The following is a 115,343-nucleotide window of genomic DNA, read 5'->3' as shown; positions in this document are numbered from 1 at the left end:
CTCGCCGAGCGGCACGACGGCCCGCGTCGGCATGCCCACCTACGGCGGCTCCCAGCCTGTCGTCAGGGCAGGCGGCACCACGGTCTTCACCGGCGGCTCCGCCACGGGCAACGTCAACGGCCTGACGTACGCGGGCAAGGACTCGTCGTACGTCTACTTCACCCTCCAGCCGGGGACCTGGGCGTTCACGGTCACCGGCGCCGGCCGGCTCGACGACCTCGCTCTGGGCCGGACGGTCACCAGCAACAACAGCCTGGAGAACGCCGACTGGGGCAGGAACCGGCTCACCGACGGGAGGCTCACCGGCGTGAGCGGCGCCCGGGGCTACACCAGCAACGAGTTCACCTCCGCCGATGTCAGCGCGAATCCCGTGTGGGTGGAGATCGACCTCGGTGCCGACACCGACCTCGACGCCGTACGCCTCTTCCCCCGCACCGACACCCCCGCCGCCGGTGGCGGAACGGCGGGCTTCCCGGTGGACTTCACCCTCCAGACCCGCGCGGACGGGGCCGCCACGTACACGACCGTCCGTACCGTCACCGCCCAGCCCGATCCGGGCGGCCTCGTGCAGACCTACGGGTTCAGAACCACCGTCGCTCGATATGTGCGTCTGCAGGCCACCAGGCTCGGCGCCCCGGCCGCGGACGAGTCGGCCAAGTACCGGCTGCAGCTGGCCGAACTCACCGTCCCCACCGCCGCGACCGCGGTGACCAGCAACTGCACGCTGGAGAACGGCGACTGGGGCAAGACCCGGGTGCTCGACGGCACCACGGTCGGCGTGGCCGGTGCCAAGGGGTTCACCAGCATCGACTTCACCTCGGCCGACGTCAGCGCCACACCCGTCTGGATCGAGGTCGACCTGGGCGCCGACCGGGCCATCGGCGCCGTCACCCTCCACCCCCGCACCGACACCGGTGCGGTCGGCGGCGGCACGGCGGGCTTCCCCGTCGACTTCACCCTGCGGATCCGGGCCGAGGGCGCCACCTCCTACACCACCGCACGCACGGTCACCGGCCAGGCCAACCCCAACGGCACCGCCCAGACCTACACCCTCACCGCTGCCACCGGCCGCTACGTCCGACTGCAGGCCACCCGACTCGGCGCACCGGCTTCCGACGAGAGCACCCTTCGCCGTCTCCAGGTGGCGGAGATCAGCGTCAAGTAGAGGTACGGGGCGAGAGACACGGGGCGGCGGACGTCAGGCCTGGAACGGTGCCCGGATCACGACAGTTGCTCGATCCGGGCACCGGCGACGTCGAGGCGGGGGAGGTCGGACGCCCCGAGGTTCGCGGCCGTCGCCCGGATCGTCGGGTGGCGGTACAGCTCCCGCAGGCGCGGGGCCGGCAGACCCCGGGCGCGCAGGGCGGCGCCGATGCGGACCGCGAACAGGGAGTTGCCGCCCAGTTCGAAGAAGTCGTCGTCCGGGCCGACAGGTACGCCCAGGACCTCGCTCCAGATGTCCGTCAGGCTCGCGGTGAGGTTGTCGGGGGAGGAGACGACGGGGCCTGTGGTCAGCTCTCCCCGTGTCCGGTGGGCCGTCGGCGCGGGGAGCCGTGCCGCGTCCAGCTTGCCGTTGGGGGTCAGGGGGAGGGTGTCCAGCGCGCTGACCGTGGCCGGGAGCATGTACTCGGGCAGGATCCCGGCGGCCCGCTCCCGGACCGCGCCCGGATCGCCCTCCGGCGACAGCACCACGTACGCGTCGATCCTGGCAGTGGCGGCGTCGGCCGGGTCCGTACGGCGTACCAGGACGGCCGCGGTGCGCACGGCGGGATCCTCCAGCAGAACGGAGCGGATCTCGTCGAGTTCGATGCGGAAGCCGCGGATCTTCACCTGGCTGTCGATCCGCCCGAGGTGTTCGAGCCGCCCGTCGGGGCGAAGCCGCCCGAGGTCACCGCTGCGGTACATCAACCCGTCGGTGAAGGGGTCCGGGACGAATCGCCGGCGCGTCAACTCCTCCTGGCCCAGGTAGCCGAGCGCCACCCCCGCACCGCCGACGCAGATCTCGCCGGCCACGCCCGGCGGCAGCAGCCGTCCGGCCGGGTCGAGCACGTACAGGTGCCAGCCGGGCAGGGCCGGCCCGACGGAACGGGTGCCGGCCAGGGACAGTTGCCGGGTGAGGGTCTGCTCGGTGACGTGGACGGTGGTCTCCGTGATGCCGAACATGTTCACCACCCGGCAGAGCCGCTCGGGGTGCCGGTCGAACCAGGGCAGCAGCATGCGCGCGTCCAGCGGTTCACCGCCGAAGACGACGAGCCGCACCGCCACGTCGCCGTGATCGACGTCCAGGAGCTGGGCGAAGGCCGACGGGGTCTGGCTGAGGACGGTTACCCGCTCGGCGACGAGGAGATCGCGGAAGCGGTCCGGCTCACGGGACACCGAGTACGGCACCACGACCAGCCGTCCGCCGGTCAGCAGACAGCCCCATATCTCCCACACCGAGAAGTCGAAGGCAGCGGAGTGGAACCACGTCCACACATCCGCCTCGCCGAACCCGTACTCGTCGCGGGTCGCGTCGATCAGGGCGACCACATTGCGGTGCGGTACGACGACGCCCTTGGGGCGGCCGGTCGAGCCGGACGTGTAGATGACGTAGGCGGCGTCGTCGGGCGAGGGGGACGGAAGGTCCGCGTGCCGCTCCGGGGTCCGGGCGTCCGCCAGTTCGTCCGGGGTCACCCGTACGTGGTCAGCCACCGCCGGGAACTCCGGGAGCCGGGTGACCACCACGCCCAACTCCGCATCCCGTGCCGTGTGGGCGAGCCGGTCCGCCGGGTAGGCGGGGTCCAGGGGGACGTAGGTCGCGCCGGCCTTCAGCACGGCGAGGAGAACGACGACGAGTTCGGCGGAACGCTCCAGGCAGACGCCAACCCGGTCGCCGCCGACCACCCCGTGGGCCCGCAGCCCCGACGCCAACCGGTCGGCCCGCGCGTCGAGTTCGCGGTAGGTCAGGACGGTCGGGCCGTCGGTCAGCGCGACATGGTCCGGTGTCGCGGCCACGATCCGGTCGAGCGCGGCGGGCACAGTCGCGGAGGTGGGCGCGGTGGCCGGTGCGCGGGACGGGCGGCCTAGTGCCGCAGTGCGGAGGCGCTCCGACTCGTCGAGCAGCTCGACCTCGTCCGGCGGTGTGTGCGGAAGGTTCAGGACCTGCCCGTGTACGTGCACGAGGTGCCGTACGAACTGTGCGGCGATCTCCGCCGAGAAGTGGCTGCCCAGATAGTCGCAGCGCAGACGCAGGCCGCCCGAGTCCCGGAAGACGGAGACCGTGAGCGCGAAGGGCGGCGCGAGGCATGGCACGTACAGGGTCTCGCCCTCGCCCGTGTCCCGCGTGGCGAAGAGCAGGCCCGTGAGGGCGGGGCCCGTCGCGGGGGTCGGCTTCGACTCGCCGAGCGTGGCGGCCTGTTCGACGGTGAGGCAGCCGTGGTCCGTGCCGATGACCGGCGGGACGTCGGGGTCGTAGCGGCGCAGGGTGACGGCCAGCGCGGTGAGCCAACTCGCCTCGTCACCTTCCTGTCCTTCCTGCCTGCCCTGCCTTTCCTGAGTCAGGGCGACGGAGAAGCCGGCGGCTGGACCGTCGTCGCCCAGGCCCCAGGCGGGAGGGGGCGCGGTCGGCGGCCGGTCCATGGGCGTACGGTCGTGGCCGTCGCGTCGGCTCACGACGATCAGGTCGGACAGGCCGTCGGCGTACCGGAGCAGGACCCTGCGTATGTCCTGGGCCGGACGGGCGAGTTCGATGGCCCGGCGGCGCTCGGCGAGGGGGTCGGTGGCCGGAACGGGCACGTCCTCGATCCACAGTTCCTGATCGCCGACGGACTCCGGGAGGCGGGCGGACCGGACGCGGATCGCGTGGCAGCGGGTGGGATCGGGCAGTGAGGCGTTCACGGGCCGTACTACTCCTTGGTGCTCGGGGGAGTCGGAGGCGGAGTCTGATTCGGAGTCAGCGGATGCTGTAGCCGCCGTCCACGGTCAGGACCGTGCCGGTGATCTGGCGTGACTCGTCCGAGGCGAGGAAGACGATCGCGGCGGCGACGTCCTCGGGTTCGATCAGCGCGTTCATGGGCTGTGCCTCGACGAAGGTCTTCTCGTGGTCGTGGACGGGCACGTCGAGTGCCCTGGCGATCTCGGCGAGCATCCGGCCCTCGGCCTGTGCGTCGTCGCGTACCGATCCGGGGCAGACCGCGTTCACGCGGACCTTCGTGGGCGCGTAGTCGAGGGCGGCGGCTTTGGTGAGGCCGACGACGGCGTGTTTGGCGGCGACGTAGCCGGCGAAGTGGCGGTAGCCGACGAGTCCGGCGGTGGAGGCGACGTTCACGATGCTGCCGGCGCGCCGGGCGCTCATCGCTTTACCCACCTCGCGGATCACCCGCCAGGCTCCGGAGAGGTCCACGTCGATCATGAGGGACCACTCGTCCTCGTCGATCTCGTGCACGGGTCTGCCGGAGGGGGCGGCGATGCCGGCGTTGTTGACGGCGACGTCGATCCGGCCGAAGCGGTCCTCGGCCAGGGTCACGGCCTCCCGTACGGCCCGCAGGTCGCGGATGTCGGCCTCGGTGGTGAGGACGGCGGCGCCCGCCTCCCGGCACAGCTCGGCCGTGTGTGCCAGCTGTCCTGGGGTGCCCAGCGGGTAGGGCACGCCGGGCAGGTCGGCGCAGATGTCGAGGAGGGTGAGATCGGCGCCCTCGGCGGCACAGGCGAGCGCGGTGGCCCTGCCGAGCCCACGGGCGGCACCGGTGACCAGGACCGACTTACCGTGCAGACGCATGAGGAACTCCTTCAGGAAGCGAGCTTCGAGGCGATGACGTGGACGAGGGCGGGCGCGGCCTCCGTCAGGTACATGTGGCCGCCGGGGAGCTCGACGTAGGTGAAGTCGAGGGAGGTCGCCTTGCTCCAGGAAACGGCGTCGTCGTGGCCGACCAGCTCGTCGTCCTGGCCCCGGACGACCGTGAGGGGCAGATCCAGGGGGAGTTCGGTCGACGGGGTGTGGTTCTCGTGCATCTCGACGTCCGCGCGCAGGGCGGGCAGGAGCAGCTCGCGCATCTCCGGGTCGTCGAAGGCGGGGTGGCGGTAGCCCGCGAACTCACCGACTCGGGCGAGGAATTCGTCGTCGGACAGCCCGGTGGCCCGACCCGAACGGCCCTGGCCGGGGGCGGGCGACCCGCTGACGAACAGGTGCACCGGCTCGATGCCGGGCTCGGCGGCCAGCCGGTGGGCGAGTTCGAACGCGAGCACCGCGCCGAGGCTGTGCCCGAAGAGGGCCACGCGGCCGCCCTCGTCGCCGAGGCGCTCCCGCAGTTGGGTGAGGAGCCCGTCGACCGCCCAGTGGACGTCCCGGTACGGCTCCTCGTCGATCAGCCTTTCCCGGCCCGGGAGTTGCAGCGCCACGATTTCCAACTCGGCGCCTGCCAGGGCGGTCCAGGGCCGGTAGAACGAAGCGCCGGCGCCCGCGTACGGAAGGCACACCAGCTTGGTCGTGTCACTCATGGTCGTCGATGTCTCCATGTTCTGCGTTCTTCGCGTCGTTATTCGCGCTGTTCCGCGTGGCGTCCGTGCTCACTGACCCATGGCCTCGACGAGGCTCTTGGGGCGCATGTCGGTCCAGTGCTCGCCGACGTAGTCCAGGCAGGACTTGCGGCTCGCCCGGCCGTGGACGACGGTCCAGCCGGCCGGGACGTCGGCGAACGCGGGCCACAGGGAGTGCTGGCCCTCGTCGTTCACCAGCACGAGGTGCTCGATGCTGTCGTCGTCGAAGGGGTTGGTGGTCATGCCTGGTTCCTCCTGAGGTGGCTGTCCAGCACCGGCCCAATGCGGTCAAGTGCCGCAGGCCGGGTCAACTGCCCGTGGGTGCACGGGAGATCGTGGTTGTCGATGCGGCCCGAGATGTACGGCCGCCAGGCGGCGTACCGGTCGGGGACCGCGTCCGGATCCTGTGCGGCGGTGAAGAACAGCAGGTCACCGTCGTACGACGTAGGGGCGAACTCGCCCAGCAGGCGCCGGTTGTTGGCTGTCACGTCGACCAGGGCGGCCAGTTCGGCGTCGTCGAGACTGCCTGGCATGTCGGCCACTCGACGGACCAGCGCTGAGAACCGGGCGTCAGTGAGCGGCTCGGCGTCGTCCTCGTCCGTGGGCGCCTCGCGGCCGAGAATGCTGAGGAGACTGCGCAGCAGTGCCGGGCGGTCGGACGGGGCGGGGCCCTGCGAGGTCCAGGCCCCGGGAAAGGCGTCGAGCAGCGCGAGCAGTGCGACCTGTTCTCCGGCGGCCCGGAGACGGACGGCCACCTCGTACGCGACGAGGCCGCCCATGGAGTAGCCGAGCAGGTGGTACGGGCCGTGCCGCTGGACTTCGCGGATGCGGGCGGTGTGCTCGGCGACCACCTCGGCGAGGGTGCCGGCCGGTTCCTGACCCGGGACCAGGCCACGCGACTGCAGTCCGTACAGCGGGCGGTCCGGGGCGATATGGCGGGCGAGTCCGGCGAACCCCCAGGACAGACCGGAAGCCGGCGGGAGACAGAAGAGGGGTTCGCGGTGACCGCGGGTACGGAGCGGGAGCAGCGGGCCCAGCGGAGCCGCGCCGGTGTCCACGCTCCGGTCGCCGTCGCCGTTGCCCACCCGGCGGGCCAGTGCTGCCACGGTCGGGGTGTCGAAGAGGACGCGCAGGGGCAGGTCGGTGCCGAGTTCGACGCGGATGCGTGAGGTGAGACGGGGCGCCAGCAGGGAGTGGCCGCCGAGGTCGAAGAAGCTGTCGTGGACGCCGACCTGGGCCGGGTCGAGACCGAGGACCTCGGCGAAGATCTCGCGCAGTGTCTCCTCCGCGCCGGTACGCGGAGCCGCCTTGGTGCCCTGCGGCGTCGCGTCGGGGGCGGGCAGCGCCTTGCGGTCCAGCTTGCCGCTGGCGGTACGGGGGAGGGCCGCGACCGCGACGAAGGCCGAGGGGACCATGTGGGCGGGGAGCGTGCGGGCGAGGTGGACGCGGAGGTCGTCAGAGGATTCGGCGCCGCCTTCCGGTTCTTTGCCCGGAGTCGGTGCTTCGGTGGGGACGACGTACGCGACGAGTTGCTTTCCGCCGCGGCTGTCCTCCCGTACCGCCGCTGCCGCACCGGCGACGGCCGGATGAGCGGCGAGTACGGCCTCGATCTCCCCCAGTTCGATACGGAAGCCCCGGACCTTCACCTGATGGTCGGCCCGGCCGAGGAAGCGCAGTTGCCCGTCCGGGGCGCGGACAGCGAGGTCGCCCGTCCGGTACAGGCGTTCCCCCGGTTCACCGAACGGGTCGGCGACGAACCGTTCTGCTGTGAGGGCGGGCCTGCCGAGGTAGCCGCGGGCGGGTCCGCCGCCCGCGACGTAGATCTCGCCGACGGCTCCGTCGGGGACGGGGTGCAGGGCGTGATCGAGCAGCTGGACGTGATTACGGGCCAGGGGATGCCCGATGGGCGGTGCGGAGCCGTCGTCGCCCGGGTGCAGGTCCGACTGCCAGGCGGTGGCGTAGATCGTCGCCTCGGTGGGGCCGTAGAAGTTGACGAGCCGCACCCCCGGAAATGCGGCCTCGATGTCGGCGCGGAGCCGCCCGGGGATCGGTTCACCGCCGAGGGCCACCGTGTGCGGTGAGACGGCGGGTCGTTCCGCGAGCACCCCGGCCATGACCGTGGGTACGCCGCTGATCAGGCCGGCGTCGCGAGGGGTGCCGTCGGTGAGCGCGAGGAGGTTCTCGACGATCTCGACGCGGCCGCCGCACAGCAGCGGCGAGAAGATCTCGAACACCGACACGTCGAAGTTGAGTGAGGTCGAGAACAGCACCTTGGCCAGCCGGTCGTACCCGAACTCGCGATGCGTCCACTCGACGAACTCGACCGCGTTGCGGTGGGTGGCCAGAACACCCTTGGGACGGCCGGTGGAACCGGAGGTGTAGGTGATGTATGCGAGGTTCTCGGGCCTCAACTCGGCGTTGGAGCCTGTTTTCTGAGTGATAGTCAGCTCGTCGGTGATGTCGAACTTCGGGGTGTCCTTCGGCAGCGCCTCGGTCGTCTCGGCGGTCGTGAGGACGACGACCGGACGGGCGTCGTCGACGATGTAGGCGAGGCGGTCGGCCGGATAGGCGGGATCGAGGGGCAGATAGGCGGCGCCCGACTTGAGCACCGCGAGGACGGCGACGACCAGCTCCGCGGTGCGGGGCAGCGCGATGCCCACGACGTGTTCGGGTCCCGCACCGAAGGCGGTGAGGCGGTCGGCCAACTGCTCGGCCCGGGCGTCCAGTTCGCGGTACGTGAGCCGGGTGCCCCGGTCGAGTACGGCGTCGGCGTCCGGGGTCGCCGCGACCTGGGCCGACCACAGACCGGGCAGCGTGTGGGCCGGGGCCGGCGGGAGCTGGACCGGCCGGGGGAGTTCACCCGGCGTCAGAATGCCCAGGCGCCCCTGCGGGAGGTCGGGGTCGGCGGCCATGGCCTCCAGGACGCGTACCAGACGGGCGAGCGTGGCGTCGGCCCATCCGGCGTCGAACAGCCCCGGGCGGTAGGCCAGTCGGAAGCGGGGCCGGGCTCCGGGGACGGCGACGAGGGTCACCGGGTAGTGGGTCGCGTCGCGCCCGCTCGATCCGGTGACCCGGAGCCGACTGCTGCTGCCCGCGTCACCGTCGCCGGTCGCCTCGGGATCCATCGGGTAGTTCTCGAAGACGAGGAGGGTGTCGAACAGCTCCGGAACGCCGACCGCCCGCTGGATGTCGGCCAGCCCGAGATGGTGGTGGTCGAGAAGGCCGACGTAGGTGTCCCGGACGTCGTGGAGCAGACGGCCGAGGGAGTCCGCCGGGCGCAGCCGGACCCGGGTCGGGACGGTGTTGATGAACAGGCCGACCATGGACTCGACGCCGGGCAGCTCGGGCGGCCGGCCGGAGACGGTGGTGCCGTAGACGACGTCGTCGCGGCCGGTCAGCCGGCCCAGGAGGAGCGCCCAGGCGGACTGGACCAGGGTGTTGACGGTGACGCCGAGGCTCCGGGCGCGTGCCGTGAGGGCGGCCCCGGTCTCCGCCGACAGTTCGGTGCGGGCCTGCACCAGGTCCATGCCGTCCGAGGAGGCGCTGGACGGGGTGGCCGGGGCGAGCCGGGTCGACTCCGTGACGTCGGCCAGCGCCTCCCGCCAGGCGGTCTCGGCGGCGGCACGGTCGCGGCTCTCCAACCACTGGAGGAAGGCGCGGTACGGCGGGGCGGGGGCGAGCGCCGCCGGGTCGTTGTCGGCGGCGTACAGGTCGAGCAGTTCCCGCAGGAGCACGGAGACCGACCAGCCGTCGAGCAGGATGTGGTGGTGGGTGACGAGCAGCCGGTGGCGGTCGGCTCCGGTGCGGACCAGGGTGCAGCGGAGCAGGGGAGGGGTGGCCGGGTCGAAGCCCTGCTGCCGGTCCTCGTCGAGAAGCGCCGCCCACGCCTTCTCGGTGTCGGTGTCCGCCCCGGACACATCGGCTTCCGCCCACGGCAGCGTCGCCCGGTGCGGGACGACCTGCACCGGCTGACCGCCCCGGCGGCGCCGGAAGGCGGCCCGCAGGTTCGGATGCCGGTCCAGCAGCGCCTGGCCGGCGGCGCGGAGGCGTACGGGGTCCACCGGGCCCTCGAGTTCGAAGACCAGCTGGACGACGTACACGTCGGGGGCGTCCCGTTCGTGCTCGTACAGGGCGTGGAAGAGCAGGCCCTCCTGGAGTGGGGTCAGGGGGAGTACGTCGGCCAGCGCGGGCTGCGTCATGTCGTCTTCTCGTCTCGCTGTTTCTTCTGACTCGTGCGGCTGTCCGGCTCGTACGGCTTGTTCGGCTTGGCCGGTACTTCTCGCGAACTTCGCGCGGACTTCTCGGGCCCTTTGGGGTCAGCCGTCGAGGCCCGCCGCCAACTCGTCGAGCTCGTCGAGGGACAGACCCGCGACCGACATTCCGGACCCGGACCCGGACCCGGACCCGGACCCGGACCCGGACACCGACCCGGCGTCGGCGCTGTCGCCGGTCCGTGACGCGATTGCCGTGAGGGCGGCGAACCAGGACTCGGCCAGTGCCCGCACCTCGGGTTCGGTCAGTACGCCGTCGGGCCACGACCAGTCGGCCAGCAGGTGCGGTCCGGAGCCCGTGTCGTGGACGACCGCGTTGACGTCGAGGACATGGGCGGCGGCGAGGCCGGGGTCGGTACCGGAGCCGAGTGCCGACGACTCGGGGGCGAACGCCCATGGCTCGGCACCGGTGTTGGTGGCGGGAGCCGTGAACCGGCCCAGGTAGTTGAAGCCGATCGACGGAGCGGGAGCCTTCGCCAACTCGGCGGCCGTGTCCGGGTTGAGGTGGCGCAGGAGGCCGTACCCCGTGCCGTGGTCGCGCAGTTCGCGCAGTTGTCCGGTGACCCGGCCGGTGGCGAGGTCGGCGGCGGGTCCGCCGGCCAGCGCGTCGGCCACGTCCACACCTGCCAGGTCCAGGTGGACCGGGTAGAGCGAGGTGAACCAGCCTACGGTGCGCGACAGTTCGAGCCCGGGGACCAGCTCCTCGCGGCCGTGGCCCTCGACGTCGAGGACGACGTGCGGGGTGCCCTGGTGGTCGGCGACGGCCAGCGCGAGGCCGGACAGCAGGACGTCCTGGACACCGGCGCGGAAGGCGGCCGGGACGGTGGTGAGGAGGGCGCCGGTGGTCTCGGGCGGCAGGGTCAGCCGCAGCGAGCGGGTCGTCGCGGCGGTGTCCCGGTCGGGGTCGAGCGGACGGGTGCCCAGCGGGGTGCGCGGCGCGTCCGCGACACCGTGCCACAACTCGGCCTCGGCGACCCTCGACGGAGTATGCGCCTGCTCGCCCAGCACCATGGCCCAGCGGCGGAACGACGTGCCGACTGCGGGCAGTTCGGGCCGTCGGCCCGCCGAGACAGCCGTCCAGGACGCCTCCAGGTCGGGGACGAGGATGCGCCAGGAGACACCGTCCACGGCCAGATGGTGGACGACCAGCAGCAGTCGCCCCGGCCGGTCCGGGCCGGCGTCGAACCACACGGCCCGCACCATCGCCCCCGCTGCCGGATCGAGCAGCCCCACGACCCGGTCGAACTCCTCGGCCACGGCCGCGTGCAGCTCGTCCACGGCGGAGACGTCCCGGCGGTCGAGCAGTTCAGCGGCCCGGACGGTGCCGACGGCACGTACGTCGAGCACCGGGTCGGCACTCGCTCCGGGGGCGGTGGCCAGGCGGGCTCGCAGCATGTCGTGGTGGTCGAGGAGGGCCTGTAGGGCGTCGGCCAGCTTCGGTAGGTCGGCCGCCGGGGGGACCGTCAGCAGGACGGACTGGCTGAAGCGGCCGATCGGGCCGCCGCGTTCGAGCAGCCACCGCATCACGGGGGTGAGCGGGACCGAACCTGTTCCGTCGCCGGGTATGTGGCCGAGGGCCGGGTGGTTGTCAGCGGTGGTAGTCGCGCCGCCGACCGGACCGCGCGCCACCGCTGCCAGCTCCTTCACCGTCTGGTGCTTGAAGACGTCTCGCGCGCTGATCACGACCCCGGCCTCGGCCGCCCGGCTCACCAACCGGATCGAGGAGATGCTGTCGCCGCCGAGGGCGAAGAAGTCCTCGTCGAGCGGGACTTCGGGGAGGTTGAGCAGTTCCCGGAAGAGCCCGGCGAGGACGCGCTCGGCCGGGGACGCGGGCTCCTGCCCACCGGCGACCGCGGTCGCCGTCGTGGCCCCGGCCTCCGACAGTGCTGTGCGGACGGGCGCCCGGAAGAGTGCGTCGTCCCCGAGGAGGTCCACGTCCTCGACACGCAGGCCGGGGTCGGCGGCGACGGCGGTCAGCAGACGCACCAGGACCCGGGTGAGCCGCTCGACCGTGGCCGGGTCGAACAGATCGGTGCTGTACTCGGCGATGCCGTCGATGCCCGCCGGGCTGCCGTCGGTGTCGCGTCGCTCGCTCAGATAGAGGGAGAGGTCGAAGCGGGCGGCGCCGGTCTCCACGGGTTCCCGGGTCACGCCCAGTCCGGGCAGCGAGAGACCGGGGTGCGCGGAGTGACCGGTGAAGGCGATCACGACCTGGAAGAGAGGATGCCGGGCCAGGGTGCGTTCCGGGCTGAGGGCGTCCACGAGGAGGTCGAACGGCACGTCCTGGTGGGCGTAGGCAGCGAGGTCGAACTCCCGCACCCGGTCGAGCAGTTCGCGGAAGGTGGGGTTGCCCGAGGTGTCGGTGCGCAGGGTGAGACTGTTGACGAAGAAGCCGACCAGGTCGTCCAGTCTGCCGTCGGGGCGTCCCGCGACCGGGGTGCCGAGGGTGATGTCGGTGCCCGAACCGAGCCGGGTCAGCAGCGCCGCGAACCCCGCCTGAAGCACCATGAAGAGGGTGACCCTGGACGTGGCGGCCAGTTCGGCGAGTCCCGCGTGCAGCTCCGCGTCGATGGCGAGTGAGGCCCGGTCACCGTCGCCGCTGGGTTCGGCGGGCCTCGGACGGTCCACCGGGAGCGGCAACTCGCCGGGAGCGCCCGCCAAGGCCTCGCGCCAGAACGCGACATGACGGCTCATCAGGCTGTCGGGCACGGCTGCCGCGCCCAGCAGATCGCGCTGCCACTGTGCGAAGTCAGTGTACTGAACCGGCAGTTGGTGAAACTCCGGTGGAACCTCGGCGCTTCGCGCCGCGTACGCCGTCTCCAGGTCGCGCATCAACGGTGCCATGGACCAGCCGTCGACAGCGATGTGATGGGCGAGCAGCAGCAGGACGTGGGTGTCGGCATCGAGCGTGAACAGGGTTGCACGCAAGGGGAGTTCGGATGACAGCTCGAAGCGATGCCGGGCGGCGGCAGTGAGAAGTGCCGGGAGTTCGGCCTCGCTGGTCGCCACCACGGCGAGATCCGGTCGGCCCGCCTCAGGGTCGAGTACGTGCTGGTACGGCGTGCCCTGGAAGTCGGGATAGACCGTACGGAGCGGTTCATGGCGCGCCACGAGATCGGCGAGGGCCGCCCGCAGCGCCGGCCGGTCGAGCGCACCCGTGAGACGCAGGGCCCAGGGCACGGTGTACGTGCTGTTGCCCGCGTCGAGGCGGCTCATGAACCACAGACGCTGCTGGGCGTACGACAGCGGAATCGGGGCGTGGCCCCGTTCGTGCGGGGCGAGTTCGGGGCGTCGTACGGTGTCCTCGGCGTTCAGGCGCTCGGCCAGTCCGGCCGGAGTGGGTGCCTCGAAGACCGCGCGGACGGGCAGCGCGGTGCCGAGCGCGCCCCTGATCCGGTCGGTCAGCCGCATGGCGAGCAGGGAGTCGCCGCCGAGGTCGAAGAACCCGTCGTCCGCGCCCACCCGGTGCGCCGCCACGCCGAGGACGTCACCGAACAGGCCGCACAGGATCTCCTCCTGCGGGGTACGCGGGGCACGGCCCGCACCGGACGACGCCACCGGCTCGGGCAGGGCGGCCCGGTCCAGCTTGCCGTTCGCGGTCAACGGCAGCCGGTCCAGGACCACCACAGCGCTGGGCACCATGTGCTCGGGGAGCGTGCGACCCGCGTGGCGGCGCAGGGTGTCCGTGTCCAGGGCGGCGCCGCTCACGACGTAACCGACCAGCCGCCCGTCCCGCTCGACGGCGACTGCCTCGGTGACCTCGGGATGGCCGGCCAACGCCGCCTCCACCTCACCGAGTTCGATACGGAACCCGCGGATCTTCACCTGGTCGTCGGCCCGGCCCGCGTACTCCAGTTCGCCGTCCGCCGACCGGCGTGCCAGGTCACCCGTGCGGTACATGCGCTCCCCGGGATTCCCGAACGGATCGGCCACGAACCGCCCCGCCGTCAGCCCCGGGCGGCCCAGATACCCGCGGGCCAGGCCGGCCCCGGCGACGTACAACTCGCCGGTGACACCCGGCGGTACGAGCCGCAGACCGGCGTCCAGCACGTACGCGCGCAGGTCGGGAATGGGGTGTCCGATCGAGCCCTGGGCGGCCCGTTCCGCGCCCTCGGTCAGCGGCAGGCCGGTCACATGGACCGTCGTCTCGGTGATGCCGTACATGTTGACCAGGACGGGCGCGCCCTCAGGGTGCCGGGTGTACCACTCGGTGACCCGGGCGAAGTCGAGCGCCTCACCGCCGAACACGACGTAACGCAGGGCGAGGTCACGCCCGAGGTCCGGCAGGGCGGCGTCTGCGCGCAGCAGTTGGCCGAACGCCGACGGCGTCTGGTTCAGCACGGTGACGTGCTCCCGGACGAGCAGCCGCAGGAATTCCTCCGGATCGCGACTCACCGTGAACGGCACGACCACCAGCGTGCCGCCGTGCAGCAGCGCGCCCCACAGTTCCCACACGGAGAAGTCGAAGGCGTACGAGTGGAACAGCGTCCACACGTCGTCCGGCCCGAAGTCGAACCAGTGCCGGGTGGACTCGAAGAGCCGAACGACGTTGGAGTGCGGCACCGAGACACCCTTGGGGCGGCCGGTGGAGCCCGACGTGTAGATGACGTAGGCCGTGCCGGAGGGGTCGGGGTGCGGCAACCTCGGTGCGGACGCAGGGTGGTTGACCGATTCGGCCACCGTGACCACGGGTATGTCACCGGTTCGCGGCTCCGTCGCCGTGCCGTCCGCCGTCAGCAGCAGTACCGGGTCCGCGTCGGCCAGCATGAACGCCAGCCGCTCCGCCGGATATTCGGGGTCCATCGGCACATACGCGGCACCCGTCTTCAGCACCGCCAGTACGGCCACCACGAGGTCGGCGGTGCGGGGGAGGGCCAGGGCGACCAACCGCTCGGGGCCGGCGCCCCGTTCGGCGAGCAGGTGGGCCAGGCGGTTGGACCGCTCGTCCAGTTCGGCGTAGGTGAGACGGGTGCCCTCGTGCACCACGGCCGTGGCGTCGGGAGTGCGGGCGGCCTGTTCGACGAACAGCCCGGGAAGGGTGGCGGCCGCCGGTACCTCCTCGGTGGCCTGACGGGCCAGGAGGCGTTCCCGCTCGTCCGGCAGCAGCGCCTCCACCTCGCGGACAGGACGTGCCGGGTCGGCCGCCAGAGCGCCCAGCACCATCGCGAAACGGTCCAACAGGGTCCGGGCGCCCGTCTCGTCGTACACGTCGGGCCGGTACGACAGGCGCAGGGCGAGGCGGCGGCCGGGGAGGACGGACAGGGTGAGCGGGTAGTGGGTGGCGTCACGGGCCGTGAGCCGGGTGACCTCGGACGCGCCCTTCGCGGCGGACGCGGGGTAGTTCTCGAACGCCAGCAGGGTGTCGAAGAGGTCACCCGTGCCGGAGGCGCGCCGGATGTCCGCGAGGCCGAGATACTGGTGGGGCAGCAGTTCCGCCTGACGGCTCCGGATACCGGTGAGGAGGTCGGCGACGGTGTCCTCCTCGTCCCAACAGACCCTGGTGGGAATGGTGTTGATACAGAAGCCGACCATCGAGGCCACGTTCGGCAGTTCGGGCGGGCGGACCGTGACGGTCTGGCCGAAGACCGCGTCGCACCGCCCGGTCAACCGGCCCAGCAACAGGCCCCAGGCGCCCTGGACAAGGGTGTTGAGGGTGACACCCAGCGAGCGTGCCGTCGTGTCGGCACGGCCGGTGAGCTCCTCGGGCAGCTCCACGACGAGTTCGTCGGGCAGTACGGGCGTGGTGGGGGCGGCGGGGCTCAGGAGGGTGGGCCCGGTCACCCCGGACAGAACGCCCTGCCAGGCCCGTTCGGCGGCGGCGCGGTCCTGCCGGGCCAGCCAGGCGAGGTAGTCGCGGTACGGCGGCACGGTCGGGAGCGCGGTCGGGTGCTCGCCCGCGTACAGGGCGCTGAACTCACGCACGAGCAACTGCTTGGACCAGCCGTCGAGCAGGATGTGGTGGTTGGTCATCACCAGCCGGTAGCGGTCGGGGGCCCATCGGACGAGCAGCTGGCGCAGAAGCGGCGGCCGGGACAGGTCGAAGCGCCGGGAGCGCTCCTCGTCGAGCAGCCGCTGCCACGCGATGTCCCGGCCGTCCTCGTCGTACGCCGACAAGTCGGTCTCGGACCACGGGAGTTCGACGTCCGTGGGCACGATCTGGAACGGCTGTCCGGCCTCCCGGTGGCGGAAGCAGGCGCGCAGGTTCGGGTGCCGGTCGAGCAGGGCCTGCCCGGCGGCCCGTACGGCGGCGGGGTCGACGTCGCCCGTCAGCTCCAGGACCTGCTGGGCGGCGTAGACGTCGGGGCTGCGGTCGTCGTCGTACAGGGCGTGGAAGAGCAACCCCTCCTGCAACGGGGACAGGGGCAGGATGTCGGAGATTCCGGACCGGGTCACCGTGGGTTACCTCCACTCGCTTCCGAACTCGGCTTCGAGTTCGGCGATCTCTGCTTGGGACAGCGACACCAGCGGCAGGTCGGACGGGGTCCGTCCGCCCTCCGCGGTGGCGTGGGTCAGGGTGGTCAGGGCGTCGCACCACAACTCGGCCAGGGCGTGTACGTCGTCCGCCGACCAGATGCCGGGGGCCCAGGACCAGGTGGCCCGCAGCCCTTCGGCGGTGGCCACGGCGGTGATCTCCAGGCCGTGGGTGACGGGCAGGTCGGGGTCGTGGGCGGCGCCGAGGGCGAGCGAGCCGGGAAGCGCCTCGGGAGCCGGCGACCAGTCGGCCGGCGAAGCGCTGACGGCGGGTGTGCGCCCCAGGTAGTTGAAGCCGACCTGTGGGACCGGGAGCGCGGCGAGAAGCGGTCCGGCAGCCGGGTTGAGGTGGCGCAGCAGACCGTGGCCGATGCCGTGATCGGGTACGGCGCGCAGCTGCTCCTTGACGCTCCTGATGACCTCGGCGGAGTCGTCCAGGGCGAGGCCGGTGAGGTCGAGCCGCACCGGCACCACGCTGGTGAACCAGCCCACCGTCCGCGACAGATCGATCCCCTCGGCCAGTTCCTCACGCCCGTGCCGTTCGACGTCCAGCAGCAGCGCCGGACGGTGCTGTCGGCGCGCGAAGGCGACGGCGAGGGCGGCGAGCAGGACGTCCTCAGGTCCGGCGTGGAAGGCGGCGGGCACCGTGGTGAGCAGATCGGCGGCCAGTTCGGCCGGGAGGGTCCGGGTGTGGTGGCGCATCGCGCCGACGACGTCCCGCGCCGGGTCGGGGTGCCGGGCGCCCAGCAGTGGGTCGGGGGCTCCCAACAGGCTCTGCCAGACGTCCAGTTCACCGGCCCGGGCGTCGGCCTCGCGCTCCAGCAGCCGGGCCCAGTGCCTGAACGGAGTTCCGGGCGCCGGAAGTTCCTCCTCCCGCCAGGCGGCTGCCAGATCGGCACGGAGGATGCCCCAGGACACCCCGTCCACGGCCAGATGATGCACCGTCAGCAGCAGCCGACCGGGTCGGTCCGGTCCGGCGTCGTACCAGACAGCGCGCACCAACTCGCCTTCCGCTGGGCTGAGGTGAGATGTCGACGGCTCGATCACCGCCTCGAAGTCACCGTCCGGTACCGCGACCCGCTCCAGCAGCCCGGCCGCGTCCACGCTCCCGGCGGGCGGGATGTACGCGGTCCAGTCGCCGTCGGTCGTCACCCGCATCCGCAGCACGTCATGGCGGTCGAGTACTGCCTGGAGGGCGCCCGTCAGACGCTTCTCGTCGGCGTCGGCGGGCGTGACGAGCAGCGCCGACTGGCTGAACGAGCCGATGGGGCCGCCGCGTTCACGAAGCCGGTGCATGGCCGGGGGCAGCGGCAGTTCGCCGACCGCCGGTTCCAGTGCGGGCCCCCGTGCCGGGGCCGGACGTGCCGCGGCCACCGCGGCGAGTCCGGCGATCGTCCGCTGCTCGAAGACATCGCGCGGGGCGAGCCGCAGCCCGGCTGTCAGGGCGCGGCTGACGAGATGGATGGAGGTGATGCTGTCGCCGCCGAGGTCGAAGAAGCCGTCGTCCACGCCCACGCCCTGCGCATCCCGGTCGAGAATCTCGGCGAACAGCCCGCGCAGGATCTCCTCCTGCGGCGTGCGCGGCGCAACCGTCCCCTGGGCGGCCTCGACATCGGGCGGCGAGGGGAGCGCGGCCCGGTCCAGCTTGCCGTTGGGCGTCATCGGTAGGGCGTCGAGCACCACGAACGCCTCGGGGACCATATGACCGGGCAGCCGCTCTGCCGCGTACGCCCGCATGTCGATCCCGGCTCCGGTGTCCGGTCCCACGAGATAGGCGACCAGCCGCCGTACCCCGGTCCGGTCCTCGTCGACCACCACCGCGGCCTGGTCGACGGCGTCGTGCGCGGTGAGCACACCCTCGACCTCGCCGGGCTCGATTCGCAGGCCCCGTATCTTCAGCTGACCGTCGGCCCGCCCCCGCAGCTCCAGGACGCCGTCGGCCCGGCGCACGGCCAGGTCGCCGGTGCGGTACATCCGGGCACCCGGCGGCCCGTACAGGTCGGCGACGAACCGTTCGGCGGTCAGACCGGGCCGGTTCCAGTAGCCCCGGGCCACCTGGTCGCCGGCCACGTACAGCTCACCTTCGACGCCGGCGGGGACGGGGTTCAGCCAGGGGTCCAGGACATAGGCGCGGGTGTTCCACATGGGGCGCCCGACGGGAACCGGGCCGGACGGCAGGTCGTCGCCGGGTTCGATGCGGTGGTCGGTGCAGCCGACGGTCAGCTCGGTCGGGCCGTAGTGGTTGATCAGCCGTACGTCGGGATGGTCCCGGCGCCAGGATCGCAGGGCCTCCCCGACCAGGGCCTCGCCGCCGAGCATGAACTCCTCGGTGGGTGAGATGTCGTACGGCAGGGCGGGCAGCAGCGCGAGATGGCTCGGCGTGGCCTTGAGGAATGTGTAGCCGCCGGGCAACGGGTCCGCGCCCGCCTCGTGGACGGCGGCGATGTGCACCCGACCGCCCGCGGCGAGCGCCCCGTGCAGGCTTGTCACGGTGGCGTCGAAGGACATCGTGGCGTGCAGCAGCGAGGCGCCGCGCAGACTCGGGTACGCCGAAACGCAACGGGCCACGTAGGTCGTGAGGTTGCGGTGTTCGACGACCACCCCCTTGGGTCGCCCGGTGGTGCCCGAGGTGTAGATGAGGTAGGCGGGGTCGGCGGGGCGGGCGTCGCTCAGGAGGATGCCGGGGGCGTCCGCGTCGGGACTTACGACCGGACAGTCGACGCCGACCGGGTCCCTGGTGATGACGCACACCGGGCCGGCGTCGGACAGCAGGTAGGCGGTCCGTTCGGCCGGGTGCTCCGGGTCGAGCGGCAGATAGGCCGCGCCCGCCTTGAGGACGGCCAGCACCGCCACCGCGAGGTCGACGGACCGGGGCAGCGAGAAGGCGACGACACGGCCGGGGCCCGCGCCGACCGAGGTCAGTGCCCGCGCCAACCGGTCGGCACGCACGTCGAGTTGGTGGTAGGTCAGGCTGGTGAGCGGGTCCGTCACGGCCACCGCGTCCGGCGTCTCGGCCGCCCGCGCCTCGAACATCCGGTGGAAGGCCGTCTCGGGAACCTCCCGCGCGGTGTCGTTGCACTCGACGAGCAGGCGCTGCCGTTCGCCCGGGCCGAGGATGTCGAGCATGCCGACGGGCCGGTCGGGATCCTCCAGAGCGGCCCGGAGTAGCCGTTCCAGTCGGGCGGCCAGTTCCTCGGCCGTAGCCCGGTCGTAGAGGTCGGCGCTGTACTGGAGGATGCCCTCGATGCCGTCCGGGGAGCCGTCGCCAGTGCGCCGTTCGCCGAGGTTGAAAGTGAGGTCGATCTTGGTGGCGCCGGTCTCCACGGGGAGGGTCCGGGCAGTGAGGCCCGGCAGATCGAGGTGCGGTTCGGCGCCGGGCCGGAAGGCGAGCATGACCTGGAACAGCGGATGCCGGGCAGGTGAGCGGGGCGGGTTGAGAGCCTCGACCAAGTGCTCGAACGACAGCTCCTGGTGGGCGTAGGCCCCGAGGTCCGTGTCCCTGACCCGGTCCAGCAGCTCCCGGAAGGTCGGCGCGCCGGAGGTGTCGGTGCGCAGCACAAGGGTGTTGAGGAAGCAGCCGACCAGTTCGTCCAGCATCTCGTCGGCGCGGCCCGCGACCGGGGTGCCCAGGGGGATGTCGGTGCCCGCGCCGAGCCGGGTCAACAGGGCGGCCAGAGCCGCCTGGACGACCATGAACGGCGTGGTGCCGGTCTCCCCGGCGAGCGCGCGCAACTGCCGGTGGAGGCTCGCGTCCAGCCGTACGGGGATGTCGCCACCCCGGTGCGTGGCACGGGCCGGGCGGGGGCGGTCGGTAGGCAGCGGGAGTTCGTCGGGGAGTCTGGCCAACGCCCGGGTCCAGTACTCGAGGTGATGGTTTGTCAGGTCGCGCGCGTCGCCGAGTTGCCCGCTCTGCCAGACGGCGAAATCGGCGTACTGCAGCGGTAGTTGAGCAGTGTCGGGAACCCGGTTCTGCCGGCGGGCCCGGTATGCGGCGGCCAGATCGCGGGTGAGGGGATCCAGGGACCAGCCGTCCGCGGCGATGTGGTGCAGCACCAGCAGCAGGACGTGGTCGTCGGGGCCGAGGACGAGCAGCTGGGCGCGGAGCGGGATCTCCTCGGCGAGCCGGAAGGTGCCCCTCGCCGACTCGGCCAGCCTGGTCGGCAGTTCGGCCTCCGTGACGCGGTCGACGTGCAGTCGGGGCCGGGCCGCCTCGGGGTCCAGCAGCCGCTGGCGCGGAGTGCCGTCGATGTCCGGGTAGACGGTGCGCAGGATCTCGTGCCGGGCGACCAGATCGGCCAGCGCCAGGCGCAGGGCGTCCTGGTCGAGGGCGGCGCCCGTCAGCCGTACGGCGAGCGGGATGTGGTAGGCGGCGCCCGACTCCTCCAGCCGGTCCAGGAACCACAGGCGCCGCTGGGCGGAGGACAGCGGAGCCTCGTCGGGGACGGCTCCCGGTACAGGCCGGGAGACGGGCCCTGTGACGGCTCCCGTGCCGCCGAGCCGACCGGCGAGGGCCGCCGGAGTGGGCGCCCCGAACAGGTCGCGCAGGGTCAGGTCGGCGCCCAGCGTGTCGCGGATCCGGCCGATCAGCCGCAGGGCGAGCAGTGAGTGGCCGCCGAGCGCGAAGAAACTGTCGTACGCACCGGCCTCGGGCAGACCCAGGACGTCCGCGAAGAGACTGCGGAGAGCCTCCTCCTGAGGCGTCTGTGAGGTGCGCGGGGCCCGAGTGCCGTGGCTGCCGCCGGCCACCCGCGGAACGGGCAGCGCGGCTCGGTCCACCTTGCCGTTGGCGGTGAGGGGCAGCCGGTCCAGCGGTACGACCACGGAGGGGACCAGCTGTTCGGGCAGCTGTTCGGCGAGGTGGGCGCGCAGGGAATCCGGGTCGGGTACCGGCCCCTCGGCGGGCACCGCGTAGGCGACCAGCCGTCGGTCGCCGGGACGGTCCTCGCGGACGAGTACAACGGCCTGGGCGACCTGCGGATGGGCGGCGAGGGCGGTCTCGATCTCGCCGGGTTCGACGCGGAAGCCGCGCAGCTTGACCTGGCCGTCGGCCCGCCCGTGGAACTCCAGCTCGCCGTTCCCGTCCAGGCGGACCCGGTCCCCGGTGCGGTACATACGGGCACCCGGCGGGCCGTACGGATCAGCGGTGAAGCGCTCGGCGGTGGCGTCGGGCCGGCCCAGGTAGCCGCGCGCCACGCCGGGCCCGGCTATGTACAACTCGCCGACCACGCCTCGCGGAACGGGCCGCAGAGCGCCGTCGAGCACGTGGGCGCGCATCCCGTCGAGCGGGCGGCCGATGGGCGGCGCGTCGGGCACGGCGGAGCCGTCCGGGCACGGGCGGCAGGTGGCGAACGTGGTCGTCTCGGTCGGGCCGTAGCCGTTGGTGACCGTCAGACCGGGACAGGCCGCGAGGACGCGGCGGACGGCGGACGCGGGGACGGCCTCGCCGCCGGCCCACACCTGGCGCAGGCCTGCGAAGCAGCCCGGGTCCTGCTCGGCGGCGAGCCGGAAGAGACCGGCGGCCAGCCACAGCGCCGTAAGCCCGTGCCGGGCCGTCAGCCGGGCCACCCCGGCCGCGTCCATGTCCTCGTCCGCCCCGGCCACCACCGCCGCGCCCCCGCCCAGCAAGGGCACCCACATCTCGTAGGTGGACGCGTCGAACGCGGTCGGCGAATGGACGAGAACCCGTGCGTGCGCGCCGCCCCCGAACGCCGAGTCGGCGGCCAGCGCGGCGATGTCCCTGTGGGTGACGGCGACGCCCTTGGGCCTGCCGGTGGAGCCCGAGGTGTAGCTGACGTAGGCCAACTGGTCCGAGTGCAGGGGCACTTCGGGGTCGGTGTCCGGTTCGGTGGCGAGCGAGGGGTCGGTGCGGTCGACGGTGCGCAGGCCGTCGTACGAAGTCTCGGCGTTGTCCGTCAGCAGGACCGACGCGCCGGTCTCCGCGAGGATCCGCCGGGTGCGGGCGGCCGGGGCGCGGGGATCGAGCCCGACGTAGGCGCCGCCCGCCTTGAGGACGGCCAGCAACGCCACGATCAGCTCGTCCGAGCGACGCATCAGGACCGCGACCCGGTCCTCCGGCCGGACACCGAGCGCGAGCAGACGGTGGGCCAGCTGGTTCGCGCGGGCGTCGAGCTGGCGGGCGGTGGTCGCCTGTTCGCCGTGGACGACGGCGATGCCGTCGGGGTCGGCGGCGACGCGGGCCGCGAAGAGCCCGGGAATCGTGCTGCCGTCGACGGCGGGCGCGGCAACCGGACCGTCGAGCCGCGACTCCTCGCCGGGGAGCGTCACCTCGACCCGTCCCACCACCGTGCCGGGCACCGTTGCCGCCGCCGCGAAGCGCTCCAGGAAGTGGAGGAAACGCCGGTGGTGGGCGCTGAGTTCGGCATCCGTGTAGTGCTCGGGACTCGCGTCGAGGTCGACCCGGATCCCCTGGCCGTCGGCGCGGTCGTAGATGTTGACCGCGAGATCCTCGACCGGGCCCGTGGACAGGTTGTGGCGAGTGGTCGGATGCCCGGCGAAGCGCAACTCCGGCCCGAAGGCCATGACGTTGACGACCGGACCGAAGTAACGGGGCCCGTCCTCGGGCCAGTTCACCTCGCGGCGCAGTTCCTCGCCCCGGTGGCGTTGGTGGCCGAGCAGGTCGCGGGTGGCCCGGGCCGCCTGCCGCACCAGGTCGACGGCGGGCGTGTCCGGGCGTACGGACAGCCGCAGTGGGAGCACGTTGGACGCCATACCCGGGGTCGCGAGCTCCGTCTCGCTCTCGCGGGCGGTGACCGCGAGGCCCAGGACGATGTCATGGGCGCCGGTGAGCCGGTGCAGATAGGCGGCCGTCGCCGCGAGAACCACGCGGGACCAGCGGGTACCGGCTCCGCCGGCGGCCGAGTGGACCAAGTCCCCCGCAGGAGCGGGGAGATGGCCGGTGCGGCGCAGGAAGCGGTCGCCGACCCGGGGCGGACGGGCGGACAGGCTCACCGGCTCGGGCCGGTCGGCGAGGACGCTCGCCCAGTGGGCCCGATCGCGTTCGTGCCGCTCCTCGACGCGGTAGGTCCTGTCGGCGGCGATCAGCGGGGCGAGGGGGGCGGCCGGCGGGGTGTGCGGGGTGCCCGCGGCGAGCGCGGTGTACGCGTCGGCCACCCGCCGGGCGATCAGGGAACAGCTGAGGCCGTCGACGGCGATGTGATGGTACGCCTGGTACCAGATCCAGTGGTCGTCCGCGAGGCCCAGCAGCGCGTACCGGAACAGCGGGCCCCGGTCGAGGTCGAACGGCGTGCCGAAGTCGTCCGCCATCCAGTCCCGCGCGGCCTCGGCCCCCGCCGCGTCGACGACGGGCAACGTCCACTCGTGACCGGCGTCCAGCAGCAGCCGTACGCCGTCGTCGTCCGCCGCGAAACGCGACCGCAGTGTCTCGGTCGCCTCCACCACCAGTCGTACGGCCGCCCGGAACAGCTCGGGCTCGACGCGCCCGTGGATCTCGGTGTACTCGCCCACGTTGTAGGCGGCGCCGGCGCCGTCGAGTCGCTGGCCGAACCACATGGAGCGCTGGGCGGCGGACGGCTCCAGGCCACGGCTGACGGTCATCGGCGGGCTCCGCTGGGGGTGTGGGGGAGTGGGGGAGGAGGTGTCGGGGTGCTGTCGTCGGCAACGTGGCGGGTCGTCCGACGCCGCCCCAGAGGGGCCTTGGGGCGCGGACAGTGAGGCGTCAACTGGCCGATCCCGCAGGTGTGGAGGCGTACGACAGACGCCGGCCGACCTGCTCGGCGACCACGCGCGGCCCGTCGCCGCCGGTGGGCCAGGGGACGCGCAGCCAGGGCTCGGCGGGGATCAGCCGCAGGTCACGGGCCTGCCGGGCCCGGCCGCCGCCCGTGATGTTGAGGAGGACCACCTCGTCGCGGTCGACGCGCCCGGCGCTCACGGCCTCGGCGAGTGCGGCCAGCGCGACCCCCGCACCCGGCTCGATGTCGATGCCCTCGGTCTCCGCGAACAGGTCCATCGCCGCGATGGCGGCAACGTTGTCGACGCGCAGGACGTCACCACAGCTCTCGGTGAGCACGTCGCGTACTCCGCCGTGGACGGCGAACGGCGGTCGCCTGTTGGTCAGTTCACGGGCCAGCGGCTCGTGTTCCCGGTCGGCGGGAGCCGCGCCGCCGAACCGCCACGCCTCGAACAGCGGGGTGAACGGCGCGTTCTGACACATCAGCAGACGCGGCAGCCGCTCGCCACCGGACCGGATCCGGCGCGCCGCCTCATGGGCGCCGATGGCTCCCGTACCGCTGCCGACCGCCTGTACGTACGTCTGCGGAAGGCGCCCGATCGCCTCGGCCGCCGCCAGCATCACGGTGCCCAGGCCGTCACGGCGCCCGACGTTGCGGCAGCCGCCCTCCGCCTGATGGCCGGGAAGCCGGGCCAGCAGGTCGGCGGCGGCGATGGCATCGCTGTAGGTGGCGCCCCCGTCGAGGACGACGATGCGTACGCAGGGGTCGAGCGGCCCGGGAAAGCGCATGCCCGCCATGGCGGGTTCGGGCACCACGAGCAGGCAGGGCACCTGATGGCGGGTCGCGGCCCACGCGAAGGCGGCGGCGGTGTTGCCCGCCGAGGGGATCACCAGAACCGGCGGGTCGGCGGGCAGCCGGCCGAGCACCGTGTACGCCTCAAGGTCCTTGAACGTGCAGGTGGGCAGCTGAGCGCCGCGCTCCGGCCAGTACCCGCTGAAGGCGACCCACAGCTGATCGAGTCCGATGCGCCGGCCGAGCCGGTCCGCGTGGTGGACGACCGGGCCGGGCACATCGGGAAAGGTCCGCGCCACCGGCAGCAGCGGGGCGTGACGGAACAAGCCGGTGCCGACGCGTCCGGCGGAGCCCTCGGGGCCGCCGTGCGCTGTGTACTCGGTGTACTCGGTGCGCAGGAACGCCGGATCATGTGGTCGGGGGCAGTCGAGAATCAGGCCGTCGTCCTCGTAGCGGGTACCGCAGGAGGTACAGACGAGTGTGTAGTGACGATTTCCCGGGCGTACTTGGGGGCGTACGGGGGACATTCCATTGCCTTCCGCAGGGCCGTGCTTCGCGGATCAATTGCAACCGGAGATGTGCAAAGGACGGGCGACCCGGGAATTACCGTTGCCCCAACGGTAGGTTGACGTTCCGTTCACCCAAGTCGCCCGGCACACACCTGCGGACTGTTCAGTTCCGCTTCATCTTCCCTTCTCGAAAGGCGAGCTGAGGCTGTGTTAGCCCTGGTAAGGCAGCCGGGCGCATGGGCGTCCTGATGGAGAGGACGGCGGGGAATTGAGCAACAAACCAACGCATGGAACGGTGGTGGAACGGGCAGGTTCTTCGTCCGTTCCCTCGCTTTCGCCTTCGCAATGGCTCCCTTCTCAAGTTCCGGTGCGCTTTTTCCCATGGAAGGGAAAAACGCTGGAAGGCGATCAGGTCGAACCGGCCGACTCGACCGGCGGATTCCGGACGTATGACCTGCCGGATTCCGGGCTGTTGCTCGACGCGTACCGGAAAATGGTGGTGGGGCGCCGCTTCGACGAACAGGCGACCGCGCTCGCCCGCCAGGGCCGGCTCGCGGTCCACCCGTCCAGCCTCGGCCAGGAGGCGTGCCAGGTGGGCGCGGCGCTCGCCCTGCGCCCGACCGACTGGCTGTTTCCCACCTACCGCGACTGCGTGGCGCTGGTCAGCCGGGGCATCGACCCCGTCGAGACGCTGACCCTCCTGCGCGGCGACGGCCACTGCGGCTACGACCCTGTACGACACCGCACCGCACCCCAGTGCACCCCGCTGGCCACCCATGCGGCACACGCCACCGGGCTGGCCCACGGCGAACGCCTCAAGGGCACGGACACGGTCGCCCTCGCGCTCGTCGGCGACGGCGCCACCAGCGAGGGGGACTTCCACGAGGCGCTGGGTATCGCGGGTGTCCTGCGGGCCCCCGTGGTCTTCCTGGTGCAGAACAACCGTTACGCCATTTCCGTCCCGCTCTCCGCGCAGAGCGCCGCACCGAGCCTGGCGTACAAGGGAGTCGGCTACGGCGTCCGCTCCGAGCAGGTGGACGGCAACGACGTGGCGGCCGTACTCGCCGTACTGGGCAAGGCGGTTGAGGAAGCACGCTCGGGTGGCGGACCGTGGCTGGTCGAGGCGCACACCTACCGGATGGCCCCGCACACCAGCGCCGACGACCCCTCCCGCTACCGTCCGGCCGAGGAGACGGAGCACTGGCGCGGACGCGATCCGATCGACCGGCTCGAGACCTGGCTGCGCGAGCACGGCCTGCTCACCGAGGACGACATCGCGGCAACCGCGGCTCAGGCCGAGGCGTACGCGGCCGACGTGCGCAGCCGGCTCGCCGAGGACCCCGCACTCGACCCCCTCTCGTTGTTCGATCACGTGTTCAGCGCCCCGACCCCGCAACTGATCGAGCAACGCGCCGCCCTGCGGGCAGAGTTGGAGGACAACTGAGATGACGGCCACCGCGATGGCACAGGCGCTCAACACCGCCCTGCGGGACGCGCTCGACGCCGACGAACGCGTCGTCGTCTTCGGCGAGGACGTCGGCCGGCTCGGCGGCGTCTTCCGGGTCACCGACGGACTCACGGACACCTTCGGCGACCGCCGCTGCTTCGACACGCCGGTCGCGGAGGCGGGCATCGCCGGCCTCGCCGTCGGAATGGCGATGGCCGGTTTCCGGCCGGTGGTGGAGATGCAGTTCGACGCCTTCGCCTACCCGGCGTTCGAACAGATCGCTTCCCACATGGCCAAGTTCCGCAACCGCACCCGCGGCGCTCTGGCCCTGCCTCTGGTCGTCCGCATCCCGTACGGCGGCGGAATCGGCGGAGTCGAGCACCACAGCGACTCCAGCGAGGCGTACTACACGCACACGGCCGGCCTGAAGGTCGTCACACCCGCCACGGTCGCCGACGCCTACTCCCTCCTGCGGGAGGCGATCGAGGACCCGGACCCGGTGGTGTTCCTCGAACCCAAGCGCCACTACTGGACCAAGGAGGACATACAACTCCCCCTGCGCAACGAGCCGTTCGGTACGGCGGCCGTACGCCGCTCCGGCACCGACGCCACACTCGTCGCCTACGGTCCGTCGGTCGCCGTGGCCCTGGCGGCGGCGTCGCAGGCCGCGGCCGAGGGACTCGACGTCGAGGTGCTCGACCTGCGCACCCTGGTCCCGCTCGACGACCACGCGCTCACCGCGTCCGTACGGCGCACCGGCCGCTGCCTGGTGGTGCACGAGGCGCAGGGGTTCGCCGGCGTCGGCGCCGAGATCGTGGCCCGGGTCCAGGAGCGCTGTTTCGACGCGCTGCGCGCACCGGTGCTGCGCGTCACGGGCCTCGACATCCCGTATCCGCCGCCGCTGCTCGAAAGCGCCCATCTGCCGGGTGTCGGGCGGGTGTTGGCCGGACTGCGCCGGCTGCTGCCGGACGGCGGCCGGGGCGTACGACAGCCGGTGCCGCAGGCGGCCGTCGAGCCGGCGGCGGGCAGCCGTACGTTCCTGCTGCCGGACCTGGGGGAGGGGCTGGTGGAGGCGGAGGTGCTGGAGTGGACGGTCGCCGTGGGTGACAGCGTCACACACGATCAGACCGTCGTCGAGGTCGAGACGGCCAAGTCCGTCATCACCCTCCCGAGCCCCTTCGCCGGCACCGTGACCGCCCTGCACTGCCCGGCCGGCGAGACGGTCCAGGTCGGCGCACCCCTGCTGTCGGTGGCGGAAGCCGCGCCCGAGGACGACTCGGGCGCCGTCCTCACCGGATACGGCACGGGCGGGGCACGGCGGGCCATGAGCAATGGTGCGGCGGCCGCAACCGTGGAGCAGGGGAGCCGGGGGAGCCAGGGGGGTAGCGATACAGCTGCGGCCGCCCGGCAGCCCGGACTGCGGATCCCGTTGGACGCCGCTGCCGAGAAGTTCGTGCGCGGCCACCGCGACACGCCCGCGGTCACGATCTGGGCGGACGCCGACGCCACCGCCCTGCTCGCCGCACATGACGCTCTCGGCACGGGTCTGCTGTCGCTGTTCGCCAGGGCCTGCCTCACCGGGCTCGCCGCCTTTCCGCAGCTCAACTCCCGTGTGGACGACGTCCGTTCGGAGATCGTCCGGTTGTCGCAGGTGCACCTCGGCTTCGCCGCGCAGACCGACGAAGGGCTGGTCGTCCCCGTCGTGAGGGACGCCGACCGGTTGGCGCCGGCCGACCTCGCCGCCGAACTGCGCCGCCTCACCGGCCTCGCCCGAAGCGGCGCACTCCCCGCCGCACACCGCACCGGCGGCACGTTCACCCTCAACAACTACGGCGTGCTCGGTGTCGACGGCGCCACCCCGATCCTCAACCACCCCCAGGCGGCCATGCTCGGCGTCGGACGGATCGTCGAACGCCCCTGGGCGGTGGACGGCCGGGTCGAGGTGCGCGAGGTCGTCCACCTGTCGCTGACCTTCGACCACCGCGTCTGTGACGGCGCCACCGCGGCCGGTTTCCTCCGCCATGTCATCGACGACATCACCGCACTCCGAGCCGGCTCAGTCTGAACCGGGCCAGTCTGTACGGGCTCAGTCTGACCCGGCTCACCCCAGGCGCGGGTCGACATGGAACTTCGGCCCGGGACCCGCGCCCACCGGCCGCTCACCCGCGAGGACGGCTCCGACCTGGTCCAGGCCCACCGTCGCCGCCACGAGAGGCCTCGGATCGACCGAACCCTCGGCGTACGCCCGGATGGTGGCGTCGAGACCGGGGGACGCCGACAGGACACCGACCGCGGTGACGTCCCCCAGGACGAGCGCGCGGGTGTCGACGCGGCTCGGTTCGCCGGCCAGACCTATGTAGACGACATGGCCCGCCGGTTCGACCAACTGAAGGGCGAGGTCAGGAAGATGGACGGCGTTGGAGGCGTCCACGACGGCATCGTACGGCAGATCCGGGACGGTGTCCTGCCTCCAGGTGTGCTCGAAGCCCAGCTCGCGCGCGAAGGCGAGCGAGTTGTCGGTGACGCCCATCAGATGGACCTCCGCACCGGCGGCACGGGCGAACATCGCGACCAGGAGGCCGATCGTCCCCGGGCCCAGGACCAACGCGCGGTCACCGGGACGCAGTTCGGCCGCCCGGGAGGCACGCAGGGCGTTGCCCCCGGGCTCCACCAGCGCGCCCAGTACCGCGTCGACCGAGTCCGGCAGTACGTGCAACGAGGAGACCGGCACCGCGAGTTGCTCGGCCAGAGCGCCGGCCCGCTCGCCGCGGATACCGACCTCCTGCCGCTTCTCGCACACATGCTGGTTACCCCGTCGGCAGCGGCGGCAGGCGCCGCAGCCGAGCATGGTGTCACCCATGACCCGGCGGTCGATCCACCCGGGATCGACTCCGTGGCCGACCGCCGCCACCCGCCCCGCCCACTCGTGGCCGAGGCGCATCGGATAGGCGGAGTGGCCCTGGTGTAGATAGGCCATCGCGCCGGTGAAGAACTCCATGTCGGTACCGCACACGCCGACCCGCTCGACGTCGACGACGACCTCGCCGGGCGCCGGCACCGGAGCGGGGACCTCCTGGACCCTGTACTTCCCGGGGGCCGTCAGGACGAACGCGCGCATGAGGCGCCGGGCGGTCACCGAGGGCCGAGCACGTGCTGACGCTGGCTGCCGAGGCGGGTGATGCCCAGCTCCATGACATCACCGGGCCGGAGATACACGGGCGGGTTCAGACCCATGCCGACGCCGGGCGGGGTGCCGGTGTTGATCAGGTCGCCGGGTTCCAGGACGAGGAACTGGCTCAGGTAGTGCACGACGAAGTACGGGTCGAAGATCATGGTCTTGGTGTTGCCGGTCTGGCGGCGGACACCGTTGACGTCGAGCCACATGTCGAGCGCGAGGACGTCGTCGATCTCGTCAGTAGTGGCCAGCCAGGGGCCCGCCGGGTTGAACGTCTCGGCGGACTTGCCCTTCGCCCACTGCCCGCCCCGCTCCAACTGGAAGGCGCGCTCGCTCACGTCGTTGACGACGACGTACCCGGCGATGGCGTCGCGCGCCTCCTCGACCGAGTCGAGGTAGCTGGTGCGGCGGCCGATCACGATTCCGAGCTCCACCTCCCAGTCCGTCTTGGTCGACCCGCGCGGAATGCGTACGTCGTCGTTCGGCCCGACGAGGGTGTTGGGCGACTTGGTGAACAGGATCGGCTCGTCCGGCACCGCCATGCCGCTCTCGGCCGCGTGGTCACGGTAGTTGAGCCCGATGCACAGCAGCTGGTGCGGGCGGGCGATCGGGGCGCCGATGCGTTCCCCGGCGAAACGGGACACCAGGCCGGCGGCCGTCCGCTCGGCCACGACGGGGCGGACACGGTCGAGGCCGCCCGACCCGAAGAACGCCTCGTCGAAGTCCGGGACGAGGTCGGAGAGGTCGACGTACGTCTCGTCGTCGACACGGGCGACAGGCTTTTCGGCGCCTGCGGCACCGATACGCATGAGGTACACGGGGTCAGTCTCCAGTTCGACCGGGAGCGGGGCAGGGCGGTGGGGTGGCTGGGTGGTTGAGGGTCGGCATGCTGTTCGTCACCGGCGCGGCTCTGCCAAGGGGCCGAGCAGGGCCCGGATCTCATCGACCGCGTCGACCAGGGTGCGCAGCGGCGTCCGGTAGGTGAGCGCGCTGACGCTCACGGCGCCGGAGGGAGCCGTCGGCGAGGTCGCGTACACGGGCAGGGCGAGGCAGTTGACGCCCGCCTCGTTCTCCTGGTCGTCCACGGCGTACCCCCGGTCGCGGGTGACCCGCAGGTCGTCGTAGAGGCCGTCGGCCGTGCACAGGGTCCGGGCGGTGCGGTGTTCCAGGGGCGAGTCGCCGATCCATGCCTCGACCGCCGCCACGGTGTCCAACCGGTGGGCGAGCAGCGTCTTTCCGACGCCGGTGGCGTGGGCGGGATTCCGGCCGCCCACCGTCGACGTCAGCCGTACCGCACCGGTGGGCGGGTCGACCTTCGCGCGGTAGACGACCTCCCGGCCGTCGAGGACCGCGTAGTGCGCCGTCTCGCCGAACCGGTGGGCCAGCGCCTCCAGTACGGGACGTACCCGGACGTGCTCGGGTCGGTCCTCGTGGTGGGCGAAGGCCATCCGCAGGAACTCGTCGCCCAGAACATAGCGACCGCGGGCCCCCTGGTCGGCCAGTCCGGCCCGGCGCAGGGACACCAGGGCCCGGTGCACGGTCGGCTTGGGGCTGCCGATCACCCGGGTCAGCTCCTCAAGGCCCACACCGTCGGGATACCGCGCCAGCTCCTTGAGGACGGCGAGCACGCGGTCGGAGCCCACGAGTCGCGAGACGTCACCGTCGCCCCCGGCGACTTCGTCATTCACAGGGGCTGACGTGCCCTCGTCCAGCTGCCTATGCTCCATGAGGTTCCGAAGATTAGACCAAGGTACCAATTATTGGAAAGGGTCGATGGTGAAGCTTCGCAGCGCACAGTGGTACGAGGGACAGGGGCGCAACGCCTACATCCACCGGGCCTGGATGCGCAGGGGCGCACCGGACGACGCCTTCACGGGCCGGCCGCAGATCGCCATCGCCAACACCGCCTCGGACCTGACCCCCTGCAACGCGCATCTGAACGAGGTGGCTGCCTCGGTCCGTAACGGGGTGTACGAGGCCGGCGGCATCCCCCTGGACCTGCCGGTGGTGTCCCTGGGCGAGACACAGGTGAGGCCCACCGCCATGCTCTGGCGGAACATGGCGGCGATGGCCACGGAGGAGATGCTGCGGGCCAACCCCATCGACGGAGTCGTCCTGCTGGGCGGCTGCGACAAGACGATCCCCTCACTGCTGATGGCCGCCGCCTCGGTGGACCTGCCCGCGGTCGTCGTACCCGGCGGGCCGATGCTGACCGGGACCTTCCGGGGGACACCGCTGGGCTGCGGCACCGACGTGTGGCGGCTGTCGGAGGAGGTACGGGCCGGCACGCTCTCCCAGGAACAGTTCACCCGCTCCGAGTCGGCGATGATCCGCAGCCGCGGGCACTGCAACACCATGGGCACCGCCTCGACGATGGCCCTGGTGGCCGAGGCGCTGGGCACGATCGTGCCGGGGGTCGCCGGTATCCCGGCGCCCGACAGCCGCCTGCTGGAAGCCGCCCACGGCACCGGCAGGCTGGCGGTGGACATGGTCGCCGCCGACCGCCGCCCCGCGACCTTCCTGACCAAGGCGTCCTTCCACAACGCGATCGTCGCCCTGGCCGCCATCGGCGGATCGACCAACGCCGTCGTCCACCTGCTGGCCATCGCCGGACGCCTGGACATCGACCTCTCACTCGACGACTTCGACCGCATCGGCTCCCGCGTCCCCGTCCTGGTGGATCTCCAGCCGGCGGGCCGCTTCCTCATGGAGGACTTCCACCGCGCCGGAGGCCTGTCCGCCGTCCTGCGCGAGGTGCGCGACCTGCTCGATCCGGACGCCCTCACCGTCACCGGCGTGCCGCTGGTGAACCATCTCGACGACGCGCCCATCTGGGACCCGGAGGTCATCCGCACCCGCGCGAAACCGCTGGTCGCCGAGGGCGGTATCGCGGTCCTGCGCGGCAACCTCGCCCCCGACGGAGCGCTCGTCAAACCGGCGGCGGCCTCCCCGCACCTGCTGCGCCACCGGGGCCGCGCGATCGTCTTCGACTCGATCGAGGACTTCCACGCCCGTATCGACGACCCGGATCTCGACGTGGACGCCGACTCCGTGCTCGTCCTGCGCGGCTGCGGCCCCAGGGGCTACCCGGGCATGCCCGAGGTGTCCAACATGCCGCTGCCGAAGAAGCTGCTGGAACAGGGCGTCCGTGACATGGTCCGGGTCTGCGACGGCCGGATGAGCGGCACCGCCTACGGCACCGTCGTCCTGCACGTGGCCCCGGAGGCGGCGGCCGGCGGCCCGCTCGCCGTCGTCCGCACCGGTGACGTCATCGTCCTGGACGTCGAGGCCCGGCGCCTCGACGTCGACGTACCCGCCGACGAACTCGCCCGCAGGACCCCCAACGAGGCCACGGTCACCAGCTTCGCCAACCCCCGGCGCGGCTGGGAACGCCTGTACGTCGACCATGTCCAGCAGGCCGACACGGGCGCCGACCTGGACTTCCTCATCGGTTCCAGCGGCTCCGAGGTGAGCCGCGAATCGCACTGACGCGTCCCACGTGAAAGGCCGCGTCAGGCGGCGCCGGCCGGGCGGACGTCGCGTTCGCAGACGGCGAGAACGTTGCCGGAGGGGTCGTGGAACCAGGCGAACCACGGGCCCTTGGCGCGGTAGATCCCGTCCGAGTCGATCTTGATGGATGTCCCCTCGTAGTGCTCGAACTCCACGCCGCGCCGGGTGAGGTCCGCGACAGCGACGGGGAGGTCGGGGACGACGATGTTGAGGATGGTGAATCGTGCGGGCTCGTGCTTGGGGTGGGCGTACGCGACGGTGTACGCGCCGCCGGGGAGGTGAATGAAGAGCATTCCGTCCCGGTCTTCGATACGCAGGCCAAGTACGTCCTGGTAGAAGGTGCGGGTCGATTCCAGGTCGTTCACGGTGAAGGAGCTGTAGGCGTCCGTCGCGGTGTCGGTCATCAGGGGTCCTTACGTTCGGTCGGGTCGACGGTGGTTAGGGTGCGTGGGTCTCGGTAGCCCGCTCGTAACCGTCGCGGTCAGGAAGCAACCCTTTCGGTCACCGTCTGGGAGAAGGCCCAGTGGGAGTGCGCGATGCGCCACTGGTCGCCGATGAGGCGGTATCCGTGGCAGGCGTTCCAGGCGCGCAGCTGCTTCTCGTCGCCGTTGCCGTCGAGTACGAAAGTGTGCAGGTTGTACGCGAGGACGGCGAAGGTTCCTTCGTCGCTGACGTGCACCTGAGGGTTGAGGTAGTCGCTGCGCACGATGTGCGGGTTCTTGTAGATGGAGTTGATCCAGGCGATGACGTTGTCCCGGCCGACCACGAGCCTTTCCAGGATCGGGTCGAAGTAGCTGACCTCGTCGGCGAACGCGTCGAGGTAGCCGGTGTTGTCGCCGACGCTCCACCGCTCGTTGAAGGACTTCTCCAGCTCGATGATGGTCTTGCTGATTTCTTCCTTGTTGACGCCCATGGCGTTCCTCTCGTGTGAGCCGCGGTCGGCCGATTCCGGCCTGACCGGGCGAGTTGGGGGGGCTTTGTCGGCCGGACATGTGAGCCGGCCGTCGAGCAGAGCGACGTGCTTGCCCGGCGTCGTGCCGGCCTCAGCGGCAGGGTGTGCTGCTCTGCAGCGCACCGTGGGGCGCTACCTCCCGATGCTGCGCCCGAGGTTGTAGCGGGCCCATGCGTCGCGCAGGGACAAGTGCCCGTGCTTCAGCAGCCACTGGCCGTCGGCCTTCCGGAAAATGAGCGACATGTTCCACGTCAGGAACTCCTTCTCCTCGCCGATGCCGTCCCGCCGGTACGTGGTGAAGTTGAAGACCAGCAGGACCTCGTCATCGCTGAGAGGGCGGGCGGTCTCGTTCTGGTACTCCTGCCTGGTGAGGCCCGCGCCCTCGCCCGATTGAAGGCGCTTGAAGTGCGCACGCACGGTTTCACGGCCGACGAGGAGGTACTCGGTGAACGGGTCGAAGTAGGTGACGTCCTCGGCCAGCGCGTCCATGTAGCCGGTCGGGTCGCCACTGCTCCAGCGCCACTGGATCGCTGCTCGAAGTCGACGAGCGTCTGGATTTCCTCGCGTGTGAGGGCCACGACATGTTCCTTGCTGAGGGATCTCTGGGGTGATCTGGGCCGGGGTCTCAGTCGTCCAGGACGACGACGTGCTTGCCCGGCGTGGCGCCGGATTCGAGGTCGGCCTGGGCGTCACGGACCTGCTCCAGGCCGTGGTAGACCTTCGCGACCGGGACGTTGAGGCGCCCCTCCGCGATGGCCTGGAGCTGGTGGGCGAAGGCGTCGGCCGGGAGGTCGGCGGCCTGGCCGCCGTAGGAGGTCAGCCGCACCCCGAACGGGATCATGAACGGGCTGAAGTCGGGGATCGTCCACTGGCCCGCGAGGGCTCCGGTGAAGCAGACCGTGCCGTGGAGGCGGACGGTGCGCAGGGTGTCGGGGAGGGCCGAGCAGCCGACCAGTTCCAGGGCGGCGTCGACGCCGTCCGGGAACAGCTCGCGCACCTGCTCGGCGAGGGTGCCGTTGTCGACGAGGGGGTGGTCGACGCCCGCCGCCCGCAGTTCCCCGGCCCTCGCCTCGCTGCGGGTGGTGGAGATGACGGTGGCTCCGAGGTCCTTCGCGATCGCCGCCGCGCTCAGCCCGACCGTGGAGGTGCCGCCGCGGATCAGCAACGTCTGCCCGGCCTTGAGGTCCAGGCCGCGGGTCAGCGATCCGTACGCGGTCTGGAACATCTCCGGCAGCGCTCCGACCACGTCCCACGGCAGGCTGGTCTCGAACGGGATGACCTGCCCGGCGGGGACGCTCACGTACCGGGCGTACGCGCCGTCGTACGAGCGGCCCATGCCGCCCATCATCGTCGCCACCTGCTGCCCCGGCCGCAGCCCACTGTCCTCGTCGGCGGCATCGACCACCCCGACGCCCTCGATGCCGGGCACCCGCGGATACGTGACCACCGCGTCCGACTCTCCCTTGCGAGTGAGGACCTCGGACTCATTGACGCCGAACGCCTTCACCTTGATCCGCACCCAGCCGGGCTTGCGGACCGGCACCGGCACATCCTTGATCTCCAGTGCCTCCAGGCCGCCGGGCCGGGTGACGACGACGGCCCGCATGGTCGCCGGGGCGGCGGTGTCGGCTGCTGTGGAGTGGCTCATGTCGTACTCCTTGTTCCAGCGGGGTTCAGGTGTCCGCGCGGCGCTTCGGCTGCTCGGTCGCGGTGACGTCCCCATCGTTTCCCGGGGTCAGACAAAACGCCCGGCGGGGAGCGGTCACCTGGTGGTCAGCAGGTGACATTTCCGTGCTTGGTCTTGGAGGGCTCGCCCTCGGGTACATAGCCGCCTTGCGGGGCCGGGTCGGCTTCGCCACCGGCGTGGGGTGCGACATCAGCGGCGGGCGCGCCACCCACGGACGGTCTTGACAACCTTGTGCGGGCGGGGAAAAGTCGTCACACTGGTACCGAACGAATGGTCGGTTGGGGAGCGGGTATCGATGACGACGACACACTCCGCCGCCTCGGACACGGGCGGCGCGGAGCAGACCGGCGAAGGGCTGCTCGGCGAGCACTTCGAGGCGACGATCGCGCGCGACCGCCGGATCGAGCCGCGCGACTGGATGCCTGAGGGCTACCGGAAGACGCTGATCCGGCAGATCGCCCAGCACGCGCACTCGGAGATCATCGGCATGCAGCCGGAGGGCGAGTGGATCACGCGTGCGCCCTCGCTGCGCCGCAAGGCGATCCTCCTCGCGAAGGTCCAGGACGAGGCGGGACACGGGCTGTATCTGTACTCTGCCGCCGAGACACTCGGCGCCGACCGCGCGGACCTCACCGAGCGGCTCATCGAGGGCCGCCAGAAGTACTCGTCGATCTTCAACTACCCGACGCCGAGCTTCGCCGACGTCGGCGTGATCGGCTGGTTCGTGGACGGCGCGGCGATCTGCAACCAGGTGCCCCTGTGCCGGAGTTCGTACGGGCCGTACGCGCGCGCGATGGTGCGGATCTGCAAGGAGGAGTCCTTCCACCAACGGCAGGGATACGAGCTGCTGATGACGATGATGCGCGGTACGGAGGAACAGCGCACCATGGTCCAGGACGCCGTCGACCGCTGGTGGTGGCCCTCCCTGATGATGTTCGGGCCGCCCGACGACGCGTCGCCCAACTCCGCGCAGTCCATGGCCTGGAAGATCAAGCGGCACACCAACGACGAACTACGCCAACGCTTCGTCGACATGACCGTCCCGCAGGCCGACAAGATCGGCGTGACCCTGCCCGACCCGGAACTGCGCTGGAACGAGGAGCGCGGGCGCCACGACTTCGGCACCCCGGACTGGGCGGAGCTGACGCGCGTCATCAAGGGCGGCGGCCCCTGCAACACCGAACGGGTGGCGCGCCGCCGGACCGCACACGAAGAGGGCGCCTGGGTGCGCGAGGCGGCCACCGCGCACGCCGCCAAGCAGCGCGCGCGGGCCGCGAAGGAGGCAGCGGCATGAGCGACGACCTGACCGGGAACGAGGGCTCGTCCTCGAACGAGTGGCCGCTGTACGAGGTGTTCGTACGCGGCAAGCGCGGCCTGAACCACGTGCACGTGGGCTCGTTGCACGCGGCCGACGACCGGATGGCACTCACCCACGCACGCGACCTGTACACGCGGCGCAACGAAGGCGTGAGCATCTGGGTGGTGCGCTCCGAGCACATCGCCGCCTCCTCGCGCGACGAGAAGGACCCGTTCTTCGCACCGAGCGCCGACAAGGTCTACCGCCACCCGACCTTCTACGACATCCCCGACGACGTCCCCCACATCTAGCCGGGAGGAGGAGCAGCAGACATGAGCGACAACGACAACAACAGTGACAACGGCATCCACAGCGACAGCGACAACCACCTCGCCCACAGCCAGGACGACGAGCACGTCTACCTCTCCCTCGCCGAGGGGCACGACGACGGCAGCGACGCCCGCTGGGCCTTCGGCACCGGGTTCGAGGACCCCCTGTACGGCGTCGACACCACCGTGCCCGAAGGCGTCGACGCCGGCGAACTGGCCGCGACCTGCGTCGAACTCGCCGACGACGCCCTGGTGTCGGCCCAGCGACTGGCCGAGTGGTGCACCCGCGCCCCCGAGCTGGAGGAGGAGGTCGCGCTCGCCAACATCGGCCTCGACCTGCTCGGCCAGGCCCGTCTGCTGTACGCGCGCGCCGGCCAGGTCGACGGCACCGGGCGCGACGAGGACGCGTACGCCTATCTCAGGGACGCCGACGACTTCCGCAACGTGCGGCTGGCCGAACTGCCGAACGGGGACTTCGCGTTCTCGATCGTGCGGCTGCTGGTGCTGTCCAGCTGGCGGCTCGCGCACTTCGAACGGCTCGCCGCCCACCGCGATCCGGTGCTCGCCGCGATCGCCGCGAAGGGGGTCAAGGAGCTGACGTACCACCGTCAGTACGCGGCCGAGTGGGCCGTCAGGCTCGGCGACGGCACCGACGAGTCCCACCGGCGGACGCGCACCGCCCTGGACGAAGTCGCGCCCCGTCTCGGCGAGTTGTTCACGGCGTACGACGTCCGGGGCGAAGTCGTGGAGGTGCTGCGGCAGGTCACGGCGGCCACCGGGCTGCCCATGCCGCACGTCGCACCGACGCAGGGCACCGGCCGCGACGGACAGCACACCGAGCATCTCGCACCGCTGCTCGCCGAGTTGCAGAGCGTGGCCCGCGCCCACCCGGAGGCGACATGGTGACCGGGGCCGGTACCGTGACCGGGATCGAGGACGTCCGGCGCGCCCGCCGCATCGCCGCGCGGGTGCCGGACCCCGAACTGCCCATGCTGACCCTGGCCGACCTCGGCGTCCTGCGAGACGTGGAGCTGACCGGGGACGGGACGGTGGTGGCGAGCCTGACCCCGACCTACTCGGGCTGCCCGGCGATGGCCGAGATGCGCGCCGCCGTCGCCGTCCGGCTGCGGGCGGCGGGGTACGCGCGCGTGGAGATCCGTACGGTTCTCGATCCGCCCTGGACCAGCGACTGGATCACCGAATCCGGCCGCCGCAAGCTCACCGAACACGGCATCGCCCCGCCCGGCGCGGCCCCGCGCGGCCCGGTCGCCCTCTCGCTGCTGCCGACCCGGCACACGGTCCCCTGCCCCCGCTGCGGCTCGGCGGACACCGAGGAGACCTCCCGCTTCGCCGCCACCTCCTGCAAGGCCCTGTGGCGCTGCCACACCTGCCGCGAGCCGTTCGAGTACGTCAAGGAGATCTGATGGCCGCGCCCACCGCCCCGACCACGGTTCCGGTACGCCGTCGCCCGGTCTTCCACACCCTGAAGGTCGCCGACGTGCGGCGACTGTGCGCGGACGCCGTCGCCGTCGCCTTCGAGGTGCCGCCGGACCTGGCCGCCGAGTACGCCTTCGCACCGGGACAGTCCCTCACCCTGCGCCGGGAGTTCGAGGGGCGTGAGGAGCGCCGGTCGTACTCGATCTGCGCCCCGGCCGGCGAACGACCCCGTATCGGCGTACGGGTGGTGCCCGGCGGCCTGTTCTCGTCCTGGCTGGTCGACGGCGTACGCCCCGGTGACGTGCTCGACGTGATGACGCCGACCGGCGCCTTCACCCCCGACCTCACCGCGTCCGGCAGCCACGTCCTGATCGCCGCCGGCTCCGGCATCACCCCGATGATGTCGATCGCCGAGTCGGTCCTGGCCGCCGACGACCGCTCACAGGTCACCCTCCTGTACGGCAACCGGCGTACGGACACCGTGATGTTCGCCGACGAACTGGCGGACCTGAAGGACCTGTACCGTACGCGCTTCCAGCTGGGGCACGTACTGTCGCGCGAGCCGCGCGAGGCCGAGCTGCTGTCGGGACGGCTGGACGCCGAACGCCTCGCCGCGCTCCTCGCGGGCCTCGTCGACGTCCCGGGCACCGACCACTGGTGGCTGTGCGGACCGCACGGCATGGTCCGCGACGCCCAGCAACTGCTGGCGAAGCTGGGCGTGCCCCCGGCCCGGGTCCACCAGGAACTCTTCTACGCCGACGACCAGCCGGTCCGCCAGGTCCAGCACCCGGACATGGTCACTGAGGGCCCGGTGAGCCGGGTCACGGTCACCCTCGACGGCCGCTCCACCACCACCGCGCTGTCCCGGGAGGCGACCGTCCTGGACGGCGCCGCGCGCACCCGCCCGGACCTGCCGTTCGCCTGCAAGGGCGGCGTCTGCGGCACCTGCCGGGCGCTGGTCACTTCGGGAGAGGTGGACATGCGCCGCAACTACGCCCTCGAACCCGCCGAGGTCGACGCGGGCTACGTCCTGACCTGCCAGTCGTTCCCGGTGTCGGAGACACTGACGGTCGACTACGACAGCTGAACCAAGGGGTTTGACGGCCCTCGCAACGGCAACTCGACCGGCGTGACCCCTACAACTACAACAACCACTACAACTACGCAGCAGGAACTCTTCCGGTTCCTGGAGGACCGCTTCGTCTGTGCGCAGGCGTGCACCGAGTGCGCGCGCTCATGTGCGCTGCGCGCCAGTGTCGCGGACCCGGACGGGTCTCCCGAGGATGCCCTCGCGCGCCGCAAGGGCATCCTGTGCGCGGAGGTGTGCGACGCGACGTGCCGCCTGCTCTCCGAACAGGCGGACCAGGACGAGGCCGCCCTCCGGGTCCAACTGGAGTGGTGCGGCACGGTCTGCCTCGAAACCGCCCAGGTCTTCGACGACCACTCCGGCGGCCAGGACACGGCGAAGGCATGCCGCGAGTGCGCACAGGCATGCAAGGACTTCGCCTGGACGCTGGACACCCCGCGCCGCGGGACCGACAGCGCGTGAGCCGCACCGCGCCATGAACCGCCGGTCCACGTCCGGACACCCTCGCCTGTGGGCCGACGGCGCGTGAGCCGCACCGTGCCGTGACCGACCGGTTCCCATCCGGGCGCCTCGCCCGGAGGCCGACGGCGCGTGAGCCGCACCGCGCCGTGAACGCGCCGGTTCACCTCCGAATACCCTCGCCCGCGAGATGACGGCAGGTGAGCCACGCTGCCCCGCGAACCCGCCGGTTCACGTCCCGGACGCCCCCGCCCGTGGGACGACAGCATGTGAGCCGCGCGCGCCGATCCGCGTCGTGAACCCCGGGTTCACGACCGAACGCCCCCTACGTGTCGTGCGGCGCACCAAGCGGCCGGCCAAGGCGCACATTCCAGTGCCCCGCCCGGCCGCTCAACTCCGTTGCCGTCAACGGCGGAACGTCGATCCGCCAGAACGCCGACTCCGGCGCACCGAGCGCTCGTACCGTCGCCGCCCGTACGACCTCAGGCTCGACAACCGCCACCGTCCGGCCCGTGACCCGCGCCGCCGTCCCGTCCAGCCAGTGGGCGATCCGGTCGCAGAGCCCGCGGACCGACTCCCCGCCGTGCGGGGCCGACTGAGGGTCGGTCAGCCACTGGGCCAGCGCTTCCGGCTCCTTCTCCGTCACCTCGGTCAGGGTCGCGCCGCGCCAGCGGCCCGCGTCCAGACCGGCCGGCCCCGGTACCGAACCGGCGTCGAGGACCAGTGCCCGGGCCGTCTCGCGGCAGCGCGCGGTGGGGGAGACCCAGACCGTGGACACTGCCGGCAGGCTCCCTGCCGCCGCCAGGGCGAGCCGCAGCCCCGACTCGTCCAGGGAACAGTCGTCGTCGAAACGGGCCTCCCGCAGGGCCGCGCTGATCGCCGGTGAGATCAACATCACTCGGCTCGTCATCCGGTCTCTCCCGCGCTCATTCCGCCCCAATATTCGTTGTCATGCACGGAACTTGAGGCACCGTACGGCGCACCGCCGCGCCGTACGCCGTCCCACGCGCCCTTGGCCGAACCCCCGCTTCGCGGTACCTTCACGACGATATTGACGACGGTTCGACGGAAGCCGGTGGGAATCCGGCACGGTCGCGCCACTGTAAGCCCCGTACGCACCCGCCTGGTGCGGCCCGGGGGCAAGTCAGACCCGTGACTGTCGTCCTCCGCACCACCGATACGGGACGCGAGTTCCCCCAGGAGGTCTGTCATGGCACAGTCCGCGATTCAGCCGACCGCCGCACCCACCGCCGTACCCGAGAAACTGCCGATCGGCGCGATCACCCCCTGGGCGGTCTTCTTCGGCGTGCTGATGCTGGTGCTGCTCTACTTCGTCGGCGCCGAACAGGGCGCCACCTCCCTGGTCTCCGGCGAGGGTGTGCACGAATGGGTGCACGACGCCCGCCACCTGCTCGGCTTCCCCTGCCACTGACGAGGACAGGGAACGCACACGAGCTCATGAACTCCACAACGGTCAGAAACCTCCTGGTCCGCGGCATGCTCGCGGGCCTGGTCGCGGGTGTGCTCGTCTGGGTCGTCGCGTACGTCTTCGCCGAGCCGCTCGTCGACGACGCGATCGCGTTCGAGAAGATGCACGAGGCCCACGGGCACGCCGAACAGGCCCTGGTCTCCCGTGCGTTGCAGTCCACCGTGGGCCTGGGCACCGGTGTCCTCGTGTACGGCGTCGCGTTCGGCGGTATCGCCGCCCTCGCGTACTGCTTCGCGCTCGGCCGGATCGGCCGCTTCGGGCCGCGCGCGACCGCGCTGCTCCTCTCGGGGGCCGGCCTGCTCGCGGTGTACGTCGTGCCGTTCCTCAAGTACCCGGCCAACCCGCCCGCCGTCGGCGACCCCGACACCCTCAACCAGCGCACCGCGCTGTTCTTCCTGATGGTCGCGCTCAGCGTGCTGCTGGCCGTCGGCGCGGTCATCCTGGGCAAGCGCCTCGCGCCGCGCCTGGGCAACTGGAACGCGACGCTCGCGGCGAGCGCCTTCCTCGTCCTCGTGGTGGGACTCGCGTACGCGTTCCTGCCGTCGTTCACCAACGAGGTCCCGGAGGGCTTCTCCGCGAGCCTTCTGTGGCGGTACCGGGTGGCCACGCTCGGCATCCAGGTGACGATGTGGACCGCGTTCGGCCTGGTCTTCGGACTGATGGCGGAACGGCTGCTCGTTCCGAGGAAGGCAGCGGCCGTCGGCGCGAGCGGCACCGAACCGCAGGCAACTCCTGTGGCGCACTGAGCGGTTCGCCGCACTGGTCTGAGGGGGTCCCGGACATCCGGGACCCCCTCAGGCGCGCGTGGACCCGTACACGCACCGCCATTCCCAATTTCTGGAACACGTTCTACCGTGTGCGCCGACAGGTCCGGCCTTGGGGAGCCAGCAGGAGGCGCCGTGCATCTCGAATACACGCCCGAGCAGCAGCAGCTGCGCACCGAACTGCGCACCTATTTCGCCGAGTTGGTGCCGGACCGCGCCTACTCACGCTTCAGTGACCACGTCGCCCAGAAGCGCTTCTACCGCGAGACCATCCGTCGGCTCGGCGCCGACCGCTGGCTCGGCGTCGGCTGGCCGCAGGAGTACGGGGGGCGCGGCCTGAGCCCGATGGAACAGTTCATCTTCTTCGACGAGGCCGCCCAGGCGGGCGTACCGCTGCCGCTCATGGCGCTCAACACCGTCGGCCCGACGATCATGCGGTACGGCAGCGACGAGCAGAAGGCGTACTTCCTCCCGAAGATCCTCGCCGGCGAGATCGACTTCGCGATCGGCTACAGCGAGCCGGAGGCGGGCACCGACCTGGCCGCACTCAAGACGCGGGCGGTACGGGACGGCGACGAAGCCACCGGCCACTACACGGTCAACGGCCACAAGATCTGGACGACGAACGGCGACACGGCGGACTGGGTGTGGCTCGCCGTGCGCACGGACCCGGACGCCCCGCCGCACAAGGGCATCACCATGCTCCTCGTGCCGACCACCGACCCCGGCTACTCCTGCACCCTCATCCGCACCCTCGCCTCGCACGACACCACCGCCAGCTACTACGAGAACGTCCGCGTACCCGTCGCCCACCGGGTCGGCGAGGAGAACCAGGGCTGGCGGCTGATCACCAACCAGCTCAACCACGAGCGCGTCACCCTCGCCGCTCACGGCACGATGGCCATCCGCTCCCTGCACGAGGTCCAGCGCTGGGCGATGGAGACCAAGCTCGCCGACGGCCGCCGTGTCGTCGACCTGCCGTGGGTGCGCCGCCGCCTGGCGCAGATCCACACCAAGCTCGACGCGATGAAGCTCCTCAACTGGCAGATGGTGAACGCCGTCCAGGAAGGCACCCTCACCCCCCAGGACGCCTCGGCGGTCAAGGTCTACGGCTCCGAGGCCCGACGCGAGGCCTACGCCTGGCTCCTGGAGATCGTCGCCGCCCCGGGCGCGCTGAAGGAGGGCTCGGCCGGCGAGATACTCCACGGCGAACTGGAACGCGGCTACCGATCGGCGGTGATCTTCACCTTCGGAGGCGGCAACAACGAGATCCAGCGGGAGATCATCTCGTGGATCGGGCTGGGGATGCCGAGGGTGCGGCGCTGAGGTCTTTGTGACGAGGACTTTTAGTTGGCACAAAAGAGGGATAGTTGGCACCAAGATCACGCGCGTTCTCACAGGTGGCGACGCATCACTTTGATGCAGTGGCCTTGGCCGCGTTCGATCGGTCCCGGGGATACGGGATCCCGAGGTTCATGCCGCTGTCGCTGGTGATCGGTGGCTGCTGCCAGGCGAGGCTCATCTGTGCACCGGCTTCCGCGCGCCGTGGCCACGAGGCTTGGGTAGGGGCCCGCGACGGTCGTGGCCTCGATCTGGAGCCACGCCTGGTGGAAGGCCATCCGTGCCAGCAGGCTGCTGACCTCGTCGGTTAGCTGTTGCCCTACGGCGGACGAGGACTCCGGTCGGCGCCGTATGCGGTACGGCATTTGGTGTGACCATGCCCTTCCGAACGGCCGCGCTCAGAGTGTTGCCGCCGCAAACACACAGAGCTGTGGGCACCCGGCGGTCCGGGTGGCCACAGCTCTGTGTACAGGCGGTCAGGCGAGGGTGACCTCGACCGGCAGTTTCTTGATGCCGTTGACGAAGTTGGAGCGGACCCGGGGGACGTCGCCGGCGAGGCGGATGCCGGCGAGGCGCGGGATCAGTTCCTCGAACATGATGCGGATCTCGGTGCGGGCGAGCAGGTTGCCCAGGCACAGGTGGGGGCCGCCCTTGCCGAAGGTGAGGTGGTCGTTGTTCTGGCGGGTGACGTCGAAGTCGTACGGGTTGCCGAAGACCTCTTCGTCGCGGTTGCCGGAGGCGTACCACATGACGACCTTGTCGCCCTCCTTCACCCGCTTGCCGCCGAGTTCGACATCGCGTGTCGCGGTACGGCGGAAGTGGTAGACGGGCGTGGCCCAGCGCAGGAACTCCTCGACGGCGACCGGGATGAGAGAGGGGTCTTCCTGGAGCCTGGTCAGCTGCTCGGGGTGCTGGATGAGAGCCAGCATGGAGTGCGAGATGGTGTGCCGGGTGGTCTCGTTGCCGGCCACGACCAGCAGCAGGAAGTAGTTGTCGAAGTCCTGCGCGGAGAGCGGGACGCCGTCGCGCGGGGTTTGGTTGATGAGTCTGGAGATCAGGTCGGTGCCGGTGCCGCCCCGCCGCTGGCGAGCCAGCTCCCGTCCGTACTCGAAGACCTCCAGCGAGGCCGGGCTACGGAAGGGCAGATCCTTGTACTGCTCGCTCTCCTTGCTGTGGAGGAGGACATCGGCGTAGTCGGGGTCCGTGTTGCCCATGATCCGGTTGCCCCAGTCGATGAGCTGCTGGTTGTCCTCCGGGGGGACGTCGAGGAGCCGGGCGAGGACGTTGATGGGGAAGTCGGCGGCGACGTCGGCGACGAAGTCGAACGTGCCCTTGGCGAGGGCCGTGTCCAACGTCCTGGCGGTCAGGCCGCGCAGGAAGTCGGCGTACTCGTTGATGACGCCCTGGCCGAACTGACGCTGCAGCAGGCTGCGCATCGCTCGGTGGCGTACGCCATCCAGTTCCAGGATGGAGGCGCGCTTCTTGATCTGGTCGTCGTCGAGTTCTTCGAGGTTGGCGAACTTGGTGGAGGTGAAGGTCTGCGGGTCGCGTCCCACGCGGGCGATGTCCTCGTGCCGGGTGACGGCCCAGAAGCCGTGGTTGGGCTCGGGCTCCGGCTGCCAGTGGACCGGGTCCTGGTGGCGCAGGGTGTGGAACATGCGCCAGGGGGTGACGCCGTCGAGGAACTTGTCGTTGTCGGCGAGGTCGACCTCGTCCAGCGGCATCGGGTCGTCGGGCGCGTGGTGGGTGTTGGTGGTGTTCAGGGTGCTCGTCATGGTGTGCTCCTGGCGGGGTGCTCAGAGGTGGTAGGAGTACTCGGCGAACTCCCAGTCGGTGACGTGTCGTTGGAAGCGTTCGGCCTCGTCGCGCTTGTAGGCGAGGAAGGACGCGGTGAAGTCCTTGCCCAGCAGTTCGATGAGCGCTTCGTCGGCTTCGAGGGCGTCGAGCGCGGCGGTCAGGTTCATTGGCAGGACCTGGGACTTCTCCAGGTCGTAGCCGTAGCCCTCCAGCGGCGCGGGCGGCTCCTTGCCCTCCTGGACGCCGAGCAGGGCGGCGGCGGTGAGCGCGGCGATCGCGAGATACGGGTTGGCGCCGGCGTCTCCGAGCCGTAGCTCCAGGCGGGCGCCGGAGCCGCGCTCGGGCGGGATACGGACCATGGCGCTTCGGTTGTCCAGGCCCCAGTTGATCAGCCAGGGCGCGAGGGTGTCGGGCCCGAAGCGCTTGTACGAGTTGACGGTCGGGTTGAGCAGCGCGGCGAGCGCCGGGGCGTGGGTGAGAAGGCCGGCGATGGCGTGCCGGGCGTTGCCGGAGAGACCGAAGGCGCCGGCCGGGTCATCGAAGACGTTGCGGCCGTCGGCGTCGACGCAGGAGAAGTGCAGGTGGAAGCCGGAGCCGCCCGAATCGTTGAAGGGCTTGGCCATGAAGGTGGCCAACTTGCCTTCCTTGCGAGCCAGTTCCTTGACAGCGGCCTTGAAGCGGAACGCCCGGTCGGCGGCGTCCAGGGCGTCGGAGTGGGTCAGGTTGATCTCGTACTGGCCGCCGTCGAACTCGTGGTTGCCGGTGATGACGCCGATACCGAGGTCGCGCAGCTGTCGCAGGGTACGCAGCAGGTGGTTGTCGGGGTCGGCGCGCAGGCCGGCAGTGTAGACGGACCCGGTGACGGCGGGGCTGCGCCGCCAGCGGTTCGGCGCGGTGGCGTCCTCTTCGAGGAGGAAGTACTCCAGCTCCGGGCCGACGACCGGGCTCAGACCTGCGTCCGTACATCGGGCCAGCACCGAGCGCAGCAGATCACGCGGCGACTCCGCGGCCGGGTCGCCGGTCGCCGGGTCGGTCGTGTCACCGAGACACCACGCAACGCCGGGCTCCCAGGGCACGCGCGCGAGGGTGCTCAGGTCCGGTCGCACGGAGATGTCGGGCAGGCCGGCCTCGATGCCGCCCTGGATCGCGACGACGTCGCCGCGCGGGGTGGTGTGGTAGACGGCGCGGCAGAAGGCCAGGCCGTGCTCGCAGGCCGACGGCAGGTGGTCGAGCAGCACGTCGCGGGCGCGGTCGGTGCCGATGAGGTCGGGGTAGGTCACCCGGACGACGTCGATGCCCTCGGCGGCGAGCTGGTCCTGGTGCCGGCGGACGGATGGGGTGTCGTGAGCGCTCACCGATGTCTCCTCGGCGGATTCGGGGCACCTCTCGGGCCTCGGGCCCGGGGGAGGGTGGCGGAGCGAAGACTGGACCGGAGCGCCGGGCGATGGCGCGGGCGTGAAGCCCCGGGTCAATCATTTGAAGCCAAACGGTATGGAGATGGCCACCTTCCCGCAAGGGGGTGCACCAAAGAATTTATCCATCCGGATAGGTATTGACCAGAGCGCGGCGGCTTCCTATGTTGTTTGAAGCCAAACGAGTCAGGGGTTCGGTTCTCCCGTACCCCTTTGGCCAAGGGCCCGGCCACTGGCCGGGCCCTTCCATCCCGCCCCTGCCCCGCTCTCCCGCCCGCTCCGGCGCACCCACCTTCCAGGAGGACCGGCCATGAAGGTCGTCGTCGACATGAACAAGTGCAAGGACCACGGACAGTGCGTCTTCGCGGCCCCCGACGTCTTCCAGCTGGAGGACAACGGACGGCTGGCCTACGTCAGCGACCCGGACGACACCCTGCGCGACGAGGTCGAGGAAGCCGCCGACGTCTGTCCGCTGCAGGCCATCCGGATCGAGGACTGAGCGGCATGACGACGCAGCGCATCCTCGTCGCCGGGGCCTCAATGGGCGGCCTGCGCGCGGCCGAACAACTCCGCGGCGCCGGGTGGACCGGCGCGATCACCGTGATCGGTGACGAGCCCCACATGCCGTACAACCGGCCGCCTCTCTCCAAGGAAGCGCTGGCCGGAAAGGCGTCGTTCGAGTCCCTGGCCTTCACTCCCAAGGCGAGCGCGGCCGACGTGGAGTGGCGGCTCGGTACGAGCGTCACGAGCGCCCGTCTCGCCGAGCGGGTCGTCGTGCTCGGCAGCGGCGAGGAGCTGCCCTTCGACGGACTGGTCGTCGCCACGGGGATGCGTCCCCGGCGCCTGCGCTGCGCGGGCCCCGCGGTCGGCCGTCACACCGTACGGACTTTCGGTGACGCTCAGGCCCTGCGGGCGGAGCTGGTCCGGCCGGGCGTCCGGGTCGTCGTCATCGGTGCCGGGTTCATCGGCTGCGAGGTGGCCGCCACCGCCGTCGGTCTCGGCGTCACGGACGTCACCGTGGTCGACCCGTTGCCGCTGCCCATGGTCGGACCGCTCGGCGAGCTGCCGGCCCGCGCGCTGCTGGGGCGGCACGAGGAACGCGGCGTGCGCTTCGCTCTCGGTGCGGGCGTCGCCGGTTTCGAGGGCGAGGAGCATGTCACCGGTGTCGTACTGAGCGACGGGACGGTGCTTCCGGCCGATGTGGTCGTGGAGTCGGTCGGCTCCGTCGCCAACACCGAGTGGCTCGACGGCAACGGTCTCGACCTGACCGACGGCGTGCTCACGGACGAGCAGCTGCGGGTCGGCGGACTGCCGTACGTCGTCGCGGTCGGCGACGTCGCCCGCTTCCCCAACGCCCGCTACGACGGCATACCGCGCCGGGTCGAGCACTGGTCGATCCCCAGCGACACGGCGAAGCATGCGGCCAAGGCGCTGGTGGCTCATCTCGCGGGTGCGGAAGCCGGCTTGGCGCCGTTCGCGCCGCTGCCCACCTTCTGGAGCGACCAGCACGACTTCCGGCTGCAGTCCTTCGGTTCCCCCGTGCTCGGCCTCGCCGACATCCGCGTCCTGGACGGCGATCCGGGCGGCGACATGCTCGTCGGCTACCACACCGAGGGCGGGCAGCTCGTCGGCGTCGTCGCCCTCGGCGGCCACGCCGCCGCCACCGGCGCCGCCCGCTACCGCGCCCGACTGCTCAAGCAGCCCGCCCTCACCGCGTAAGGAACCAATGTCATGGCCAGCGTCCGTGGTTACTTCCACCCCAAGACGGCGACCGGATCGTCGTCCCTGATCCCCTCACCCCCCTGGCACTACTCCGGCGACCTGCTCACGATCGAGTACCGCACCGATCCCGCACGCGTACGGGAGTTGCTGCCCGCACCGCTGGAACTCGCCGAGGAGGACCCGGGCGCGGTCGCGCTGATCTGGGCCGACTGGCAGTCCTGCTCCGCTACGAAGGAGGAGCTGCTGGACCCGGTGCGCGCCCAGTACAAGGAGGCCTTCGCCGTCGTCCGCTGCTCGTACAAGGGGGAGACGTACTCGCGCTGCGTGTACATCTGGGTCGACAAGGACTTCGCGATCGCCCGCGGGCTGCACCAGGGCTACCCGAAGAAGCTCGGTTCGATCCACCAGACGCGCCCGCACCCCTACGGTCCGGCCCCGCGCATAGAGGCCGGAGCCCGCTTCGGCGCGACCCTCGCCGCCGCCGACCGACGCCTGGCCCAGACGGTGGTGACCCTGCGCGAGCCGTCCGAGACCAACGGCTTCGTCAACGGCCACCCGATGGCCCACCACCGCTGGCTTCCCTCCATCGAGAACGGCAAGGGCCTCGCGCTCGACGAGTTGATCGAGACCGGCGCCGCGTCCTTCGAGGCCGGACAGCCGTGGGTCGGCGACGCGGAACTGGAGCTGTTCGAGGCGCCGACCGAGGAGCTGGCCCGGCTGGAGATCCGGGAGCCGATCGCCGCGTACTACCGGCAGGTGGGCGTCGTCTGGGACGGCGGCCGACTGCTGGAATCCGGCACCTCCGAGGCCGAGTAACCCCCCTTACGCATCAGAAGACCTGGAGACCGGACATGACCGAGCACATCACCACGGTGGCCGGGGTCGCCGTCGACACCCGGCACTGGATCGGCGGCGAACGCGTGGCGTCCGTCGAGACGTTCACCGACGTGTCGCCGATCGACGGAAGCACCCTCGGGGAGATCTCCCGGGGCACGGCGACGGAGGCCGCGGCCTCCGTCGCCGCCGCTCGCGCCGCCTTTCCCGCCTGGGCCGCCACATCGCGCGCCGAGCGCGCCCGCATCCTGCACGCCATCGCCGACGGAGTCGAGAAGCGCATCGAGGACCTCGCCAATGTCGAGACGCTCGACAACGGCGCCCTCCTGCGTTCCCACCGCCGCGGTGTGATGCCGCGCGTGGCGCACAACTTCCGCTTCTTCGCCGACTGGCTGCTGAAGCTGGAGCACGAGGACTTCGACACCCGCGGCCACACCAACCACGTGAGCTGGGACCCGGCGGGCCCGTGCGTGCTGATCACGCCGTGGAACGCCCCGCTGATGCTGGCCACCTGGAAGGTCGCCCCCGCGCTGGCCGCCGGGAACACCGTGATCCTCAAGCCCGCCGAGTGGTCCCCGCTCACAGCTTCGCTGCTCGCCGACATCGCGGCAGAGGCAGGGCTGCCGGCCGGTGTCCTCAACGTCGTGCAGGGATACGGCACCGAGGTCGGCAACCCCCTTGTCTCGCACCCGGACGTCCGCCGGATCAGCTTCACCGGCTCGGTGCCCACCGCCCAGCACATCGCCCGGGCGGCTGCCGCCAACCTCACCCCTCTCAGCCTCGAACTCGGCGGCAAGTCACCGCTGTTGGTCTTCGCCGACGCGGATCTCGACCTCGCTGTGGACCTGGCGGTGGAGCAGTACGACAACGCCGGACAGGTATGCCTGGCCGCGACCCGCATCCTTGTCGAGGAGACGGTCTCGGACGAGTTCACCCGCCGGTTCGTGGAAAAGGCGAGCCGGCTCAGGCAGGGTGACCCGCGTGACGAGGGCACCGACCTCGGCCCCACCATCCACCCGCGCCAGCTGGAGAAGATCGACGGCTTCGTGCGCCGCGCGCTCGACGACGGGGCTCACGCGGTCATCGGCGGCAAGCGCAAGGACGCTCTGTACTACGAGCCGACCCTCCTCACCGACGTCGCCCAGGACTCGGAGATCGTCCAGGAGGAGATCTTCGGTCCGGTCCTGACGCTCCAGACCTTCGGCGACGAGGAAGAGGCCGTGCGCCTCGCCAACGACACCCGCTTCGGTCTGGCCGCCACCCTCGTCACCGGCGACCACGAGCGCGCCGAGCGGGTCACCGCGCGGCTCGTCGCGGGCACGGTCTGGGTCAACTGCTTCTTCGTACGCGACCTTCAGGCGCCCTTCGGCGGCTCCCGCCACTCGGGCGTCGGCCGCGAGGGCGGCACATGGAGCTTCGACTTCTACTGCGACGTCAAGAACACCGTCACCGCGCCGAACGGATGGCAAGACCATGGGTGAAATCGTCGGGGCGGGTCTGCTCGCCCACGTCCCCACCATCGTGCTGCCGGAGGGGGACCGGCTCGAGCTGAACCAGGGCAAGGAGATCACCCTCGTCACCGGCTTGCGCCAGCTCCGCGAGGACGTCTTCGACAGTGACGACTACGACACCGTCGTGGTGCTGGACTCGCACTGGGCCACCACCGTCGAGTTCGTCGTCACCGCCCAGCAGCGCAGAGCCGGACTGTTCACCTCCGAGGAACTGCCGCGCGGCATGTGCCGGATGCCGTACGACTTCCCGGGTGATCCCGAACTGGCCCACAACATCGCCCGGTTCGCCGACAAGCACGGCACCTGGGTCACCGCGATCGACGACGAGTACCTGCCGATCTACTACGCCACCGTCAACCTGTGGAAGTTCCTCGGCGAAGGGCTGCCCGACAAGCGATGGGTGACCATCGGCGTCTGCCAGACCGGTGACATGGAGGACCACCTGCGGCTCGGCCGCGCCCTGGCGGACGGTATCGCCGCCACCCCTGGCCGCCGCGTGCTGCTGATCGCCTCCGGAGCGCTGTCGCACACCTTCTGGCCGCTGCGCGAGCTTCGCGACCACGAGTCGAGCGACCCCGGCCACATCTTCACGCCCGAGGCCCGCGAGGCCGACTACGAACGCATCGCCTGGTTCAAGGAGGGCCGCCACGACAAGGTCCTCGACACCATGGACGAGTTCTGGAAGTACAAGCCCGAGGCCCGCTTCTACCACTACCTGATGATGGCCGGCGCCCTCGGCGAGCAGGCATGCGTCGCCAAAGCCCGTCAGTACGGCGAGTACGAGAACTCCATCGGCACCGGCCAGGTCCACCTCTGGTTCGACCGGCCGGCCGAGGGTTGGACCGGCACCGGCGCGCCCGCGTCCGCCTCCCCGCGCACCCCGCACAGCAGCTCCTAGAAAGGCCCCGCCATGCCCGAATACCGCCGTGTCCTCCTCGACGGAGCCGCCGTCGAGACCGTCCGTGACGGTGACGAACTCGTCGCCGGGGACGGCCGCCGGGTCAAGATCGAGGACGCCCAGCACCTGCCGCCGGTCGTGCCGTCCAAGGTCGTCGCCGTTCACCTCAACCACCGCAGCCGGGTGGACGAGTTCCAGATCCAGCTGACCCCGACGCCGACGTACTTCCACAAGCCGACCTCGGCCCTCAACTCCCACAAGGGCGCCATCGTCCGCCCAGAGGGCTGCAAGTGGCTCAACTACGAGGGCGAGGTGGCGATCGTCATCGGCCGGACCGCGCGCAACATCTCACCTGCCGAGGCGGGTGAGTACATCGCCGGCTACACCGTCGCCAACGACTACGGCCTGCACGACTTCCGCGACACCGACGCCGGATCGATGCTGCGGGTGAAGGGCTCCGACACCCTGTGTCCGCTCGGACCGGGCCTGGTCACCGACTGGGACTTCCACGGCAAGTACCTGCGCACGTACGTCAACGGCGAGGTCGTACAGGACGGTTCGACGGATGAGATGGAGTGGGACATGCACTACCTCGTCGCCGACATCGCCCGCACCATCACCCTCTACCCCGGGGATGTACTGCTCTCCGGCACCCCGGCCAACTCCCGCCCTGTCCAGCCCGGTGACGTCGTCGAGGTAGAGGTCGAGGGCCTGGGGCGGCTCACCAACCACATTGTCACCGGCCCCACCTCGATCCGTACGGACGTCGGGGCCCAGCCCACCGAATCGGAAGAGGTCCTGTCCACCGCGCTCGGCGGCGACTGGGAGTTCCGCGGTATCCGGGCCCCCAAGCGCTGATGCCCCCCCGCGGACGGAACCGCACCGGGGCTGCCGCGCCGCGCCCGGTGCCGTGCTTCGCCTGCCGGTGCCGGGCGGCCGGGCGCGGACGACGCCGCCGTACGCGTACGGGCCGGTAGGGTCGCACCCATGACCGAAGCCGCCGGGACCCCTGATGGCCGCAGGCCGCGCAAGCGGGTGAACTACGGTGAGGGCCGGGAGGCCCTGCTCAACGCGGCCGTGCGGGTGGTGGCCCGGGGCGGTCTGCGCAAGCTCACCTATCGCGCGGTGGCGGAGGAGGCGGGGGTCACCCACGGTCTGGTCGTCCACCACTTCGGCTCCCGCGACGCGCTGATCGAGGAGGCGCTCGCCCATACCGTACGCACCAGCCTGAGCGTCAGCGCGGTCGAGCCGGGGACCGGCAAGGTGTCGGACTTCTCCGCCGGAGTGTCCGAGATGGTCACGGCCGACCCCGACACCCAGGTCTTCCAGTACGAGCTGCTGCTCGAATCCCGGCGCAGGCCGGAGCTGCTGCCGCTGATTCGCGGGCTGTACGACGAGTACTTCGACGCCACCGAGCGCGAGCTGTCCCGGATACTCCCCGAGGGCGCGAACCGTGCGATGACGCGGCTGGTGTTCGCCGCCCTGGATGGTCTCGTCCTGCACCAGCTCGTGCTGGGTGGCGGACCCGAGGTCACCGACGCGGCCATCGAGGAGCTCCGCTCCCTGCTGCGGTTGCTGGATGCCGACGCAGACGGCGAGAGTGCGGGCGACAGCGGCGCCTGACTCGCCGACCTGCCTGTTGTGAGGCCCCGGACGCTTGGCGCCCGGGGCCTCGTTCGGCGCGGATGTCACCTCGGTTACGGCCTCGCATCAAGCGATGCGGTGGCCTAAAAATCACCACACACCCCCTTGTCATCTGGATAGTTCCAGCCCACTATGAGGCAACTCGTTTGGCTCGAAACGAAACCTCTCCCCCTTCCAGGCAGGTGATCCGCGTGGACAGTCAGACGGTCGAACCAACACAGACCGTGCAGAGCCCCTCCGCTGCAGGCCGGCTCAAACCCAACTCCCTCGGTGTTCTGGGAATCCTCTTCTTCGTCCTCTCCGCGCAGGCGCCGCTGACCGGCATAGCCGGAGCCGTGCCCATCGCCGTCGCCATCGGCAACGGCGCGGGTGCGCCCGCCGCGTATGCCGCGGTCGGCGCCGTCATCCTGCTGTTCTCCGTCGGCTTCGTCGCCATGGGGCGCCATGTCGTGGACGCCGGCGCCTTCTACACCTACATCGGCAAGGGGCTCGGCCGCCCCATCGGCTCCGGGAGCGCAGGAGTCGCGCTGTTCGCCTACTGTGCGGTCCAGGCCGCCATGTACGGCCTGTACGGCTTCATCGTCAGCGGCCTGGTCGCGCAGTACACGGGGCTGAGCGCGCCGTGGTGGGTCTGGGTCCTGGTCACCATGGTGATCGTCCAGATCCTCGGTGCCGCCGGGATCGAGATGGGCGCCAAGATCCTCGCCGTCTTCGTGCTGGCCGAGTTCAGCATCCTGTTCGTCTTCGCCCTGGTGACCTTCTTCAAGGGCGGCGGTCCCGAGGGGCTGGGCTTCGCCCACAGCTTCTCGCCCCGTGCGGCCCTGCAGGGGGCACCGGGTGTGGCGCTGATGTTCGCCGTGGCGTCGATGTTCGGCTTCGAGGCCACCGCGATCTATGGCGAGGAGGCGCGGGAGCCCCGCAGGACCGTCCCCCGGGCCACGTACCTGTCCGTCGTGGTCGTCACCGTCTTCTTCGCGTTCACCTCGTGGATGCTGGTCTCCGCCCATGGTGCCTCGAACGCCACCGCGGACGCCGGGAAGGCGCTGGAGAGCGGCGACGCCACGTCCTGGGTCTTCGCACCGATCACCGCGCAGTTCGGCGGCTGGGTGGGCGACGCGCTGCCCATCCTGCTGGCCACCTCCCTCTTCGCCGGCATCCTCGCCTTCCACAACTCCGCGAACCGCTACCTGTTCTCGCTCGGCCGCGAAGGCCTGCTGCCGCACGGGCTGACCGCGATCAACCGACGCCACTCGCCCTGGGCGGCGGGCGGTGTGCAGACCGTGATCTCGCTCGCGCTGGTCATCCCCTTCGCACTGCTGGGCAAGGACCCGGTGCTGAGCCTCTTCTCCTGGTTCAGCGGGGTCGCGGTGCTGGCGGTCATGCTCCTGTACTTCCTGACCTCCGTCTCGGTGGTCGTGTTCTTCCGCCGGGAACGGCTGGACACGCGCCCCTGGAACGCCCTGATCGCCCCCGTCCTGGGTGCGCTCGGCATCGCCGGTGCCATCTGGCTGATCCTGGCCAACTTCACCACCCTCATCGGCGGGGACCAGGGCACGGCGACGTGGCTGGAGCTCACCGTCCCGGCGGTCCTGCTCCTGGGCGTCATCGCCGCGCGACTGACTCGTGGCAGGGCGATGTCCGACGTCTGAGCCCGCCCCGCGGTGTGGCCGGCCCGGTCCTTGCCCTCCCCTCGGACCCGGACCGGCCGCACTGACCTCTCCAGGTCGGGGGAGGGCTTGCCCTGAGTCCGGGGTGCGTGAAGAAGCCGTCAGCCGGCCGCTACGCCAGGTGGCCGACGTGCCGGCCGTACGCACCGCTCCGCGCCGCCGAGGTCGAGGCAGTCCCGCGTCATAGCCCCGGTGATCTCCGGATCCGCATCCCCAGAAAGCGCCCCACCTGGAACGCCGGCCGATCTCTGGGCGCGATGACGCATTGACCGATCCACCGAGCGCGGTGGTCGGCCCCCGGCCGCCGAAGCAGACACCAAGCACCGGTACGCCGAGGTGGTGATCCATGCGCAGGGGCGCGAGTTCGCCCATGCGTGTCAATAACCCGCTGACCGTACGACCGAACGACAAGCCGGTCGAGACCCTGGTCTCCCCTGCGGGGACCGCCCATGGCTTATCGTTTGGATTCAAACGTAACGCCATGACCTGGAGGCTACGCATGCTGGACATCACCCACGACGACTGGCTGCGCCGGGCAAAGGCACTGGACCTCTCCGGTGCGCACCACATCGACGGCGCGGACGAACCCGGCGGCGGGCAGTCCTACCCGGCCGTCTCGCCCCGCGACGGGCAGGTGCTGGCACACGTGGCCGATGCCGGGACTGCCGAGGTGGACGCTGCCGTGGCTGCCGCGCGCCGGGCCTTCGACTCGGGGCCGTGGCCACGCCTCGCACCTGCCGACCGGGGCCGGGTCCTGTTGCGGATCGCTGATCTGCTGGAGGAGCGGCGTCACCTGCTGGCACTGACGGTCAGCCTGGAGATGGGCAAGCCGATCACGGACGCGTACGACATCGAGCTGCGCGCCGCGATCAACACCTTCCGGTGGTACGGGCAGCTGGCCGACAAGCTCACCGACGAGTCGCCGCACACCGCGCCCGACGCGCTCGCCCTGGTCACCCGCGAACCGGCGGGTGTCGTCGGCGCGGTCGTCCCCTGGAACTTCCCGCTGACACTGGCGAGCTGGAAGGTCGCTCCGGCGCTCGCGGCCGGCTGCACCGTGGTGCTCAAGCCGTCGGAGAACTCGCCGCTGTCCGCGTTGCTGCTCGGTCGGCTGGCGACCGAGGCCGGGCTGCCGCCGGGCGTACTCAACGTCGTCACCGGCGACGGGCCCACCGCAGGACGGGCGATCGGCCTCCACCCGGACGTCGACGTGCTGGCCTTCACCGGATCCACCGCCGTCGGGCGCCACTTCCTGCGGTACGCGGCCGACTCCAACCTCAAGCGCGTCTGGCTGGAGCTGGGCGGCAAGTCACCCAACATCATCCTCCCGGACGCACCCGACCTGGAGAAGGCCGCCGAAACCGCCGCCTGGGGCATCTTCTTCAACCAGGGCGAGATGTGCACGGCCCCTTCGCGGCTGCTCGTCCACTCCTCTGTTGCCGAGCGCGTGACGGACACCATCGTGGCGCGGGCCCGGGAACTACGGATCGGTGACCCGCTCGACCCGGCTACCGAGATGGGGGCGCTGGTCGGTGAGCGCCACCTGCAGCGCGTACTGGAGCACATCGGAACCGGCCTCGACGAGGGCGCTCGGCTGCGGGCCGGGGGCAGCCGCACACTCCCCGACACCGGCGGCAGTTACCTGCAGCCCACCGTCTTCGACCACGTGGATCCGGGCATGCGGCTGGCCCGTGAGGAGATCTTCGGCCCCGTCCTGTCTGTGCTCACCTTCGACGACCTCGACGAGGCCGTCGCGCTCGCCAACGACACCGAGTACGGCCTGGCCGCCGGGCTGTGGACCTCTGACCTGTCCACCGCCCACCAGGTCTCGCGCGCGTTGAGGGCCGGCACGGTCTGGGTCAACTGCTACGAGGAGGGCGACCTCACCGTGCCCTTCGGCGGCGTGAAGCAGTCCGGCAACGGACGCGACAAGTCCGCCCACGCCATCGAGAAGTACACCGAACTCAAGACCACCTGGATCCAGCTGTGACGACGCCCGCGCGACCGCTGATCGCGATCCCCGCCCGCTTCGCCGCCTCCACCTCCGCCCTGCGTCACGCCGCCGAGGTCAACGCCCGCGCGCTGGTCGAGGCGGTCTGGCGGGCCGGCGGCGAACCGGCCACCATCCACCCCGCCGAGCCCACCGCCGCCGGCGTGGCCGCCCGCCTCGCTCGCTTCGACGGCGTCCTCCTCCCCGGCGGCGGCGATCTCGCCCCGTACCGCTACGGCGCGACCGACACCCACAACAGCGTGTACGACGTCGACGACCTCCAGGACGCCTTCGACCTGGAAGTCGCCCGCAAGTCCATTGACCTGGGCCTGCCCCTGCTCGCGATCTGCCGCGGCCTCCAGGTCGTCAACACAGCCCTCGGCGGCACCCTCCACCAGGACATGGGCGGTCCGGACCGCGAGCACCGGCATGTCGTGCAACCGGTGGCGATCCGGCGCGGTTCGCTGCTGGAACGGGCCACCGGCGCCGAGAAGGTGGAGGCATCCTGCTACCACCACCAGCGGGTCGACCGTACGGGCGCCGGCCTCACGATCACCGCCCGGGCCGCCGACGACACGGTCGAAGGGCTCGAACTGCCCGGAGTTCCCGGCTGGTTCGCCGCGGTCCAGTGGCACCCCGAGGACACCGCCCACGAAGACCCCGCCCAGCAGGGACTGTTCGACGCCCTTGTAGGCGCCGCACGCGACCGCCATTGACAGCACGAGAACTCACCGCCGTCTTCCTCGTCGGACGCCGCACAAGTCCTGCCCCCGCGGCTACCTCGCTCCCGGCACAGCTCTGCGGCGATCACCGCCGCCCGAGGGCTGGGACCGCAGGACATCGCCATCGCCCGATGCGGTCAGCTGCCGCGGTCCACCGGCGGGGAGTGGGATCGCTGCCACCGCGTCACCGGTAACGCGGGGGCTCCGAGCGCCGCCGGCCGTCATCGCGGCGGAGGCGTTGTCCCTCTGAGTCCTGCCCCGCTGCGCGGGCTCCCCTTCACGCCTTCGGCTTCGGACGACGACCACTGCGACGCAGGGCGGGCTCGGCACCGTTCAGCAGGGCGCGCCGACGCTCCTCGCCGTGCTCCTCGACCTGGAGCACAACTCGCCGCAGTCCGTCCGCGACGCTGCGGCACTCGTCGTCGTTCAGCTGCTCGGCCACGAATGCCTCCTCCTCGTTGAACTGCGGAAACACCCGCCGCATCAGTTCCTCACCCTCGTCCGTGAGGCTGAGCAGAACCAGCCTCCCGTCGGTGGGATGACCGCCCCGCCGCATTAGCCCCCGAGCCTCCAGCGTGCGCGCGACCCCAGTCAGTGTGCCCTTGGAGATCCCCGCTTCCTCAGCCACGTGCCGGGTCTCCGACTCGCCCCAGATCCAGACCACCCAGAGCACGACGAACGCCGTCCAGGTGAGATCGGATCCGCGGAGTACGGAGTTCTCCAGATGCTGCCGTACCGCCGAGGCCGCCCGGTGGATATTGGCCACCACGGCCATCTGCTCATGGCGGATCGGGATGCCGCCGAGCTTCGCAGCGGCCAGCTTCTCGGCTTCGGTGATGGATCGATGGCCGGGCACGGGCACACCCCTTCGACGTCTCTGCGACGCACTGGATCGACATTACCGTTCGGACCCAAATTGTACGAAGCTCGAGTGAGGGAGCGCTCGGCCATCGGCCGCCGATGTACACGGCACCTGCCTACGCCGCCGCTGCCGAGAAGCCCGGCGCGTCGATTCTCGCCCCTTCGTATGTCTGCAGGACGGAAGACGGCGCGAAGCCGGGCTGGCGGTGGTCCACGCCACCCGGACCACGGCACGAACGAGTTGCTGAGGCGCCCCGGCTGCACGGAGTACTTCTGCGCCTGCGTGCTCACATCATGAGGTGCCGGTCTGCAACCCCGCGACGAGTCCGTCGAGTATCCGCAACTGGCGGGAGGGTGTGGTCAGGCGAGCCGCGAAGATCGCGTTGATCTGGAGTCCCATCAGCGTGGCCATCGCAAGGTCCAAGAACGCATCGAGATCGCAGGACGGGTTGATCTCTCCCGCTTCAGCCGCAGTGTGCAGATACGAGAGCATCTGATCGCGCCAGCGCGATATCGCCTGCTCGTAGACGCCGATCAGTTCCTGATCGGCTACCGCGTAATTCCAGAAGCCGATGACCACGCGGGCCTCATTGAGACGCTCGTCGTCCAGGGGCATGATCTCGACGCAGAACTTGCGGAACGCGTTCAGGCCGTTGGCGCCGGCGATGGTGCGGGCGGCCCGCTGCTCGGTGGCCGCATTGGCGCGCTCCAGCGCGGCCCGCAGAATCGCTGCTTTGGTGGGAAAGTATCGTGCGAGCGCACCGTTGGTGAATCCAGCTTCGGCGGCGAGATCCCGCATGTTCAGCGCCGCGAATCCTCGCCGCGCGGCAAGGCGCCATACGGCTTCGATGATCTCTTCACGCCGCGCGTCGTGGTCCACGATCTTGGGCATGGTGACACCTTACCAACGGGTAGACGCCTGAATGCTGAGGACTGTGGTCGCACTCGCGGGCCTCACGGCGGATGAGTCCGAGGGGTCGTGTGACCCGCAGACCCAACGTGTGACCTGGTGAACCTGTTACGCCACGTCGCGGCAGGGGCGCACGGAGCGAGGGCGAAGAGCTGCCATTCCCGGTGGCCGTGAGAGGGGTCCCCCTGACGCCCCCTTCCCAGCGACCCCATAAGGGATTACATTGGAGCTATTAATCTACAACTGTAGACGACAGGCTCTGGTGCGGCACCAGTCGGTACGCGGCATCGAGGCCCTCTGAATCCGGTAGCGGCCGGATCGCCCCGGGCACCTGATCATCCCCAGTGCTCAGGTAGGCGCTCAGCCCTCGTCATGACCAACACCACCTCTTAGGACAGAGCATGCCTGATCTTGAGCCAGATGAATTCCGCCGCCAGGGCCACCAGTTGGTCGACTGGGTCGCCCAATACCGCACCTCGCTCCCTTCCCTGCACGTGCGGCCGAAGGTCTCACCGGGCTCCGTGAAGGCGCAGCTTCCTCGTGAACTGCCTGAGCAGCCGTCCCAGGCGCTGGGCGATGATCTCATCGCCTTGCTCAACGACGTGGTCGTCCCCTCGTCGCTCCACTGGCAGCACCCGGGCTTCTTCGGCTACTTCCCAGCGAACGCGTCCCTGCTGTCGCTCCTCGGTGACATCGCATCGGGCGGGATCGGAGCGCAGGGAATGCTCTGGTCGACATCGCCGGCCGGGACGGAGATCGAGCAGGTCCTGCTCGACGGCCTGGCGGATGCCCTGGGCCTCGGTCGCGAGTTCACTTTCGCCGGAGGCGGAGGCGGTTCGCTCCAGGATTCGGCTTCGTCGGCATCGTTGGCTGCCCTGCTGGCTGCGCTGCAGCGCAGCAACCCGGACTGGCGCGAACACGGCGTGGACGGCACCGAGACGGTGTACGTCACTGCCGAGACCCACTCGTCACTGGCCAAGGCCGTGCGTGTGGCCGGGCTCGGCGCGCGAGCATTGCGGATCGTCCCCTTCACCCAGGGCACGCTGTCCATGTCGGCGGAAGCCCTGGCAGACATGCTGGCCAAGGACACAGCCGCCGGAAAGAGGCCGGTCATGGTCTGTCCGACCGTGGGAACAACCGGCACGGGTGCCATCGACCCCGTGAGAGACGTCGCCCTGGCAGCGCGTGAGTACGAGGCGTGGGTGCACGTCGACGCCGCGTGGGCAGGAGTCGCGGCGTTGTGTCCCGAGTTCCGCTGGCTCCTGGACGGCGTGGACCTTGTCGACTCGTTCTGCACCGACGCACACAAGTGGTTCTACACCGCTTTCGACGCCTCGTTCATGTGGGTGAGGGATGCCCGAGCGCTGCCCACAGCGCTTTCCATCACGCCGGAGTACCTGCGTAACGCTGCGACCGAATCGGGCGAAGTCATCGATTACCGCGACTGGCAGGTCCCGTTGGGCCGTCGTATGCGTGCGTTGAAGATCTGGTCGGTGGTGCACGGCGCCGGACTGGAAGGCCTGCGCGAAAGCATCCGCGGCCACGTCGCTATGGCCAACTCCTTGGCCGACCGGATCGAGAGCGAGCCGGGCTTCGCCCTGGCCACCCCGCCATCACTGGCACTCGTATGTCTGTACCTCGTCGACCGGGAAGGGAGCCCCGACGACGCCGCTACCAAGGCAGCAATGGAGGCGGTCAACGCCGAAGGGCATTCCTTCCTCACGCACACATCGGTCAACGGTCACTTCGCGATTCGCGTCGCCATCGGCGCGACGACGACGCTGCCCGACCACATCGACACCCTGTGGGACTCGCTTCGCAAAGCCGCTCGCCAGAGCGGTGGGTAACGTAACGCATCGGCATCGTGGAGTTGACCGGCAGCAAGTGGCAGCAAGTGGCAGCAAGTGGCAGCTGAGTCAGCTGTTTCGGGACGCCGACGAAGTCGCCGCCGCAGCCCCACCCCAGCAGACGCCGAAGGCGCGCATGAGGTGGACCGGGCCGGTGGCCTCCCGGGCCGTCGACGAGGTGGCCTGACGGTGTTCGTCCTTGGTGAACAGCACTGCATCGGTGCCCGCGCCTGTTGCGGGCACCAACTCATCCCTGGGCGTCCGTCGCGTGCAGCCGCTCGGGGAAGGTAACCCCGGCCATTCCTCGGAGACGGTCCACAGGCGGTGAACGGGTCGTACTCGCCAGTCAGGTTCAGGTTCTCGAAGTGGATGTGCGTGCTGGCGGGCATCTTGTGCGCGATGGATGACACGGTCGCCAAGCGGTCGGTGATGTGTGGCAGCAGCAGGTTGGTCAGCGCGAAGTGGCAGAGGTGGTTGGTCCCGAACTCAGCGAGCGATCAGCAACGGGTCGAGTCGGAGCGGCGGGCTCGGTGCAAGGCCGAGCCCGCCCGTGCACGTGTAGAACCCGGATGCTGGCGGCCTCGTTCTGGTCGACGACGAGACGCCGAACGTGCCAAGCCTGGTGAGTCGGTCGGTTTCAGGCTTCGTCGAGTGAGCCGGAGTCGTCGGCGTCCGAGGTGATCACTGGATTGCGTGGTCGCCCGGCTGGTTGATCCACACGTTGGTGAGGACGATCGGCGAGGTGGGGGGCCTGTGATGAACCGTTCAGGGGTGCGCTGGTAGACCCACCCGGCCAACGGTGGCTGCAACAGCAGACCCAGTGCGACTTGGATCACACCGGGTGCCCCCATGGGAACAATATCTGATGCGTCAGATACCGTCTTGTCAGATGAATGGCTCGCGTCAGCGGGCCCCATCCTCGACCGAACAGCGAAGAGTCCTGATGAGCACATTCGAATTCACCGGCCTCGATCTGGACTTTCCGGTCGGCAGCAAGAACAGGACCGCCGTCCTCGTCAACAGCGAGCAGGAGGCGCTGCCGACCGACGCCGGCCTCACCCCCGCCGACGGCCACCGGCTCGCCTCCGACATCCTCGACTCCGGCAAGCTCGCCGCCGGGCTGAGGCGCAGACCGTACGAGACCACCGGCTTCGCTGCTTCCGCTCCCACCCTCCCGGCCGAGGCGGTCCGCCGCCCGTACACCGGGAACATCCCTGCCCCCACGCAGAAAGGGTTACCCCTGTGACCAGCCTCCCCAGCCGACGGCGCCTCCTCGCCACCGGAGCCGGCGCCGCGCTCGGCCTCGGCACACGCGCCGCCACCGCGTCCCCCGCCGCGGCCGCCCCCGCCCCGGCCGCATCCGCGCACGGCGCCGGCTCCGAGGAGACCAGGACCCTCGACGAGCTGTACCAGGCTGCCGTCGCCGAAGGCGGCAAGCTCGTGATCTACGCGGGCGGCGACCTCGCCAACTCGGGCAGCGGCGCGGGCGCCCGGACCGCCTTCCGCCAGCGGTTCCCGCTGATCGACCTCAACCTCATCGTGGACTACAGCAAGTACCACGACGTCCGCGTGGACAACCAGTTCGCGACCGACACCCTGGTCCCCGACGTGGTGCAGTTGCAGACGCTGCACGACTTCACCCGCTGGAAGCGCCAGGGGCGGCTGCTGCAGTACAAGCCCGCCGGCTTCAGCAAGCTCCACAAGAAGTTCAGGGACCCGGACGGCGCCTGGGTGGCCGGCATGGTCATCGCCTTCAGCTACCTGTACGACGTGGCCGCGGCCGGCGCCGACGCGCCCCAGACGCCGCTGGACCTGGTCGACCCGCGCTGGAAGGGCGCCATCGCCTCCTCCTACCCGCACGACGACGACGCGGTGCTCTACCTCTACGCCCTCTACGCCGAGACCTACGGCTGGGACTGGATAGCCGGCCTCGCCGCCCAGCAGCCGCAGTTCGCCCGCGGCTCCTTTTCCCCCGGCGCCGCCGTCGCCAACAAGGAGAAGATCATCGGCGTCGGCGCGGGCGGCAACCCGCTCGCCACCACCCCGACCCGCTGGATGATGACCGACGGGCACCCGTTCATGGCGTGGGGACAGCGGATCGCGGTCCTGAAACAGGCCGCCAACCCCACGGCGGCCAAGCTCTACCTCAACTGGCAGCTGTCCACCGAGCGGCAGAACTCCAACAGCTGGTCGGTGCGCACGGACATCGCACCGCCCGCCGGCCTGAAGCCGATCTGGGAGTATCCGAACGCCAACCTGGACGGGTTCCCCCGCTTCATGGAGGACCGGGCCCAGGTCGAGCGGCTGAAGCAGACCTTCGCCCTGTACTTCGGCGAGGTCAAGGGCGACCCGACACCCGGCTGGCCCGGTCTGCACCCGGGCGCCTGACCCTCCATCAGGCCCCGTACGTGGCGGGTTCGACGGCCTCGGATCGTCACACGGCCTGGTCGGATCACAGCCGGCAGCGACGCGGGCGCGCCGTACGCCGGCCATAGCTCGCGCTCACCACGTGCGGGGTCCTGGTTCCAGCGACCCCCGCCGGCCATCGACGAGTTAATCGCCGACGCCCCGCTCAGCTCAAGGGCACCAGGGCAGATGCTACGGATCTCTCAGCGCACTGTGGAGCGGTACGTCAAAGAGGAGATCAGAAAGCCGAGTCCGGACCTCGCCGCGTGCCTGGAGTGCGAGGTCAAGAAGCGGTGTCAGCCGCAGGTCCGCGCCAGGCGCGGCAGAAGGCGGCTACCGCGGGCGGCATCGTCAAGGACGCAACCGCCGCCACGGTCACCATGCCTCCCAGCAGCTGCACAGGTCGCTGACCTGGGAATCGCCCCATCCCACGGACGGCATACTCAGCGAACTCGCCCAGGACGAGGAGCTCTCCTTGGAGGAGGCGACCGTCCTCGGCGTGGGCCTGCTCGTGGCCGGTCACGAGACCACCGCCAACATGATCGCCCTGTCCACCTTCGCCCTGCTCCAGCACCCCGACCAACTGGCCCTGCTGCGCGAAGACCCGGCCGGCCGGATCGACAACGCGGTCGAGGAACTGCTACCTGACCATCCCGCAGCACGGCCTGGAGCGCGCCGCTCCGGAGGACGTCGAGGTCCGCGGCCGGCAGATCAAGAAGGGCGATGTGGTGGTCCCCGCCCTGTTCGCGGCCAACCGTGACCCGGAGCGCTTCGAGAACCCCGACACCTTCGACATCGGCCGCTCCGCCACCGCTCACCTGGCCTTCGGCTTCGGCGTCCATCAGTGTGTCGGCCGGCAACTGGCCCGCGTCGAGATGCGCATCGCGATTCCCGCGCTCCTCGAACGGTTCCCGACGCTGCGCCTGGGCGCTCCCGCAGAGGACATCGAGATGCGGACGAACAGCTTGGCGTACCGCACCGGTGCTCTTCCGGTGGCCTGGTGACCGAATCCGATCACAGGCGACAGCAGGTGCCACATGCTGCTGACGAGAGCCGCGCCTCTCGTCAGCAGCCCTTCCCTTGACCGGACTTGAGGAGTTCGGAAGGTGGGCGGCGAGTATCTCCGGACCGCTTGGACGGCTGGTTGTGAAACGGCTGTGGAGACCCACCAGTATGTGACAGTTCAAGATTCATTACTGGTGAGTTCCCTGTGACACTGAGGGCCGTGGGGGATCAAGGTCTCATCCAATTCGATTGACATGGACCATAGTTGACACACCATCACATACGCCCGAGAGCTGCCGTCACCTTGCTGGCGCCGCTCCTCGCCGGAGCCCTGACGCTGATCATCGTCACCGCTCCCGCCGTCTACGCCGCCGACACCGACGCCGCCCCGGCCTTGGCGGAGAGCGACGGGAGTTTCGGCCCCGGAATGTACGTCGTGACGCTCACCGACCCACCCGTCGCCGCCTACGAGGGCGGACTGCCCCGCCTGAAGCGGACGGCACCGAAGCCGGGCAACCGGCTCGCCCCCGACTCCGACGCGATCGACGCCTATCGGCACCACCTGGACGACCGCCGCGACGAGGTCCTCGACGCCGTACCCGGCGTCAAGGCGCTCTTCGACTACGACTTCACGCTCAGCGGCTTCGCCGCGAAACTGACTGGCCGGCAGGCGTCGAAGCTGGCGGCGACGCCGGGGGTCGCCACGGTGACCCGCGACACGGCAAGCCGCCCGACGGCGGATTCCCCGGGCTCCGCCGGCTCTCCGACGCCGGACCACGGCCCCGCGGCGGAGGCTGCGGGTCGAGCCGGAACCACCACGGACCGGGCCCCGGAAGCACCCGCGTCCGTCGCATCCGGCACACGGAAAACCACCCCTTCCAGCTCGCTCCCCGACCTCCCCGCCATGCTGGGTCTCTCGGGCGGCAAAGGGCTCTGGTCGAAGTTCGGCGGGCCCGAGCACGCCGGTGAGGGAATGATCGTCGGCATCGTGGACACCGGCTTCGACCCGTCGAACCCGATGCTCGCCCCACTTCCGGAGCCGCGCCCCGACGCCGAGGTCATCGCCAAGAAGTGGCACGGCACGTGCGACGAGGGCACCGATCCCGACCCCGCCAACCGCGTCACCTGCAACAACAAGGTGATCGGCGCCCAGTGGTTCCGCAAGGGCGTGGCCGCGCCCACCCCCGACGACGTGGCCTCGCCACTGGACCGGGACAGTCACGGCACACACACCGGTACGACGGCCGCCGGGAACTACGGCGTCGAGGCGTCGATCCCGGGCACCGGCACCAGCGGAAAGCTCAGCGGCATCGCGCCGGCCGCGCGGCTGGCGTACTACAAGGCCTGCTGGAGCACTGACTGCTCGGGCGTGGACACCGTGGCCGCGATCGACCGAGCCGTCGCGGACGGCGTGGACGTCATCAACTACTCCATAGCCGGGGAGATCACCCAGCCGACCGTCAAGGAGGCCATGTTCAACGCCGCCAAGGCGGGCGTTTTCGTCGCCGTCTCGGCCGGCAACAGTGGCCCGGACACCGTGCAGATCACCGCCCCCTGGGTGACGACGGTCGCCGCGTCGACGGACGACACCGAGTACACCGCCTCACTCATCCTGGGTAACGGCCGCCGCATCACCAACCGCAGCCTGAACGCGGGCGTCCCCTCGACCCCACTGGTCAACGCCGCCGACGTGCGCAAGTCGGACGCCGACGCCGAGCAGGCCGCGCTGTGCGCGCCGGGCACGCTCGACCCGGCGCGGACCAAGGACAAGATCGTGGTCTGCGACCGGGGCGGCAACCTCTTCGTGGGGGCGAAGGCCACCGAGGTCAAGTCGGCGGGCGGCAGAGCGATCGTCCTCACCCACACGCCGACCAGCGGTATGGACTTCTTCGCCAACACCTTCGCCATCCCCCTGTTCCAGGTGAGCAGGCAGGACTCACCGACGGTGAAGGAGTACGCGGCCACCGAGGGCGCGACCGCCGGATTCCTCCCCAGCCAAGGCCACAAGACCACCGCCCTCGACGTCACCTCCTTCTCCTCCGGCGGCCCCGACCCTCACAGCCACGGCGACCTGCTCAAGCCGGACATCACCGCCCCCGGCGAAGCCGTCCCGGCGGGCACGGTGCCGGGAGGCCTGAGCGGTTACGCGGGCTCGTTCGGTTTCATGTCCGGTACGTCGATGGCCTCGCCGCACATCGCGGGCCTCGCGACCCTGCTGAGGCAACTCCACCCCGGCTGGTCGCCGATGGAGGTCAAGTCGGCACTGATGACCACGGCGACGACGAAGGACGAGAAGGGCGGCCCCGTCGGCCGTCAGTCCGCCGACTCCGCCACGCCGCTCGACTACGGCTCCGGCATACCCCGCGTCACCCGAGCCGCCGACCCCGGTCTGGTCTACGACTCCACGTCCGCCGACTGGACCGCGTACCTCTGCGCCATCGGCATCCCCCCGGCGGCGGAGAACGGCGAGGACCCCTGTGCGACGGCCACGCCGCTCGACCCCAGTGACCTCAACTACCCGTCGATCGCGGTGGGCGACCTCTACGGCCACCAGACGGTAACCCGCAAGGTCACCAACGTGTCCTCCAAGACGGCCACGTACAAGGCAGAGCTCCGGACCCCGCCCGGCTTCCGCGCCAGGGTCACCCCGGAGCGGCTGACCCTGGCGCCGGGCGAGTCGGCCTCGTACACAGTCGAGTTCGAACGTATGGACGCCGCTTACGACACCTGGTCCTACGGCTCCCTCACCCTGAGCGACCCCCACGCCCGCCACCGCGTCACCAGCCCGATCGCCCTGCGCCCCACGCGGTTCGCGGCGCCGGACGAGGTCACGGCCACCGGGCAGGACTCGGTGAAGCTGACCGTCGGAGTCGGCTGGACCGGCGAACTGACGGCGAAAGCGGCCCTGTACACCGCCAGGAAGACGACAGGCACCCTGACCGGCACGGACACGTCCGACTTCTCGGAGAGCCCGCACACCAACGACGCGGTCGTGAAGCAGCGCGTCCACGTCCCCGAAGGCGCCGACTTCACCCGCGTGGCCGTCACCGCCGCCGACCACCTTCCCGGCAGCGACATCGACCTCTACGTCTTCGACACCGCCGGCAACCAGATCGGTCGCCCCGACTCCGGCTCCGACGAACACGCCGACCTGCCGCCCGGCGACTACGACGTCTACGTCCTCCAGTACAAACTCCCGGCCGGCGCGACCAGCCAGCAGTACACCCTGTGGAGCTCGGATGTGGGCCAGGGCGCCCCGGTGGTACGCCCCTCGGTCACCCCGTCCACCCAGCAGGTCACCGCGGGCGACCGCCCCGAACTGACGGTGACCTGGCCGGACGCCGTACGTGGCGAACGGTACGTCGGCGTCGTGGAGTTCGGCGACGGCTCGACGACGGTGGGCCGCACAACGCTGACCGTGACGCCGTAACTCCACAGGTCCACAGCTCCGTAGCTCCAAATGATCCGGACAGACCGCCCACGAACTCCCTTGAGGTCGTGGGCGGTTCACATGCTCCTGAAGTGTCCGTGAGCGGTTTTTGTGATCAATGGCTGTTGGGCCGGCCTGGGCTGATCAGTTTCGTGTGTTGGCGTGGTCAAGTGCGGCCTTTGGGCGGCCTCAGGCCCTGGCCGGCTTCGTCGCTGAGTAGGCCCGGGGCGCGGTGCCGGGATTGCTCCCGGTCCGTTTCCCCGGACCTCTCGCCGAACCCGCCGTGCCTATTACTAGGCAACGGGCTCTCCACGGTCTGTGCCGTCAGGTGGTTGCAGGGGCCCAGGGAGTGGGGATCTTGTTGCCGCGCTAGCGATATCGGGTGACCGAGATCGCGCTGATCGGCAGCCACCGCTCGGTGGGGGGGAGCCGTCTGCGGACGTCCCTCCAGCTCCAGTGATGCCGTGTCCTCAGCAGGCGGATGACCCGCCACCAGACGAGGTCGTCCAGCCTGCTGAAGATGGGCTTGGCGACGGCATGCCTGAAGTAGTTGGCCCAGCCGTAGGTGAGCTGGTTGAGATTGATCAGCACCACGGCGAGGTCCTGCTGCGACGTCCTGTGGGTGAGGTGACGGATCTTCGCCTTCACCGACCGAAGAAGCCGGTCGGCGACGAAGGTGTAGACGTACCACGCGGGTCTTGGCTGGTGACAGCCGCAACCCCATCGGCGCGAGCACCTGGGCGATCTCCTCACGCAGCGCCTCGGTGTCGTGCCTGGTCCCTACGGCGCATCGGTACGCGCCCACTGGAACGCGCCAGCCGAACCGCCCGCCCGGCACCAGCGGGCGGACAGACGCGTTTCATGCGTGACTGCATTCCTGGGGACGTCGAAGGGGCCAGCAAGGCCCTTTCGCGTGGCAATTCCGAGTAGTGGTCGAGGCGGGCAGGTGCGCAGGGCTTCCATGGCGCGGCTCCTTTCCTGGCTGAGCTGGTGGGCGACCGGTTGGTCAGCAGCTGCTCTCGCTCTTGTTCTTGAGGTTGTTCACCCAGTTCTGCAGCGAGGCGTCGAGGGCTGTCTGCAGGAAGGCCGTATCGGCCTCCACCGGGGCGCCGGTCCAGGACTCCTCGGTGCGCACGAGTACGCCGCCCTTGACGGGGGTGAAGGTCCAGACGTGGATGGCGTTGATGCCCTGGGCGGGACCGCCCCAGGCCAGGCACTTGCCGTGCTCGACCTTCTCGACGGTGGAGGTGATGTCCAGGCCCTCGGTGGCCCAGCGGAACACCGAGCCGGACCGAAGCGCGCCGGGGGTGTCCTTGACCACGGAGGTGACGTTGGGCTGCCAGGTGGGCCAGTTCTCGACGTCCGTCTGCACCTTCCAGACGGTGCTCAGCGGCGCGTGGACGACGATGCTCTTGCGGGTGATCACCGGTGCGGTCTCGTCGGGGTGGACGCCGCCGCAGGTCAGCGACTGGCTGGACGAGACGCGCTCCTGGTGGCGGTCGTGCGACTGCTCGTTCGAGTGGGCGAAGGCCACACTGGGGGCGGCGGCGACCAGAACCGCGGAAAGGGCGGCAAGCGGGAGGGCGGTGATTGCGCGCATGACGTGTTCCTTCGATCGGAGAGTCGAGGTGGGTACCGGGAAGACCGGGTGGAAGCAAGTGGCCGTTACGACCACTCGCTTGTGGACCAGGCGCCGCTGTGCACAACCGGTGTCAGGACCAGGCGATCTCGCCATGGCGGTCGATGAATCGTCCGGTGCCGGTGCCGGGCTCCTCGGTGGCGAGGGCGACGATCGCGTCCGTCCCCTCGGTGAGTGTCTGGGGGCCGCTGTGACCATTGAGGTCGGTCGCGGTGTAGCCGGGGTCGGCGGCGTTGACGCGAATGCCCTTGAGCCCCTTGGCGTATTGCGTGGTCAACATCGTCAGCGCCGCCTTCGAGGAGGCGTACAGCGGCACGACGACGAGCGACTCGGACCGGCCGGGGTCGTGGGTGAAGGCGAGGGAGCCCATGCCGCTGGTGACGTTGATGATCACGGGGTCGTCCGAGCGGCGCAGCAGCGGCAGGAACGCGGTGATGGTGCGGACGACGCCGATGACGTTGACGTCGAGGACGGCCCGGGCGTCCGCGGCGGTGAGGTCGCCGGGATCACCGAAGGGTCCCTGTACCCCCGCGTTGTTGATCAGGACGTCGATCCTGCCCTCGTGCTCGGCGACGTCCGCAGCGGCGGCGGCCACGGACGCGTCGTCGGTCACGTCGATAAGGACGAAGCGTGCGCCCAGCGCGGCGGCTGCCTCCTCACCCCGTTCACGGTCGCGGGCTCCCAAGAGAACGGTGTGACCGCACGCGATGAGGCGGCGGGCGGTCTCGCGGCCGATGCCCTTGTTGGCTCCGGTGATGAAGGTGGTCGTCATGCCTTCGATGGTTGCCTGGACGAGGGAGCTGAACCAGGGACGCTTCGACGGTGGGAAGACCAGTACCACCCTTGCGCCTCCGCATGTGATCGGGGATGCAGGAGGATGAAGAGCATGACGACGACACCCCCCGGGGCCGGACTGGGCGCGGCGATCCGCACGTGGCGGCACCGGCTTCCCCCGTCGGCCGCCGGGCTGCCGGTCGTCCGCATACGCCGGGCTGTCGGGCTGCGGCGCGAGGAACTGGCTGACCTGGCCGGAGTGTCGGTCGACTACGTCGTGCGTCTGGAGCAGGGGCGGGCCACGACACCCTCGGCGTCCGTGGTGGCGTCCCTGGCGCGCGCCCTTCAGCTGTCCACCGCCGAGCGGGATCACCTCTACCGCCTGGCCCAGATCGTGCCGCCGGCGGACGGCACGATCTGCGACCATCTCCCGGCCGGTATGCAACGAGTGCTCGGCCGCCTCGGAGACGTACCGGTTGCCGTTTTCGCGGCGGACTGGCAACTGGTGTGGTGGAACCACGGGTGGGCCGCCCTGCTGGGCGACCCCTTGGCCGCGCCGCCGCGGATGCGCAACTTCACCCGCGACAGGTTCCCGGTGGGCGCCGATCACACCCCCCTCGCGCTGTGGCCGGTCACCGATACGGACCCCGACACCACCGACGCCGCCCTCGTCTCCGACCTGCGCCGCGCCACCGGCCGCTTCCCCCGGGACACTCGCCTGGCCGCGCTGGTCCACGACCTGAACACAGGCAACGAGATGTTCGCCGAGTTGTGGGCGAAGGGAGAGGTGACCGCGAACCGCGAGGTTCGCAAGACGGTCGGCCACCCGTCGGTGGGCCCGGTCACGGTGGACTGCGATGTCCTGACCGACGGCGACACCGAGCTCAAGATCGTCATCATGACCGCCGCGCCGGGCAGCGAGGACGAGACCAAACTCCACCTCACCACCGTCGTCGGCCCACCGGCCGGCACGCGCAACTGATCCGCCCCGCGCGTCGACCGACCGGCGGCTCACGGTCCCCTGTCCATCGCTTCGCGTCGTGGGGAACCCTTCAAGCGGCTCACTCCACGGAGGGGGGCGGCTGCCGGAGCCCCTCCCTACCCCAGCTGCATCCCCTCGCGCCCGGCGGATCGGATCTCCGTGGCCGTTGGCCTCGATCTTTCGCGACCAGGCAAGGTGCCACGGGCGTACCGTGTCCGGCTCAGCGTGGCGTTGCCGACCGGACGGTGACAGCGCTCGACAGATGATGACCCCGGGAAGCACACATTCTCGGGGTCATCTCCTTTTTCACGAGCGGCGATTGCTCGAACAGCGTTTGTCGGCGGCGGCTGAATCCTGGCTCAGTCAAGATTTCCGTGAAACGGCGGGGCCCAGGTCCTCGGCGAGATCGCGCAACCGATCGGGCTCCAGCCCGATCACGGTCACCTGAGCCCCTCGAGCGGCGGCCAGTCGGGCCACCTTCTCGCCGATGCCGCGTGCCGCCCCGGTGACGACCAGCCTTCTGCCCACCAAGTCACGTTTCATGGCGGCAACATAACTTCGTTATAGGTGAAACAAAAGGTTCCGCGCACCGGCCAATGCTCCGATTCACCTGCTGGGTCTCATCACCGGACGAACGTATGCTGGCCGTCATGAGGCGGACATCCTTTGCACAGTGGCCCTGCTCGATCGCGCGGACCATGGACTTGCTCGGGGACTGGTGGACGCCACTGGTGCTGCGTGAGGCGTTCTACGGAATCCGGCGCTTCGACGCGTTCCAGCAGTCACTCGGGATCGCCCGAAACACCCTCACGGACCGGTTGCGGCGGCTGGTGGACGAGGGGCTGCTGGAGAAGCGGCCCTACCAGACGGAGCCGGTTCGCCACGACTATGTGCTCACCGAGAAGGGTCTCGACTTCTACGGCGTACTGCTGGTGATGAACCGGTGGGGGGACCGCTGGCTGGCCGGTGAGGCGGGACCGCCGGTGGTCGTGCACCACGACGTGTGCGGGCAGGAGAGTCATGCCGAGGTGGTGTGCGCGGCCTGCGGAGAGTCGATGACCGCGGACAACACCAGTTCCCGGATGGGCCCCGGCTATCCCCCGCATCTGGCCGAACGACCTGACGTACGAGAACGGTTCGCGGGCTGACCCAGTGGTGCGGGGCGGTCCCGCCTCTCCTTGACAAGTGAGTCTATCTACGCAACTTTACTGGTCAGGTCCCTGCTGCTGGAGGGATCTCGGTACGGGCAGGGAGGCGTCAGGGTATGGAGTGGACGGGTGCGCGCTATGCGGACAAGCCGACGGCCGAGGTCAGCACCTGGATCGCGGCCCCGCCGGCCCGGGTGTGGACGCTGGTGGCCGACATCGAGCTGATGCCACGGCTGAGCGCCGAGCTGCAGTCGGTGGAATGGCTGGACGGCGGCAGCGGCCCCGCTCTTGGCGCCCGGTTCGTCGGCCGCAGCAAACACGACGCGCTGGGGGAGTGGGCCACCACCTCCCACATCGTCGAGTACGACCCGCCGACGGTGCTGGCCTGGGCGGTCGAGGATCCTCAACACCCCACGGCCATCTGGCGGTTCACCCTGGAGCCGAAGGACGGCGGCACATTGCTGGGCGAGTGGATGCAGATGGGGCCGGCCCGCTCGGGCCTCTCCTTCGCCATTGATCGCATGCCGGAGAAGGAACAGAAGATCGTCTTCGTACGGATGCGGGAGTTCGAGACCGGCATGGCCGCCACCCTCGAAGCGATCAAGAAACTGGCCGAGAGTACCCAGACGTCGGGAAAGGCGAGTCTCTGATGCGTACGTCCACCACGATCGAAGCTTCCGGGGGCGACTGGCGGGAGATCGTCGACTACGTCACGGAGGCGGAGAGACTCGGCCTGGACATCTGCTGGGTCGCGGAGGCCTGGGGCTCCGAGGCACCGTCACCGCTGGGCTACCTCGCCGCGAAGACCGAGCGCATGCTGCTCGGCTCGGGAATCATCCAGCTGGGCACCCGCACGCCGATGGCCATCGCCCGCGCGGCGATCACGCTGTCGCAGATCTCCCAGGGGCGTTTCCTCCTCGGGCTCGGCCCCTCCGGGCCGCAGGTGATCGAAGGACTGCACGGCGTGCCGTTCGCCCGGCCGCTGTCCCGGATGCGCGAGACCGTCGAGATCGTGCGACAGGCCGCCTCGTGGGAGAAGGTCTCCCACCTGGGCCGGGAGTTCCAGATCCCGCTGCCCGGCGAGGCGAAGCCGATGCGGCTGTCGATGCGTGCCGAGCACGACATCCCCGTCTATCTGGCGACCCTCTCGCCCAAGATGCTCGAGTTGACCGGGGAGATCGCCGACGGCTGGCTGGGCACCAGTTTCGTGCCCGAGGGCGCCAAGGAGGCGTACTTCGATCACCTGGACGCGGGGCTTGCCGCGGCCGGTCGTAAGCGGGCGGACCTCGACATCTGCCAGGGCGCCGAGGTCGCCTTCGCCGACGACGAGGACGAGCTGCGCACGATGGTGGCCGGACGCAAGAAGGAGCTGGCCTTCAGTCTGGGCGGCATGGGCTCCGCGACCACGAACTACTACAACAACGCCTACAGCCGCCAGGGTTGGGCCGAGGTGGCGGCCGAGGTCCGGGCGTGCTGGCAGGCCGGGGACCGGGACGGCGCAGTCGACCTGGTCACCGACGAGATGGTGCTGGCGACCACACTGATCGGAACCGAGGACATGGTGCGCGAGCGGTTGCGTGTGTGGCGCGATGCCGGAGTCGACACCGTTCGTTTCTATCCGGCCGGAGACACCCTCGACGCCCGAGTCGCCACGCTGGGCCGGGCCATCCAACTGGTCCGCGACATCGAGGGCGAGACGGCGGCGCGTTAGCGGCTCGGCCGTCCCGCCGAGGCGGGCCGTGACGCGGGCGGAGCCGCCCACGAACGCGGCCCCGGTCCAGGTCGGCCGGGGGCCGCGGAGGCCGCCGGTCGCAAGGCCCGACACCGGATCGCATCGCGCGCCGGAAACGACGACGGCCGATCCCTGGCGATCGCAGTCGCCCGCGACGCCTCCGGCCGACCGCCGGCCACGACAGCTCATACGGAGCCCGATCCGTACGGGATGACAGGAGCCCTCCCGGCATGGGGCGCGGTCCACGTGGCGGCACCGGATGCCGAACCCCTGCCCGGCGCACACGGCCCGGTCGCGGCCTTCGGACTCGGCACCCTCATACTCGGTGCGGCCGGGGCCGGAGTACACGAAGTCGCCGAGGCGCCGACCCGCCCTCGATGATGGTCACCCGGGCATAGATCACGGCATCGGAACGCTGAAGCGGACGTCCAGGTGACTGCTCCCGAGGCGGTCGACCAAGTGGTCGCCCTCCTCGTCCCGCAGCGGTGTACTGAGGCGGGCGGCGGCGGAAGCCGCCGCTGTTGAATTGATGAACAGAACAGCTTGTTCGATCGGGAGTCGTCGGCCCCTCACCGGAGGCCAGGCCGCCCCGCAGAGAGGAACAGTCCATGGACGAGCAGGATGAGCGCTTCGACGTCGTCGTACTCGGCGCCGGTCCCGGCGGATACGTGGCCGCGATCCGGGCCGCCCAGCTGGGCAAGCGTGTCGCGGTCGTCGAGGAGAAGTACTGGGGCGGCGTCTGTCTGAACGTGGGCTGCATCCCCACCAAGGCCCTGCTGCGCAACGCCGAACTCGCCCACGTCTTCACGCGCGAGGCGAAGACCTTCGGCATCAAGGTCGACGGGGAGGTCTCCTTCGACTACGGGGAGGCCTACCGCCGCAGCCGCAAGGTCGCGGACGGCCGGGTCAAGGGCGTCCACTACCTCATGAAGAAGAACAAGATCACTGAGATCAGCGGCCGAGGTAGGTTCCTCGACGCCCACACCCTCGAGGTGGCCGACTACGACGGCAACACCCGCACCATCGGCTTCGAGAACTGCGTCATCGCCGCCGGGGCGACCCCCAAGCTGCTGCCCGGCACCAAGCGCAGCGCGCGCGTGGTGACGTACGAGGAGCAGATCCTGGCCGAGGACCTTCCGCAGTCGATCGTGATCGCGGGTGCCGGGGCGATCGGTGTCGAGTTCGCGTACATCCTGAACAACTACGGTGTGAAGGTCACGATCGTCGAGTTCCTGGACCGGGTCGCGCCCTTGGAGGACGTCGAGGTGTCCACCGAACTCGCCAAGCAGTACCGCAAGTTGGGCATCGACGTCCTCACCTCGACCCGCGTCGAGTCGATCGACGAGTCGGGCCCGCAGGTGCGGGTCACGGTCACCGGCAAGGACGGCACCCAGCAGGTGCTGGAGGCCGACAAGGTTCTGCAGGCGATCGGCTTCGCCCCCAACGTCACCGGCTACGGCCTGGAGAACACCGGCGTCACCGTCACCGAGCGCGGCGCGATCGACGTCGACGGCCGCTGCCGTACCTCCGTCCCGCACATCTACGCCATCGGGGACGTCACCGCGAAGCTGATGCTGGCCCACGCGGCCGAGGCGATGGGTGTGATCGCCGCGGAGACACTCGCGGGCGCGGAGACCATGGAGCTGGACTACGTGATGATCCCGCGCTCCACGTTCTGCCAGCCGCAGATCGCCAGCTTCGGTTACACCGAGGCGCAGGCGAGGGAGAAGGGCTTCGACGTCCAGGTCGCCAAGTTCCCGTTCACCGCGAACGCCAAGGCCCACGGGCTGGGCGATGCGACCGGCTTCGTGAAGCTGATCAGCGACGCCAAGTACGGCGAGCTCCTCGGCGGTCACCTCATCGGCCCCGACGTCACCGAGCTGCTCCCCGAACTGACCCTGGCCCAGCAGTGGGACCTCACGGTCCACGAGGTCGCGCGCAACGTCCATGCCCACCCCACCCTGGGCGAGGCAGTCAAGGAAGCGGTGCACGGCCTCGCCGGCCACATGATCAATATGTGACCTGAACGACGCGCACCCGGGCCGCAGCATGTCTGCGGCCCGGGTGCTGCCTATTTCCCCCAACACTTTGCGCGAGGCGGCGGAGTTGGGGGGTGCCATCCCTTCCCATCCCTGCGTCGGAGGGCGGGATTGTCACCCTGCGCGGGGGCAAGGGGCGGGCTTGGTGGTGGCGCCGTCCACCGGGGACTTCGCCGTGCACAGCCCTCGGGACGCGGTCCTGCCCGCACCGTCGGCGCAGGGGACAGATCTCACTGGGCCTGCTTCATGCGGAACCCGGGGCCGGGGATGCTTTCGACGTCATCGGCCTGGACGGGGTGGCCTTCTGTGCAGTGGATCTGGGCGTGGACCTGGGCGCCGCATCCGCGGTGTCGGGTCAGCATGGCCGGTCCTTCCGGGTCCGCGCGATAGCGGTCGCCCCACTGCAGGAGCCCCAGCACGGCGGGTACCAGGTCCGTGCCCTTGGGTGTGATCACGTATTTGGGCCGGCTGCGGGCGCCGGGTTCCTTGTAGGTCTCGGTGGCCAGGATCCCCTCCTCCACGAGCATGCGAAGCCGCGTGGCGAGGAGGTTGCGAGGACAGCCCAGGACGCGTTCGAAGTCGCTGAAGCGGGACGAGCCGTACCAGACCTCGCGCAGGATCAGGATCGTCCACTTCTCGCCCACGATCTCCAGGGTCCGGGCGATCGAGCAGTTCGACGTGTCCCGGTCGAGTCGGAGATTCAGGCCGGTGTCTGCCAGTGCTTCGCTCAATGCGTCCATGCGGTGATACTAACCGCACCTGAGTTTATTTTTCTATACTCAGCGCGTAGCGTCATCACCAGCACACCAACCCCGCCGCGCACCGAACACGGGCGCGACTCCCTCGCAAGGAGCGCCACCATGGCAGTCAGTCGGCAAGCACACGAGTTCGCGGAGTTCCTCGCCGGTGTGAGCGCGAAGTCGTCCACGCCGGGGCTCGACCTGGCCGTCATCCGCGACATCGTCGACTCCAACCACAAGGCCTCCACGGAGCCGGAAGGCGTCACGTACGCCGAAGTCGACGCGAACGGCGTCCCCGCCCTGTGGGCCATCCCGGAAGGCGCCGACCCCGACAAGGCCCTGCTCCACTTCCACTTCGGCGGCTCGGTCACCGCCTCCATACACTCCGACCGCAAGGCCGCCGGCCACATCGCCAAGGCTGCCGGGGTCCGCTCCGTCGTGGTCGACTTCCGCCTGGCACCCGAGCACCCGTACCCGGCGCAGCTCGACGACGCCGAGGCCGCCTACCGCTGGCTGCTCTCCCAGGGGTACGAGCCCCGCAACATCGGCAGCACCGGCCACTCCATCGGCGGAACCCTCGCCGTCATGCTGCCGCTCCGTCTCCTCGCCAAGGGTGAGGCCACCTCCGGCGCGATCGTCAGCGTCTCGCCCTGGACCGACCTCACCCTCCAGAACCCCTCGGTCGACGAGAACGAGGACAACGACAGGATGCTCAGCAGGGCCACGCTCGAACTCTTCCGAGCCGCCTGGCTGCAGGAACCGGGCGTCGACTTCGCCGACCCCCGCACCAGCATCGCCAACGCCGACCTCACCGGTCTGCCGCCCACCGCCGTCCACTACGGCGAGTACGAAACCCTCGCCGACGACGGCGCCGACCTCGGCCGCCGACTCGCGGACTTCAAGGTCACCTCCGAAGTCCACGCCATGCCTGAAGGGCAGCACTCCTTCATCCTGGGCGCGGGACGCGTGCCCGAGGTGGACCAGGCGGTCCAGCAGATGGGTCAGTGGCTCCGTCGGCACCTCGGCAACTGAACGCAACAGCTGCCCGAACAAACGCACCCGCCGTGAAGAAGTCCCCGAAGAAGATCACACAGAAGGCTGACTGACATGAAGGCATTCGTCGTCGAGAAGTACGGCAAGGACGGCGCACGCGCGGCAGAGGTACCCGAGCCCACCGTCGGGGACCGTGACGTGCTGGTCAGGGTGAGCGCCGCCAGTATCAACCCGCTGGACAAGATGGTCCGCAAGCAGGCCAGGTCGCTGGGTGTCCGCTACGAGTTCTTCTTCATGTGGGCCAACGGCTCACAGCTGCGCGAGCTCGCCGCTCTCTACGACAGCGGGAAGCTCCGCCCTGTCATCGACCGGACCTTCCCGTTCGACCAGACACTTGAGGCGATGGCGTACGTCGAGCAGGGCCGCACCAAGGCAGGCAAGGTCGTGGTGTCGATGGTGCCCGACAACGACTGACAGTGCCGGGTCAGCCGCTACCCGGACGGCGACCGACCGCCGCCCGTACGGCAGGAGTCGGCTGCTCACCCGGCGGCGTAAGCTACGGCGGGCCTCGTTCGCCGAGGCGATGAGGATCGTCACCGCGAGCCGGGATGCCCGGCCGTGCAATTCACCGGCACCGGTGACCAGAAAGGTGAACGGATGAGCCTGCGTTTCGAGGAGATCGACTGGCGTCCGACACCGATGGGTGACATCAGCCTGCGGCGTCGGCGGGACCCGGTGTCGGGTGACGACGTGTACGAGGTGAAGCTCGGCGACGAGTTCCTGATGTCCAGCCTCTTCACGGCCGGCGAGATCGCGCTCACGGAGCTGGGCCTGGCCAAGCTGGAGGGTGCCGAACTGGACGTCGCCGTGGGCGGTCTCGGACTCGGCTACACCGCTCGGGCGGCGCTGGACGACCCACGGGTGCGGTCGCTGATCGTGGTCGACGCACTGGCCGAGGTGATCGGGTGGCATGAGCGCGGACTGGTGCCGCTGGGCGCCTCGCTGGCGTCGGACGCCCGCTGCCGGCTGGTCCACGGCGACTTCTTCGCGATGGCCCTCGACCCGCAGGGCCTGGATCCCCGAACGCCGGGCCGTCGCTTCCACGCCGTCCTCCTGGACGTCGACCACTCACCCCGTCACGTGCTGCACCCCCGCCACGCGGTGCTGTACCAGCCCGCGGGACTGCGCACGCTCGCCGAACGCCTCCACCCCGACGGCGTGTTCGCCCTGTGGTCGAACGACGCACCGGACGAAGAGTTCAACTCGGTGCTCGCGCAGGTCTTCGAGGAATCAGAGGCCCACGTCGTCGAGTTCGACAACCCACTGCAGGGACAGACGGCGACCAACACCGTCTACGTGGCGAGGAAGCCACTGAACCTGAACACGTGAGGCCTGGCCCACCCGAAGTCGACCCGGCGCGGGCCTTTGACCAGGGAGGCGTCAAGTGGAAGTCGCATACGCGGGTGACCCAGGACTCTTCGGCCCCCGGTCCGTGACCTGGCAGATGCACAGCGACCCCATGATGTGGGTCGCCGGAGTCCGCGCGCTCTACCTCCAGGCACTGCACCCGCGCGCGGTGCGCGGGGTCATCCAGAACTCGGACTTCCGGGCGGAAGCCTGGGGCCGGCTGATGCGCACCGCGAGCTTCGTCAGCACGACGACCTACGGAACCAGGGACGCGGCCGAGAAGGCGGGCGCCCGGGTCCGGAAGATCCACAGCATGCTGTCGGCCGTCGACGCGGAGACGGGGGAGCGGTACGGCGTCGACGAACCCGGACTGCTGCTGTGGGTGCACTGCGCCGAGATCGACTCCTATCTGCATGTCCTGCGCCGCTCCGGCTGCCCGATCACCGACGCCCACGCCGACCGGTACATCAGCGAACACCTGGTCAGCGCCCGGCTGGTGGGCCTCGACCCCGACGCCGTACCGGCGAACCAGGCCCAGCTGCGTGCGTACTTCGAGAAGGTTCGGTCCGAACTGGCCGTCGGAGCCGAGGCGCGGGAGGTGGACGACTTTCTGCTCCGTCCACCGACGCATCCGCTGCTCGTCCCGGCGCGTGCGGTGGTGTGGCGGCGCGTGGCGCAGCTGGCGTACGCCTCTCTGCCGCCGTACGCCCACGAGCTGTACGGCCGCGCCGCAGCCGAACCGGCCACCGTCACCCGGCAGTTGCGTGCCACCGGCACCCTCTTGCGCCGCGTTCCCGCACGTCTTCGCTGGCAGCTCCCGGCCAAGGACATTCCGCGGGCCATGTCCCGGCTCGGCCCCGGCTCGCGACCCGCGCCGTACAAACTCGGACGATAGCTCGCCATACTGGACGGGCCAGGGGAGGGCGAACGGAACCGGGGGCGGCAGCGGGACATGGCGGACACCAGACTGATCCAGGGCCGGTACCGGCTGATCGATCTGATCGGGCGCGGCGGAATGGGGGAAGTGTGGCGTGCGCGCGACGAGTCGCTGGGGCGGCAGGTCGCCGTGAAGTGCCTGAAGCCACTCGGGCCGCACCACGACCAGTCCTTCACCCGTGTCCTGCGGGAACGGTTTCGGCGCGAGGCGCGGGTGGCAGCCGCGTTGCAGCATCGCGGGGTGACCGTCGTGCACGACTTCGGGGAGTCCGACGGCGTGCTCTATCTCGTCATGGAGTTGCTGGACGGGCGCAATCTGAGTCAGCTCCTGGAGGACAACAAGCATCATCCGCTGCCCGTCCCGGACGTCGTCGACATCGCGGACCAGGTCGCTGCCGCCCTCGCCTACACCCATCAACAGGGCATCGTCCACCGTGACTTGAAGCCCGCGAACATCATGCGGTTGACCGACGGTACGGTGAAGATCTGTGACTTCGGCATAGCTCGCCTCGGGCACGACATCGGCTTCACCTCCCGGCTCACCGGCACCGGAATCGCGATGGGCACCCCGCACTACATGTCGCCGGAACAGATCAGCGGCGCAGAGGTCGACCAGCGCAGCGACCTGTACTCCTTCGGTTGCGTGCTGTACGAACTGGCCACCGGGGTACCGCCGTTCGACCTCGACGACGCCTGGGCGGTGCTCATAGGGCACCGCGACACCCCGCCCGAGCCGCCGCGCAGCCACCGCTCCGAGGTGCCCGAGTTCCTGGAGCGGGTCATCCTCGCCCTCCTCGCCAAGCTTCCCGAGGAACGCCCGAGTGACGCAAGGGAGTTGGCCCGCCGGATCAGCGCGGGCCGGGCCACCCCGCTGTACGTGCCGACCGTCGTCTCCCCGCAGCCCCAGTTCCGGCCGCCCGAGCCCGCCGCCCGCCAGCCCCGGCTGCCGTCGTGGACCCGGGGCATGACAGGCGGCCACAAGGCGACCGGCGCCGGGACGAGCGCCACACCGCCGGACCCGTCGGCCGGCCTCACCGGTGACTGGATCGCCCGCCCCGTCACCGGCCACCCCGAGGTGCTCCCACCGCAGCCGCCGCCCGCTCCCGAGCCCCAGACGCTCCACGCGCTGGCCGGACGGCACAACGCGGGCCTGAGCCTGGGCCGCCTCGGCCGCTGGGCGGAGGCGGGCGAGGTGCACCGCGCGGTGGCCGCCGAACGCGAGCACGTTCTCGGACCCGCCCACCCCGAGACCCTCGCCAGCCGCTACGAGGTCGGCTTCACCCTGAGCCGCACCGGCCGCGCCGCCGACGCCCTGCGCGAGTACACCCACGTGGCCCGGGAACGGGAGCGTGTCCTTGGCGCCGACCACCCGGACACGCTGGCCGCCCGGCAGGAAATGGCGTACGTCCTGGGGCAGTTGGGCCGGCACTTCGAGGCCCACCAGACCTACGCGGCCGTGCTGGCCGCCCGTGAGCGCGCGATGGGCCCCGACCATCCGGACACCCTGCGCTGCCGCCACAACCTCGCCTTCAACCTGAGCCGGCTGGGCCGCCTGGAGGACTCGTACCGCATGGCCTGCGAGGTGGCGGTAGCGCGTGCCCGGGTGCTCGGCGCCGCTCATCCCGACACGCTGGTCACGCAGTACGAAGTCGCCTACGCACTCGGCCAGTTGGGGCGCTGGCCCGAGGCCCTGCGGACGTACCAGGAGGTCGCCGGGGCGCGCGCCGAGGCGCTCGGCCCCGATCACCCCGACACGCTCGCCGCCCGCTACGAGGTCGGCATCAGCCTCGGGCGGCTCGGCCGCAGTGTGGAGGCCCTCAAGCTGTACCGGGACCTGATCGACGACCGCACCCGGGTGGGCGGCCCCGCGCACCCCGAGACCCTGCGCGCCCGGCACGGTCTCGGTGTCAATCTCGGCCGGCTCGACCGCTGGGAGGAGGCCCTTGCCGAGTCGCGTGACGTGTGCGCGATCCGCGAGCGCGTTCTGGGCGCCGACCATCCGGACACACTCGTCAGCCGCCGGGAGGTGGCCGTCGGCCTGGGCTGGCTCGGCCGCTGGCCCGACGCCCTGGCCGAGTACCGCCGGGTCGCCACCTCCCGCGAGCAGGTGCTCGGCGCCGATCACCCCGACACCCTCGCCAGCCGCGACGACGAGGCCCACTGTCTGGAACAGCTCGGCCGGGGCGCCGAGGCCGTCGAGCTGTACCGAAAGGTGGCGGTGCTGCGGCAGCAGCGGGCGTCCGGCCACTGAGCTGGACGTGCCTCGCGGTGTGGCCGGTTCGCTGCGGCCTCGTCGTGGCTGGTCGCGCGGTTCCCAGCGCCCCTCAAGGGCGCTGCCGAACCGTGGTGGACCTCGCAGCCCCTCGGCCCCGCACCTCTGGCCGGGGTGGATCATCGCGTGTTACGAAGAACCATGCCCGCACCCGAGCGCCCCGACCGATCAGGCCGCCCCGACCGACCCGGCCGTCACGACCGATACGACGTGGTGGTCGTCGGCGGTGGCCACAACGGCCTCGTCGCGGCCGCGTACCTGGCCCGCGCGGGGAAGTCCGTGCTGGTCCTCGAGCGGCTGGCCGCCACCGGCGGCGCCGCCGTGTCGACCCGCCCGTTCGCCGGCGTCGACGCCCGGCTGTCGCGCTACTCCTACCTGGTCAGCCTGCTGCCCCGGAAGATCGTGCGCGATCTCGGCCTGGACTTCCGGGTGCGCGGGCGCACCGTCTCCTCGTACACCCCGGTGGAGCGGGACGGCCGGTCCACCGGCCTGCTCGTCGGCGGCGGTGAGCGCCGCACCCGAGAGGCCTTCGCGCGGCTCACCGGAGGGGAACGTGAGTACGAGTCCTGGCAGCGGTTCTACGCCATGACCGGCCGCGTCGCCGAAAAGGTGTTCCCCACCCTCACCGAACCGCTGCCCACCCGAGACGAACTGCGCCGCCGCATCGACGACGAGGACGCCTGGCGCACCCTCTTCGAGGAGCCGATCGGCGCCGCCGTCGAGGCGAACTTCACGGACGACCTCGTACGGGGTGTCGTCCTCACCGACGCCCTGATCGGCACCTTCGCCGACGCCCACGATCCCTCCCTGCGGCAGAACCGCTGCTTCCTCTACCACGTCATCGGCGGCGGCACCGGCGCCTGGGACGTGCCCGTGGGCGGCATGGGCGCCCTCACCGACGCCCTCGCCGGCGCCGCCTGCGACGCGGGCGCCGTGCTCGCCACCGGCCACGAGGCCGTACGGGTGGACTCGGACGGCCGCGCCGCCGAGGTGACCTACCGGACGGCCGACGGGGAGGGCACGGTCGGCGCCCGGCACGTCCTGGTGAACGCCTCGCCGCAGGAGCTGGCCGCACTGACGGGTGACGCGGCGCCGACCCCCGCCGAGGGCGCCCAGCTCAAGGTGAACATGCTGCTCAGGCGGCTGCCGAGGCTCAAGGACACGTCCGTCGACCCGCGCGAGGCGTTCGCCGGGACCTTCCACATCGCCGAGGGGTACGAGCAGTTGGCCGCCGCCCATGCCCAGGCGGCGGCCGGTGAGCTGCCCGCCGCGCCGCCGTCCGAGATCTACTGCCACTCGCTCACCGACCCGACGATCCTCGGGCCGGACCTCGTCGAGCAGGGCTACCAGACGCTGACTCTCTTCGGCCTGCACACGCCCGCACGGCTGTTCGCACGCGACAACGACGCCGTCCGGGACGAGCTGCTGAAGTCGACCCTCGCCCAGCTCGACGCCCACCTCGCCGAACCTCTCGCGGACTGCCTGGCCACCGACGGCGACGGGCGCCCCTGTATCGAGGCGAAGACGCCCCTCGACCTGGAACGCGACCTGCGCCTGCCCGGCGGCAACATCTTCCACCGGGACCTGACCTGGCCGTATGTCCAGGACGACAGCGGGCGCTGGGGCGTGGAGACCCGGCAGTCGAACGTCCTGCTGTGCGGGGCGGGCGCGGTGCGCGGTGGCGGGGTGAGCGGGGTGCCGGGGCACAACGCCGCCATGGTCGTGCTGGCGGCGGACGAGGGCTGAGCACGGGTTCCGGCCGGTCCTGGCAGGACTCCTGGCAGGACCGGCCGTCAGTTAGCGGACGCCGTCCAGCCCACCGCCTGGATACGTGCCGCGTCCGCCGGGCGCGTCTCGTCGAAGACGGTGCCGTCGTCGTCGCGTACGGCCAGGCCGTCGACGTATGCTCCACGGCCCACGTACAGCCTGTCGGTCGTGTACCGCCAGCGCAGGGCGAGGGCCGGGGAGACGGGAAGGTCCGCCGAGAGACGGTGCCAGACGCGCCCCGACCAGCCGGTGACCGAACCCGCCGGATGATCCTGCGGGGTGCCTTCGGCACCGACGGTCGTGAACGGGACCGGCTGCCAGGTCGTGCCGCCGTCGGCCGAGGACTCCAGGAACAGCGCGTCCGACTGCGGCTCGGTGTCCCACCACAGGGCGCAGCGCAGCCGTGAGCCGGCAGTGGTGGCCAGCGGCGGGAGGGTGAGCGTCGCCGAGGTCGCGGTCGTCATGCCGGAGAACCAGGCCGTACGTCCGTGGCGTGGGCGGACCGGTACCGCGCGGGCCAGGTTGTTCGCGGCGGCGACCCGGGGCGCCGAGCCGGAACGCCAACTGCGCACAGGATGCACGGAGTTGCCGAGGACGACCAGAAAGGAGTCGGTCGTCGGGTCGAGGACGATCGAGGTGCCGGTGAAGCCGGTGTGCCCCGCGGTGCGGGGCGTGGCCATCGCGCCCATGTACCAGTGCTGGTAGAGCTCGAAGCCGAGACCGTGCTCGTCCCCGGGAAAGGCCGTGTTGAAGTCGGTGAACATCAGCTCGACCGAGGCGGGCGACAGGATGCGCGCCCGGCCGTAGGCGCCGCCGCTCAGCAGCGTACGGCCGAGCACGGCGAGGTCCCAGGCCGTCGAGAAGACACCGGCGTGTCCGGCCACTCCGCCGAGACTGAACGCGTTCTCGTCGTGCACCTCTCCCCACACCAGGCCCCGGTCGAGTCCGGACCAGGGTGCTCGGGCGTCCTCGGTGGCGGCGATCGTCGGTTTCCAGGAGACGGGCGGGTTGTAGCGCGTGCGGTGCATGCCGAGCGGGGCGGTGATCTCGTCGCGGAGCTGGGTGTCCAGCGGAAGACCGGTGATCCTCTCCAGGACCAGTTGGAGCGAGATCAGATTGAGGTCCGAGTAGAGGTAGGTGCTGCCGGGTGGGTTCAGGGGCGCCTGGTTCCAGATGAGTTCGAGTTTCTGGGCGTGGGTCGGGGCGTTGTAGAGCGGAATCCAGGCACGGAATCCCGAGGTGTGGGTGAGGAGTTGACGGATCGTCACATCCTGCTTGCCCGCCCGCGCGAACTCCGGCAGATATGCGGCGACCTTCCCCTCCAGCTCCAGCGCGCCCCGCTCCAGTTGCTGCACGGCCAGGATCGAGGTGAACAGCTTGGACACCGACGCGAGGTCGAACACCGTGTCCTCGGCCATCGGGATCTGCTCGGCGGCCGGGAACTCGATCCCGGTGTCCGTCTTCTCGTCGTACGCCGCGTAGCGCACCGCCATTCCGATCGGCCGGTGGAGTGCCACGGTGGAGCCACGCCCGGCGAGCAGGACCGCGCCCGCGTACCAGGGGTGTTTGGGAGAGGGTGCGAGGAACGCCTCGGCGTCCGCCACCAGTTGGTCCAGATGCCGGGGGAGGAGCCCCGCCCGCTCGGGCGAGCCGGGACGCAGGACCGGGTGACGGCCTGTCGTCCTGGGTGTGGCCTCGGCCGGGCCTGCGGGAAATGAAGCGAAAGTCAGGGCGCCGCTCAACGCCAGTGTGCGTCTGCCCAGCTGACGTCGTGTCAGTCCGTCGCGCGCCGCGCCGTCCGTCATCGAGGAGCCTCCCACCGCACTGCCTGAAAATACTTTCCGGGACCGCCCTGCGGGGTGAAACTTTTGTGTCACCCGAGGTGTGTGTCAACCGCCTGTCAGCCGTACGGCTCCCCATGGCCAAGAATCTGACGGTGTATCAGAAAAGGTCTTCCCTCGTCCGGAGGACTGCGGCATCCTGCGGCCATGCAGACGGAGCTGAGCAAGAAACTGGGAATCGAGCACGCCGTCTTCGGCTTCACGCCGTTCCCCGCCGTCGCCGCGGCCATCAGCCGGGCCGGCGGCTTCGGGGTGCTCGGCGCGGTCCGCTACACGGCGCCGGACGACCTCAAGCGCGACCTGGACTGGATCGAGGCGCATGTCGAGGGCCGGCCGTACGGGCTGGATGTCGTCATGCCCGCCCGGAAGGTAGAGGGGGTGACCGAGGCCGAGGTCGAGGCGATGATCCCGGAGGGACACCGCCAGTTCGTCCGGGACACCCTGGCCAAGTACGGCGTGCCCGAACTGGCCGAGGGCGAGGCGTCCGGGTGGCGCATCACCGGGTGGATGGAGCAGGTCGCCCGCAACCAGCTCGACGTGGCCTTCGACTACCCGATCAAACTGCTGGCGAACGCCCTGGGCTCACCGCCCGCCGATGTCGTGGCCCGCGCGCACGACCAGGATGTGCTGGTCGCGGCCCTCGCGGGCAGCGCACGGCACGCGCGCAAGCACGCCGAGGGCGGAATCGACATCGTCGTCGCACAGGGCTATGAGGCGGGCGGCCACACCGGCGAGATCGCCTCCATGGTGCTGACCCCCGAAGTCGTCGACGCGGTCGACCCGTTGCCGGTGCTCGCCGCCGGCGGTATCGGCAGCGGACGGCAGGTGGCCGCCGCGCTGGCCCTCGGCGCCCAGGGGGTCTGGCTGGGCTCCATGTGGCTGACCGTCACCGAGGCCGACATGCACTCGACCGCGCTCACCCGGAAACTGCTCGCGGCCGGCTCGGGCGACACCGTCCGCTCCCGCGCCCTGACCGGCAAGCCCGCGCGTCAGCTCCGTACCGAATGGACCGACGCCTGGGACTCCGCCGACGGACCCGGCACCCTGCCCATGCCCCTGCAGGGTCTGCTCGTCGCCGAGGCCGTCTCGCGCATCCAGAAGTACGAGGTCGACCCGCTCCTCGGCACACCGGTCGGCCAGATCGTCGGCCGGATGAACAGTGAACGGAGCGTCCAGGCCGTCTTCGACGACCTGACCAGCGGCTTCGAGCAGGCTGTGAACCGAGTCAACCGGATCGCGGGACGGAACGCCGACGGAAGGGGCGACGAGCAGTGAGTGAAACAGCGAGCCGGACAGCGAGCCAGTCGGCGAGCGAGTCCCTCAACGGATTCTGGGCGCAGGCCGCGGCCGATCCGGAGCGTACGGTCCTCATCGCGCCCGACGGTGAGCAGTGGACCGCCGGCCGGCTGCACGCCGCCACCAACCAGCTGGTCCACGGGCTGCGCGCCGCCGGACTCGGACGAGGTGACGCCTTCGCCGTGGTCCTGCCCAACGGCGTCGAGTTCCTCGTGGCGTATCTGGCCGCATCCCAGGCCGGTTTCTATCTCGTCCCCGTCAACCACCATCTCGTCGGGCCCGAGATCGCCTGGATCGTCTCCGACTCGGGCGCCAAGGTGCTCATCGCGCACGAGCGGTTCGCCGACGCGGCACGCGCCGCCGCGGACGAGGCACAACTCCCGGCCCAGCAGCGGTACGCGGTCGGCGAGGTCGACGGATTCCGGCCGTACGCCCAGCTCCTCGACGGACAGCCCGAGTCGCCGCCCGACGAGCGCACCCTCGGCTGGGTCATGAACTACACCTCCGGCACCACGGGCCGCCCACGCGGCATCCGGCGCCCGCTGCAGGGCAAGCCGCCCGAGGAGGCGTACCTCGGCGGGTTCCTCGGCATCTTCGGCATCAGGCCGTTCGGCGACAACGTGCACCTCGTGTGCTCGCCGCTCTACCACACGGCCGTACTCCAGTTCGCGGGCGCGTCCCTGCACATCGGTCACCGTCTGGTGCTGATGGACAAGTGGACGCCGGAGGAGATGCTCCGCGTCATCGACGCCCACAGGTGCACGCACACCCACATGGTCCCGACCCAGTTCCACCGGCTGCTGGCGCTGCCCGAGCGGGTGCGGCGGGCGTACGACGTGTCGTCCATGCGGCACGCCATCCATGGCGCCGCGCCCTGCCCCGACCATGTGAAACGGGCCATGATCGACTGGTGGGGCGACTGTGTGGAGGAGTACTACGCGGCCAGCGAGGGCGGTGGGGCGTTCGCGACCGCAGAGGACTGGCTGAAGAAGCCCGGCACGGTCGGCAAGGCCTGGCCGATCAGTGAACTCGCGATCTTCGACGACGACGGCAACCGGCTGTCGCCCGGCGAACTCGGCACCGTCTACATGAAGATGAGCACCGGCGGCTTCGCCTACCACAAGGACGAGAGCAAGACGCGCAAGAACCGTATCGGCGACTTCTTCACCGTCGGCGACCTGGGCCTCCTGGACGAGGACGGCTACCTCTTCCTCCGGGACCGTAAGATCGACATGATCATCTCCGGCGGGGTCAACATCTACCCCGCCGAGATCGAGAGTGCCCTCCTCGCCCACCCCGCCGTCGCCGACGCCGCCGCCTTCGGCATCCCGCACGACGACTGGGGCGAGGAGGTCAAGGCGGTCGTGGAAGCGGCTCCGGGACATGTGCCAGGACCCGACCTCGCCACCGAGATCCTCGGCCACTGCGCGCGCCGACTCGCCGGATACAAGCGGCCCAAGACCGTCGACTTCATCGAGAGCATGCCGCGCGACCCCAACGGCAAGCTGTACAAGCGGCGGTTGCGCGACCCGTACTGGGAGGGGCGTACACGGCCTGTGTGAGCCAAATGTGCGAACGACCGTGTGGTCCCGCCCCACGGGGGGACGGGACCACACGGTACGGGCGTACGTCTGTCAGCCCATCAGCCCATCAGTCAACCAGCGCGTCAGCCGTGCACCCGGATCACCCGCAGCGCGGGCGACGACAGGATGTCCTTCTCGCAGAACCTCGCGCTGACCCACTTCTCGGCCGAGAACAGCCGCGTCTGGTCCGCGAAGTGCGGCGAGTTCGGATTCGAGGACTGGGAGTACGTCAGCAGCGTGCGGGCCACCGGGCAGCGGCTGCCGTCCCATCCCACGGCCTGGATGTGGCTGGAGCCGAAGGCGTTGTCGCGGTAGCCACCGTTCGCCGTGTCCCACACCGGCTCGATCTTGTTCCACACGCCCAGGGACTCGGTCCCGCCGCCGACCGGCAGCCGCTGACCCTTCCGTACGACGTACTGGTGGTCCCCGAGCCGGGCGCCCAGCGGGATGCCCGCCGCGCGCAGCTCCGTCACCGCGTCCGCGAGGGCCTTGGTGAAGCCGGGCGCGTCCGTGTTGAGCGTGTTGGGGGTACCTACCGGGTCCGCCGCCGAGAACGGCACCTTCCAGCGCTGCGCGGAGGGCACGGCGCCGAGCAGCTTGCGCCAGAACCGGTCGAACAGCAGCGCACCACGGCTGTCGCTGTTCATGGTGCGGTCCCAGGACGCCAGCACACCGCACGCCTGACTGACGTCAACCGCCGTACCGGCGCTGCCGGTTGCCGTACCGCCCGGAAGTGCCGCGCAGGCCCGGGCCGCGTCGCCGGCGGCCAGCGAGCCCGACGTCGAACGGTTCGCGAACTGCTGCCGCTGGAGATCCGCGACCGTCAGCCCGCCCTTCGCCGCCATCGCCGCCACATCGGCGACGGCACCACGGGTACGCGGTGAGGCTGTTGCGCGCACAGTGCCGAAGATCCGCTCGTAGCCGGTGATCGGCTGGTCCAGATTGGTCAGCCACGCGCTGTCGTTGGAGTTCTCGACGTACGGCGTGTTCTTCAGCGTCGGCATCCGCGAAGGACCGAAGATGCCGGGCGCCACGGAGTCCGGGTCGTCGCCGACGGCGCAGTCGGTGCGTGAGCCGTCGAGGACCGCGACGCCCGCCGCCGGATAGAGGACCTTGCCGAGCGGCGTCGAACAGGCGGCGGCCAACTCGTCGGTGATCCGGGGAAGCACCTGCGACTGGGCGAACAGGGAGTGGCCCGCACGGTCGGCGGCGACGGTGTTCACCCAGGGGATGCCCTGGTGCCGGTCGAGGGAGTCGAGGATGTCGTCCGTGCCGCGCGCCTTGCTGAAGCCGAGCGAGGTGTCGTAGAAGCGCAGGTTCGCCGCGTTCGGATCGTTCAGCGCGAAAGCCGTCGTCGTGGTCCAGGGCAGCGGGAGCTCGCCGCCGGGGGAGAGGACGACGGGGCCGTAGCGGGTCCACCACTGGGTGCGGGTCACCGGCGCGCCGTCCCTCACCGGGACGGTCACCGACCGACGTGTCATCCGCTCCGGCTTGCCGTCGACCAGATACGTCGTCGGGTCGGCGGGGTCCAGCTTCAGCTGGTGCAGGCTGAGCGGCACACCGGTGGACACGGTGTGGCTCCACGCCACGTTCGCGTTGTACCCGATGGAGATCGTCGGCGAGCCGAGCAACGACCCGCCCGCGACGTTCAGTTCACCGGGGATCGTCTGCTGGGACTGCCAGAACCGGCGTCCGCCCTTCCACGGGTAGTGCGGGTTGCCGAGCAGCAGGCCACGGCCATTGGCCGTCGTACTGCCGCTGAACGCCACGGCGTTGGAACCCATGTCCGAGAGGTCGAACAGCTCGCGCGCACCCTTGGCTGCGGCGGAAGCGGTCGGCAGGGAGGGCCCGGCGGCGGCCGTGGTGGAGGACGCGGGGCTCGACGCGGGAGGCGGCTCAGCCGCGGTGATCGCGTCCGCGAGCCCGCCCTGTCCGCCGAGCACCGCGAGGGCGTACGCCCGGGTGGCCACGTCGACCCCGGTCACCGGCCTGACCCAGCCGGCGCCCGCACAGGCGGGGTCCTTGACCCGGTTCTGCTTCAGCCAGGCGTTGTAGCCGGCGGCCCAGCCGTTCATCAGGTCCTTGACGGCCCGGCTCGGCCCCTGCGGCGCGGGCCGGGCAAGGAGCCGCTCGACGGTCCCGGCGTCCCGCACGCCCCGGAAGTACAGGTCGCTGGAGAGGTTGTCGGACGCGTCGGAGAGCGAGAAGTCGGGCGTCGCGTCGGGTCCGAACCAGCGCGAGCGGTCGCCGCGCAGCGTCACGAAACCGTCCGCGAGTACACACACCTGGTCGGCGGCCTGTGCCCAGCCACTGCCGAAGCCGAGGTTCGCGTAGTCCTTCGCGACGATGTGCGGAATGCCGTACTCGGTGTAGCGGATCACGGCGGAGAGCCCGCCGCCGGAGGGATGTCGCTGTGACAGTTGTGGTGCCTGTGGCGGGCCGCTCTGTGCCGTGGCGGCGGGCAGTGCTGTCGTGGCGGTGAGTAATGCGGCGGCCGTGACGACCAGCCGTCTCAAACGGGTGCGCATCGTGCCTCCCAACGTCATTGAGGGAAGGGGCGGTTGAGGCGGTTGAGCGTACCAACGGGTATGTTCCCTGACCCCCGTCGGTGCTTGACCTCGTTCGGTGACGGAACGAGGATCATGAACTATGACGCAGCAATACGGGAGCACGGTTGACGGGGTGCTGCGGCGCAGCGCCCAGCGGGTTCCGGCGCGGCTGGCGGTCGAGTACCGCGAGCGTGCCTGGACGTACGAGGAACTCGACGAGGCCGTCTCCCGAGCGGCGGGTGTGCTCCGGGCCGAGGGGCTGGCGCCCGGCGACCGGGTAGGCGCCTACGGCCACAACTCGGACGCCTATCTGATCGCCTTCCTCGCCTGCGCCCGCGCCGGGCTCGTGCACGTCCCGGTCAACCAGAACCTGACCGGCGACGACCTCGCCTACATCGTCGAGCAGTCCGGCAGCACCCTGGTCCTGACCGACCCGGACCTGGCCGACCGGCTCCCCGACGGCGTACGGACCCTGCCGCTGCGCGACGCCGACGACTCCCTGCTGGCACGCCTGGCCGACACCGCGCCCCACGACGGTGCCGAGAAGCGCACCGAGGACCTGGTGCAGCTGCTGTACACGTCCGGGACCACCGCGCTGCCCAAGGGCGCGATGATGACCCACCGCTCCCTGGTGCACGAGTACCTCAGCGCGATCGCCGCCCTGGACCTGAGCCCCGGCGACCGGCCCGTGCACTCGCTGCCCCTCTACCACTCGGCGCAGATGCACGTGTTCCTGCTGCCGTATCTCGCGGTGGGCGCCCCGAACATCATTGTCGACGCACCGGACGGCGACGTGATCCTCGACCTCGTCGAGTCCGGCCGCGCGGACAGCCTGTTCGCGCCGCCGACCGTGTGGATCGGTCTCGCCGGCCGCCCCGACTTCGCGACCCGTGACCTGAGCGGACTGCACAAGGCGTACTACGGGGCGTCGATCATGCCGGTTCCCGTGCTGGAGCGGCTGCGCGAGCGACTCCCGAAGCTCGCCTTCTACAACTGCTTCGGGCAGAGCGAGATCGGCCCCCTCTCCATGGTGCTCGGGCCCTTCGAGCACAAGGGCAGACTGGACTCCTGCGGACGCCCGGTGCTGTTCGTGGACGCGCGGGTGGTCGACGAGAACGGCGAGGACGTGCCCGACGGCACGCCCGGCGAAGTCGTCTACCGGTCCCCGCAGTTGTGCGAGGGCTACTGGGAGAAGCCCGAGGAGACGAGCGCCGCCTTCCGGGACGGCTGGTTCCACTCCGGTGACCTGGTCGTCCGGGACGCCGACGGCTACTACACCGTGGTCGACCGGGTGAAGGACGTCATCAACTCCGGTGGCGTACTGATCGCCTCACGTCAGGTCGAGGACGCCCTGTACACCCATGAGGCGGTCGCCGAGGTGGCGGTCGTCGGTCTTCCCGACGAGCGCTGGATCGAGGCGGTCACGGCGGTCGTCGTCCCCCGGGGTGAGGTGACGGAGGCCGAACTCATCACCCATGCCCGCGAGCAGCTCGCCCACTTCAAGGCACCGAAGCGGGTCGTGTTCGTGGACGAGCTGCCGCGCAACGCGAGCGGGAAGATCCTGAAGCGGGAGCTGAGGGACCGGTTCGCCGGTTCCTGACCGTCAGCCCTCGTCACCCGCGGCGGTGAAGGTCGCCTCCGCGGTGCTGACCGTCCCGGCAGTGCGGCCGGGGGCGGTCTGGTACTGCCAGTAGAGGTTGGTGTGGGCGATCACCTCGGCCGGCTTCGGAGCGCCGTACTTCGTGAGGTCCTGCGTGGTGTGGGCGTCGCCGACGAGCGTCACGTCGTACCCGCGGACCATCCCGCCGTGCAGGGTGGAGCGGACACACGCGTCGGTCTGGGCGCCCGTGACGATCAGCCGCCCGACCGCGTGCTCGGCGAGAACCTCCTCCAGTTCGGTGGCCTCGAAAGAGTCGCCGTACTTCTTGTGGACGAGGGGCTCGGTGTCGCGGCGGACCAGCTCCGGCACGTACTCCCAGCTTTCGCTGCCCGTCTTCAGCTCGTCGCTGGAGTGCTGCACCCACACCACGGGCGCGCCCTGCGCGCGAGCCCTGTCGACGAGGGTGTTGATGTTCGCGAGCACCTCCTCGCGGTTGTGGGCGCCGTCCACCACCTGGTTCTGGACGTCGATGATGAGCAGAGCGCTGTTGGGGCGGTCGGGCAGGGTCGTCATGGGAACCTCTTCGTCTCCTCGGCGCGAATCCGATCTCGCCACCCACACTAGAACCGACCACTGACAACCGCCCCTGAACTGGCAGTTCCGCCGTTCCTCCGCGCGGACGGCGCTACTTCTTCTCCGGCCCGTACGCCGTCATGAAGCGGTCCCGGAACTTGTCCATGCTCCACTCCGGGGCGTTGGCCGCGGGCTTGAGCCCCTCCGTCCAGCCCCAGTCGGCGACGCGGTCCAGCACCTTCGGGTCGCGGGCGACGATCGTGATCGGCACGTCCCTGCTGGTGCTGCCCGCTGTGACCGTGGGGACGGGCTGGTGGTCGCCGAGGAAGACGAGGACGGTGTTGTCGTCGCCGTAGCGCTGGACCCACTGGGTCAGGCTGTCCACGGAGTACTGGATGGCCTTGCGGTACTCGGTCCGCACGCTCTTCGCGCTCTTCCAGACCTCCGTGGGGTTCGTGCCCTCCTTCTTGATCTTGTTGAAGATCGAGCCGTCCCCGAGGTCGTTCCAGGGGATGGTGTGGGCGATGGGAGACCAGGGGTTGTGGCTGGAGGCCAGGATGATCTCCGCCATGATCGGGTCGCGATCCTTCTTGCCGTGCTCCAGCTTCTGGAAGGACTCCAGGCTGAACTGGTCCGGCACCGGCGTCCAGCTGAAGTACGGGCCCTGGTAGCCGAGGTGCGTGGAGTCGTAGATGTGGTCGAGGCCGAAGTACTTGCCCTCGGGCCACGCCTTCCGGACACCCGGGACGATGCCGACCGTGCGCCAGGCGCCGGTCTTCTGGAAGTAGCTGGTGAGCGTGGCGCGGTCACCGGTGGTCACTGTCCGGTACCGCTGCTGGTTCTTGACCCACAGACCTGAGAGGAACGTCGTGTGGGCGAGCCAGCTGCCGGCGCCCGTCACGGGTGACGTGAGCCAGCCGCTGCGCGATGCGAAGCCGGCCGACTTGAGCCTGGCGTCGCCCTCCTTGAGCGTCGCGTCCATCTCCGGTGCCATCGCCGGATCGTCGATCGCCACCCGGCCGTAACTCTCGACGAAGGTGAACAGCACGTCCTTGCCGCGCAGTCCGGTCAGCAACTGGTCGGACGGCGTGTCGGCGAAGGCGTCGACGCGGAGTTGCTTGTCGAAGACCTCGGCGTCCCCGAGACCCTCGCGGACGTACTGCACACGGTTGGAGAGGTACTGGGAGTAGCCCTTGGTCGCGATCGTCACACCGCCTGTCTGCACACCCATGGTGAAGCAGACGACCCACGCGGTGCCGAGGACCAGCGTGCCGCGCACGGCCACGGGCCGGTGCCGGGCCATCACGTCGGCCAGCCGCACCACCGCGAGCGCGCTCACCACGAGGACGGCGATCAGCAGGACGATCACGCCGATCACCGCGAGCACCTCACCCGAGCGACCGAGCGAGTCCTTCAGGAAGTCCGCCGCGTCGGTCAGCAGCACCCAGTCGAAGACCAGGTCGAACGGCCGGGCCAGGGTCTGGTAGAAGCCCATGTCGAGACACTTCAGGACGGTGGACAACCCGAGGAACGCGCCCAGGACGACGGCCGTGATCCGCCGTGCCCTCGACGGCAGCACGAGCAGGACGGCCGCGAGGAAGATCGCCTCGACAGGCAGACGGAGGAACGACTCGGGGGACATCCGGTCGAGACGGTTGGGTATGAGCAGCACGCCGAGCACCATCGCACCGGCCAGGACGCTCGTGCCCACCCCCACGGCGCGTGCGGCGCGGGGGAAACGACGGCGCCAGCCGAACCAACCGGGCCGGCCGGGTTCGTCGGTGGACGAGGGGGAGGGGTCGGAGGCCGCGGCGTCGTGGGATTCGTCGGTGGTGGAAGCCGTGCGGGCGGCGACTGTCGACGCGGGCGCCTTCCCGTCGTCCGCGCCGTCGGCCGTCTTCTCCAGCCCGGGGCGCGCGCCCGTCTCGTCCGCCTCCGCTGCCGCGGCCGTCGTCGGCCCGGGCGTCTCCTCGCCCGCCGGTTCCCTGTCCGCCGGTTCCACTTCAGCCGGGGCGCCGGGCTCGGTGTCGTTCACCGCGGGAGCGCGCGAGGCCTCCTCGGCTGTGGTCCCGTCCGGCGCGTCCGCGTCCGTCTCAGGCAGTTGACGAGGGGGCGTGTGGTGCGACACCCGTGGGTCCTTCCGTGCGGATCAGCTGATGGCACGGCGGACCGGGCTCGCAGGGCAGGACCGCCAACCTCGCGTACGGCCCTGCGTCACCCTCCGTTCAAACACCTGGGTCAGCCGCGCGCACAGAGTACGCCCGTCGTCCCCGTTCGGCCCACCGGCGAGGCGTAGGCCTCCCGCCTACCGGTCCGCCCCCACTGCCATCTCCTTGGCCCACCGGTAGTCAGCCTTGCCACTGGGCGACCGCCGTATCGTCTCGGTGATCACCAGCTGTCGGGGGACCTTGTAGCCCGCCAGGTGGGTACGGCAGTGCTGCTGTACGTCCGCCAGGCTCGGCCGCGCCGCTCCCTCCCTCAACTGCACGACCGCGGCCACATGGTTGCCCCACCTCGGGTCCGGGACACCGGCCACCAGCGCGTCGTACACGTCCGGATGGGACTTGAGCGCCTGCTCGACCTCCTCCGGATACACCTTCTCGCCCCCGGTGTTGATGCACTGCGAGCCCCGGCCCAGGACGGTGACGACGCCCTCCTCGTCGACCGTCGCCATGTCGCCGAGCAGCACCCACCGCTCGCCGTCCCGCTCGAAGAACGTCTCCGCGGTCTTCCCGGGGTCGTTGAAGTAGCCGAGCGGTACGTGGCCGCACTGGGCGATCCGGCCCACCTCGCCCGCGGGCACCGGCTCGTAGGTTGCCGGATCCACCACCAGGGTCCGGGTGTTGACGCGGATACGGAAGCCGCGCTCGGGGCCCGAGTCATCGGTCGCCGTACCGTTGAAGCCGGACTCCGACGACCCGAAGTTGTTGAGCAGCATGACGTTCGGCACCAGTGCCTGGAACTCGGCGCGCACCGTCTCCGACATGATCGCGCCGGAGGACGAGACGCTGAACAAGGCTGAACAGTCCGTGCCCTTCATGGGCCCTTTGAGGGCGTCGATCAGCGGACGCAGCATCGCGTCGCCCACCAGGGACACGCTGGTGACCTTCTCCTTCTCTATCGTGCGCAGCACGTCCTCGGCCGTGAACTTGCGGTGGATCACCACTCGTTGGCCGAAGTTGAAGCCGATGAACGCGGTCAGGGTCGAGGTGCCGTGCATCAGCGGCGGAGTGGGGAAGAAGGTGATTCCCTCGCCTCCGGCCGCGACCCGTTCGGCGAGTTCCTGTGGGGACTTGACGGGCTCGCCGGTGGGGGCGCCGCCTCCCAGCCCGGCGAAGAACAGGTCCTCCTGACGCCACATCACGCCCTTGGGCATCCCGGTGGTGCCGCCGGTGTAGATGATGAACTGGTCGTCGCCCGAGCGGGCCGCGAAGCCCCGCCCCGAGGACCCGGCGGCCTCCGCCTCGGCGAAGGGCACCGCCGCCAACTCGGGGGCCCCCGGAGCCGGTTCACCCACCCGGATCAGATGTCGCAACGACGTGGCCCGTGGCCGAGCCGCTGCCACCCGCTCGGTGAACTCGGCGTCGAACACCAGGGCGGCGAGGTCCGCGTCCCGATAGAGGTACACCAACTCCTCTTCGACATAGCGGTAGTTGACGTTGACCGGCACGATCCGCGCCTTCAGGCACCCCAGCACGGTCTGGAGGTACTCGACCCCGTTGTAGAGATGCAGGCCCAGATGCTCGCCGGGACGTATCCCGCTGTCGATCAGATGGTGGGCGATCCGGTTGGCCGCGGCGTCCAACTCCGCATAGCTCAGGCGGCGTTCCGCGCCAGTACCGGGGTGGTCGAGATACACGAGCGCCGCACGGTCCGGCACCACGTCCACGACCGACTCGAACAGGTCGGCAAGGTTGTACTCCACCGCTCCTCCTGACCCCGGGCATCCCTGGCGGTTGTCGGCTCGCCGTCATCAGAGCAAAGGGCGCGGCAACTGTGAAGGGGCAGCGTCGAAGAAATCTGACTACCTGTCAGAAAACCCTTGAAGTGCTTCCTCCGCTCCTGCAACCTGTTCTCGTTCTTTCACCTGTTCTCGTTTTCAGAGGGGAGATGGGCGATGGGTGGGACCGAACACCTCACCGTGCGGCGCGAGAACGCCACGCTGGTCCTCACGCTCAACCGGCCGGAAGCCAAGAACGCGCTCTCGCTGCCGATGCTCGTCGGGCTGTACGACGGCTGGGTCGAGGCGGACGAGGACGACGCCGTCCGCTCGATCGTGCTCACCGGCGCGGGAGGTGCCTTCTGCGCCGGAATGGACCTGAAGGCCCTGGCCGGTGGCGGTCTGGAGGGGGAGCAGTACCGCCACCGGCTCAAGGCAGACCCGGATCTGCACTGGAAGGCGATGCTGCGCCACCACCGCCCCCGCAAACCGGTGATCGCCGCGATCGAGGGCTACTGCGTCGCCGGCGGCACCGAGATCATCCAGGGCACCGACATCCGGGTCGCGGGCGAGTCGGCGACCTTCGGACTCTTCGAGGTCAAGCGGGGCCTCTTCCCGATCGGCGGCTCCACGGTCCGCCTCCAACGGCAGATCCCGCGCACCCACGCCCTGGAGATGCTGCTCACCGCACGCCCCTACAGCGCCCAGGAAGCCGCCGGCATCGGCCTGATCGGACACGTCGTCCCCGACGGAACCGCCCTGGACAAGGCCCTGGAGATCGCCGAGCGCATCAACGCCTGCGGCCCGCTAGCCGTAGAGGCGGTGAAGGCATCGGTCTACGAGACCGCCGAGCTGACCGAGACCGAGGGCCTCGCCGCCGAACTGAAGCGCGGCTGGCCGATCTTCGACACCGCCGACGCCAAGGAAGGCACCCGTGCCTTCGCCGAGAAGCGCCCACCCGTCTATCGGCGGGCCTGACCCGCGAAGGAGCACCCGGGATGACCACCGAAGTCCTCAAAGCGCCCCTGATCGTCGACTTCCCCTTCACCCGCTCGCTGGGCCCCGTCCAGAGCGCCTTCCTGACCGGCCTGCGCGAACAGGTCGTCCTCGGCGTTCGCACCACGGACGGCCGCGTCCTCGTCCCGCCCGTCGAGTACGACCCGGTGACCGCCGAGGAGATACGCGACCTCGTGCAGGTCGCCCCCACCGGCACCGTCACCACCTGGGCCTGGAACCACGCCCCGCGCCGGGACCAGCCCCTGGAAACGCCCTTCGCCTGGGTCCTGGTCCGGCTCGACGGCGCCGACACGGCCCTGCTGCACGCCCTCGACGCGCCCGGCCCCGACGCCGTCCACACCGGAATGCGCGTCCGCGTCCGCTGGGCCGCGGAACGCTCCGGCGCCATCACGGACATCGCCTGCTTCGAGCCGTACGACAGCGCGGGCGGCGCTGAAGTGGCCGTGCACGACGGGCAGTTCGGGTCCATGGTCACCGGCATCGTCGCCCAGGCCCGCCTCGACTACACCTACTCGCCCGGCCGCGCCCAGACCGCCTACATCAACGCCCTCGCCGGGCAGCGGATCGTCGGCGAACGCTGCCCCTCCTGCCGGAAGGTGTACGTCCCGCCCCGGGGCGCGTGTCCCACCTGCGGGGTCGGCACCGCCGAGCAGGTCGAGGTGGGCCCCGGCGGCACGGTCACCACGTACTGCATCGTCAACATCAAGGCCCGCAACCTCGACATCGAAGTGCCCTACGTCTACGCCCACATCGCCCTCGACGGCGCCGACCTCGCCCTGCACGGCCGGATCGGCGGCATCCCCTACGACCAGGTACGCATGGGGCTGCGCGTGGAGCCGGTGTGGACGGAAGGGGGCCGCTATCCCGACCACTACCGGCCCACCGGCGAACCCGACGCGGACTACGAGACGTTCAAGGAGCTGCTTTGAATCCACCCCTCGTCATGACGGGGCTTCCTGGCTCACGCCGCTCGGTCGCTCAGCGAACGATCGAGTCTTCCGCGATCAGCACCAGCCGGGTTGAAACCAGCCCGGCTGTATGAAGTTTTGGAAGGAGTTGCTATGCGGGCTTGGCTCTCGCGCCGCAGTGAACGACTTTACCACCGGGGGACCCAGTGACACGCGAGATCGCCGTCGTCGCCTTCGCGCAGACCGATCACCGGCGCACCAGTGACGAACTCTCCGAGGTCGAGATGCTCATGCCCGTGCTGCACGAGGTGCTCGACGCGACCGGGCTGAAGACCAGCGACATCGGCTTCACCTGCTCCGGTTCCTCCGACTACCTCGCCGGCCGAGCCTTCTCCTTCACCCTGGCGCTCGACGGTGTGGGCGCCTGGCCGCCGATCTCCGAGTCGCACGTGGAGATGGACGGGGCATGGGCGCTGTACGAGGCCTGGACCAAGCTGCTCACCGGCGACGCCGACACGGCACTCGTGTACTCGTACGGCAAGTCCTCGCCGGGCTCGGTGCGCGATGTGCTGACCCGGCAGCTCGACCCGTACTACGTGGCCCCCCTGTGGCCGGACTCGGTCGCGCTCGCCGCGCTTCAGGCGCGTGCGCTCATCGACGAGGGCTACACCGACGAGCCCGCGCTCGCCGCCGTCGCCGCCCGGAGCCGGGCGGACGCGGCGGGCAACTCCCATGCCCAGCTGCGGGGTTCGGTGCCGCACGGGGACTACGTCGTGCAGCCGCTGCGTACCGGCGACTGTCCGCCGATCGGCGACGGGGCAGCCGCCGTGATCCTCGCGGCCGGTGACCGCGCCAGGGAACTGTGCGAGCGGCCCGCCTGGATCAGGGGCATCGACCACCGCATCGAGGCACACTCGCTCGGCGTCCGCGAGCTGACCGACTCACCGTCCGCACGGCTCGCCGCGGAGAAGGCCGGCGCCTTCGAACGACCCGTGGACACCGCCGAGTTGCACGCCCCCTTCACCTCGCAGGAGGTGGTCCTCAGGAAAGCACTCCGGCTCGGCGACGACGTCCGCGTGAACCCCTCCGGCGGCGCCCTCGCCGCCAACCCGATCATGGCCGCCGGGCTCGTCCGTATCGGCGAGGCCGCCGCTCGAATCCACCGGGGCGAGTCCGACCGGGCCCTTGCCCACGCCACCTCCGGGCCCTGTCTCCAGCAGAACCTGGTCGCCGTACTGGAAGGGGAGCCCCGTCATGCCCAGTGAACCCGTGGCGGTCGTCGGGATCGGCCAGACCAAGCACGTCGCCGCCCGCCGGGATGTCTCCATGGCCGGGCTGGTCCGAGAGGCGGCCCAACGTGCCCTGACCGACGCCGAGTTGTCGTGGGCCGACATCGACGCTGTGGTCATCGGCAAGGCGCCCGACTTCTTCGAGGGCGTCATGATGCCCGAGCTGTATCTCGCCGACGCGCTCGGCGCGGTCGGCAAACCGATGCTGCGGGTGCACACGGCAGGGTCCGTCGGCGGGTCCACGGCCCTCGTCGCCACGAACCTCGTCCGCTCCCGCGTCCACACAACCGTCCTCACCCTGGCCTACGAGAAACAGTCCGAGTCGAACGCCATGTGGGGACTGTCCCTGCCGATCCCCTTCCAGCAGCCGCTGCTGGCCGGGGCCGGCGGCTTCTTCGCCCCGCACGTCCGCGCGTACATGCGCCGCAGCGGCGCCCCCGACACGGTCGGGTCGCTGGTCGCGTACAAGGACCGGCGCAACGCGCTCAAGAACCCGTACGCACATCTGCACGAGCACGACATCACGCTGGAGAAGGTCCAGGCCTCCCCGATGCTGTGGGACCCGATCCGCTACTCGGAGACCTGCCCCTCCTCGGACGGCGCCGTCGCGATGGTCCTCACCGACCGCGCCGGAGCCGCCCGTTCACCGCGCAGGCCCGCCTGGCTGCACGGTGGCGCGATGCGCAGCGAACCCACCCTCTTCGCGGGCAAGGACGCCGTGTCCCCGAAAGCGGGCCGGGACTGCGCGGCCGACGTGTACCGGCAGGCCGGGATCGCCGACCCGCGCCGGGACATCGACGCCGTCGAGATGTACGTACCGTTCTCCTGGTACGAACCCATGTGGCTGGAGAACCTCGGCTTCGCCGCCGAGGGCGAGGGCTGGAAACTCACCGAGGCCGGGGTCACCGAGCTCGACGGGGACCTGCCGGTCAACATGTCGGGCGGCGTCCTGTCGACCAATCCGATCGGCGCCTCGGGCATGATCCGCTTCGCGGAGGCAGCTCTTCAGGTGCGTGGGCTGGCCGGGGAACACCAGGTGGACGGGGCCCGCAGGGTCCTCGGGCACGCCTACGGCGGTGGCTCCCAGTTCTTTTCCATGTGGCTGGTCGGCAGCGAACCGCCCACCTCCTGAAGCGTCCCCCTCACGTGGCCTGTCGGCGGCAGGAGCCGATGGCTAGGCTGGCGGCGGACGACGTAACCGGGAGGAGCACGGACGTGGCCGAGAGCACGATCCAGGAGCACCCGCTCGCGGGCTGGGACAAGCCGGAGCTGGACCTCAGCAACGCCGACTGGCAGTCGGGCAGCGGTGGGCGAGGGGATGTCCAGATCGCCTTTGTCGAGGGGTTCATCGCGATGCGCAACAGTGGCCGCCCGCACAGCCCTTCCCTGATTTTCACGCCCGCGGAATGGGGCGCGTTCGTGTCGGGGGCACGAGAAGGGGAGTTCGACCTGACCTGAGACCGCCCTGACCTTGGGTAATGCCGCGGCAGGGGTCGGCCCGCGCACGACGGGCCCGCCCCTGCGCTGCTAATGGATGTCTCGGGGATTAGCATTAGCGGCATGCGGGACCTGATCACTAGCGACATCAGTCACGTCAGCGACATCAGCGGCGACACCGGCAGTGATGCGCGGCTCGCCCTCGACCTCGCCCTCACCCTCCGCCACGACGGCGACGGCGGCATCGCGGACGACCTCACCGACACCGCCGGCCTCACCACCTGGGTGCGCGCCCACCGCGACCGCCTGCCCGGAGCTGACGGCTTCGTCGCCGATGAGGCCGCGCTGAGCGCCGTACGAGAACTGCGTGCTGCCGTGCGGACCCTCTTCGCGCGCGCGGTACGGCCCGGGGAACCCAGCCCGGCGGACGCGGCACGGCTGCTGCCCCTGGCCGAGGCGCTGAGGCTGCTCAACGCGGCAGCCGCCCGTACCCCCACGGTCCCCGTGCTCGACTGGGCCGACGACGCCGAACCCGTCGTACGCCACCAGGGCGTGCGCGGTGAGGCGGAGATCGTGGACGTGCTCGCGCAGGCGGCCGTCGCCTTTCTCGCCGGTGCGGACCGGAAACGGCTGCGGGCCTGCCACGCGCCGCGCTGTGTGCGTTACTTCCTCAAGGAGCATCCGCGCCAGGAGTGGTGCAAACCCTCCTGCGGCAACCGGGCCCGCGTCGCCCGTCATCACGAGCGGCACAAGCAGGCCGGTCAGCAGTACGGCGCCCAGGGATAGCGCCCCTGGGACACGAGGTTCGGCGGGACACGTACCATGGCTGTATGTCGTTCCTCCGCCGCCGCAGCGCCACTCCCGCCGGCCCCGAATTCGATGTGCTGGCCATGGATCCGGGCGACTGGCCCGGCAACCTCGGCGCGGGCCTGCTGCCCGCCCCCGACGGCAGCTGCCAGGGCGTGTTCCTGCGCTACGACCTGTTCGGCGGCCGAGGCCCCGCAATGGTCATCGGCAACCTGCCGGAGGGCTCCCCGGCCCGTGACGTCGCCGAGGACGAGGTCCCGTTCGAGGTGGCCCAGCTGCTGCTGGCCCTGGAGAACGAGGAGGAGGTCACCGTCGTCGGCACCGAGGACGTCCCGGTGATGCAGGGCGACAACCTTCTGATCGTGCGCCGCCTCAAGCTGTCCGAGGGCCGGATCGCCTGCGTGCAGTTCGACCGCAGCGACAACGTCCTGGTGACCATCGCGGCCTGGGACCGTCCGATCACCGACGACCTGTACGCCCTGCTGAAGCCCCTGCCCGCGGAGCTCTTCCAGACGGCCTGAAGCGATGCGCGCAGAGGTGAGGGCCGGGTTCCGCCGTGCGGCGGAACCCGGCCCTCACCTCTGTCGTCGGTGGCTCAGGGGAGTGTGAGCCGCACGTCCGCCGCCCGGACGAACGCCACCCGGTGGCCGAACTGGATCTCGTAGTACTGGTCCTTGCCGACCACGACCCGGTGCGAGGCGGTGTCGAAGGTGACGGCGTAGTCGTACTCGCCCGGCACCTTGTCCCCGGCCACGTACTTCTGGCCCGCCGGCAGCTTGTACGACAGCGGTGATACCGCCTGGACGGGCACGCCCGCCGGATACGCCGAAGCCTCCGGGTACGCCCTCCCGTAGACCGGGATCTCCGACAGGCCGTCCTTCGGTGTCACGAGAGCGCCGACGGCACTCACCGCCGTCGGGTTCGCGGCGGGATTCCGGAACCAGGCCTTCTGGCCCAGGTACCAGATCGCCGTCCAGTCACCCTTGCGCTCCGCGACCGCGTACTGCTGGCCGGTGGAGGCACGCGCCCCGACGTCGTTGACGTCGCTCGTCGAGGTGCCGTCCGGGGGGTTGGTCCCGATGTCCTTCACGAGCGCCGACGACGTGTCCGCCTTCGAGTACAGCCGCACCTCGCTCGACCCGTGGGCCGCGCACGCCTGACCCGACGTGGTGCAGCCCGTGTAAGTCGGCCGGTTCGACGCGTAGTCCGGCCGGATCGTCACCACCGCGCTGTCGCCGCGCAGGTGTGCCGTGCGCTCGAAGGGGTGGCCCAGCAGACTGAAGTAGTGCCGCCAGTCCCAGTACGGGCCCGGGTCGGTGTGCATACCCGGGACGGTCGAGGTGGTCGGACCGGGCACGGTGTCGTGGCCGAGGATGTGCTGCCGGTCCAGCGGGATGCCGTACTTGGCCGCCAGGTACGTCACCAGCCGCGCCGACGCCCGGTACATCGACTCCGTGTACCAGGCGTCCGGATTCGCGAGGAACCCCTCGTGCTCCAACCCGATCGACTTGGCGTTGATGTACCAGTTGCCCGCGTGCCAGGCCACGTCCTTCGCCTTCACATGCTGCGCGATGTGCCCGTCCGTCGAGCGCAGTGTGTAGTTCCAGGACACGTACGTCGGGTCCTGGACCATGTTCAGTACGCCGTCCCAGGCGCCCTCGGTGTCATGGACGACGATGTACCGGATGCTCTGGGAGGCCGGCCGGTCGCCCAGGTCGTGGTTGCCGTAGTCGCCATCGCCGAACTCCTCGTACGGCGCCGGGATCCACTCGCAGGACACCGTCGTCGGGCACTCGGTGCCCGCCGCGGACCCCTTACGCAGCCCGGTCCGCCGCAACTGGGCCGTGTCCGGGGCCAGTTCGGGACGGGCGGCGAGGGTGACCCGCTGTCCCTCGTCGGTCGTGCGCCGCTCGCCGGTGCGCAGTACGTCGTACACGTCGTCGGCGTACGCGGCCGCTGTCGCGGTGTCGTCGGCGCCGGAGAAGCGGGCCACCGCCCCGTACCAGTCCGCCGGGTCGGTGCTCAGAGGCTCGGCCAGGTCCCGCTGGGCGGCGGCCAGCAGCGCGGCGCCGCCGGCCAGGTTGGCGGCGGGGTCGGTGCGGAGCCGCTTCGCGGGCAGGCCGGTGAGTTCGGCCGCCTTTGTCAACGTCCGCAGACGGGGCGGGAGTTCGGCCAGCGCGGGTACCTCGGTGGTCGGGTGCAGGGCCGGCCGGGCACTGTCGCCGCGCGCGTCCTCCGTGCCCTCGCTGTGGTGCGGGGCACCGGCGAGGGCGGTCCGGGCGTCCGTGAGGTGCATCGGGCCGTAGCCGCCGGTGACACTGGGCGCCCCGGCGTGCGTGTCCCACCGGGACTGGAGGTAGGAGACGGCGAGCAGCAGGCTCCGCGGCACGTGGTACTGGTCCGCCGCTGCGGCGAAGTCGTGCTGCATCCGGGTGGCCGAGTCGCCGCCGGCAGCCGGGGCCGCGCCCAGCAACGGCAGCAGAAGAGCCGCCGAGGCGACTGCTCCGGCGGCTCTGCGCAGGCGTGGGCGTCTGCGCCCGGGATCGGTGGGGAGGTGGGTGGGGAGGGTGGGTTCGGTGGCGTGTCCTCGCATTTGCGGCCTCCGGGTCGGGCGGATGTGGGGGGAGCGGCGGACGTGCGGGGCCGATGAGCACCTTAGTGGCTCGAACACCCGACGGTCCGTCAATCATGCCCACAGACCGGAGACTTCCCATGTCAAGAGGGGTACGGGAACTTTCGTGGCGACCCGTGTGCGGGCATGGCGAAGGCCCGCGACGCGCCGCTGTCCAGGCGCGTCGCGGGCCCACGTCCCCCGTCAGCGAGTGCCGACCGCCGCGCGCACGGCCCGTCGGGCCAGCTGGCAGTCGTCGTGCAGCCGCCGCAGCAGCAGCCGCTGTTCCTCGCCGGACGGCGCAGCACCCGGGTGGGCCGGTCCCGGTGCCGCCGGGGTCGTCTCGTGCATCGAACGCTGCACGGCCAGCTCGTACGTACGGATCTCGCGCGTCAGGACCAGCATCAGGTTCACCAGGAAGGCGTCCCGTGCCGCCGGTCCCGCCGACTGCGCGAGCTGGCTGATCTGCCGCCGGGCGACCGGCGCGTCACCCAGGACCGCCCACAGCGTCGCCAGGTCGTACCCCGGCAGATACCAGCCCGCATGCTCCCAGTCCACCAGCACTGGACCGGCCGGTGAGAGGAGGATGTTGGACAGGAGTGCGTCGCCGTGGCAGAACTGGCCCATTCCCTGGCGGCCCGCCGAGTGCGCGATGCCGTGCACCAGCTTCTGGAGATCGCCCATGTCCCGGTCGGTGAGCAGCCCCAGCTCGTGGTACCGGGAGATCCGTGCCGCGTAGTCGAGCGGGGCGTCGAACGTGCCGGCCGGCGGACGCCAGGCGTTGAGCCGGCAGATGGCGCTGAGTGCCGCCCTGATGTCCGCACGCGGTGGTGCCTCGGCCGGATGCCGCTGCAGGGCCGCGACCCGGCCCGGCATCCGCTCGATGACCAGGGTGCAGTTGTCCGGATCCGCCGCGATCAGCCGGGGCACCCGCACCGGCGGGCGGTGCCGGACGAACGAGCGGTACGCCGCTATTTCGTGCCGGATGCGCTCGGCCCACGCTGGGGACTGATCCAGTAAACATTTCGCGACGGCCGTGCTGCGCCCTGTCGTCCCGACCAGGAGCACGGAGCGTCCACTGCGGCGCAGCACCTGCACGGGTGCGAACTCCGGGCAGATCCGGTGCACCGACGCGATGGCCGTGCGCAGTTGGGCGCCCTGGGGTCCGGACAGGTCGAGTCTGCCGCTGAGCGGCTGGGTGCCGATCCCCGGCAGCCGTCGTGTCCGGCCGGCGCCGGCACCCTGGGCCGGGGCCGACGGACGCGCGGGGTCGAGGTAGGGGCCGCTGCCACCCGGGCGGGGGTGCAGCAGCCGCGGAGGGGCGGACACGGAGGACGATGCTGCGTACATGGGAGAAACAGATCCCTTCGTGTGCCTGCGACGGTCATGCGCTACCCGGCCCGGTCTCCCTGGTACACCCTGGGGAGTGCACCTGCTGAAAGGGATGGCGACCGGGTCGGGGTGGCGCATTCCTACCTGACACCCGGTGACCAGTGGCACACCATCTGGCGAACCCTGGCGAACCCTGGCGAATAGTCGCTCAGCAACTGACAGACGGTTACTGTCAACTCAGCCGAGAACCTGGGGGCTTGACGTGAGCGGACAACCCAACACTCGTCTGACGGACCTGTTCGGCCTGGCCGGCTGGTCCAAGGGCGAACTCGCGCGGCTGGTCAACCGGCAGGCGGCGGCCATGGGCCACCCCCAGCTGGCGACCGACACCTCGCGGGTGCGGCGGTGGATCGACATGGGAGAGATCCCGCGCGATCCGGTGCCGCGCGTACTGGCTGCCCTGTTCACCGAGCGTCTCGGCCGTGTCGTGACCATAGAGGACTTAGGTCTGGTCCGGCACGGGCGTGTGGGGAAACGGCCGGGCGGCGGGAGTGCGGAAGCTCCCGACGGTGTGCCGTGGGCGCCCGAACGGACTGCCGCGGTCCTCACCGAATTCACGGGAATGGACCTCATGCTCAACCGACGCGGCTTGGTGGGAGCGGGCGTCGCTCTCACCGCAGGCTCCGCACTCAGCAGTGCCATGCACGACTGGCTGCACACCGACCCGACTCTCTCCGTCGACGCACCCGACCTCGACGATCCCCTGCACGCTGATCCCGCCGGTTTCGACCGGTACGAGGCCGCCCCCATCGGGTGGCAGGAGATCGAGGAACTGGAAACCGCGGTCGAGGTGTTCCGGAAATGGGACGCCGCCCGCGGCGGAGGTCTCCAGCGCAAGGCGGTGGTGGGTCAGCTCAACGAGGTGGGCGGCATGCTCGCCTACCGACATCCCGAACCCCTTCAGCGGCGCCTGTGGGGCGTCGCCGCCAACCTCGCGGTCCTCGCCGGCTGGATGTCGCACGACGTCGGCCTGGAACCCACGGCCCAGAAGTACTTCGTCATCGCCGCCCATGCGGCCCGAGAGGGCGGCGACCGGCCGCGCGCCGGGGAGGCGCTCTCCCGGGCGGCCCGCCAGATGGTGCACCTGGGCCGGCCCGACGACGCGCTCGACCTCATGAAGCTCGCCAACTCCGGTTCGGGCGAGGAGACCCTGCCCCGCACCCAGGCCATGCTGTACACCGTCGAGGCCTGGGCGCAGGCGTCGATGGGGCGCGGTCAGGCGATGCGCCGCACCCTCGGCCAGGCGGAGGACCTCTTCGTCTCCGACAAGGGTGATGTGCCGCCGCCGAGCTGGATGCAGATGTTCAAGGCGGAGGACCTGTACGGCATGCAGGCTCTGGCCTACCGGACCCTGGCCGAGCACGAGCCGACCGCGGCGGTGCAGGCCCAGTACTACGCCCAGAAGGCCCTCGAACTGAGGGTCGACGGCCGGGAGCGGTCGAAGATCTTCGACTTCCTGTCCATGGCCTCCGCCTGTTTCATCGCGGACGATCCCGAACAGGCGGCCGGGTACGCGCGGTTGGCCCTGGTGTCGATGGGCTCTAACTCGTCCCGTCGCACCTGGGACCGGCTGCGCGAGATGTACCGGCTCACCGCCGAGTACTCCAGCTTTCCCAAGATCAACGAACTCCGCGAGGAGATCAAACTGTCGCTGCCCAAGCCGACGAGGGGGAGGGGCGGGAACAACGCGCGGGTCTAGGCCCTCGTGCGGGGGCTGCGGGGTTTACGGGGTCACCCTGGCGACGAGTACACAGGCGTCGTCCTCGCGCTCGGTCTCGCCGAACTCCTCCACCACCGCCCGTACACAGTCCTGCGCGGTCCGCGCCTCGCCGAAGCGTGGGGCCAGTTCGAGCAGGCGGTGCGCGGCGGTGGTGCCTTCCGGGAGTCCGGGTACCAGTCCGTCGGTGTGCAGGAGGAGCACGTCGCCCGGTTCGAGGGTCTCCTCGGCCTGTCCGTAGACGGCGCCCGAGGTCGCGCCGAGGAGAACACCGTCCGGTGGGTTCAGCACGCGCCCCGTCCCGTCGCGGAACAGCAGCGGGGCGGGGTGTCCTGCCTGGGCCCAGGTGAGGGTACGGGTGTTCGGCCGGTAGCGGCAGCAGACGGCGCTGCCCAGGGCCGGCTGGACGGACGCGTCGAGTAACTGGTTGAGCCAGGTCATGAGTTGGCCCGGCTGGGTGCCCGCCACCGCCATGCCGCGCAGCGCGCCCAGCAGCATCGCCATGCCGGAGGTCACGGTCACGCCGTGTCCGGTGAGGTCGCCGACGCTCAACAGGGTGTCGCCGTCGGACAGTTCGAGCGCGTCGTACCAGTCGCCGCCGATCAGGGCGCTCGTCGAGGAGGGGAGGTAGCGGGCGGCCAGATCGAGGGACTCGGGGCCCTGGTGCGGGAGCCGCAGGGAGCCGCGCCACGGCGGCAGCACGGCCTCCTGCAACTCGACCGCGAGCCGGCGCTCGGACTGCGCGTGGTGCCGGTGACGCTGCAACGAGTCACGGGTCTCGCTCACCGTCCGCTGGCTGCGGCGCAGTTCGCTGACGTCCCGCAGCACGGCCCACATGGAGGCGGTGCTGCCGTCGGCGTCGAGCACGGGCTCGCCCATCATGTGCACGGTCCGTACACCGCCGTCGGGCCGCAGGACGCGGAACTCGCCGTCGATGGGCTTGGCGTCGATCAGACAGTCCGTGACCATCGCGGTGAGCCTCGGCCGGTCCTCGTCGAGGACCAGGGAGGGAAGCTCGTCGAGGGTGAGGGGGTCCGCAGCGGGATCCCGGCCGAGGATCTGGTACAGCTCACCGGACCAACTGGCCTCGTCCGTAAGGAGGTTCCACTCCGCGCTGCCGACCCGACTGAGGAGCGAGTCGCGCCGGGGAGCGGTCGCCACGGCTGCCACGGCGGGCAGTGTCCCGGCGGTCTCGGGGGCCTCGGGCAGGGGCTGCGGTCCGTCCCGTAGCTGGGCCAAGTGCTCGTCGAGGTCGCTCAGCTGGTGCATTGCCAGGTCGTACAGCGCGCGCTGCCAGCGTCCCTGCGGGTCCGTTCCGTCGGCCGGGGTGTCTCGTCGTACGGCGTCCACGTCACCTTTGAGCTGTCGGGTCTGTGTGATGAGCGCGTCGACGGAGCCGCGCGCGGGAGGCTGGGCGGCTGGACGGTCCGCGGAGAGATGGGGCGGCATGACGCACTCCGATGAAGGGACGGTACGACCAAGGCTGACGGAAGACCGGTTACGACTGTTGCACAGCCTGCGACGCCCTGTAAGGGATTTGGCAACACACGAGACGGTGGTGCTTCTGGCATATGCCACGGTCTTCTTGGACGGTTTTCCTGGTACGGAAACGGTACGCGTCCGGCATGCCAAGTCGTAGGCGGGGTACGCGACTTGGTGGATCAATGGAGCTGAGTGGCAACTCATTCAGGCGCGTGTTCGACGGTCTTTTGTGCGATCCGCGGCGATGTGTTGTGGGGGCGCATCGTCAGGTTGCCCCCGAATCGCCCAAGGGTCCGTGATCCCTGCGGAAAACCACGCATGTCAGTGACGCAGCTCACATTAAAAGCTGTGGGTTCCGCGTAATCGGAGAGGCCATTTCGGGGTCGTAACACCACGTCGGCACAACGCGTCGGCATCACCACCGTCGGCCCGAACCGGGAGCGGAGACTGCCATGGATGTCACCCTCGAACAGCCCGCGCGAGCACGGCTGATCACCTCGGAGGAGCAGGAGCTCCCCGTCCGCGCCACGCTCCGCTACGCCTCGACGGATCCGCTGGCCGTGCACATCGACTTTCCGGCCGAGGCGGCCCTGGACGGCGAGGGGGTGAGCTGGACCTTCGCCCGGAGCCTTCTGGAGGAGGGAGTGCGGCGTCCCGCCGGGAGCGGTGACGTCCACATCTGGCCGTGCGGGCCCGCACGAACGGTCCTCGAACTCCACTCGCCGCACGGCCTGGCCCTGCTCCAGTTCGACACACCGGCCATGCGCCGCTTCCTGCTCCGCACCTTCGCCGTGGTCGCGGCCGGGAGCGAGGACCTCGGCGACGCCGTCGACCGCGGTCTGTCCGACCTCCTCGGCGCCCCTTCGGCGGGGAGCGAGGGCCGGGAGCAGTAGGCCTCGGTGAGCGTCCTGTGCGTCCGCTACGAAGCGGACCTCCGCGTCGGTGCTCAGGCACCGTCCCCGCGGGCGCCGCACTCCGGTCGGTCACGCGCGGTTCCGAGGTCCCGCCGGACCGCCGCGGCCCGATCGCGCCGGCGCTACGCGACCAGGGGTCGGACGGCGTGCCACAACGTCTCCGCGCAGGCGTGCCGACACCGCTGCGCGGGACGTGCGTCGCGTTCCCCGGTGGCGGTACCCGCCTCGGTGAGAGCGACCAGGGCCTCCGGATCGCCGATCACGTGCAGTGGCCGCGGGGTCTGCCTCGGTGGCGGGCCTCCATACGTGCACGATAGGGCCGATTCAGGCGTCAGGCATTCGGAGGATCCGGTGCCCGCGTGCCGGCCTCAGCCGGCGTCGTCCGCGCCGCAGGAACTGCCGTCGGCCGGGAGCGAGCCGTCCAGCAGGAACGCGTCGACCGTGCGGTGCACGCACTTCGAGGACCCGTACCCGGTGTGGCCCTCGCCCTTGTTGTCGAGGACGACCGCCGACGAGCCCAGCCGCTCGGCCGTCTCCGTGGTCCAGCGGTACGGCGTGGCCGGGTCGCCGCGCGTCCCCACCAGGAGCATCTTCGGCGTGTCGACGTCCCGTACCTCTGTACGAATGAAGTCCGTGCCCCTTGGGCGGCCGTAGCAGGTCAGGACCTCGGTGAGGCGGTAGCGGCCGAACACCGGGGATGCCTGCTCGTACCTGGCGCGCAGGGCGGCGAAGTCCTTGGTGATCCGGGCCGCGGTGGGCCGGTCGGGATCGTCGGCGCAGTTGATCGCCATCAGAGCGGCCGGGAGGTTGTCGATGGGTACCTCGACCTCGTCGACGAGCCCGCCGTCGGAATCCGGGGAGGGGGACTGCCGCTCGGCGCTCAGTCTCGGCAGGGCGGGGACAGCCGTGCCTCCGCCGCCGAACGCCATGATCCCGCGCGCGTCCCCGTCCTCGACCAGCGCGGCAAGGGCCCGCTCCAGGGGAGGCCACATCCGCTTGCTGTAGAGGCCCTGGCCGATGGCGCCCACGAGGTCCTGGCCGGAGAAGTGGTCACCGTAACCGGTCGGCACCGGGTCCCTGTCGAGTGAGCCGACCAGGGCGACCACCCGCTCGCGGGCGGTGCGCGCGTCCTGCCCGAACGGACAGGCGATGTCCATCACGCACCAGTTGAGGAAGCCTTCCAGCGCGGTCTGCTGCCCGGCGGCGCCCGCGAGGCCCTGCTCGGCGAGCGACTCGGTGAGGGTGTCGACGCCGTCGAGGACGAACCGGCCCACCTTCGTGGGGAACTGGGCCGCGTAGACCGCGCCGAGCCGGGTCCCGTACGAGAATCCGAGGTAGTTGAGCTTCTTGTCGCCGAGGGCCTGGCGCATCACGTCGAGGTCGCGGGAAGCGTTGACGGTGCCGATGTGGCGCAGCACGGGCCCGGAGTGGCGCGCACAGGCCTGCGCTGCCCTGCGCAGGTGTTCGAGGACTGCACGCGGATCGTCCCCGGCCCCGCCGCCGGTCTCCTCGGTGTCGGTGTCCGCGCCCTCGCCGCAGCTGACGGGGGAGGATCTGCCGACACCGCGCGGATCGAACGTGACGACGTCGTAGCCGTTCGTGAGGCCCATGAAGTCCTTGCCCTCATAGGCGAGTTGGCTGACCCCCGCGCCGCCGGGCCCGCCGAAGTTCAGCAGCACGGAACCCCGGGAGCTCCCGGTCGCCCGATAGCGGGCCATCGCCAGGTCGAGCGTGCGGCCGCCGGGCTTGGCGTAGTCGAGCGGGACGGTGACCTTGCCGCACTGGAGGTCGGCCGTCGGCACGTCGTCCATCGCTGCCTCGTCGGCGCACGCCGACCACTTGACCTTCTGGTGGTAGAAGCGGGACAGGCCGGGCTCGTCGTCGGCCGCGGCCACCGTCGGCGCACCTGTTCCCAGCAGGGCGAGTGTCGTGGCCGAGGCGAGCGCCCGGCGTCGGTACGCGGACCGCATGAATGCCTCCTGAGGCGGCCCCGGCTGCGGGCCGGGACGGCGCCCTGATCACGATAAGGGGGTGGACAGAGCCCCGCCTCCCGGCAGGCCGGGGCGCCGGGAGTGCCGGGCCGGATGGTCGCGCCGCCTTCGGGATCCATGGTCCGATGGGGCCGCATCCCCCCACTGAACGGAACGGAGCACCTCCATGATCTCCTCCGCCGGCGCCCTCCCCCCGGTCTCCGACGACCTCGTCGTCACCCGGGCCACGCCCGAGGACTGGCCGGTCGTCACCGGATGGGCGGCCGACGAGGGCTGGAACCCGGGGCTGTCGGACAGTGCTGGGTTCTTCGCGCAGGACCCGGAGGGATTCTTCGTCGGCAGGGTCGGCGGGGAGCCGGTGTCGGCGATCTCGGTCGTCAACTACGGTGACGCGTACGCCTTTTTGGGTTTCTATCTCGTGCGTCCCGATCTGCGGGGCCGCGGTTACGGGATCACGACCTGGAAGACCGCGCTGGCCCACGCCGGAAGCCGTACCGTCGGCCTCGACGGAGTCGTCGCCCAGCAGGACAACTACCGGCGCTCGGGCTTCGAGCCCGCCTACCGCACCGTCCGGTTCACCGGAACCGCCCCCGCCGCCGAGACCCCGGCGCGTGTGCGTCCCGTGCGGCCGACGGACCTGGCGGCGATCACGGCGTACGACACCCTCTGCACCCCCGCCGACCGGCCCCGTTTCCTGGAGTACTGGCTGACGGCTCCCGGGCACCGCGCCTTCCTGCGTGAATCCGGTGACGGCACCGGGAGCCGTGCCGTCACCGGCTACGGAGTCGTCCGCCCCGGCCGGGACGTGCCCCGTATCGGCCCGCTGTTCGCCGACACCGCCGACGACGCCCGGGCGCTGTTCGCCGCGCTCACCGCCGACGCGGCCGGGACGGAGGTCGCGGTCGACGTCCCCGAGCCGAACACGGCTGCCGTCGCGATGGTGCGGGAGGCGGGATTCTCGCCGTCCTTCGAGACGGCACGCATGTACACCGGTCCCGTGCGGGAGTTCGCGCGGGAGAGGGTCTTCGGGGTGACCACGCTCGAACTCGGTTAAGGGCCAACGCCCTTGAC

87 protein-coding genes, 4 pseudogenes and 1 riboswitch (1 of these 92 only partly in view) are annotated in these 115,343 nt (G+C 70.6%); of the genes and pseudogenes, 55 read left to right on the top strand and 36 right to left on the bottom strand.

Going from position 1 to position 115,343, the window contains the following annotated elements:
* Window positions 1-1,165, top strand: the final stretch of a protein-coding gene (locus OG241_RS02625) for a discoidin domain-containing protein (protein WP_405813399.1). It extends 2,198 nt beyond the left edge of the window; the window shows 1,165 of its 3,363 coding nt (coding positions 2,199-3,363); its start codon lies off the left edge, out of view; the stop codon is at window positions 1,163-1,165.
* A gap of 56 nt (window positions 1,166-1,221) precedes the next feature.
* Here the strand turns inward: OG241_RS02625 and OG241_RS02620 are convergent, their stop codons facing one another.
* The 8 genes from OG241_RS02620 to OG241_RS02585 all read right to left on the bottom strand — a co-directional run bounded on the left by OG241_RS02620 (window position 1,222) and on the right by OG241_RS02585 (window position 25,284).
* Window positions 1,222-3,876 carry a non-ribosomal peptide synthetase gene (locus OG241_RS02620; protein WP_405813397.1) on the bottom strand — a complete coding sequence of 885 codons (2,655 nt, stop codon included), beginning with the start codon at window positions 3,874-3,876 and terminating at the stop codon, window positions 1,222-1,224.
* Between the two features lie 55 nt (window positions 3,877-3,931).
* Window positions 3,932-4,756, bottom strand: coding sequence for an SDR family oxidoreductase (locus OG241_RS02615; protein ID WP_405813396.1), 825 nt, complete (start codon window positions 4,754-4,756; stop codon window positions 3,932-3,934).
* An 11-nt stretch (window positions 4,757-4,767) separates the two neighbouring features.
* Window positions 4,768-5,475, bottom strand: coding sequence for a thioesterase II family protein (locus tag OG241_RS02610; protein WP_405813395.1), 708 nt, complete (start codon window positions 5,473-5,475; stop codon window positions 4,768-4,770).
* A 69-nt stretch (window positions 5,476-5,544) separates the two neighbouring features.
* Window positions 5,545-5,757, bottom strand: coding sequence for an MbtH family protein (locus OG241_RS02605; RefSeq protein WP_405813394.1), 213 nt, complete (start codon window positions 5,755-5,757; stop codon window positions 5,545-5,547).
* Window positions 5,754-9,713 carry an amino acid adenylation domain-containing protein gene (locus tag OG241_RS02600; protein ID WP_405813392.1) on the bottom strand — a complete coding sequence of 1,320 codons (3,960 nt, stop codon included), beginning with the start codon at window positions 9,711-9,713 and terminating at the stop codon, window positions 5,754-5,756. The genes OG241_RS02605 and OG241_RS02600 overlap by 4 nt, the downstream gene beginning before the upstream one ends.
* A gap of 117 nt (window positions 9,714-9,830) precedes the next feature.
* On the bottom strand, window positions 9,831-16,178 hold the full coding sequence (locus OG241_RS02595) for an amino acid adenylation domain-containing protein (RefSeq protein WP_405813391.1): 6,348 nt from the start codon (window positions 16,176-16,178) through the stop codon (window positions 9,831-9,833).
* A 6-nt stretch (window positions 16,179-16,184) separates the two neighbouring features.
* Window positions 16,185-23,831, bottom strand: a complete 7,647-nt coding sequence (locus tag OG241_RS02590) for an amino acid adenylation domain-containing protein (RefSeq protein ID WP_405813389.1) — start codon at window positions 23,829-23,831, stop codon at window positions 16,185-16,187.
* A gap of 121 nt (window positions 23,832-23,952) precedes the next feature.
* Window positions 23,953-25,284 carry a cysteate synthase gene (locus OG241_RS02585; protein ID WP_405813387.1) on the bottom strand — a complete coding sequence of 444 codons (1,332 nt, stop codon included), beginning with the start codon at window positions 25,282-25,284 and terminating at the stop codon, window positions 23,953-23,955.
* A gap of 280 nt (window positions 25,285-25,564) precedes the next feature.
* Between OG241_RS02585 and OG241_RS02580 the strand changes: the two genes are divergently transcribed.
* The 3 genes and pseudogenes from OG241_RS02580 to OG241_RS02570 all read left to right on the top strand — a co-directional run bounded on the left by OG241_RS02580 (window position 25,565) and on the right by OG241_RS02570 (window position 28,778).
* On the top strand, window positions 25,565-26,710 hold the full coding sequence (locus OG241_RS02580) for a thiamine pyrophosphate-dependent dehydrogenase E1 component subunit alpha (RefSeq protein WP_405813385.1): 1,146 nt from the start codon (window positions 25,565-25,567) through the stop codon (window positions 26,708-26,710).
* A gap of 1 nt (window position 26,711) precedes the next feature.
* A pseudogene (locus OG241_RS02575) lies at window positions 26,712-27,674 on the top strand (alpha-ketoacid dehydrogenase subunit beta); the annotation flags it as partial.
* The gene (locus OG241_RS02570; RefSeq protein ID WP_405826002.1) at window positions 27,651-28,778 is read left to right on the top strand and encodes a dihydrolipoamide acetyltransferase family protein; all 1,128 of its coding nucleotides are present in this window, start codon (window positions 27,651-27,653) and stop codon (window positions 28,776-28,778) included. The pseudogene OG241_RS02575 and the gene OG241_RS02570, both read left to right, overlap by 24 nt.
* Window positions 28,779-28,814: 36 nt before the next feature.
* Here the strand turns inward: OG241_RS02570 and OG241_RS02565 are convergent, their stop codons facing one another.
* The 3 genes from OG241_RS02565 to OG241_RS02555 all read right to left on the bottom strand — a co-directional run bounded on the left by OG241_RS02565 (window position 28,815) and on the right by OG241_RS02555 (window position 31,615).
* Window positions 28,815-29,831, bottom strand: coding sequence for a zinc-binding dehydrogenase (locus tag OG241_RS02565; RefSeq protein WP_405826001.1), 1,017 nt, complete (start codon window positions 29,829-29,831; stop codon window positions 28,815-28,817).
* Between the two features lie 14 nt (window positions 29,832-29,845).
* Window positions 29,846-30,706 carry a fumarylacetoacetate hydrolase family protein gene (locus tag OG241_RS02560; protein WP_405813384.1) on the bottom strand — a complete coding sequence of 287 codons (861 nt, stop codon included), beginning with the start codon at window positions 30,704-30,706 and terminating at the stop codon, window positions 29,846-29,848.
* A 78-nt stretch (window positions 30,707-30,784) separates the two neighbouring features.
* Window positions 30,785-31,615, bottom strand: a complete 831-nt coding sequence (locus OG241_RS02555) for an IclR family transcriptional regulator (RefSeq protein ID WP_405813383.1) — start codon at window positions 31,613-31,615, stop codon at window positions 30,785-30,787.
* Between the two features lie 46 nt (window positions 31,616-31,661).
* Here OG241_RS02555 and OG241_RS02550 point away from each other — a divergent pair, with 46 nt between their 5' ends.
* The gene (locus OG241_RS02550; RefSeq protein WP_405813382.1) at window positions 31,662-33,377 is read left to right on the top strand and encodes an IlvD/Edd family dehydratase; all 1,716 of its coding nucleotides are present in this window, start codon (window positions 31,662-31,664) and stop codon (window positions 33,375-33,377) included.
* 23 nt (window positions 33,378-33,400) lie between these two features.
* Here OG241_RS02550 and OG241_RS02545 read toward each other — a convergent pair whose 3' ends face one another.
* The 4 genes from OG241_RS02545 to OG241_RS02530 form a co-directional block, all read right to left on the bottom strand.
* Window positions 33,401-33,802: a VOC family protein gene (locus OG241_RS02545; protein ID WP_405813380.1), complete on the bottom strand. Its 402-nt coding sequence runs from the start codon at window positions 33,800-33,802 to the stop codon at window positions 33,401-33,403.
* A 77-nt stretch (window positions 33,803-33,879) separates the two neighbouring features.
* Window positions 33,880-34,311, bottom strand: a complete 432-nt coding sequence (locus OG241_RS02540) for a YybH family protein (RefSeq protein ID WP_405813379.1) — start codon at window positions 34,309-34,311, stop codon at window positions 33,880-33,882.
* Window positions 34,312-34,482: 171 nt separating this feature from the next.
* Window positions 34,483-35,043 carry a YybH family protein gene (locus tag OG241_RS02535; protein ID WP_405813377.1) on the bottom strand — a complete coding sequence of 187 codons (561 nt, stop codon included), beginning with the start codon at window positions 35,041-35,043 and terminating at the stop codon, window positions 34,483-34,485.
* A complete protein-coding gene (locus tag OG241_RS02530; protein ID WP_405813376.1) occupies window positions 34,976-35,998 on the bottom strand; it encodes a zinc-binding dehydrogenase in 1,023 nt (340 codons plus the stop codon). Before OG241_RS02530 ends, OG241_RS02535 begins: the two co-directional genes overlap by 68 nt.
* Window positions 35,999-36,332: 334 nt before the next feature.
* Here OG241_RS02530 and paaA point away from each other — a divergent pair, with 334 nt between their 5' ends.
* Genes paaA through OG241_RS02500 form a run of 6 tightly spaced genes read left to right on the top strand, consistent with a single transcriptional unit; the run spans window position 36,333 to window position 40,649 of the window.
* A complete protein-coding gene (gene paaA, locus OG241_RS02525) occupies window positions 36,333-37,331 on the top strand; it encodes a 1,2-phenylacetyl-CoA epoxidase subunit PaaA (RefSeq protein ID WP_405813374.1) in 999 nt (332 codons plus the stop codon).
* Window positions 37,328-37,645 (top strand): 1,2-phenylacetyl-CoA epoxidase subunit PaaB, encoded by a 318-nt coding sequence (gene paaB, locus OG241_RS02520; protein ID WP_405813373.1) that lies wholly within the window; start codon window positions 37,328-37,330, stop codon window positions 37,643-37,645. The genes paaA and paaB overlap by 4 nt, the downstream gene beginning before the upstream one ends.
* 21 nt (window positions 37,646-37,666) lie before the next feature.
* Entirely contained in the window at window positions 37,667-38,569 is a 903-nt protein-coding gene (gene paaC / locus OG241_RS02515; protein ID WP_405813371.1) for a 1,2-phenylacetyl-CoA epoxidase subunit PaaC, read from the top strand.
* Window positions 38,563-39,087, top strand: a complete 525-nt coding sequence (gene paaD, locus OG241_RS02510) for a 1,2-phenylacetyl-CoA epoxidase subunit PaaD (protein ID WP_405813370.1) — start codon at window positions 38,563-38,565, stop codon at window positions 39,085-39,087. The genes paaC and paaD overlap by 7 nt, the downstream gene beginning before the upstream one ends.
* A complete protein-coding gene (gene paaE, locus OG241_RS02505; protein ID WP_405813368.1) occupies window positions 39,087-40,187 on the top strand; it encodes a 1,2-phenylacetyl-CoA epoxidase subunit PaaE in 1,101 nt (366 codons plus the stop codon). Before paaD ends, paaE begins: the two co-directional genes overlap by 1 nt.
* A 42-nt stretch (window positions 40,188-40,229) precedes the next feature.
* Window positions 40,230-40,649 carry a ferredoxin gene (locus tag OG241_RS02500; RefSeq protein WP_405813367.1) on the top strand — a complete coding sequence of 140 codons (420 nt, stop codon included), beginning with the start codon at window positions 40,230-40,232 and terminating at the stop codon, window positions 40,647-40,649.
* Between the two features lie 322 nt (window positions 40,650-40,971).
* Here the strand turns inward: OG241_RS02500 and OG241_RS02495 are convergent, their stop codons facing one another.
* On the bottom strand, window positions 40,972-41,556 hold the full coding sequence (locus tag OG241_RS02495) for a histidine phosphatase family protein (protein ID WP_405813366.1): 585 nt from the start codon (window positions 41,554-41,556) through the stop codon (window positions 40,972-40,974).
* 104 nt (window positions 41,557-41,660) lie between these two features.
* A riboswitch (cobalamin riboswitch) is annotated at window positions 41,661-41,817 on the top strand.
* Between the two features lie 39 nt (window positions 41,818-41,856).
* On the opposite strand from OG241_RS02495, the gene OG241_RS02490 reads away from it, so the two are divergent.
* The 3 genes from OG241_RS02490 (at window position 41,857) to OG241_RS02480 (ending at window position 44,225) form a co-directional block, all read left to right on the top strand.
* Window positions 41,857-42,078 (top strand): CbtB-domain containing protein, encoded by a 222-nt coding sequence (locus OG241_RS02490; protein ID WP_405813365.1) that lies wholly within the window; start codon window positions 41,857-41,859, stop codon window positions 42,076-42,078.
* A gap of 26 nt (window positions 42,079-42,104) precedes the next feature.
* Window positions 42,105-42,881, top strand: coding sequence for a CbtA family protein (locus tag OG241_RS02485; RefSeq protein ID WP_405813363.1), 777 nt, complete (start codon window positions 42,105-42,107; stop codon window positions 42,879-42,881).
* Between the two features lie 153 nt (window positions 42,882-43,034).
* Complete coding sequence (locus OG241_RS02480) at window positions 43,035-44,225, top strand: acyl-CoA dehydrogenase family protein (RefSeq protein ID WP_405813362.1); 1,191 nt, start codon at window positions 43,035-43,037, stop codon at window positions 44,223-44,225.
* A 491-nt stretch (window positions 44,226-44,716) separates the two neighbouring features.
* On the opposite strand, the gene OG241_RS02475 is transcribed toward OG241_RS02480, so the two are convergent.
* On the bottom strand, window positions 44,717-46,015 hold the full coding sequence (locus OG241_RS02475; protein ID WP_405813361.1) for a cytochrome P450: 1,299 nt from the start codon (window positions 46,013-46,015) through the stop codon (window positions 44,717-44,719).
* Window positions 46,016-46,036: 21 nt separating this feature from the next.
* On the bottom strand, window positions 46,037-47,392 hold the full coding sequence (locus OG241_RS02470; RefSeq protein WP_405813359.1) for a glutamine synthetase family protein: 1,356 nt from the start codon (window positions 47,390-47,392) through the stop codon (window positions 46,037-46,039).
* 367 nt (window positions 47,393-47,759) lie between these two features.
* Here OG241_RS02470 and OG241_RS02465 point away from each other — a divergent pair, with 367 nt between their 5' ends.
* The 10 genes from OG241_RS02465 (at window position 47,760) to OG241_RS02420 (ending at window position 58,431) form a co-directional block, all read left to right on the top strand.
* Window positions 47,760-47,948: a ferredoxin gene (locus tag OG241_RS02465; protein WP_405813358.1), complete on the top strand. Its 189-nt coding sequence runs from the start codon at window positions 47,760-47,762 to the stop codon at window positions 47,946-47,948.
* Between the two features lie 5 nt (window positions 47,949-47,953).
* The gene (locus OG241_RS02460; RefSeq protein WP_405813357.1) at window positions 47,954-49,168 is read left to right on the top strand and encodes an NAD(P)/FAD-dependent oxidoreductase; all 1,215 of its coding nucleotides are present in this window, start codon (window positions 47,954-47,956) and stop codon (window positions 49,166-49,168) included.
* A gap of 12 nt (window positions 49,169-49,180) precedes the next feature.
* Complete coding sequence (locus OG241_RS02455) at window positions 49,181-49,987, top strand: acetoacetate decarboxylase family protein (RefSeq protein WP_405813355.1); 807 nt, start codon at window positions 49,181-49,183, stop codon at window positions 49,985-49,987.
* Between the two features lie 35 nt (window positions 49,988-50,022).
* The gene (locus OG241_RS02450; protein WP_405813353.1) at window positions 50,023-51,486 is read left to right on the top strand and encodes an aldehyde dehydrogenase; all 1,464 of its coding nucleotides are present in this window, start codon (window positions 50,023-50,025) and stop codon (window positions 51,484-51,486) included.
* Window positions 51,479-52,414, top strand: a complete 936-nt coding sequence (locus tag OG241_RS02445) for a 3,4-dihydroxyphenylacetate 2,3-dioxygenase (RefSeq protein WP_405813351.1) — start codon at window positions 51,479-51,481, stop codon at window positions 52,412-52,414. Before OG241_RS02450 ends, OG241_RS02445 begins: the two co-directional genes overlap by 8 nt.
* A 12-nt stretch (window positions 52,415-52,426) precedes the next feature.
* Entirely contained in the window at window positions 52,427-53,272 is an 846-nt protein-coding gene (locus OG241_RS02440; RefSeq protein WP_405813349.1) for a fumarylacetoacetate hydrolase family protein, read from the top strand.
* Between the two features lie 129 nt (window positions 53,273-53,401).
* On the top strand, window positions 53,402-54,037 hold the full coding sequence (locus OG241_RS02435; protein WP_405813347.1) for a TetR/AcrR family transcriptional regulator: 636 nt from the start codon (window positions 53,402-53,404) through the stop codon (window positions 54,035-54,037).
* 212 nt (window positions 54,038-54,249) lie between these two features.
* A complete protein-coding gene (locus tag OG241_RS02430; RefSeq protein ID WP_405813346.1) occupies window positions 54,250-55,707 on the top strand; it encodes an APC family permease in 1,458 nt (485 codons plus the stop codon).
* A 517-nt stretch (window positions 55,708-56,224) separates the two neighbouring features.
* Window positions 56,225-57,715 carry an aldehyde dehydrogenase gene (locus OG241_RS02425; protein WP_405813344.1) on the top strand — a complete coding sequence of 497 codons (1,491 nt, stop codon included), beginning with the start codon at window positions 56,225-56,227 and terminating at the stop codon, window positions 57,713-57,715.
* Window positions 57,712-58,431, top strand: coding sequence for a gamma-glutamyl-gamma-aminobutyrate hydrolase family protein (locus tag OG241_RS02420; RefSeq protein WP_405813342.1), 720 nt, complete (start codon window positions 57,712-57,714; stop codon window positions 58,429-58,431). Before OG241_RS02425 ends, OG241_RS02420 begins: the two co-directional genes overlap by 4 nt.
* 283 nt (window positions 58,432-58,714) lie before the next feature.
* Here OG241_RS02420 and OG241_RS02415 read toward each other — a convergent pair whose 3' ends face one another.
* Window positions 58,715-59,293: a MarR family winged helix-turn-helix transcriptional regulator gene (locus OG241_RS02415; RefSeq protein WP_405813341.1), complete on the bottom strand. Its 579-nt coding sequence runs from the start codon at window positions 59,291-59,293 to the stop codon at window positions 58,715-58,717.
* A gap of 297 nt (window positions 59,294-59,590) precedes the next feature.
* Window positions 59,591-60,190, bottom strand: a complete 600-nt coding sequence (locus tag OG241_RS02410) for a TetR/AcrR family transcriptional regulator (protein WP_405813340.1) — start codon at window positions 60,188-60,190, stop codon at window positions 59,591-59,593.
* 419 nt (window positions 60,191-60,609) lie between these two features.
* Between OG241_RS02410 and OG241_RS02405 the strand changes: the two genes are divergently transcribed.
* The gene (locus OG241_RS02405; protein WP_405813338.1) at window positions 60,610-62,055 is read left to right on the top strand and encodes a pyridoxal phosphate-dependent decarboxylase family protein; all 1,446 of its coding nucleotides are present in this window, start codon (window positions 60,610-60,612) and stop codon (window positions 62,053-62,055) included.
* A 69-nt stretch (window positions 62,056-62,124) separates the two neighbouring features.
* On the opposite strand, the gene OG241_RS02400 is transcribed toward OG241_RS02405, so the two are convergent.
* Window positions 62,125-62,298, bottom strand: coding sequence for a hypothetical protein (locus OG241_RS02400; RefSeq protein ID WP_405813336.1), 174 nt, complete (start codon window positions 62,296-62,298; stop codon window positions 62,125-62,127).
* A 65-nt stretch (window positions 62,299-62,363) separates the two neighbouring features.
* Window positions 62,364-62,543, bottom strand: a pseudogene (locus OG241_RS02395) (oxidoreductase); the annotation flags it as partial.
* A gap of 455 nt (window positions 62,544-62,998) precedes the next feature.
* Here OG241_RS02395 and OG241_RS02390 point away from each other — a divergent pair.
* The 6 genes and pseudogenes from OG241_RS02390 (at window position 62,999) to OG241_RS02365 (ending at window position 68,896) form a co-directional block, all read left to right on the top strand.
* The gene (locus OG241_RS02390) at window positions 62,999-63,301 is read left to right on the top strand and encodes a hypothetical protein (protein ID WP_405813335.1); all 303 of its coding nucleotides are present in this window, start codon (window positions 62,999-63,001) and stop codon (window positions 63,299-63,301) included.
* The gene (locus OG241_RS02385; protein ID WP_405813333.1) at window positions 63,298-64,443 is read left to right on the top strand and encodes an ABC transporter substrate-binding protein; all 1,146 of its coding nucleotides are present in this window, start codon (window positions 63,298-63,300) and stop codon (window positions 64,441-64,443) included. Before OG241_RS02390 ends, OG241_RS02385 begins: the two co-directional genes overlap by 4 nt.
* Window positions 64,444-64,632: 189 nt before the next feature.
* Window positions 64,633-64,829, top strand: a pseudogene (locus OG241_RS02380) (XRE family transcriptional regulator); the annotation flags it as partial.
* A gap of 107 nt (window positions 64,830-64,936) precedes the next feature.
* A complete protein-coding gene (locus OG241_RS02375) occupies window positions 64,937-65,221 on the top strand; it encodes a hypothetical protein (protein ID WP_405826882.1) in 285 nt (94 codons plus the stop codon).
* The gene (locus OG241_RS02370) at window positions 65,106-65,465 is read left to right on the top strand and encodes a cytochrome P450 (protein WP_405825999.1); all 360 of its coding nucleotides are present in this window, start codon (window positions 65,106-65,108) and stop codon (window positions 65,463-65,465) included. The genes OG241_RS02375 and OG241_RS02370 overlap by 116 nt, the downstream gene beginning before the upstream one ends.
* A 305-nt stretch (window positions 65,466-65,770) precedes the next feature.
* Window positions 65,771-68,896 (top strand): S8 family serine peptidase, encoded by a 3,126-nt coding sequence (locus OG241_RS02365; RefSeq protein WP_405813331.1) that lies wholly within the window; start codon window positions 65,771-65,773, stop codon window positions 68,894-68,896.
* A gap of 369 nt (window positions 68,897-69,265) precedes the next feature.
* On the opposite strand, the gene OG241_RS02360 is transcribed toward OG241_RS02365, so the two are convergent.
* The 3 genes from OG241_RS02360 to OG241_RS02350 form a co-directional block, all read right to left on the bottom strand.
* Window positions 69,266-69,544 carry a group II intron maturase-specific domain-containing protein gene (locus OG241_RS02360; RefSeq protein ID WP_405813330.1) on the bottom strand — a complete coding sequence of 93 codons (279 nt, stop codon included), beginning with the start codon at window positions 69,542-69,544 and terminating at the stop codon, window positions 69,266-69,268.
* A gap of 358 nt (window positions 69,545-69,902) precedes the next feature.
* Window positions 69,903-70,496 carry an SRPBCC family protein gene (locus tag OG241_RS02355; protein WP_405813328.1) on the bottom strand — a complete coding sequence of 198 codons (594 nt, stop codon included), beginning with the start codon at window positions 70,494-70,496 and terminating at the stop codon, window positions 69,903-69,905.
* A 112-nt stretch (window positions 70,497-70,608) separates the two neighbouring features.
* Window positions 70,609-71,307 carry an SDR family NAD(P)-dependent oxidoreductase gene (locus tag OG241_RS02350; RefSeq protein ID WP_405813327.1) on the bottom strand — a complete coding sequence of 233 codons (699 nt, stop codon included), beginning with the start codon at window positions 71,305-71,307 and terminating at the stop codon, window positions 70,609-70,611.
* A 105-nt stretch (window positions 71,308-71,412) separates the two neighbouring features.
* Here OG241_RS02350 and OG241_RS02345 point away from each other — a divergent pair, with 105 nt between their 5' ends.
* Entirely contained in the window at window positions 71,413-72,291 is an 879-nt protein-coding gene (locus OG241_RS02345; RefSeq protein ID WP_405813326.1) for a helix-turn-helix transcriptional regulator, read from the top strand.
* 363 nt (window positions 72,292-72,654) lie between these two features.
* On the opposite strand, the gene OG241_RS02340 is transcribed toward OG241_RS02345, so the two are convergent.
* Window positions 72,655-72,834, bottom strand: coding sequence for an SDR family NAD(P)-dependent oxidoreductase (locus OG241_RS02340; RefSeq protein WP_405813324.1), 180 nt, complete (start codon window positions 72,832-72,834; stop codon window positions 72,655-72,657).
* 107 nt (window positions 72,835-72,941) lie between these two features.
* On the opposite strand from OG241_RS02340, the gene OG241_RS02335 reads away from it, so the two are divergent.
* The 4 genes from OG241_RS02335 to lpdA all read left to right on the top strand — a co-directional run bounded on the left by OG241_RS02335 (window position 72,942) and on the right by lpdA (window position 77,192).
* Window positions 72,942-73,439 carry a winged helix-turn-helix transcriptional regulator gene (locus tag OG241_RS02335; RefSeq protein ID WP_405813323.1) on the top strand — a complete coding sequence of 166 codons (498 nt, stop codon included), beginning with the start codon at window positions 72,942-72,944 and terminating at the stop codon, window positions 73,437-73,439.
* Between the two features lie 116 nt (window positions 73,440-73,555).
* The gene (locus OG241_RS02330) at window positions 73,556-74,089 is read left to right on the top strand and encodes an SRPBCC family protein (protein WP_405813322.1); all 534 of its coding nucleotides are present in this window, start codon (window positions 73,556-73,558) and stop codon (window positions 74,087-74,089) included.
* Complete coding sequence (locus OG241_RS02325) at window positions 74,089-75,150, top strand: LLM class flavin-dependent oxidoreductase (protein WP_405813321.1); 1,062 nt, start codon at window positions 74,089-74,091, stop codon at window positions 75,148-75,150. The genes OG241_RS02330 and OG241_RS02325 overlap by 1 nt, the downstream gene beginning before the upstream one ends.
* A 629-nt stretch (window positions 75,151-75,779) precedes the next feature.
* Entirely contained in the window at window positions 75,780-77,192 is a 1,413-nt protein-coding gene (gene lpdA / locus OG241_RS02320) for a dihydrolipoyl dehydrogenase (RefSeq protein ID WP_405813319.1), read from the top strand.
* A gap of 248 nt (window positions 77,193-77,440) precedes the next feature.
* On the opposite strand, the gene OG241_RS02315 is transcribed toward lpdA, so the two are convergent.
* A complete protein-coding gene (locus OG241_RS02315) occupies window positions 77,441-77,950 on the bottom strand; it encodes a winged helix-turn-helix transcriptional regulator (protein ID WP_405813318.1) in 510 nt (169 codons plus the stop codon).
* Window positions 77,951-78,070: 120 nt separating this feature from the next.
* On the opposite strand from OG241_RS02315, the gene OG241_RS02310 reads away from it, so the two are divergent.
* The 6 genes and pseudogenes from OG241_RS02310 to OG241_RS02285 all read left to right on the top strand — a co-directional run bounded on the left by OG241_RS02310 (window position 78,071) and on the right by OG241_RS02285 (window position 85,304).
* Window positions 78,071-78,982 (top strand): alpha/beta hydrolase, encoded by a 912-nt coding sequence (locus OG241_RS02310; protein ID WP_405813317.1) that lies wholly within the window; start codon window positions 78,071-78,073, stop codon window positions 78,980-78,982.
* Window positions 78,983-79,126: 144 nt separating this feature from the next.
* Window positions 79,127-79,417, top strand: a pseudogene (locus OG241_RS02305) (zinc-binding dehydrogenase); the annotation flags it as partial.
* Between the two features lie 183 nt (window positions 79,418-79,600).
* Window positions 79,601-80,332, top strand: a complete 732-nt coding sequence (locus tag OG241_RS02300) for a spermidine synthase (RefSeq protein ID WP_405813315.1) — start codon at window positions 79,601-79,603, stop codon at window positions 80,330-80,332.
* A gap of 115 nt (window positions 80,333-80,447) precedes the next feature.
* Complete coding sequence (locus OG241_RS02295) at window positions 80,448-81,245, top strand: oxygenase MpaB family protein (protein ID WP_405825997.1); 798 nt, start codon at window positions 80,448-80,450, stop codon at window positions 81,243-81,245.
* Between the two features lie 57 nt (window positions 81,246-81,302).
* Window positions 81,303-83,537, top strand: a complete 2,235-nt coding sequence (locus OG241_RS02290) for a tetratricopeptide repeat protein (protein WP_405813314.1) — start codon at window positions 81,303-81,305, stop codon at window positions 83,535-83,537.
* Between the two features lie 162 nt (window positions 83,538-83,699).
* The gene (locus OG241_RS02285; protein ID WP_405813313.1) at window positions 83,700-85,304 is read left to right on the top strand and encodes a phytoene desaturase family protein; all 1,605 of its coding nucleotides are present in this window, start codon (window positions 83,700-83,702) and stop codon (window positions 85,302-85,304) included.
* Window positions 85,305-85,351: 47 nt separating this feature from the next.
* Here OG241_RS02285 and OG241_RS02280 read toward each other — a convergent pair whose 3' ends face one another.
* The gene (locus OG241_RS02280; protein ID WP_405813312.1) at window positions 85,352-87,130 is read right to left on the bottom strand and encodes a serine hydrolase; all 1,779 of its coding nucleotides are present in this window, start codon (window positions 87,128-87,130) and stop codon (window positions 85,352-85,354) included.
* A gap of 183 nt (window positions 87,131-87,313) precedes the next feature.
* Here OG241_RS02280 and OG241_RS02275 point away from each other — a divergent pair, with 183 nt between their 5' ends.
* Complete coding sequence (locus OG241_RS02275) at window positions 87,314-88,441, top strand: NAD(P)H-dependent flavin oxidoreductase (RefSeq protein ID WP_405813311.1); 1,128 nt, start codon at window positions 87,314-87,316, stop codon at window positions 88,439-88,441.
* Window positions 88,438-90,024: an acyl-CoA synthetase gene (locus OG241_RS02270; protein ID WP_405813310.1), complete on the top strand. Its 1,587-nt coding sequence runs from the start codon at window positions 88,438-88,440 to the stop codon at window positions 90,022-90,024. The genes OG241_RS02275 and OG241_RS02270 overlap by 4 nt, the downstream gene beginning before the upstream one ends.
* Window positions 90,025-90,128: 104 nt before the next feature.
* On the opposite strand, the gene OG241_RS02265 is transcribed toward OG241_RS02270, so the two are convergent.
* Window positions 90,129-92,573 (bottom strand): penicillin acylase family protein, encoded by a 2,445-nt coding sequence (locus tag OG241_RS02265; RefSeq protein WP_405813309.1) that lies wholly within the window; start codon window positions 92,571-92,573, stop codon window positions 90,129-90,131.
* A 121-nt stretch (window positions 92,574-92,694) separates the two neighbouring features.
* Between OG241_RS02265 and OG241_RS02260 the strand changes: the two genes are divergently transcribed.
* Window positions 92,695-94,194 carry an acyl-CoA synthetase gene (locus OG241_RS02260; RefSeq protein ID WP_405813308.1) on the top strand — a complete coding sequence of 500 codons (1,500 nt, stop codon included), beginning with the start codon at window positions 92,695-92,697 and terminating at the stop codon, window positions 94,192-94,194.
* Window positions 94,195-94,197: 3 nt separating this feature from the next.
* Here OG241_RS02260 and OG241_RS02255 read toward each other — a convergent pair whose 3' ends face one another.
* From OG241_RS02255 to OG241_RS02245, 3 genes are all read right to left on the bottom strand, one after another.
* Window positions 94,198-94,767 carry a cysteine hydrolase family protein gene (locus OG241_RS02255; RefSeq protein WP_405813307.1) on the bottom strand — a complete coding sequence of 190 codons (570 nt, stop codon included), beginning with the start codon at window positions 94,765-94,767 and terminating at the stop codon, window positions 94,198-94,200.
* 112 nt (window positions 94,768-94,879) lie between these two features.
* A complete protein-coding gene (locus OG241_RS02250; protein ID WP_405813306.1) occupies window positions 94,880-96,895 on the bottom strand; it encodes a sulfatase in 2,016 nt (671 codons plus the stop codon).
* A gap of 177 nt (window positions 96,896-97,072) precedes the next feature.
* Window positions 97,073-98,692, bottom strand: a complete 1,620-nt coding sequence (locus tag OG241_RS02245) for an acyl-CoA synthetase (RefSeq protein WP_405813305.1) — start codon at window positions 98,690-98,692, stop codon at window positions 97,073-97,075.
* Between the two features lie 192 nt (window positions 98,693-98,884).
* Between OG241_RS02245 and OG241_RS02240 the strand changes: the two genes are divergently transcribed.
* From OG241_RS02240 to OG241_RS02210, 7 genes are all read left to right on the top strand, one after another.
* Complete coding sequence (locus tag OG241_RS02240; RefSeq protein WP_405813303.1) at window positions 98,885-99,685, top strand: crotonase/enoyl-CoA hydratase family protein; 801 nt, start codon at window positions 98,885-98,887, stop codon at window positions 99,683-99,685.
* A gap of 20 nt (window positions 99,686-99,705) precedes the next feature.
* A complete protein-coding gene (locus tag OG241_RS02235) occupies window positions 99,706-100,653 on the top strand; it encodes a Zn-ribbon domain-containing OB-fold protein (protein WP_405813302.1) in 948 nt (315 codons plus the stop codon).
* 185 nt (window positions 100,654-100,838) lie between these two features.
* Complete coding sequence (locus OG241_RS02230; protein ID WP_405813300.1) at window positions 100,839-101,897, top strand: thiolase domain-containing protein; 1,059 nt, start codon at window positions 100,839-100,841, stop codon at window positions 101,895-101,897.
* Window positions 101,887-103,053 (top strand): thiolase domain-containing protein, encoded by a 1,167-nt coding sequence (locus tag OG241_RS02225; RefSeq protein ID WP_405813299.1) that lies wholly within the window; start codon window positions 101,887-101,889, stop codon window positions 103,051-103,053. The genes OG241_RS02230 and OG241_RS02225 overlap by 11 nt, the downstream gene beginning before the upstream one ends.
* An 83-nt stretch (window positions 103,054-103,136) precedes the next feature.
* A complete protein-coding gene (locus tag OG241_RS02220) occupies window positions 103,137-103,379 on the top strand; it encodes a DUF397 domain-containing protein (RefSeq protein ID WP_405813298.1) in 243 nt (80 codons plus the stop codon).
* A 102-nt stretch (window positions 103,380-103,481) separates the two neighbouring features.
* Window positions 103,482-104,144 (top strand): CGNR zinc finger domain-containing protein, encoded by a 663-nt coding sequence (locus OG241_RS02215; protein WP_405813297.1) that lies wholly within the window; start codon window positions 103,482-103,484, stop codon window positions 104,142-104,144.
* Window positions 104,145-104,188: 44 nt separating this feature from the next.
* Window positions 104,189-104,686 carry a hypothetical protein gene (locus OG241_RS02210; protein WP_319091766.1) on the top strand — a complete coding sequence of 166 codons (498 nt, stop codon included), beginning with the start codon at window positions 104,189-104,191 and terminating at the stop codon, window positions 104,684-104,686.
* 74 nt (window positions 104,687-104,760) lie between these two features.
* Here the strand turns inward: OG241_RS02210 and OG241_RS02205 are convergent, their stop codons facing one another.
* Both OG241_RS02205 and OG241_RS02200 read right to left on the bottom strand, forming a co-directional pair.
* Window positions 104,761-106,758, bottom strand: coding sequence for an N-acetylmuramoyl-L-alanine amidase (locus tag OG241_RS02205; protein WP_405813296.1), 1,998 nt, complete (start codon window positions 106,756-106,758; stop codon window positions 104,761-104,763).
* A 222-nt stretch (window positions 106,759-106,980) separates the two neighbouring features.
* The gene (locus OG241_RS02200; protein WP_405813295.1) at window positions 106,981-108,126 is read right to left on the bottom strand and encodes an aminoglycoside phosphotransferase family protein; all 1,146 of its coding nucleotides are present in this window, start codon (window positions 108,124-108,126) and stop codon (window positions 106,981-106,983) included.
* A gap of 244 nt (window positions 108,127-108,370) precedes the next feature.
* Between OG241_RS02200 and OG241_RS02195 the strand changes: the two genes are divergently transcribed.
* Window positions 108,371-109,867: a hypothetical protein gene (locus OG241_RS02195; RefSeq protein WP_405813294.1), complete on the top strand. Its 1,497-nt coding sequence runs from the start codon at window positions 108,371-108,373 to the stop codon at window positions 109,865-109,867.
* Between the two features lie 24 nt (window positions 109,868-109,891).
* On the opposite strand, the gene OG241_RS02190 is transcribed toward OG241_RS02195, so the two are convergent.
* Window positions 109,892-111,334 carry a PP2C family protein-serine/threonine phosphatase gene (locus OG241_RS02190; protein WP_405813293.1) on the bottom strand — a complete coding sequence of 481 codons (1,443 nt, stop codon included), beginning with the start codon at window positions 111,332-111,334 and terminating at the stop codon, window positions 109,892-109,894.
* A 485-nt stretch (window positions 111,335-111,819) separates the two neighbouring features.
* On the opposite strand from OG241_RS02190, the gene OG241_RS02185 reads away from it, so the two are divergent.
* Complete coding sequence (locus tag OG241_RS02185; protein WP_405813292.1) at window positions 111,820-112,260, top strand: SsgA family sporulation/cell division regulator; 441 nt, start codon at window positions 111,820-111,822, stop codon at window positions 112,258-112,260.
* A 389-nt stretch (window positions 112,261-112,649) separates the two neighbouring features.
* Here OG241_RS02185 and OG241_RS02180 read toward each other — a convergent pair whose 3' ends face one another.
* Window positions 112,650-114,251, bottom strand: a complete 1,602-nt coding sequence (locus OG241_RS02180) for an alpha/beta fold hydrolase (protein ID WP_405813291.1) — start codon at window positions 114,249-114,251, stop codon at window positions 112,650-112,652.
* A 187-nt stretch (window positions 114,252-114,438) separates the two neighbouring features.
* On the opposite strand from OG241_RS02180, the gene OG241_RS02175 reads away from it, so the two are divergent.
* Window positions 114,439-115,326: a GNAT family N-acetyltransferase gene (locus OG241_RS02175; RefSeq protein WP_405813290.1), complete on the top strand. Its 888-nt coding sequence runs from the start codon at window positions 114,439-114,441 to the stop codon at window positions 115,324-115,326.
* Window positions 115,327-115,343: the final 17 nt, after the last annotated feature.

Origin of the sequence: Streptomyces sp. NBC_01390 (assembly GCF_045040105.1) — a bacterium.
Lineage (GTDB): Bacteria > Actinomycetota > Actinomycetes > Streptomycetales > Streptomycetaceae > Streptomyces.
This window is presented reverse-complemented; position numbering and strand designations above follow the sequence as displayed.

What these genes read in the sequence shown, in the direction of transcription:
- OG241_RS02610 (WP_405813395.1), bottom strand. Translation starts at nt 5,475, where the DNA reads ATGAGTGACACGACCAAGCTGGTGTGCCTTCCGTACGCGGGCGCCGGC.
- paaC (WP_405813371.1), top strand. Translation starts at nt 37,667, where the DNA reads ATGAGCGACAACGACAACAACAGTGACAACGGCATCCACAGCGACAGC.
- paaE (WP_405813368.1), top strand. Translation starts at nt 39,087, where the DNA reads ATGGCCGCGCCCACCGCCCCGACCACGGTTCCGGTACGCCGTCGCCCG.
- OG241_RS02235 (WP_405813302.1), top strand. Translation starts at nt 99,706, where the DNA reads ATGACCACCGAAGTCCTCAAAGCGCCCCTGATCGTCGACTTCCCCTTC.
- OG241_RS02600 (WP_405813392.1), bottom strand. Translation starts at nt 9,713, where the DNA reads ATGACGCAGCCCGCGCTGGCCGACGTACTCCCCCTGACCCCACTCCAG.
- OG241_RS02345 (WP_405813326.1), top strand. Translation starts at nt 71,413, where the DNA reads ATGAAGAGCATGACGACGACACCCCCCGGGGCCGGACTGGGCGCGGCG.
- OG241_RS02280 (WP_405813312.1), bottom strand. Translation starts at nt 87,130, where the DNA reads ATGACGGACGGCGCGGCGCGCGACGGACTGACACGACGTCAGCTGGGC.
- OG241_RS02435 (WP_405813347.1), top strand. Translation starts at nt 53,402, where the DNA reads ATGACCGAAGCCGCCGGGACCCCTGATGGCCGCAGGCCGCGCAAGCGG.
- OG241_RS02460 (WP_405813357.1), top strand. Translation starts at nt 47,954, where the DNA reads ATGACGACGCAGCGCATCCTCGTCGCCGGGGCCTCAATGGGCGGCCTG.
- OG241_RS02405 (WP_405813338.1), top strand. Translation starts at nt 60,610, where the DNA reads ATGCCTGATCTTGAGCCAGATGAATTCCGCCGCCAGGGCCACCAGTTG.
- paaD (WP_405813370.1), top strand. Translation starts at nt 38,563, where the DNA reads ATGGTGACCGGGGCCGGTACCGTGACCGGGATCGAGGACGTCCGGCGC.
- OG241_RS02450 (WP_405813353.1), top strand. Translation starts at nt 50,023, where the DNA reads ATGACCGAGCACATCACCACGGTGGCCGGGGTCGCCGTCGACACCCGG.
- paaA (WP_405813374.1), top strand. Translation starts at nt 36,333, where the DNA reads ATGACGACGACACACTCCGCCGCCTCGGACACGGGCGGCGCGGAGCAG.
- OG241_RS02325 (WP_405813321.1), top strand. Translation starts at nt 74,089, where the DNA reads ATGCGTACGTCCACCACGATCGAAGCTTCCGGGGGCGACTGGCGGGAG.
- paaB (WP_405813373.1), top strand. Translation starts at nt 37,328, where the DNA reads ATGAGCGACGACCTGACCGGGAACGAGGGCTCGTCCTCGAACGAGTGG.
- OG241_RS02590 (WP_405813389.1), bottom strand. Translation starts at nt 23,831, where the DNA reads ATGACCGTCAGCCGTGGCCTGGAGCCGTCCGCCGCCCAGCGCTCCATG.
- OG241_RS02485 (WP_405813363.1), top strand. Translation starts at nt 42,105, where the DNA reads ATGAACTCCACAACGGTCAGAAACCTCCTGGTCCGCGGCATGCTCGCG.
- OG241_RS02565 (WP_405826001.1), bottom strand. Translation starts at nt 29,831, where the DNA reads ATGCGCGCGTTCGTCCTGACGGCCCCCGGGAAGTACAGGGTCCAGGAG.
- OG241_RS02310 (WP_405813317.1), top strand. Translation starts at nt 78,071, where the DNA reads ATGGCAGTCAGTCGGCAAGCACACGAGTTCGCGGAGTTCCTCGCCGGT.
- OG241_RS02275 (WP_405813311.1), top strand. Translation starts at nt 87,314, where the DNA reads ATGCAGACGGAGCTGAGCAAGAAACTGGGAATCGAGCACGCCGTCTTC.
- OG241_RS02465 (WP_405813358.1), top strand. Translation starts at nt 47,760, where the DNA reads ATGAAGGTCGTCGTCGACATGAACAAGTGCAAGGACCACGGACAGTGC.
- OG241_RS02315 (WP_405813318.1), bottom strand. Translation starts at nt 77,950, where the DNA reads ATGGACGCATTGAGCGAAGCACTGGCAGACACCGGCCTGAATCTCCGA.
- OG241_RS02615 (WP_405813396.1), bottom strand. Translation starts at nt 4,756, where the DNA reads ATGCGTCTGCACGGTAAGTCGGTCCTGGTCACCGGTGCCGCCCGTGGG.
- OG241_RS02290 (WP_405813314.1), top strand. Translation starts at nt 81,303, where the DNA reads ATGGCGGACACCAGACTGATCCAGGGCCGGTACCGGCTGATCGATCTG.
- OG241_RS02585 (WP_405813387.1), bottom strand. Translation starts at nt 25,284, where the DNA reads ATGTCCCCCGTACGCCCCCAAGTACGCCCGGGAAATCGTCACTACACA.
- OG241_RS02205 (WP_405813296.1), bottom strand. Translation starts at nt 106,758, where the DNA reads ATGCGAGGACACGCCACCGAACCCACCCTCCCCACCCACCTCCCCACC.
- OG241_RS02335 (WP_405813323.1), top strand. Translation starts at nt 72,942, where the DNA reads ATGAGGCGGACATCCTTTGCACAGTGGCCCTGCTCGATCGCGCGGACC.
- OG241_RS02455 (WP_405813355.1), top strand. Translation starts at nt 49,181, where the DNA reads ATGGCCAGCGTCCGTGGTTACTTCCACCCCAAGACGGCGACCGGATCG.
- OG241_RS02475 (WP_405813361.1), bottom strand. Translation starts at nt 46,015, where the DNA reads ATGACGAGCACCCTGAACACCACCAACACCCACCACGCGCCCGACGAC.
- OG241_RS02605 (WP_405813394.1), bottom strand. Translation starts at nt 5,757, where the DNA reads ATGACCACCAACCCCTTCGACGACGACAGCATCGAGCACCTCGTGCTG.
- OG241_RS02285 (WP_405813313.1), top strand. Translation starts at nt 83,700, where the DNA reads ATGCCCGCACCCGAGCGCCCCGACCGATCAGGCCGCCCCGACCGACCC.
- OG241_RS02260 (WP_405813308.1), top strand. Translation starts at nt 92,695, where the DNA reads ATGACGCAGCAATACGGGAGCACGGTTGACGGGGTGCTGCGGCGCAGC.
- OG241_RS02175 (WP_405813290.1), top strand. Translation starts at nt 114,439, where the DNA reads ATGATCTCCTCCGCCGGCGCCCTCCCCCCGGTCTCCGACGACCTCGTC.
- OG241_RS02240 (WP_405813303.1), top strand. Translation starts at nt 98,885, where the DNA reads ATGGGTGGGACCGAACACCTCACCGTGCGGCGCGAGAACGCCACGCTG.
- OG241_RS02410 (WP_405813340.1), bottom strand. Translation starts at nt 60,190, where the DNA reads ATGCCCAAGATCGTGGACCACGACGCGCGGCGTGAAGAGATCATCGAA.
- OG241_RS02300 (WP_405813315.1), top strand. Translation starts at nt 79,601, where the DNA reads ATGAGCCTGCGTTTCGAGGAGATCGACTGGCGTCCGACACCGATGGGT.
- OG241_RS02255 (WP_405813307.1), bottom strand. Translation starts at nt 94,767, where the DNA reads ATGACGACCCTGCCCGACCGCCCCAACAGCGCTCTGCTCATCATCGAC.
- OG241_RS02350 (WP_405813327.1), bottom strand. Translation starts at nt 71,307, where the DNA reads ATGACGACCACCTTCATCACCGGAGCCAACAAGGGCATCGGCCGCGAG.
- OG241_RS02550 (WP_405813382.1), top strand. Translation starts at nt 31,662, where the DNA reads ATGGTGAAGCTTCGCAGCGCACAGTGGTACGAGGGACAGGGGCGCAAC.
- OG241_RS02265 (WP_405813309.1), bottom strand. Translation starts at nt 92,573, where the DNA reads ATGCGCACCCGTTTGAGACGGCTGGTCGTCACGGCCGCCGCATTACTC.
- OG241_RS02490 (WP_405813365.1), top strand. Translation starts at nt 41,857, where the DNA reads ATGGCACAGTCCGCGATTCAGCCGACCGCCGCACCCACCGCCGTACCC.
- OG241_RS02390 (WP_405813335.1), top strand. Translation starts at nt 62,999, where the DNA reads ATGAGCACATTCGAATTCACCGGCCTCGATCTGGACTTTCCGGTCGGC.
- OG241_RS02355 (WP_405813328.1), bottom strand. Translation starts at nt 70,496, where the DNA reads ATGCGCGCAATCACCGCCCTCCCGCTTGCCGCCCTTTCCGCGGTTCTG.
- OG241_RS02495 (WP_405813366.1), bottom strand. Translation starts at nt 41,556, where the DNA reads ATGACGAGCCGAGTGATGTTGATCTCACCGGCGATCAGCGCGGCCCTG.
- OG241_RS02295 (WP_405825997.1), top strand. Translation starts at nt 80,448, where the DNA reads ATGCACAGCGACCCCATGATGTGGGTCGCCGGAGTCCGCGCGCTCTAC.
- OG241_RS02215 (WP_405813297.1), top strand. Translation starts at nt 103,482, where the DNA reads ATGCGGGACCTGATCACTAGCGACATCAGTCACGTCAGCGACATCAGC.
- OG241_RS02555 (WP_405813383.1), bottom strand. Translation starts at nt 31,615, where the DNA reads ATGGAGCATAGGCAGCTGGACGAGGGCACGTCAGCCCCTGTGAATGAC.
- OG241_RS02445 (WP_405813351.1), top strand. Translation starts at nt 51,479, where the DNA reads ATGGGTGAAATCGTCGGGGCGGGTCTGCTCGCCCACGTCCCCACCATC.
- OG241_RS02180 (WP_405813291.1), bottom strand. Translation starts at nt 114,251, where the DNA reads ATGCGGTCCGCGTACCGACGCCGGGCGCTCGCCTCGGCCACGACACTC.
- OG241_RS02210 (WP_319091766.1), top strand. Translation starts at nt 104,189, where the DNA reads ATGTCGTTCCTCCGCCGCCGCAGCGCCACTCCCGCCGGCCCCGAATTC.
- OG241_RS02530 (WP_405813376.1), bottom strand. Translation starts at nt 35,998, where the DNA reads ATGAGCCACTCCACAGCAGCCGACACCGCCGCCCCGGCGACCATGCGG.
- OG241_RS02340 (WP_405813324.1), bottom strand. Translation starts at nt 72,834, where the DNA reads ATGAAACGTGACTTGGTGGGCAGAAGGCTGGTCGTCACCGGGGCGGCA.
- OG241_RS02185 (WP_405813292.1), top strand. Translation starts at nt 111,820, where the DNA reads ATGGATGTCACCCTCGAACAGCCCGCGCGAGCACGGCTGATCACCTCG.
- OG241_RS02225 (WP_405813299.1), top strand. Translation starts at nt 101,887, where the DNA reads ATGCCCAGTGAACCCGTGGCGGTCGTCGGGATCGGCCAGACCAAGCAC.
- OG241_RS02200 (WP_405813295.1), bottom strand. Translation starts at nt 108,126, where the DNA reads ATGTACGCAGCATCGTCCTCCGTGTCCGCCCCTCCGCGGCTGCTGCAC.
- lpdA (WP_405813319.1), top strand. Translation starts at nt 75,780, where the DNA reads ATGGACGAGCAGGATGAGCGCTTCGACGTCGTCGTACTCGGCGCCGGT.
- OG241_RS02440 (WP_405813349.1), top strand. Translation starts at nt 52,427, where the DNA reads ATGCCCGAATACCGCCGTGTCCTCCTCGACGGAGCCGCCGTCGAGACC.
- OG241_RS02540 (WP_405813379.1), bottom strand. Translation starts at nt 34,311, where the DNA reads ATGGGCGTCAACAAGGAAGAAATCAGCAAGACCATCATCGAGCTGGAG.
- OG241_RS02190 (WP_405813293.1), bottom strand. Translation starts at nt 111,334, where the DNA reads ATGCCGCCCCATCTCTCCGCGGACCGTCCAGCCGCCCAGCCTCCCGCG.
- OG241_RS02330 (WP_405813322.1), top strand. Translation starts at nt 73,556, where the DNA reads ATGGAGTGGACGGGTGCGCGCTATGCGGACAAGCCGACGGCCGAGGTC.
- OG241_RS02425 (WP_405813344.1), top strand. Translation starts at nt 56,225, where the DNA reads ATGCTGGACATCACCCACGACGACTGGCTGCGCCGGGCAAAGGCACTG.
- OG241_RS02545 (WP_405813380.1), bottom strand. Translation starts at nt 33,802, where the DNA reads ATGACCGACACCGCGACGGACGCCTACAGCTCCTTCACCGTGAACGAC.